The sequence below is a fragment of the Ramlibacter pinisoli genome, assembly GCF_009758015.1.
Classification (GTDB): Bacteria; Pseudomonadota; Gammaproteobacteria; order Burkholderiales; family Burkholderiaceae_C; genus Ramlibacter; species Ramlibacter pinisoli.
Genome location: NZ_WSEL01000009.1, coordinates 1,067,711 through 1,179,495, shown reverse-complemented (window position 1 = coordinate 1,179,495; position 111,785 = coordinate 1,067,711). Strand labels below are relative to the sequence as shown.

Below are 111,785 nucleotides of genomic sequence, written 5' to 3'. Positions count from 1 at the left end.
ACCACGGAATAGATCAGGTCGGACACCATGATGCCCCCGGGCTCGGCAAGACCCTGCAGTCTGGCCGCCACGTTGACGCCGTCCCCGTAGACGGTGCCGTCGAGCTTCTCGATGATGTCCCCGATATGGACGCCGATCCGGAAACTCATCCGGTCATCCTCGGGGCTCCCTGGTCTGGAAGCGAGTGCGCGCTGCGCCTGGATGGCGGCGCCAAGCGCGCCGTTCGCTGTGTCGAAGACGGCAAGAAGCGAATCCCCTGCCATGTCGACGACGCGACCCTGGTTCAATTCAATCAGGGTGTTGAAGATGCTGCGCGCGCGATCCAGCGCGTTCAGGGTCCCGAGTTCATTCCGCGCCATCAGCCGCGAATAGCCAGCGACGTCTGCCGCAAGGATCGCGACGAGCCGTTGCTTGAGATCTGCGCTTGAGGCCGCCGGCGTGATTTCAGTCGATCTCAGGCCGGGGTTCACGAAGTCCTGCAGAGCCGAGAACACCTTGCCGAAACAGGCCTCGCCCTTGAGCAACACATGATTGCGCCCTTCGACGGAGACGAACCGCGCACCCGGAATCAGGCTTGCCACCAGGCGCCCTTCATCCACTGGAGTACGCATGTCCTGGCGCAGGTGAAGGACGAGGGTCGGGCACTTGATTTGCCGTGCAAGATCGGAGACATCGATCGCTCCCCAAGACTCGAGCAGGCGGACCGCACACTCTGGTGTGGCCGACATGCGCTCCTGCTCATTGAACCAGGCGGCCTGCTTGGCGCTCGCGTCGGGAATGAACTGCGACGTGAAGATCTGACGGTAAGCCGGGTTCTCGCGACCCCACCCGACCTTCATCAGATCGAGCAATGCCTGGAGTTCGCGGCGCTGTTGCTCCGTCGGATTGCGCTTCAGGAACCCGCGCGCGTATCCGCCATAGACGACGAGACGGGTGACTCGTTCAGGATGCCGCGCCGCATACGCGATCGACGTTGCACATCCCTGTGAACACCCAAAGAGTGCGAAGCGATCCACGCCGGCCCCATCCACCACCGCCTCGAGATCCGCAATTGCGGTCTCGAAGGAGATTTCGGGAGGGTCTCGACTGGAAAGTCCGGTTCCGCGGCCGTCGTACCGCAGCAGCATGTTGTGCCTGCTGAGCTCGACGAGCCAGGGCTGCATGACCGGGCTCTCGAGATCGAACTCCAGGTGCGTGAGGAAGTGGGCTGGTCTGACGAGCGGGAGTCCGCTGCCCATGGTCGCGTAAGCGATGCTGGTGCCATCGCTGCTCGTACAAAAACGAACGTCCTGCTGGAGTTCGGCCATCTGCCTCTCCTTGAGCGCACGGGTGCGGCCGCGGTCATTCTAGGGGCGCGGATCGTCTCGCCGATGCGGTTGGTCTGGGTGAGCCGCAACCTAGCTGGTCATTAGCTCCAGGTGGCTGCCTAGCCATCGGCCTCGGATTCCGCGACCCCTTGCGGCCCGGGCGGCGGCGCGCACCGGCTGGGATGCCAATCCCGGGCTCGCCCGGTCTGATTTTGACGCTGCTCAAACTGCAGCGATCGGCACTTGCGCGGGAGGCTGGTCTTCGCTGCCGTACGAATGCGCCGTCGTCGCGATCCTCACCGGCGGCGGGGGCTGTTTCTGGCCGAAACCAGCATCACTGCGTGGACGGAGCTTCCGCCGCACTGCTCGGAATGGGAACCAATTTGCCGTCCTGGTGGACGCCATGTCCAGGCCCTTCGGCAGGGACTGCCTGAGCAAGCCATTCGTGTTCTCGTTCGTTCCACTCTGCCATGGGCAAGAAGCTCGATCAGGGCCGCTTTGCCGCCGGCGCCGTCCGCCGCGTCTCGGCGCCGAGCGCGCGGTCCAGTGCCTTGCGGAATGCTGAGACGTGCACCGCCTGGTTGCGGTTCGCCATCGAGTACCTGGTCGGAGACCCGGTGCCCAGCGACTGCGAGATCACGCCGACCACGCGCCACGTGCCGTCGGGCTGGCGCGCGAGCAGCGGCCCGCCCGACATGCCATTCTCGAACGCGCAGTCGACGCCGAAGATGCCGGGCGCGGGGCCGAAGTCGCGTGCCCGGCAATCGGTCTCGACGGTCACGCCGGGCCGGCGAGCGCGCGAGCGGGGGTAGCCAATGCTCGTCAGCGTCTTGCCGGGCAGGCTTTCCGGCGTCGTGTAGCGGTCGACGCGCAGCCAGCCGTAGCGGTCGCCGAGGCAGTTGTCGAGGCGCAGGATCGCCCAGTCGCCCGCGGCGCCGGCGAAATCGTCTTCGGTGAAGCGCCCGGCGTCGACGACGGTCGCGATCGTGGTCGACGCGAACACCCGTGCCTTGCCCGGCTGCGGGCGGGCCTGGAAGCGCGCCCGCCGGGCTAAGCTCCACAGGTTCGCCGGGTCGCGCCACGCGCCGGCGGCGTACGGTACGTGGTGCGCGCTGACGACATGGCAGCGCCCGACGAGGAAAGCCGTGCCGCCGCTGCCCGTGCGCGGCTCGACGAGCGTGCCGACCGCCCGGTACGGCAGCGTGTCGGCGTCGCGTTGCACGCGGCGGTCGATTCCGTAGACATGGGCGTGGGTAACGGCTGCCTGCAGCAACGCGACGCAGGCCAACGCGAGCCGCACGCGCCTAGACCCCTGCACGCCGCCGCACAGCGGCCTCGCGGGCCACTCGGCGGGCAGGGTGTCGTCGGTGCAGGCCCGAAGCAGGCATTGCATGGCACGCGCGTGAAAGTAGGATCGAGGCCGATTCTGCGCGAAGATATCGAAATCGGGCTGCGCCGGTCGTCGTGTGCACGGCATGAAAGTCCCGTCGGCGCCGGCGCGCCCTCGAGCCCGCTTGGCGAGTCCGGCTTGCTTGTGCTGCAAGGCCATGCGACCGAGTCGTCGAGCGCCGCGCCGACTAGAGCGCGAAGCATCGTAAGGCCAATTCCTCCCCCGTCTGCTCAACTTCCCTTGGGTACGTCAGCAAACGAATGCGAAGGGACTTCCCGTGATCGCTGAGGCATGTCCCACCGCCTAGATTGGCACGTCGAAGTCAATCTCTCGAGGAAAGGATGTGCCATGAACGAATGTGCAGCAGCCCGGGTCGTGCGTGTCGGCGTCGACCTCTCGAAGCGGGTGTACCAGGTGCATGCGGTGGATCGGTCCGGTGAGGTTGTTTTCGCCAAGCCGATGTCGCCTGAGCGGTTCCTGGCCTGGTGCGCGGATCTGCCGGTGGGCTGCCTGGTTGCAACGGAGGCCTGCGGTGGCGCGCACCACATTGCTCGACGCATGCTTGCGATGGGTCTGGATGCGCGTTTGATCGCCGCTCACTTCGTCGCACCGTATCGGCTGGCAGGCAAGAGCGGCAAGAACGACGCCAATGACGCGGCCGCTATCTGCGAAGCGGCCAGTCGCCCGCACATGCACTTCGTGCCTGTCAAAACCACAGAGCGCCAGGGACAGGTGGCCCTGCATCGTTTGCGCGAAGGCTACAAGGAAGAGCGAAGCGCCTGCATCAATCGCATACGGGGTCTGCTAACCGAGTTCGGCCTTGTCTTTCCCAAGAGGCCGGAGACGCTGCGTCGCGTGCTGATCGAGGTGCTCGAAGACGGCAGCAACGAGTTACCCGGCTTGGTGCGCCTCGCGCTCGAACGCGCACACGCTCATTGGGTAGAGCTGGATGCCCAGCTTGCCTGGTGTGATCAGCAGATCGACGTCCATGTGAGGACCGACGTCCGTGCCAAGAAAGCTTTACAGCTCCAGGGGATTGGTCCAATCACCGCCTCGGCCATCATCGCCGGCGTCGGCGATTTCACTCAGTTCCGCAACGCCCGCCAGTTCGGCGCGTGGCTTGGATTAGTTCCCAGCCAGAACTCCTCTGGAGGCAAGGTTAGCCTTGGAGGCATCACCAAGCGCGGCGACGACTACCTTCGTACCCTGCTGATCCAGGGGGCAAAAGCCGCAGTGATGACGGCCAACAAGCGAACCGACCGATTGAGTAGGTGGCTGCTGCAACTCAAGGCCCGAGCCGGCTGGCAAAAGGCCACCGTCGCACTGGCGAACAAAAACGCGAGAGTCCTCTGGACGATCATGACCCACGGGACTACCTTCGACGCAGACTACTTGCCGCAGATACCTGCAGCGCGTCAGCCTAAGCCGCCAGCTGCCCAACTCGCATAGCTGCAGCCGCAGAACCTACGCCCCCCATCAACTCGGACGTGCGATTGGAGATGCTCACCACAGGTCAGACCGGCAGCAGGTGAACTCGGCTTTGGGTCCGTGGCAGGTTCGCCTGACCACTTCAATCGAATGGAGCCCTGCTGCGCGGTTCGTATCTGGGGCCCCGGCAACGCGCCGGCACAAGCCCGCCTGTAGATGTGCAGTCTGCCCTGCCTCGGTGTCGTTCTCCAAGATGCTCGTCAGAAAGCGAGATCACGCCAAAAGCACTTGCTTTGGTGGGAAGTCCCTGTAGACCCGAAGCAGCCGTTGTCCTGTGCCAAGACGTCATCCGCCCCGTCCATCAATCAGTGCCGCGGCCGTTTCAAGACTCCGATGGAAGGAGCGGAGGCCGGGGAAGCAGCCTGCGGTCCCACGCCGTACCAAGATTGGAGTTGTTCCGCAGAACAGCGCCCTGTCTGCGCACACGGTGGATCAATCATTGGAGGCGGGAAATCACTCGGTGGCGGAGTGCCTGCGGGCAGAAGCCTGGTCATAGGTCGCTTTGCAGGAAGAGTGTCAGTGACAGGGACTTGCGCTGCCGCAACGGAGACAAGGCTCAGGAAAGCAACTATGACCGACGCCCTCTTCATGGACATGAGCATAGCGCGAGGCAACAGGCTCTCCACTTCCGCTTCTGGCCGTTAGCAGCCGTGATGGCTTCCGGCGATCCCGTTGTTGGTGCCAGCCCTCGCACTTACGATGCCGGCCGAGGACCGAAGATGATGATCGCCATCCCGGCCAGACTCACGGTCACTCCAATCCAGTCGGTCGTGGTGGGGCGAATGCCGTCCACCCCCCATAGCCACAGGATCGCCACGCCGATGTAGACGCCACCATAAGCGGCGTACACCCGACCTGCGGCCGTCGGATGCAATGAGAGGAGCCAGGCGAACACCGCCAGGCTCGCCGCGGCCGGTACTAGCAACCAGGCGGAGCGGTCCCGCTTCAGCCACAAATACGGCAGGTAGCAGCCGACGATCTCCGCGATCGCGGTCAGGACGAACAGGCCGACGGTCTTGAGCACATCCATGCGGTTCATTGTGTCGCAGGCCTCGTCTCCAAAAAAAGTGCCGTCACCGCTTGACCCTCAAGCAACTTGAGGTCCTACCGTTCGGCGCGTGGGTGGTTTACCCATGCATTCTGAACACTTGATCGATGAAACCGTGGAAACTCGTCCTGGGAGCCGGAGTGGCCTGCGCGGCCTGCTGCGCCGCGCCTATCGTCAGCGGCATGGCGGCGCTGAACATCGGCTCCGGCTTGTTCGCCGCAAGCATGGGCATCTTGTCCGCGTACGCCGGATCGTGGCTCCCGGTGGCCGCTGTGGGCACGGCGGCGGCCGGGGCCGTCCTGTTCGTGCGGCGCCGCCGGCGATCCGCCTCCCCACTTGCGGGGGGCTGCGGATGCTCCAGCGCTGCGTCCGATTGCGGGAAAGAGACGGCATGAATGGTCAAGACCCAGGCACGCCCGTTCGCCTGCACGCTCGAGTTCAGCCTGCTGGCTGCTTGGCCAGAATGTCTTAGGCGTTTCCGTGACTACGATAGAGACCATGAGCGCAGTCTTACCCCTGTCCATCGGAGCCGCTTCGAAGCAGACCGGCTGCAGCGTGCCCACGATCCGGTACTACGAGGAGATCGGACTGCTGCCTGCCGCGCTGAGGTCCGAGGGTAATCAGCGTCATTACGACGAAGCAGCCATTCAGCGGCTCACCTTCATCCGGCGCTGCCGCGATTTTGGCTTCACGATTGAGCAGGTCCGGGAACTCGTGGGGCTGGTGCACCAGCCTGATCGGGACTGCGTCGAAGTTCGCGACATCGCACAGCTGCACCTGCAGGAGGTGCAGAAGAAGCTTGCCGAACTGCAGGCGCTGGAAGCCAGCCTCTCCAAGTTCGTCCTGAGCTGCAATGCCGCGTGCGTTGGCGGGCCTGCCGCGGACTGCACGATTCTCGAAGACTTGGCGATGCCCGCATCGCGTACGGGCAAGCCAACTGCGGGCCGTTCATGCTGCTCCTAGGCCAGCGCACTGCACGAGACGCTTCGAAGCGGCACGGCGGCTTCCGGCCAGGAGCAGCCATCTTTGCGCGGTGCAGTTCCGACAGCCCGCGCCTCTGTGCGCCGGGGGCTACCCCGAATCATTGAAAGGCCAGCAGAGTCCTCCCGCCCCAAGAGCGACCAAAGGAATGGAGCTCGCTGAGCCGATCGGACTGGTCAGCGCCTGGTCCAAACGAAAAAAACCGGCTGAGCCGGTTCTTTGCTGGAAGCGACGGCGTTAGTAGCGACCACCGCCGTAGCCGCCATTGCCATAGCCAACGTCCGCTCGCCTGGTTGCCTTGAAGCCCTCTGCACCGTACCCAGCCGGGCCACGGCCTTCTTCACGAGGACGGGCCAGGTTCACGGTGATCGAGCGTCCATCCACGGACCTGCCGTCCAGCGCCTTGATGGCGGCCTGGGCGGCTTCCGCGGACGCCATTTCGACAAAAGCGAACCCTTTGGAGCGGCCCGTTTCACGGTCCATCATGACCTTTGCGGAGGAAACGCTGCCGAACTCGGCAAAGTTGCTCTCGAGGATGGAGTCGGTCACGGAGTAGGGCAGGTTGCCCACGTAGATCTTGGTGCTCATGGAAGAGCCTTTCTAAATGATGGCGCGCAATAGTGCGCACCGGGGAGGCGGGCAGGAGGACCGGGAGTCGTCCGCAACTGGGACAGAGGGTTGGATCTGCGTCGAGCCGACCCTCAGCGCGAGGGGATGCAGCACGGACGTCTGCTGGCAGGCAGCGGAACCCGATCAGGCTGGAGCTACTGCGCACGTATGGCGGCGGCGCAGCGGCCCTCGGTTGCAAGGAGCGGTCAGCGCTTGCAGCCCTCTTTGCAGACCTTATGGTTCGCGCCAAGAATGCGCTTGGAGGCAAGCTCGGCCAGCGGCCGGAAGCCGCCACACTTGAAGCAGCTCATGAAACCCGGGCGGGCTGAGGACAGGATCGCGCCACCTGGGGGCTTGCCCCGGGAATAGCGCAGCCCGTCATCAGAGATGACGTTTGTATGAGGTGCGGAGGACATCGAGACGCTCCGGCTCTGGCCGGAGGTGAGGTGACTGGCCGGAGATTTTACCTCGATCGGGTCCGAATCCTCGAGAGAGACCCTTCAGAAGCCTCGGGAGGCGAAGAGGGCCCGCCGCAATCGCCTGGACCGGGTTGCACCTGTCGGCGGGCCATAGGTGGTGGAGAACGCCGCGTGATGAGGGCAGCTGTCAGCCAGGAGCAGACGCCGATCGAGCAGTGTCACTGCGCTGTTGTCGTGCGCTCAATCGGCGGATACCAGCTTGAGGCCCATGACGCCCGCGAGGATCAAGGCAATGCAGAGCACCCGCACCGGCGACGCCGACTCACCCAGAACGGCCATCCCGACCATTGCGGTCCCCGCTGCGCCGATCCCGGTCCAGACGGCGTAGCCGGTTCCCATCGGGAGCGTGCGCAAGGATGCCGACAGGAGAAAGACGCTCGCCAGTCCGGTCGCGACGGTGCACAGCGCCGGCGTCACCCTCGTGAAGCCCTCCGACGCCTTCATGCTGAAGGCGAATGCGATCTCCAGGATGCCGGCGATGCAAAGCAGCGGCCATGCCATGTGTGCCACGTCGCGCACCTCAAGCCTTGGCAGCTGCCGGTGTCGAGCGAAATGCGACGCCGAAGCGGTTGAAGGCGTTCATCAGGCCGATGGCGTACGTCAGCTCGGCCAGTTCCTTGTCCTCGAACTCCGCCAGCGTTGCCTGGTAGACCGCATCCGGAACACCGGTGTCGGCCACCAGCGTCACGGCTTCGGTCCAGGCGAGGGCGACGCGCTCGCGGGTGCTGAACACTTCGCCGGTCTCGCGCCACACCGGCACCAGCACCAGCTTTTCCACCGGGAGGCCGCCCTTGAGCAGGTCGCGGGTATGCATGTCGATGCAGTAGGCGCAGCCGTTGATCAGGGAGACGCGCAAGTACACGAGGTCGATCAGTGCCTTGGGCAGGCTGCCCTTCAGGAGCGTTGCGTAGACGGCCCCGAAGGCCTTGAAGCCGTCGGGTGATGCCTTGGCATAGTCGATGCGATGGGTCACGGGGAATCCTTGGTGGTTGAAGGACTCGATCGTGCGGGATCTTGGCCCGGTCAGGAAGGGCCATGAATGGCTTTGTGGACTAGGCCAAGACCGCTGCTTGCGGTGCGGTTAGCGCGACCCACGAACCAGTTCCAGGATGCGCGTTGCGTGCCTCTCCGCCGTCCGCTGGGAGTCGATGTTCGTGAAGTTGAGAAGCACCGCCGGCGGCCCGTCGCCTTGCGCCGTCCAGTCGGTCAGTGCCTCGCCATACAGGCCTTCTGCCAGCATGCGCGCGACCAGCCGGCGATCCGAGCGTTGGCCCTGCAGCCGCAAGACCAGGTGCATGCCTCCCGGCTGCGGATCGACGCGCATGAACTTTCCCAGCACGCCGCTGAGGCCGGCCGCTGTCGCTTCCCGGCGTTCGGCGTAAAGCTTGCGCATGCGTTGGATGTGGCGCGCGAAGTGGCCTTCCTCCAGGAAGGCCGTGACGATCGATTGCGTCAGCTCCGGACAGCTGCCTGCGAAGGCCTGGCTGATCTGGCCGAACCGCTCCACCAGCGCTTCGGGCACGACGACGTATGCGAGCCGGATGCCGGGAAACAGCACCTTGCTGAACGTGCCCGCGTAGAGGACGCGTCCGTCACGGTCGAGGCTCTTGAGCGCAGGAAGGGGACGGCTCGCATAGCGGTACTCGCCGTCGTAGTCGTCTTCGATGATCAAGGACTGGTTGCGCGTCGCCCAGTCCAGCAGCGCCAGGCGCCGCCGCAGCGACAAGGACACGCACAGCGGGCTCTGGTGCGCCGGCGTGACCACGGCAGCGCGCGCCCGCGGCGCCGCCTTCACTGCCTGGTGAATGACCATGCCCTCGTTGTCGACGGGTACCGGGACAGCCGCGATGTTCAGGTGGCCCAGCAGTTGCCGGGTCGGCGGGTAGCCAGGGTCTTCCAGCCAGACCCGGTCTCCCGCCTTGAGCAGCGCGTGCGCGATCAACCCGATCGTGTGGCGGTACCCCGACGTCACGAAGACCTGCGAAGGAGAGCAGTCGATGCCCCGCGACACCTGCAGGTAGCCGGCGATCTGCGTCCGGAGTCCGGGCAAGCCGTACACCGGAGGGTGGGCCATGTCGGAAGGTTGCATCGCGCGGACGCACCGCGCGCCCAGGCGCGCCCAGATCTTGCGCGGGAACGAATCCAGCGCGGGCAGGCCCATCTGAAAGGGCAGCACCGAGTCGGGCCGGAAGCTGGGTGGTTCGCTGACCTGGACGCGTGCCGACGGGGTGGCGACAGGCGCTCTTGGCTTGAGCCCCGGCGTCACCACCGTGCCGGCTTGGCCACGTGCCTGGATGTACCCCTCTGCTGCCAGGAGCGAATAGGCCGCGTCGATCGTGCCTCTGGCCAGGCCCAGCTCCTGCGCCAGCGCCCGGGCCGAGGGAATCCGGTCGCCCGGCTCGAGGACTCCATGGTTGATGGCGCCACGGAACCGCTCGTAGATCTGCCGGTAGTACGGCTCGGCTGCATTGGGGTCCAGCGGCGGGACAGTGGTGCTCTTGACGTTCATGGGGTGGCGCGATCTGCCGCGATCATGGACCAATCGCAATCTCGCTTCTTGGATCTTGGTCGTGGACCATGCGCTTCGTAGAGTCAATGCCTCACCCGCAATCCCCAACCGGAAGACTCAACGATGAACATCCTCCATGTCAGCTGCAGCCCTCGTGGCCCTGCCTCCGAGAGCCATCGGCTCGCCCAGGACATCGTCCATCACCTGGTGCAGGCCGATCCGGCGGCAACGGTCGTCGAACGTCATGCCGGTGACGGTACCCTGCTGGGCATCGATGGGGACTACGCGCAGTCCCAGCACGGGTCGGCCGATGTTTCCAGCAGCGGGACGGCATCGCGATCCGAAGTCCTGATCCGGGAGCTGGAAAGCGCCGACGTCGTCGTCATCGGCACGCCGATGCACAACTTCACCGTCCCCGCTGCGCTGAAGCTGTGGATCGACCATGTCGTGCGCGTGCGGCGCACCTTCGACGTGAGCAGGCTGGGCAAGGTTGGCTTGCTGCGCGACCGTCCGGTGCTGGTCGCCGTGTCCTCGGGCGGCCGGTTCTCGGGGGAGGGCACGCGCCAGCCCGACTTCCTGACGCCCTACCTGCGAGCCATCCTGGGCATCATCGGCCTGCACGACGTCACGTTCTTTTCCGTGGAAGGCATGGCGTTCGGTCCCGCGGCGGCGGCCGAGGCCAGGGCGAGAGTCGGCCGTTCACTGCAGGAGCACTTCGCGGCGTGGTCGGGAGTCACGCAATGACACGCCCCGCCGCGCACGCTACGGCCGGGACACTGGCGGCGCCCACCTTGTCCCCGTGGACGATCTTCTGGATCTCCAGCATTGCCGTGTTCCTGGTGTCGCTTGACTCGACGCTGCTGTTCGCCGCTTTCGGGGCCATCGGCGCCAGCTTCCCCGGCACCTCGGCAGCCGACATGTCGTGGGTCCTGAACGGCTACACGGTGGTCTATGCCGCGATGCTGATCCCCGCCGGCGGAGTGGCCGACACGCACGGCCGCAAGAAGGTGTTCCTCCTGGGCGTGGTCCTCTTTCTCGTCGCTTCGGCTGCGTGCGGCCTGGCCGGGAGCGTGGCTTGGCTCGTTGCCGCCCGTGTCCTGCAGGCCGTGGGCGCCGCGCTGCTGACGCCGGCCTCCCTGTCTCTCGTGCTCGACGCCTTCCCGCAGCACAAGCGGGCGGTGACGGTGAGCCTGTGGGGTGCTGTCGGCGGCCTGGCTGCTGCGGTCGGGCCCAGCCTGGGGTCGCTGGTGGTCGAAACGCTGGGGTGGCGCTGGGCCTTCTACCTGAACCTGCCGTTGGGGGCCCTGTCCTTGTGGCGCGGCGCCGCATTGCTGCAGGAAGCCAGAAAGCCCGAACGGCAGCGGCCGGTGGATGGGGTCGGCATGGCATTGCTGATCCTGGGCGTCGGCGCCATCGCCTTGAGCATCGTGCAGATGGAGTCGCCGCGGTGGACCGCCGCGGAACTCGGCGCGGCGGCGGTCGCCGGTGTGGCGGCGCTCGTCCTGTTCGTCCTGTGGGCTCGCACCGCGCCCGCACCGCTGGTCGACCTGGGCCTGTTCAGGAATCGGACGTACGCCTTCACGAACGTCGCGACCCTGAGCTTCGGCATCGCGTTCTCGATGATGTTCTTCGCCTTCTTCTTCTACCTGACCCAGGTGTGGCACTACCCCTTGCGCACAGCCGGCCTGGCCATCACGCCGGGACCCTTGCTGGTGATCCCCTTCGCGATCCTGTCCGGGCGGCTGGCAGGCAGGATCGGCCATCGTCCGTTCCTGGTCGGCGGTGGACTTCTCTACGCGTGCGCCGGATCGTGGTTCCTGCTCGTGCCGGGAGCGGAGCCGGCGTACCTCACGCATTGGCTGCCCGGGCTGATCCTGAGCGGCTCCAGCATTGGCATGGTCTTGCCCTCGCTCTCGGCTGCCGCCGTGAACCGCTTGCCGCCCGGCCAGTTCGCCGTCGGCAGTGCCGTGAACCAGGCCACGCGCCAGATCGGATCGGTGATGGGCGTCGCGGTCACCGTCCTCCTGCTTGGTCACGGTAACCTCACGCACGCCAGCTTCGTGCCGCTGTACGTCAGCCACGTCCTGCTCGCCCTTCTGACGGCAGGACTGTGCATCCCCGTGAACACCAAGCCGCAGCGTTGAGGCACTGCCAGGGGCACATCGCGCTTTCTTGCTAGCCGAGGCTATCGCGACACCGGTGAGGTCTGCCTTCGGTCAGATGCAGCCGTGACCCAGACCCGCTGAGCGCCTTGCGCTGCTCCGCGGCTGGCCACTCTCTCAGGACGGCAGCGGCACCTGCTCGACGAGTCGCTGCACCGCTTCCCGCAGCCCCGGCGGCCACGTCGCGTTCTGCCGCGCGGGTCGCACCGGATAGCGGCGGCCCGCCGGCAGGGTGTGCACCTGCAGACCCAGCATCTCGATCTGGCTCTCCGGCTCGAGCTCGGCGAGGTTGGTGTGCGCGGAAGAGGCGTCCACGAGCGTGACGGCGCCGCTGCCGATGATCTCGATCGCCTCCTGGCTCTCGACGACCAGGGCGGTGTCCTCGTCGACCCCCACGCCGAGCAGGTCGGGGCGCTGGGCGAGCGCCGAGAGCAGGCGCGCGAGCCGTCCCCGTTGCGAGAAGTGCTGGTCGACGATCGCCGCCGGCAGGAGGCCGAGCCCGACGCCCGTGCCGACCACGTCCTTGCGAGGATGGCGCATGGCAGGGCCTTGCACGATCATGTGGCGCGACATTGCCGCCGCCCCGGCGCTCGTGCCACCGATGCAGCGCCCGAGGTGCCGATGGGCGTGGTGCAGGGCGGCCATCGCAGGCGTCTCGCGCAGGACGTCCATCAGTCGCGACTGGTTGCCGCCGCTGATGAAGATGGCATCCGCGTCCAGGATGGCCTGCACGACTTCGGGCAGGAACGCAGCGTCGCGCTCGAGGAGCGGCAACAGTTCACAGTCGCCCGCGCCGAGCTCGGCGAATGCCTGCCGGTAGCTCGCGGCGACCACCAGTGGAACGGAGCTGGCCGCGGTCAGCAACCGGACGCGGGCCTGCGGTCCGCCTGCATGCTGGAGGAAGCGCCGCAGGATCAATCGGTCCTGCACGCGGTCCTCGGCGCCGCCGACGATGACGAGCCGACCCCGGGTGGGCGTTTGTGCGGCCAGGCGCATCGTTGTCCCAGTGAGAAGCGAGGAGAAGAGCAGGTCGCGTCGGCGCATGCGGCAGGCGAGAGCGGTGCGGAAGAAGGCTTCTGCTGAGTGTAGCGCCGACGCCAGGCCGAGGCAGCCTACAGGAACCTCTCCAACACCCCCCGCGACTTCCGGTCCAATCCCCACCGATCCGCAATCCGGAAGTTGATCCCCTCCGCGCTCGCAATCAGCAGCGCCCCATTGCCCAGCTGCCGGATGTCCTCCTCGCCTTTCAGCACGAAGCGCGTCGACCCGCGGTCCGTCACCACGCTCCACGTGCTGGGCGTCGAGAAGCTGGACACAGCCTCGATGCGCTGCACCGTCGGCACGAACTCGCGGCCTGCCAGTTCGTCGTCGATCAGCGCACGGTCCTGGGGCTGCAGCTCATCCAGGTGAGGCACCCAGGCGAGCTCGCGCCCCTCGGCGCCCACCAGCGACACGCCCTCCTCAGGCGCGGCCAGCGGGAAGGCCCGCACCGGCACGACGCCCTCGTGCACCGTGCCGTCGGCCAGCGTCAGCACCAGGCGACCAAAGCGATTGCGTTCGAGTCGGACCATCGTCATTGCCCCGCGGGATGCGCCGCATGCGCGGGCGCCGGCAGGCGCAGGTCCTCGCCACTGTCTTCCTCGTCGACCTGGCGCGCCTGCGCTTCGTACAGCCGCCAATAGGCGCCCTGCCGGGCGATCAGCTCGTCGTGCGGGCCCACCTCGACCACCCGGCCCCGGTCCATCACCACCAGCCGGTCGGCGCGGCGCAAGGTCGACAGCCGGTGCGCGATGGCGATCGTGGTGCGCCCCTGCACCAGGTTGTCCAGCGCCTTCTGGATCTCCTTTTCGGTCTCGGTGTCGACGCTGGAGGTGGCCTCGTCGAGGATCAGGATGCGCGGGTCGATCAGCAGCGCGCGGGCGATCGAGATGCGCTGGCGTTCGCCGCCGGACAGGCCCTGGCCGCGCTCGCCCACCATCGAGTCGTAGCCCAGCGGCAGGCGCAGGATGAACTCGTGCGCGTGCGCGGCGCGCGCCGCGGCCACGATCTCGGCCCGGGTCGCGTCCGGCCGGCCATAGGCGATGTTCTCGGCGATGGTGCCGAAGAACAGGAAGGGCTCCTGCAGCACCAGGCCGATGTGGCGCCGGTAGTCGGCCACGCCGAAGCGGCGGATGTCGGTGCCGTCGACCCGGATCGCGCCGTCGCTCACGTCGTAGAAGCGGCAGATCAGGTTGACCAGCGTGCTCTTGCCCGAGCCGCTGTGGCCCACCAGGCCGATCATCTCGCCGGGGCGGATCGCGAGGTCGAGGTCGCGGATCACGCTGCGGTTGCCATAGCGAAAGCCCAGGCCCCGCATCTCGATCGCGCCCTCCAGCGTTCCGATCTGCACCGGATTCGCCGGCTCGGGCACGTTGGACACATGGTCCAGGATGTCGAAGATGCGCTTGGCGCCGGCGGCCGCCTTCTGCGTGACCGAGACGATGCGGCTCATCGAATCGAGCCGCGTGTAGAAGCGCCCGATGTAGGCGATGAACGCCGTCAGCACGCCCACCGTGATCTCGCTGCGGCTGACCAGCCAGATGCCGAAGGCCCAGACCACCAGCAGGCCCACGTCGGTCAGCAGCGACACCGTGGGCGAGAACAGGCTCCAGGTCTTGTTGAGCTTGTCATTGACGGCGAGGTTCGCCTGGTTGGCCTCGCGGAAGCGCTGCGCCTCGCGCCGCTCCTGCGCGAAGGCCTTGACCACGCGGATGCCGGGGATGGTATCGGCCAGCACGCTGGTCACGTCGCCCCAGACGCGGTCGATCTTCTCGAAGCCGGTGCGCAGGCGATCGCGCACCACGTGGATCATCCACGCGATGAACGGCAGCGGCAGCAGCGTCACCAATGCCAGCCAGGGATTGATCGAGAAGAGGATCGCCGCGGTCATGGCGAACATCAGCACGTCGGTGGCGAAGTCCAGGGCGTGCAGCGACAGGAAGACCGAGATGCGGTCGGTCTCGGAGCCGATCCGCGCGACCAGGTCGCCGGTGCGCTTGGCACCGAAGTAGTCAAGCGACAGTTGCAGCAGGTGCTCGAAGGCCGTGGTGCGCAGGTCGGCCGCGATGCGCTCGGACACCAGGGCCAGCAGCCAGGTCCGCGCCCAGCCCAGGCTCCAGGCCAGCAGCGCCGAACCCAGCAGGCCCGACAGCAGCAGCAACACGAAGCCCGGGTCGATGCGCTGCCCGTTCTGGAACGGGATCAGCACCTTGTCCATCAGCGGGATGGTCAGGTAGGGCGGCACGAGCGTCGCGGCCGTGGACGCGAGCGTCAGTCCGAACCCGATCGCGAGCTGCTTGCGGTAGGGGCGGGCGAAACGGCCCAGGCGCAGCAGCACCCAGGTCGAAGGGGGGCGGGTGTCCGCCTCGTCGGCCTCGTCCTCGTCAGTGGCTTCCCCCGGAGCGGGCTTGCCCGACTGCAGGCGCTCGAAGCGGGCGACGAAGTCCAGCACCGCGCGCTGCTGGGCCAGCGTGAAGCGCCACAGGGCGAGCCGCCCCTGGTCGTCCAGCAGTTCCAGGGTGCCGATGCCGGCGTGGTCGCCCTGGCGCAGCTGCAGGCCTGCGGCCAACGGCCACTCCGACCAGCGGCCTGCGTCCCAGGCCAGCAGGCGGCGATCGCTCATGGCCAGCGCGCCGTCGTGGAAATTCATGGCCGGGCTGATGTCAACCTGAAGCGTCGCCAGGACGTTCTCGTTGCTGGCTAGCCTGTCGGCGAGCGCCTGTCGCCAGTCCGGTGGCAGGCCCGGCACTGTGGCGGCTGGAGAAGTAGGTTGCATTCGACGCTCGTTGGGAAGCCGGGGCCTCGCGCCCTGCCTGGGCGCGGATTTTCGCCCAATCGGGCCCCCGTCTCATCAGGCGCACAATTGATCCCCCGGCTGATCACCCGGCCGCGCTCCGCTCATGAGCAAGAAGAACGACATCCAACTGCTGCGCATCAACTACCTGCGCGGCCCCAACGTGTGGACCTACCGCCCGGTGCTCGAGGTCTGGCTGGACCTCGGCGAACTGGAAGACTGGCCCTCGAACCTGCTGCCCGGCTTCAATGAGCGCCTCACCGCGCTGCTGCCGGCGCTGATCGAGCACCACTGCGGCGTCGGGGAGCGCGGCGGCTTCCTGCAGCGCCTGCAGGAGGGCACCTGGGCCGGCCACGTGCTGGAGCACGTGGTCATCGAGCTGCTGAACCTGGCCGGCATGCCCACCGGCTTCGGTCAGACGCGCAGCACCTCGCGACCCGGCGTCTACCGCATGGTGTTCCGTGCCCGCGACGAGCAGGTCGCGCGCAGCGCGCTGGCGCAGGGCCATCGCCTGCTGATGGCGGCGATCAACGACGAATCCTTCGATGTCGCGGCCGCGGTCGCGCAGGTGCGCGAGCAGGTCGACGACTCCTACCTCGGCCCCAGCACCGCGGCCATCGTCGCCGCGGCGACCGACCGGCACATTCCGCACATCCGCCTGAACGACGGCAACCTGGTGCAGCTGGGGCACGGCGCGCGCCAGCGCCGCATCTGGACCGCACAGACCGACCACACCAGCGCCATCGCCCAGGGCATCGCGCGCGACAAGGACCTGACCAAGCGCCTGATCGCCGCCTGCGGCGTGCCGGTGCCGGAAGGCCGCGCCGCCGGATCGCCAGCCGAGGCCTGGGAGGCGGCGCAGGACATCGGCCTGCCGGTGGTGGTGAAGCCCAGCGACGGCAACCACGGCCGCGGCGTCATGCTGGACCTGCGCACCCGGGCGGACGTCGAGGCCGCCTTCGAGGTCGCCGCGCGCCATGGCAGCGAGGTGCTGGTCGAGCGCTACGTCTCCGGCGACGAGCACCGCCTGCTGGTGCTCGGCGACAAGGTGGTGGCGGCCGCCCGCGGCGAAACCGCCTGGGTCACGGGCGACGGCCGCTGCACCGTGGCCCAGCTGGTCGACGCGCAGATCAACAGCGACCCGCGCCGCGGCGTCAGCGAGGACCACCCGCTGAACCGCCTGGTGCTCGAGGAAGACGAGTCCGTCCTGGGCGACCTGGCGCGGCAAGGCCTCTCGCCTGCGGCCGTGCCCGAGGCGGGGCGCAAGGTGCTGATCCAGCGCAATGGCAACGTCGCGATCGACTGCACCGACCAGGTCCACCCCGAGGTCGAGCACGTGGTCGCACTGGCCGCGCGCATCGTCGGCCTGGACATCGCCGGCGTCGACCTCGTGGCCCAGGACATCGGCCGCCCGCTGCACGAACAGGGGGGTGCGATCGTCGAGGTCAACGCCGGCCCCGGCCTGCTGGCGCACCTGAAACCCGCCGTCGGCAAGCCGCGCCCGGTGGGCCGGGCCATCGTCGACGCGCTGTTCCCCGGCAATGGCGACCATGCGCACGCCGGCCGCATCCCCATCGTCGGCATCGCCGGCACGCGCGACACCACCCGCATCGCGCGGCTGGTCGGCTGGCTCGCCCAGCTGCGCGGCCAGCGCGTGGGCCTGGCCTGCGCCGACGGCCTGTACCTCGACCGCCGCCGGCTGGCGGCCGGCGACGCGCGCCGCTGGGACGTGGCGCACCGCCTGCTGGTCAATCGCAACGTGCAGGCCGCGGTGTTCGAGAACGATGCCCGCGCCATGCTGCGCGACGGCCTGGCCTACGACCGCTGCACGGTCGGCGTGGTCACGGATTTCGACGGCGCCGGCACGCTGGCCGAGTTCGACGTGCAATCGATCGAGCAGATGGCCAAGGTGCTGCGTACCCAGGTCGACGTGGTGCTGGACGACGGGGTCGCGGTGCTCAACGCCGCCGACGAACGCGTCGCCGCGCTGGGGACCTTGTGCGACGGCGAGGTGATCCTGTACGCCACCGATCCGCAGGTGCCGGCGCTGCTGGCGCACCGCCGCAGCGGCGCGCGCGGCGGTCGCGCCGTCACCCTGCAGGACGGCAGCCCCGTGCTGGCCACCGGCAGCGCCGAGACGCGGCTGCCGCCCGCGGCGCGCCTGGCGCGTGGTGGCCTGTCCGACGAGTCCCTGCTCGCCGTGATCGCCGCCGCCTGGGCGCTGGAGATCCCGCCCGACCTGATCATCGCCGGCATCGAGACCTTCGACGCCCACGGCATCCCTTCCGCGCAGCCCGCCTGAGTTTGAGCTAGCCATGGACATTTCCCGCCTTCGCGCGCTGCGCGGGCCCAACCTGTGGAGCCGCCACACGGCCATCGAGGCCGTCGTGTCGTGCGCGGCCGACGAAACCGCGATGACCGGGCGCCCCGGCTTCGAGGCCCGGCTGCGCAAGCTGTTTCCGGCCATCGGCGCCTTGCGCACCGGCGGCGCGGTGTCGCTCGCCCATGTGCTCGAGGCCGCGGCACTCGCGCTGCAGGAAGAAGCCGGCTGCCCGGTCAGCTTCAGCCGCACGCAGGCCACGGTCGAACCCCACGTCTACCAGGTCGTCGTCGAATACTGCGAGGAGGCCGTCGGCCGCCTGGCCTTCGAGCTCGCGCAGCAGCTGATCACGGCCGCGCTGGACCCCGAGGCCGGGTTCGACGTCGACGCGGCGATCGCCCGTCTGCGCGACACCGACGAGGACGTGCGCCTGGGCCCCAGCACGGGCTCCATCGTGCAGGCGGGGGCGGCGCGCGGCATCCCGTGGCGGCGCCTGACCGAGGGCAGCCTGGTGCAGTTCGGCTGGGGCAAGCACCAGCGCCGCATCTGGGCCGCCGAGGTCGACCAGACCAGCGCGGTGTCCGAGTCGATCGCGCAGGACAAGGAGCTGACCAAGCAGCTGTTGCACGCCGCCGGCGTGCCGGTGCCCATCGGCCGGCCGGTGGCCGACGAGGTCGACGCCTGGGCCGCCGCGCTCGAGGTCGGCCTGCCCGTGGTGGTCAAGCCCCGGGACGGCAACCAGGGCAAGGGCATCACGGTCAACCTCACCAGCCGCGACGCGATGGCGCTGGCCTACAAGGCTGCGGCCGAGATCGGCGAGGTGATGGTCGAGAAGTTCCTGCCCGGCAGCGACTACCGCCTGCTGGTGGTGGGCGACCGACTGGTCGCTGCCGCGCGGCGCGAGCCGCCGCTGGTGCTGGGAGACGGCGAGCACACGGTGGAGCAACTGGTCGCCAAGGTCAACGCCGACCCGCGCCGCGGCGATGGCCACGCCACCTCGCTGACCAAGATCCGCATCGACGACATCGCCATCGCACTGCTCGCCGAGCAGGGCCTGACGATCGGCAGCGTGCCGGCGCGCGGCCAGCGCGTGCGGATGCGCCACAACGCGAACCTGTCCACCGGCGGCACCGCCACCGACGTGACCGACGACGTGCACCCCGAGGTCGCCGAGCGCGCGATCGCCGCGGCGCAGATGGTGGGCCTGCACGTGTGCGGTGTCGACATGGTGTGCGAGAGCGTGCTCAGACCCCTGGAGGAGCAGGGCGGCGGCATCGTCGAGGTCAACGCCGCGCCGGGGCTGCGCATGCACCTGTCGCCGTCCTATGGCCGGCCGCGCCACGTCGGCGAGGCCATCATCCACCACCTGTTCGAACCCGGCCACGACGGCCGCATCCCGGTGGTCGCGGTCACCGGTACCAACGGCAAGACGACCACGGCGCGCCTGATCGCGCACCTGTTCGCCAGCAGCGGACTGACGGTGGGCATGACCAACACCGATGGCGTCTACGTCGACGGCCGGCAGATCGACTCCGGCGACTGCAGCGGGCCGAAGAGCGCGCGCAGCGTGCTGATGCATCCCGACGTCGAGGCGGCGGTGTTCGAGACCGCGCGCGGCGGCCTCCTGCGCGAAGGCCTGGGCTTCGACCACTGCCAGGTGGCAGTTGTCACCAATGTGGGCGACGGGGACCACCTGGGGCTGAACTACATCACCACCGTGGAGGACCTGGCCGTCCTCAAGCGCGTGATCGTGCAGAACGTGACGCCCAAGGAAGGCTATGCGGTGCTGAACGCGGCCGATCCCATCGTCGCGGCGATGGCCGACGCCTGCCCGGGCAAGGTGATCTTCTTCGCCGCCGACCGCCACAACGCCGTCATGGTGGCGCATCGCGCCCAGGGCGGGCGCAAGGTCTACATCGACCGGGCGCTGGACGGAGGCTCCGTGGTCGCCGCGGAGGGCAGCCAGCGCGCGCACATCCCCCTGGCCGCCATCCCGATCACCCGCAACGGCACGATCGGCTTCCAGGTCGAGAACGTCATGGCGGCGGTGGCCGCCGCCTGGGGCGCGGGCCTGCCGTTCGACGCCATCCGCAACGGCCTCGCGACTTTCGTCAACGACGCGCACAACGCGCCCGCTCGCTTCAACGTGATGGACTACCAGGGCGCGACCGTGATCGCCGACTATGGTCACAACCCCGACGCGATGCGCGCGCTGGTGGCCGCGGTCGATGCGATGCCGGCGAAACGCCGCTCGGTGGTCATCAGCGCCGCCGGCGACCGGCGCGACCAGGACATCCGCGACCAGACGTTGATCCTGGGCGCCGCCTTCGACGACGTCCTCCTGTACCAGGACGCGGCCCAGCGCGGGCGCGCCGACGGCGAGGTGATGGCGCTGCTGCGCGAGGGGCTGCAAGGCGCGAGCCGCACCACGCATGTCGAGGAAATCCGCGGCGAGTTCGTCGCCATCGACGCCGCACTCGCGCGGCTGCAACCCGGAGACCTGTGCCTGGTGCTGGTGGACCAGGTGGAAGAGGCACTCGCCCACCTGGCCCGGCGCGTTGCCGGCGACTGAACGACGAGACCGCGCGAGTGATCGCTGTCTGTCATCGGGTCGGAAGCGGACATGGCAGCTGAAGATGGTGGCTGATCAATATAGAATCCACCTCTTCCTGAAATGCCCAGGTGGCGGAATTGGTAGACGCACTAGTTTCAGGTACTAGCGAGTAACTTCGTGGGGGTTCGAGTCCCTTCCTGGGCACCAGAACATTGATGAAGCCGGTCAACTCACGTTGGCCGGCTTTGTTTTTTGCGGCAACGGGAATCGGTGGTGCGTGGCTCCGGGTGCAGTGCGGAGAGCGTGGCGCTGCTGCACGCCTGGGCGACGCCCATTCGCTCGCCTCCCGACATGGGATGCCTGCATCCGCCAGCCGGACATCCGGGCCCGACCAGCGCCCGAACCACCCGCCTCGCCAGGGGCGCGGCTCATCCCGTCAGTCGTCTATGAGGTCCCGGATCCCTGGATGCGGGATGGCCGTGTTCCTCGATCACAGGGGCGGCTGCCGGCTAGGCGTAGCCACCGTTGACACCCGTGAAATCGCTGGTCTATCCTTGGTCTTACCACGGTAAGGCAACCAGCCGTGCCGCCGCCGCAGACGTCGACGCCAGCCTTGTTGCTGGAAGGAGAGGATTCCAATGTCCAGAGACGAAGCACGCTCACCGCACGCGATCGCGGTGCCGCGCTGGCCGGCGATCGGCCTCGCGAACGACCACGCCGGGTTCCTCCTGAAGGGGTTCGTTTCCGGTGTCCTCGCGCAACACTGCGATGAAGTCGTCGACGTCGGGGCGAACTCGGACTCGCCCGTCGACTTTCCGGATGTCACGCGCAAGGCAATCTCCCTCATTCGTGAGGGAAAGGTCAAGCGGGTCATCCTCGTCTGCGGCACCGGTGCGGGTGCCTGCATCGCGGCCAACAAGATGCCTGGCATCCGTGCCGCGGTGTGCCACGACACGTTCGTGGCCCGCCAGGCCGTGGAGCATGACGACGTCAATGTCCTGTGCATCGGCGCATGGATCATCGGGCCGCAGGTGGCCCGGGACGTCATCGAAACATTCCTGGCAGCGGAGTTCAGCACGGAGGAGCATTTCCGCCGTCGCGTGGAGAAGCTCGGCGACCTCGAGCGTGAAGAGGCACGGGCCTTGACGCAAGGAACCAGGTAGGCGCCGCCCCTGCTGGGGAGCCGGTCACGCGATGAGCAAGCCGATCAAGATCGTCCAGCAGGACGACACGAACCAGGACGGATACGACCGCGTCCTGTCGTTCCTTCGCGACCAGCTGGTGACGGGCCGCCTGAAGACCGGCGACCGGCTGTTGCCGGAACGTGACCTCGCCAGCGCACTCGGCGTCAGCCGTCCGGTCATCCGCGAGGCCCTGACGGCGTTGTCCACGCTGGGTGCGGTCGAGATCAGGCGCGGCTACGGAACGGTTGTCCGGGAGCCGAACTTCACGGCCCTGGCCGACTACTTCAGCCTGGTCCTGGCCCAGCAGGCGGGCGCGGTCGATGACGTGATGCAGGCGCGCATCGCGATCGAGCGGCAGGCGATCCGCCTGGCGTGCTCACGCGCCCTCGCGCCGGACCTGGAAAGGCTGTCGCAGGCCCTGCAGGCCATCAAGGAAACCATCGCCGATCCCGTGCGGGGCGGCGAGGCGGACTTTCACTTCCACACGATGATCGTGGAGGCGTCCCACTCGCCGGCGCTCTCCAGCGTCTACGCCGCGGTCGCCAAGCTGCTGCAGGAGTCGCACATGGAACGCAGGCAGGTGATTGCCAACGTCCCCGATGTGGACACCTATCTCATCGGCCACCACGAGGCCATCCTGCAGGCGATCCGGCGCAAGAACCCGTCCGAAGCGGATGCGCTGCTGACCGAGCACTTCGAGATCGGCGCGAACCTGCGTGAAGACGCTGCGGTCGCGGATGCGCAAGGGCGCAGCCGGCCGCGCCCGACGCAGCGGGTCTCCTGACAAGCCGATCCCATGACGCGAGCCGATCCCCTGATCGTCGTCTTCGGCAGCCTGAACATGGACCTCATGGTCCGTGTGGAGAGAGCGCCGCGCGGCGGCGAGACGCTGCGGGGGGCAGGGTTCATGGCGAACCCCGGCGGCAAGGGTGCGAACCAGGCCGTCGCTTGCGCCCGCCAAGGCGCAAGCGTCGCCATGGTGGGATGCGTGGGGCAGGACGACTTCGGCACGGCCTTGCGCAACGCGCTTGCCGCGGATGGGATCGACGTGACCCATGTCCGCGCCGCGGGCGACAGCACCGGTGTCGCCGTCGTCATGGTCGATGCGGAGGGCGAGAACCGCATCACCCTCGTTCCCGGCGCCAACGAGTTGCTGAAGGCGGACCACGAAGTCCTGGGACGAGCGGTCGCCGGGCAATTCCTGCTCCTGCAGTGCGAAGTTCCGATGCCCGAGGTCGTTCGTGCGGCCAAGGCCATGCGGGCGAGGAAGGCGATCGTGGTGCTGAACCCGGCACCCGTCTGCAAGCTGCCCGAAGAGCTCTGGTCGCTGGTCGACATCATCGTGATGAACGAGATCGAGGCCGCGGATCTGGCGGGCCTGCCCGTGGTGGATCCGGCCAGCGCGGCGAAGGCTGCGACCGCGATCCGCCGGCGCGGGCCCTCGACGGCGATCGTGACCTTGGGCAGCCAGGGGGTGGTCGTCGCGGATGAGGACGGCTGCCGACACTTCGGCGCGATTGCGGTCAAGACGGTCGACACCACGGCCGCGGGCGACACGTTCATCGGCGCGATGTGCGCCGCGCGAGCCGCCGGCCATTCCACCGACTCCGCGGTCATGCGGGGGATCCAGGCTGCCACGCTCTGCGTCACCCGGGCGGGCGCCCAGGCCTCGATCCCGCGGCTGCACGAACTCGAACAAGTGCAGCAGGTGGCACCGCCCTGCGCCCTTGCATGCCCGCCGGCGGCCGAGCAGTGACCTACAAGTTCGATTTCACCAGCGTCCTGGCCCAATGGCCGCTGTTCCTGCACGGCGCCTGGCTGACCGTCAAGTTGTCGGTGGCCGCGACGCTGCTCGGCCTGGTCATCGGCACGTTGTGCGCCATCGGGCGCGGCAGCAGCAACCGGCTGGTGGCGCGCTCCTGTGCGGTCTACGTGGAGGCCATCCGCAACACGCCCCTGCTGGTGCAGATCTTCCTGGTGTACTTCGGGCTGGCCAGCATCGGGCTGAAGGTGCCGGCCTTCATTGCCGCGGTGCTGGCGATGGTCATCAACGTGGGGGCCTACACCACCGAGATCATGCGCGCCGGCATCGAGTCGATCCACAGGAGCCAGATCGAGGCCGCGGAATGCCTGGCGCTCTCCCGCGCGCAGATCTACTGGCACGTCATCCTGCGACCGGCGATGGAGCGGGTCTATCCCGCGCTCACCAGCCAGTTCGTGCTGCTCATGCTGGCCACGTCCATCACGTCGCAGATCTCGGCGGAAGAGCTCACGGCCATCGCGAACCGGGTGCAGTCCGACACCTTCCGCTCCTTCGAAACCTATGCTGTGGTGGCGGTGTTCTACCTGCTGTTGTCGCTCCTGATGCGCGGTGCCTTCTGGGTCACCGGCCAGGCGCTGTTCACCCGCCGCCGCAAGCTGGGAACGCCGCTGTGACCATCGCCTTCAACGCGAACCACCTGGTGTTCCTGCTGCAAGGGGCCGGCTGGACCCTGGTGCTGTCGCTGATCGCGTTCGCCGGCGGCGGGCTGCTCGGATTCATCGTGGCGCTGTGCCGCATCTCGCCCGTCCGGGCGCTGCGCTGGCTCTCGACGGCCTATGTGCAATTGGTGCAGGGCACGCCGCTGCTGATCCTGATGTTCCTGTCGTACTTCGGCCTCAGCATCGCCGGCCTGAGCCTGCCGGCGCTGGTGGCGGCAGGCATCTCGATGACGATCTACGTCAGCGCCTACATCGGTGAGATCTGGCGCGGCTGCATCCAGGCCGTGCCGCGCACCCAGTGGGAGGCCGCCGAGTGCCTGGCGCTGTCGAGGGTCCAGCGGATGGGGCTGGTGGTGCTGCCGCAGGCGCTGCGCATCGCGACCCCGCCCACGGTGGGCTTCATGGTGCAGATCGTCAAGAACACGTCGCTGGCTTCGGTGGTCGGCTTCGTCGAGCTGGCCCGCGCCGGCCAGGTGGTCAACAACTCGCTGTTCGAGCCGTTCCTGGTCTACATGCTGGTGGCGGGTCTCTACTTCCTGCTGTGCTTCCCGCTGTCGTGGTGGAGCCGGCAACTGGAACGCCGCCTGCTGGTGGCCCATCGCGTGGAGGTTGCCACGGCATGAGCATCATCCTGCTCGACAACGTGCACAAGAGTTTCGGGGCGCTGAAGGTGCTCGACGGCGTGAGCTTCAGCGTCAACAAGGGCGAAGTGTTCGCCATCATCGGCCGCAGCGGCTCCGGCAAGAGCACGGCGCTGCGTTGCATCGACCGCCTGGAGCGCATCGACCAGGGCCGCATCCAGGTGTGCGGGCACGAGGTGAGCGATCCCAGGCTCGATCTGCGCCAGCTGCGCCGCGACGTGGGCATCGTCTTCCAGAGCTACAACCTGTTCCCGCACCTCACGGCGGCCGAGAACATTGCCCTGGCGCCGCGGCACAGCAAGGGCAAGACGCGCGCCGAAGCGAACGAGCTGACCGCCCGCGTGCTGGCGCAGGTGGGCCTGTCCGACAAGGCCGCAAGCTACCCCGAGCAACTCTCGGGCGGCCAGCAGCAGCGGGTGGCCATTGCGCGCTCCCTGGCCATGGAGCCGCAGGTGATGCTGTTCGACGAAGTGACGTCGGCCCTCGACCCCCAGCTCACGGGCGAGGTCCTCAAGGTGATGGCCGACCTGGCGGCCGGCGGGATGACCATGGTGCTGGTCACCCACGAGATGGCTTTCGCGCGCAACGTCGCGCACACCACGCTGTTCATGCACAAGGGCCGCGTCTGGGAGCAGGGCGGCCCCGGCATGTTCGACCGGCCGCAGACGGCGGAACTGCAGCAGTTCCTCGGCGCCGGCCTTTGAGAGTTCCTTCCCCGCAACGACTGGAGACAACATGAGACTCGAGAACCTGTTCCGCCGCGCACTGCTGCTGGCCGCCTTGTCCACCGCATTCGTCGGCGCCCACGCCGACACGCTCGACAACATCCGCGCGGCCAAGAAGATCCGCGTGTCGGTCGACCTGGCCGTGCCGCCTTCGGGGATGACCGACGCGAACATGAAGCCGACCGGCTCGGACTATGACGTGGCCGTGCTGCTGGCCAAGGACCTCGGGGTCGCCCTCGAAGTGGTGCCTACCGTCGGCGCCACCCGCATTCCGAACCTGCAGACCGGGAAGGCGGACATCATCATTTCCACCCTGGCCTGGACGCCGGAGCGCGCCAAGGTGATCGACTACTCGGTGCCGTACGCGCCGCAGATCTCGCTGGTGGGCGGCGTGAAGGGCATCAACGTCAAGAGCATGGCCGACCTGGCCGGCAAGAGCGTCGCCGTCAACCGCAGCACCACGCAGGACACCGACCTCACGCAGAACGCGAAGGGTGCGACCGTGGTGCGCTACGACGACGATGCCGGGGTGATCACGGCCGTGGTGACCGGCCAGGCCGACCTGGTGGGCACGTCGAACGCCCTGTTTCAGACGATGGTGCAGAAGGCGCCCCAACGCCAGCTCGAGCAGAAATTCGTGCTGCGCGTCAACGACCTCGGCATCGGCGTGCGCAAGGACGATCCGCGCCTGTTGGCCTGGATCAACGACTGGGTCAAGGCCAACCATGCCAACGGCAAGCTGAACGAGATCTTCAAGAAGTACCACGGCGCCGAAATTCCCAAGGACGTGGTGGAGAAGTGGGTCAAGTAAGGGTCGCGTGCTGTCCGTCATCGACACCCATCACCACTTCCTCGATCCGGAAGCGCACTACTACCCCTGGCTGAACGACGCGGGGCAGCCGCCCCATCGCTACGGCGACCACTCCGCGTTGAAGCGGCCCTATCTGCCGGCGGACTACCGGCGCGACACGGCGGGTGTCGACCTGCTCGGCAGCGTGCACGTGGAGGCCGAGTGGGATCCGCGCGATCCGGTGGGGGAGATGCGCTTCATCGCTTCCCAGCGCGAGCGCAGCGGCCTGCCGTCCGTCGCCATCGGCCAGGTCTGGCTGCACCAGCCGGACGCGGCGCGCACGCTGGAGCAGCTGGCTGCTTTCGATTTCGTGCGGGGTGTGCGCCAGAAGCCGCGCGCCAACCCGGCGCCCGGCGGCCCCCCGGGCGGCATGACGGATGCTGCCTGGCTGGAAGGCTATGCGCGGCTGGAGCCGCTGGGCCTGCACTATGAACTGCAAACGCCGTGGTGGCACCTGCCGGAGGCGGCGCGCGTGGCCGGCGACTTCCCGGGCGTGCGCATCGTCATCAACCACGCGGGCATGCCCTCGGACCGCGGCGACGAAGGCCTGCGTGCCTGGCGCACCGCGCTCGCCGCAATGGCGGCGCACCCCCATGTCGCCATCAAGATCAGCGGCATCGGCGAACCGGGCGGGACGTGGCGACTGGACGCGAACCGGCGTGTCGTGCTGGAGGTGATCGACCTGTTCGGGGTGGAGCGCTGCATGTTCGGCAGCAACTACCCCGTGGACAGCCTGTGCGCGTCGTTCCAGGACATCTTCGACGGCTTTGCCGCGTGCGTGGCCGGCTTCAGCGCAGAAGAGCGGGCGCAGCTGTTCGTCGAGAACGCGCGCCGCATCTACCGGATCGACGTCTAGCGGCCGGGCTGCTGGCGGCAGGCCTGCCGCCTTGGAGAGCTTGCGCAGCGAACGGCCCGACCGTGGCCGCAGGGCTTGCGATGGCTGCTTGGTGTCGGGCGGCCCTGACGTATAAACCATCATCAGTTCGGAGGCGATATGGGACTTTTTGATGGGGTGATGGGAAATGCGTCGAAGATCGACCCGGCCAGGATCCAGCAGGAATTTGCGCAGATCCTTGCACCCGGGGAGTCGGTCCAGCACGCCTACCAGCTGATCCGGGATTATTTCGTCTTCACCGACAAGCGCTTCGTCCTTGTCGACAAGCAAGGGCTCACCGGCAGCAAGGTCGAGTACCACTCGATCCCGTACAAGAGCATCACCCATTTCAGCGTCGAGACGGCCGGAACGTTCGACCTCGACGCGGAGTTGAAGATCTGGATTTCGGGCACCCCAAACCCGATTCAAAAGCAATTCAACAAGCGACTGAGCATCTACGAAGTCCAGTCAGTTCTTGCTGGCTACGTGCTCCGCTGACGCAGGACGCGACTCAGGACTGGAAAGTCCTCACCCAAGCGCTGCCGCAGGAAGCGGGCTCACCAGCGGATCACAGCGCCGTGCCGCGGAACATCCGTTGGGCCGCAGTCGTGACGGCCTTCATTGCGCGCGCGGCCGCCGCGCTTGCGTAGCCGCCCTCTCGCGCCAGCAGGCCGACCACACGCTCGGATCGCCAGTCCGGGGGACGTTTGATCTCGACGAACTGCGCATCCCGCCCGGCGCGCGCGAGCGAGAGCGCCACCAGCAACAGCGCGGAGCCGTCGGCCGCAAGCTCGTAGAAAGTGGGGTAGCCGCGCAGGCTGACGAGGCGCGCCGGCGGCGCGAGCGCACGGTCGCGGAACTGCTGCTCGAACCAGTCACGGGTGATGGTTCCGAGATTCGGCACGATCCAGGCCTCCTTGGCGAGCATGGACCAGCTGACCTTGCGTGCCGCGGCCAGCGGATGCGAGCGATGCGCCACTGCGACCATCGGGTCGCGAAACAGCGGCGTCCATGCGAGCCGCGCCCCTTCCGGCGGGCGCACGCCGGTGAGCGCGAAGTCCGCCTGGCCCGAGAGCACGGCCTGGAACAGGGAGTCGGACATGCCACCCTGGATCTCGATCGAAATTCGCCCCGAGGCAATCAGCGGCTGGCACGCCGCTGCCGTCAGGGCCTGCGGAATGCCGACCCCGATGCCGATGCGCACGCTGCCGGACTCGCCCTGGCGCAGGTCCCGGAGCGCCGCCAGCGCGTCCCGGACGTCGACATCCACATGGCGGGCGTGCAGCAGCAACGTGGCGCCTGCGGCCGTCAGGCGCACGCCGCGCGCATGGCGCTCGACCAGCTGCACGCGCAATGCGCGCTCGAGCCGCGCCAGTGATTTCGACAGCGTGGGCTGGCTGGCGCCCAGGTCATTGGCCGCGCGCGCCAGGGAGCCGGCGTCGGCCACGGCGACGAAGTTGCGCAGGTCGTCCACACGCATGGGTATTCCATTCCGGGATGGCAGGCTTGCACAAGTTTATGGCAGGTCGGGTGGAAGGTGCTTACCCTTGCTCACCATGAACGTCACTTGGGGGACCAGACGATGAGGACACGAATCCGTTCCTGCGCTGCGCTTCTGGCCGGCTTGGTGCTGGCAGCTGGCGGTGTCCATGCCGCCGACCCCTGGCCGGCAAAGCCGATCACCATCGTGGCGCCTTTCGGGCCTGGCAGCACGACCGACATCATCTCGCGCCTGTACGCGAAGTTCATCCAGGAAGAGACTGGCGCCACCGTCGTGGTCGAGAACCGGCCCGGGGCCAATGCGATGGTCGGCACGCAGCAGGCGGCCAAGGCGCCTGCCGATGGCTACACCGTCCTGATGGGTAGCGGGACCGCCAACGCGGCCAACTATGCGCTGTTCGTCGACCGCATCGCGTACAAGGCCGAGAATTTCGAGGCCGTTGCGGTGGTCTTCGCCTCGCCGCCGGTGATCTTTGCCGCGCCTGGCATAGCTGGCGAGACGGTGCAGAAGGCGTTGGCATCCGCCAAGTCCGAACCGCGCGGGGCCAGCTGCGGCACCGGCAATGCCGTGACGCTGGTGGCTTGCGAACTGCTCAAACGCCAGAGCGGCGTCGACCTTGTGAGCGTCAGCTACAAGGGCAACGGCCAGTCGCTCACCGACCTGGCGGGCCGGCAGATCACGCTGGCGATCGCCGACATGGGGGCGGCGGGACCATTGGTGGCGGACGGCCGGGTCCGGCCGGTGGCGGTCGCCGCGAAGCAGCGGCTGCCGGGCTTGCCCGGCGTCCCCACGGCGATCGAGCAGGGGCTGGACATGGACTTCCTGTCGTGGAACGTGGTCTTCGTTCCAGCCGGCACGCCCCCGGCCGTGATCGAGAAGCTCAATGCCGCCGCCCGGCGCATGCTTCGCTCGCCCGAGGGGATCAAGCTGCGGCAGGCGAGCAGCGGCCTGGAGGTCGACGGGGAACGCGCCACGGCGCAGAAATTCGTCGCCGACGAGATCGCCAAATGGGAACGCTACGTCCGCGACAGCGGCGTCAAGCTGCCGTAATCGACCATGAACCAAGACATCCAAGCGGCTGCCCGGCCGCCGCTGGCCGGCGTGCGCATCGTCGACTGGACCCATATCCTGGCGGGGCCCTATGCGACCTACATCCTCGCCGTCCTCGGGGCCGAGGTGATCCGGATCGAACGGCACGACGAATGCGACATCATCCGCAGCACCGTCCAGGATCCCAAGCTCGCGGCGTTCGAACTGGGCGAGGGTTTCGTGATGCAGGCCGCGGGCAAGAAGTCCATCGCCGTCGATGCCCGCGATCCCGAGGTGCGGGCCGCGCTGGGTCGGCTGATTGCTTCCGCCGATGTGCTGGTGGAGAACTTCCGTCCCGGCAAGCTGGCCAGCCTGGGCTTCGATCCGCAGGAGCTGGTCGAGCGGCACCCGGAGCTGATCGTCTGCTCCATCACCGGCTATGGGCAGACCGGCGAGCGCGCCGGCCGGCGCGCCTATGACCACGTGATCCAGGCGGCAAGCGGGCTGATGGCGGCCAATGCCGATGCGCAGGGCCGGCCGCAGCGCATCGGACTGCCGATCATCGACTACGCCACTGGCACGCAGGCCGCGCTCGGCATCATTGCGGCGCTGCATCGTCGAGCGCGAGACCGGCTCGACGGCCAGGTACGCCGGCGCGGCGAATGGCTCGACGTGGCAATGCACGAGGTGGCGCTCACGCTGAGCGCCCAGACCTTCGCCAGCCATGCGGTGAGCGGCATCGCGCGCAAGGCGACGCGTTCCACGGCATTCTCCGGCAACCCGTTGTCGGGCACCTTCGAGACGGCCAAGGGGTACCTGGCGATCGTCTGCAACAGCGAGGCGCAGAACAGTGCCTTCCTGCGCGCCATGCGGGCCGACGGCGTCGAGGCGCCCGAGGTCGAGCGCCTGGCCCATCTCTTGCGCGATCGCGCGGTCGAAGACGTGCATGCCTGGCTCGCACCCGTGCTGGCGCGGCGCGAGGCCGTCCAGTGGGAAGCGTTCTTCCGCGTCCATGAGGTTCCGGCGGCCGAGGCGCTGTCGCCCGCCGCAGCTTATGAGGCGGTCAAGAACGACCGCGCGCGCTGGCCTGAAGTGGAACTTGCGAATGCCGACGGGCGCAAGGTGTGCGTCCCGGGCGCAGGTTTCGACTCGTCGCTGACCTTGCTGCCACCGCTGACCGCGCCGCCGCTGCGCGGTGAACACACGCTCGAAGTGCTGCGTGGAGCGGGCATGGATGCCCGAACTCTGGAGTCGGCGCTGGCCCGAGGCGCCATCAGGCATCCCTGGCCTGCAGGGGAAAGGAAGACGGCATGACCGTCGACCCACTCGTCCTAGCCACGCGCGAAGGCGCGACGGCCAGGCTCACGCTCAACCGGCCGGGCAAGCGCAATGCGATGAGCGACGCGATGCTCGCCGAGTTCAACGTGCAACTCGACCGCGCCATCGCCGACGACGCGGTGCGCACGATCGTGGTCGGTGGCGCCGGCGCCTGTTTCACCTCCGGGCGCGACCGCAAGGACGTCGGCACGGCCGACTCCGAACGCCTGCGGCTGGACGATGCGTCGCTGGAGCGCAGCGTCGAGTCGTTCACCGACACCCTGCGGCGCCTGATCAACTCGCCCAAGCCGACGATCGCCGCGGTGCACGGCTTCGCCTTCGGGGGCGGGCAGGCGATGGCACTGGCCTGCGATTTCCTGGTGGCCGAGCGCGATGCGCGGTTTGCCAACGTGGAGATCACCTACGGCTTTCCGGCGGCGCTCAACTCGGTGCTGCTGATGCGCCAGCTGGGTCGGCGACGCGCGCTGGAGATCGCGATGACCGGCGATGTCTATTCGGCAGAGGACTGGGATCGCTTCGGTCTCGTCAACCGGCTTGCCGAGCCGGGCGCGCTGGATCAGGCGGTCAAGGCGTTCGCGGAAGTGCTCAACGAGCGTGCGGCCTGGGCCGTGCGACGCACGAAGTCATTGATGCTCTCCGTGGAAGACGTGCCACTGGGTGACGGCATGACGCAAGGCGGGCAGCTCAACCAGTTGCTTCGCCTGAATGCCGAACGTGCGGACCCCTACCAAGCGTCATCGGACACGCGCGCCCGGCTACAGGAAGCGGTGCGCCCCCTCGGGGGAACCTAGCGCCGCCGATGGTGAGCCTTGCCGTCGCTGCGGCTGCGGGTGTGGCCGGCACGCTGATCGGCCTGACAGGCATCGGTGGCGTGCTGCTGGTGCCGGCCCTCACCGAGTTCGCGCAGGTACCGGTCGATCGCGCGGTTGCCGCCTCGATGTTTGCCTTCCTGCTCGGCGGTGTGCTCGCAGCCGTCCAGCACTTGCGCCACCTCGACGATGCGGCGCGCCGGTCGGCGCTGCCGCTCTGTCTCGCAGCGTCCGCAGGTGCGGTGGCAGGTGCGGCCACGGTGCAGTGGCTGGGGCCTGGTCCGATCCGGACCTTCATTGCACTGCTCTCTCTTGGCTCCGGGCTGCAGGCCCTGAGGACGCCAAGCTTGACCGCAAGCGAACGCCAGCTAGCACCCGGCCAGCTCGGTGGCCTTGGTCTTCTGGTCGGTTATGGCTCGGCCATCTCCGGTACCGGCGGCCCCGCGATGCTGGTGCCGCTGCTGCTGGTCTTGCATGTCCCAGTGCGGCTGGCAATCGCGCTGGGGCTCGCGGTGCAGGTGCCGATCTCGATTTCGGCAACCGTCGTGCATGCGGTGGCGGGGCGCATCGACTTTGCGCTGGCCATGACGCTCGCCGCGCTCGTGCTTGCAGGCACCTTTGCCGGCAGCCATGCGTCGCGCCAACTGTCACGGCATGCTTTGACGATGGCCGTGGCCATCACGCTCATCAGCGTGGGGATCTGGTACGGCTTCGCGACATTGCGATAGCAGGGTGAGCCCGACCGGCGGGCGTAGGGGATCGTCCGGTCGAACCGGGACGACCTGCGCCCCACAGGGCGTGAGCAGGTTGAACATGGATCAATGTAAAAGCTGACACGATGACCGCCCCGTAGGGCTAGAATCGAGCGTCGGCGCGGGCGTTGGTAGTGCTGTGGACGTGCCACATCTGTCTCGAGGAGATCGCATGAGGAGACGCCTGATCGCTATGGCACCGGCGCTGATGGCCGCTGCGGTGCTGCTAGGTGCCGGCAGTGCCGGCGCCCAGCAGGGGTTCCCGAACAAGCCGCTGCGCATCATCACGCCTTACGCCACGGGAAGCAGCGTGGACGCCATGGCGCGCATTGTCGGCGTGAAGCTGTCCGAGAGCCTGGGGCAGCCCGTGCTCGTGGAGCCTCGCCCGGGTGCGAACACGGTCATCGGATCCGAGATGCTGGTGAAGTCCCCGCCGGATGGCTACACCCTCCTGCTGGTTTCGACCACCCACGTCCTCAACGGCCTGTTGATCCACAACCTTCCGTACGACACGTTCAAGGACTTCGCGCCGGTCGCAACCATTGCGAGCAGCGAACTGATCCTGGTCGCCAGTCCCAAGGTGCCGGCCACCAACGTCAAGGAACTGGTCGCGCTGGCCAAGACGAAGCCGCTCACGTACGCCACCTCCAGCGCAGGCGGACCGACCCATCTCGCCGCCGAACTGTTCAGCTCCCTGACGGGTGTGAAGCTGACGCACATCCCTTACAAGGGCTCGGGACCGGCCGTGACCGACCTGCTCGGCGGCCACGTGGACATCGGCTGGACGTCCCCGCTGACGGTGATTCCCCACATCAATGCCGGCAAGCTCAAGGCGATCGCCATCTCCGGCAACACCCGCGGCCCTGCATTGCCGAACGTGCCGACGTTCTCGGAAGCAGGCCTGCCGGGCTTCGACATGCGGTTCTGGTATGCGTTGCTCGCGCCCGCCGGAACGCCCAAGGACATCGTGAACAGGCTGTCCTCGGACATCGCGAAGATCCTGGTCACGCCCGACATGGCCGACAAGATCGCCGCCCAGGGGGCGGAACCGTTCGTCTCCAGCCCCGAGCAGTTTGCGGCCATCATGAGGGCCGACAGCGCCCGCTACGAGAAGGTCATCAAGGGCGCCGGCATCAAGGTGGCGGAGTGAGCGCTTGTCCAGCCTGAAGAAGGTCCTTGCTGGCGGCGGCACCGCCGTCATGGTCAACCTCACCTTCAATTCGCCCACCCTGGTCGAGCACCTGGCCACCCTCGGCTTCGATGCGGTCATGCTCGACTGCGAACACACCTCCGCTTCGGTGGAGCGGATCGAGGAGCTGGCCCGAGCGGCGCGGGCGTCGGGCATTGCCGCGATCGTGCGTCCGGAGAAATTCGACGAGGCACTCGTCACGCGCTATCTCGATTGCAAGGTGGCCGGCATCATGGTGCCGCACGTGGACGACGCCGCAACGGCGCGGCGCATCGTCGACGTGGTCCGCTACGCATTGCCGGACCGCTGGCAGGACATTGCGATCATCGTCATGCTCGAGTCGGCGACGGCGGTCGCCAACCTGGACGACATCCTCGCGGTGGAGGGCATCGACGTGTTCTTCATCGCGCGGGTCGACCTGTCCAAGAGCATGGGCCTCGGCGGCGACAAGCGGCATCCCGAAGTGGTGACCACGGTCCGCCGCTCGATCGCACGCATTCGCGCGGCGGGCCGGCACGCCGGCGCCGGCGGCGACTTCGACAATGTCTCCGAGGTCGTGGCGCAGGGCGCACGCCTGGTCTTCGTCGGCACCAAGGGCCTGATCGAACCGGGAGCCAAGGCCTACCTCGACGCGGTGTCCCGCGCCGGCAAGTGACGCGCGCGAGCGATGCAGCAGGAACGCCCTGAGTTGCGCGGAGCGCGCGTCTCGCCGGGAGGCGTCGTCACCAGTGGCTCCTACGCCGCCTACCGCAACGACTGGCTGGCGCTGCATGAGGAAGAAGCGCTCGAGCCGCAACTACCCATCATCGACGCGCACCACCACATCTGGGATTCGCCGCGGCCGCGCTACATGTTCGAGGACATGCTCGGCGACGTGAAGGCGGCGCGGCACAACGTGGTCGGCACGGTCTATGTCGACTGCCGCTCCATGTACCGGTCCGACGGGCCGGTCGAACTGCGTTCCGTCGGGGAAGTCGAGTTCGCCAACGGTGTCGCGGCGCTGGGTGCGAGCGGCGCCTATGGAGCGACACGGTTCTGCGCCGGGATCGTCGGCTTCGGATCGCTGCACCTGGGCGCGCGCGCCCGGCCCGTGCTGGAGGCCCTGGTGCTGGCCGGCGGTTCGCGCTTCAAGGGCGTTCGCCAGATCTCCGCCTGGGACAGCGACCCCGTGCTCGCGCCGCCCCATGCCGACCGGCCGCCCGGGCTGCTGGCGGACAAGACGTTTCGCGAAGGATTCGCGCTGCTGGCTCCCTTGGGCCTGCGCTTCGACGCCTGGCTCTACCAAACCCAGATCGCCGAACTCACCGACCTGGCGCGGGCATTCCCCGGCACGCCCATCGTCCTCGACCACGCGGGGACACCCCTGGGCATCGGGCGCTATGCCGGGCGCCGCGAAGAACTGTTCCCTGCATGGAAGCGGGCGATCGTCGAACTCGCCGGCTGCCCGAACGTCTCGATCAAGCTTGGCGGGCTCGGCATGGTCGTCGGCGGTTTCGGCTTCAACGAGCGCGACCGGCCGCCGACCTCGCACGACCTCGTCGAGGCCTGGAAGCCGTACGTCGAGACCTGCATCGAAGCCTTCGGCAGTCGCCGCTGCATGTTCGAAAGCAATTTCCCGCCGGACCGCGCGACCTGCAGCTACGGCGTGATCTGGAACGCTTTCAAGCGCATGGTGGCCGGAGCCGGCGAGGACGAGAAGACGGACCTGTTCGCCCGCACCGCCGACCGCTTCTACGACCTCAGGTTGCTGGCCCGCTAGAGGCGACGGGCACCTCGGAGCCGAGCGCCCTCAGCACCTTGCAGGTCGCTTCCAGTTCGGCGGCGCTGAAGGCCTTGAGCTGGGATGCCTCGGTGGCGGCGGCACGCTTGCGACGCAAGGCGACGTGCTCGCGTCCGCTGACCGTGAGATTCCAGCAGCCGTTCCGGTTGACCGTGAGGAAGCCCGCGGCCACCAGCGCCTGCACCGCGTCCTCGAGGCCTTGCGGACTGACGTAGGCCTTGCGTGCCACCAGCTCGGGTCCGGCGCCGGGGTAGCGCTCGATCAGCGACAACACCCGGCCCTGGCTCACCGAGAGGCCGAGCGCATCGCGCTCCGCCTGGAAGCCGTGCGACATGCCCGTGAAGGCGTCCCATAGCAGCCCCAGCATGGTGGGCTGGTCGCTGGTGGATGTCGCAGGGCTTGCGGCCTCCCTGGCGATGACCGGGTAGTCCACCGAGAGGGCGAAGCGCCCGTGCGCGAACAGCAGCGGATCGCGGTCGGCGCGCTGGTAGCGCTCGACCTTGCCGAGCAGGATGAAGTGGTCGCCGGCATCGATCACCGAATGCTTGCGGCATTCGAACGTGGCCGAGGCCCCCGGCAGGCACGGCGCGCCGCCGAGACCGGGATGCCATCCCACGCCGGCGAACTTGTCGGCTCCCGAGCGCGCGAACCGGCCCGCCAGCTCCAGCTGGTCCGCCGCCAGCACGTTGACGGCAAAGCAGGTCGCCTGCTCGAACAGCGACAGACTGTGCGAACCCTTGTCGATCGACCAGAGCACCAGCGGGGGATCGAGGGAAACGGAAGAAAACGAGTTCGCCGTCATGCCTGCGAGGTGCCCCTCGCACTGCGCGGTGATGATGGTCACGCCCGTCGCGAAATGGCCGAGCGCACGCCGGAAGCCGCGCACGTCCTCCTCGGGCCTGCCGCATTCGACGATTCCGGGCGTGTCGGCAGCAGTCGTCATGTGCGTGCGCTGGCCGCGCTGTCCTGCGCTTCGCCCGGCGCTCCCGCGAAGCCCTGGCCCAGCTCGAGATACTCGTCCAGCGCCGTGCCGGTGTCGCCGAACATGCGGTCGATGGCGACGATGCGCTTCAGGTAGTGGCCGACCACGTACTCGTCCGTGATGGCGATGGCGCCGTGCAGCTGCACCGCCTCTTCGGCCGCGTGGCGGCCGGTCTGGCCGACCCATGCCTTGGCGCCGGCGATCGCCTGGGCCGCGCCGGGGTCGTCCGCGGTCCAGGCATGCGCGGCGAGAAGGCACAGCGCGCGCGTCTCCTCCTTGGCCACGTACAGGTCGGCCACGCGATGGCGCAGGGCCTGGAAGCTGGACAGCGGCTTGCCGAACTGCTGTCGGTTCTTGTGGTACTCGATGGTGCAGGCGAGTGCGCCTTCGAGGCAGCCCACCGCTTCACCCAGCAACGTGATGGTGCCCAGCGCACGCGCGCGTTCGATGTGCGCGGCAGCGCCGTGCAACTCGCCCAGCACGTCGTTTCTGCCGACCCGGACGCCATCCAGCTTCACTTCGGCGGCACGGCGTCCGTCGATGGTCCGGTAGGGCCGCAAGGTCACGCCGGGCGCGCAGCGATCCACGAGGAACAGCGAAACGCCAGTCCTCCCATGCCGCGGTCCGGCGGTGCGTGCACTGACCACCAGGTGGTGCGCCGACGCTGCGCCGAGCACGACGCTCTTGTCGCCGGTCAGGGCGAAGCCGGCACCACTCTCCCTGGCCTGCGTCTGCACGTCGACAAGGTCGTAGCCGCCATCCGGTTCGGCGCAGGCCCAACCCAGCAGCGTCCTGCCGGCCGCGACGCCGGGCAGGATGCGCGCACGCTGCTGGTCGGTCCCCGCCGCGGCGACGGTCATGGCCCCCAGGACCACCGTGGCCAGGTACGGTTCCACCGCAAGCGACCTGCCGAAGGCCTGGGCCAGCAGGAACAGGTCGAGCGCGCTGCCGCCGCTGCCGCCGACCGCCTCCGGCAGGGGCAGGCCCAGCCAGCCCATCCGCGCGTAGTCCTGCCATTTGCCTTCATCCAGTTCCGCGCCCGAAGCGACGATGCGCTGGCGCTCCTGGAAGCCGTAGGCCTTCTCCATGTAGCGAGCGGCCGCGTCCTGCAGCATGCCCTGTTCAGGGCTCAGCTCGATCCGCAAGTCGAGGCCGCTCATTGGAACAGCGCCTGTGCGATGACGTTGCGCATGATCTCGCTCGACCCGCCGGAGATGGTCGACTTGCGCCAGAACAGATAGAAGGGCGTCGCCGTGGTGGCGAAGTCCGGGCCGACGGGTTCCTCCGTCCAGCCCGTGCGCAGGATCTCGGGATGGAAGGGAACGGCGTACTGGCCGGCAGCTTCGCTCATCATCGCCAGCATCTCCTGCTGCAGTTGTGTGCCGCGCAGCTTGATCATGGCGCCTTCGGCCCCCTTGGCCTTGGCGGAGTCGTTGATGATCGACAGCAGGAGGACCTCGAGGGCCCGCATCCGGATCTCCAGCCAGGCCATGCGGTCGCGAAAGCGCGGGTTGTCGACGAGCGGACGGCCATCGCGCAGCGTGCTGCGGGCGATCGTGGTCAGCCGCGCGAAGTGCGCCTTGCATTTCCAGATGCCGGCCGCCGAGAGGCGTTCATGGCCCAGGAAGTACTTCATCAGGGGCCAGCCCTTGCCCTCCTCGCCGACCCGGCACGACACGGGGATCCGCACCTTGTCGAGGAACAGCTGGTTGAGCGAATGCATGCCGTCCAGGCCGATGATGGGACGGATCGTGATGCCCGGCGTCTTCATGTCGAGCAGCAGGATGGTGATGCCCTCCTGCTTCGGTCCGTCGCTGCTGGTGCGGACCAGCAGGAAACACCAGTTCGCCCAGTGCGCCGCGGTCGTCCAGATCTTGCTGCCCTCGACGACGTAGTCGTCGCCCTCGCGCCAGGCCGCGCATTGGAGGCTGGCCAGGTCCGACCCCGAGTTCGGCTCCGACAGTCCCTGGCACCAGAGATCGCTGCCGTCCAGGATGCCGGGCAGGTGGCGCGCTTTCTGTTCGTCGGTGCCGGCCGCCATCAGCAGCGCGCCCACCTGGTTCAGCCCCATCATGATCAGGATGGGTGCGCCGGCCTTGGCACACTCGTCCTCGAAGATGTACTTTTGCATCGGCGTCCAGCCGGGACCGCCATGCTCCTGCGGCCAGTTGGTGCCCGACCAGCCGCGCTCGTACAGCGCGCGATGCCATGCGTCGAGTTCGGGTTTGGCGAGGTAGTAGCCCGCCTTCACCCGCTCGGCAAGCTCGGGGCGGAGGTTGGCCGCCAGGAAGTCACGCACCTCCTGGCGAAAGCCCTCCAGTGTCCGGGTGCCGTCCATCCCGGTGCCTACTGGATCACGCCGGCTCTACGCAGGCCGGTGATGAAGGCCTCGTTGGCCTTGATGTCGGCTTCGAGTTCACGCGCGAAATCGGCCGGGCTGCTGCCGATCAGGTCGAAACCCTGCGCTTCGAGTTTCTGAACCACGGCCGGATCCTTGAGCGCAGCCACCAGGGCTTGGTGGATGCGGTCGACCAGGGCCTTCGGCGTTGCGCCGGGCGCGAACATCACCAGCGAGAACCCCGCTTCGAAGCCGGGGATGCCGGCCTCCGCCACGGTGGGCACGCCCGGCAGCGACGGCGAGCGCTTCGAGCCCGTGACGGCCAGCGCGCGCAGCTTGCCGGCCGTGACGGCGTTCTTCGCCGAAAAGGCCGCATCGATGCCGGCGGGCGGCTGCCCGGACATCATGGCGAGCGCGGCGGGTGCGTTGCCATTGAACTGGATGGTCTGGAAGTCGAGCTTGGCCGCTTGCCGGAACGATTCCAGTGCGAAGTGCGCGGCCGTCAGCGTGCCCGAACAGGCCATGTTCAGGCTGCTGGGGTTGGCGCGCGCGTAGTCCAGGAACTCCTGCAGCGTGTGGATGTTCAGGCTGGGATTGACCAGGATGGAGAACTGGCTGCTGACCACGCGGCTGATCGGCGCCAGGTCCTTGCGCAGATCGAAGGGCACCTCCTTCATGCTCGGCGCCGAGGCAATCCCGCTGCCGACGAAGAGCAGCGTGTAGCCGTCCGGCGTGGCCCTTGCCACGGCGGCCGCTCCTATGTTGCCGCTCGCGCCGGGCTGGTTCTGCACGATCACGGAGGTGTTGAGGCTCTTGCCCAGGGCATCTGCCACCAGGCGGGCGGCAATGTCCGTCGATCCGCCGGGCGCGTAGGGCACGACGATGCGGATCGGCCGATCCGGAAACTGCGCCTGGGCGTCCCCCGTGAACAACGAGAACCAGGCAAGCATGGCGATGGCCAGGGTCGCGCAGGGCTTCTTCATGGCGCTCAGGCGACGGCCGCCTCGTGGGACCGGGTCAGTTCCTGCAGACGGGGCATGACCTCGGTCGCATACAGGGTCAGGCTGTCGCAGATCTCCTCGTGGCTCATGGGGCCGCCAAGCTGCACCAGCAGATTGCCGAACCCGCCCACCGAGTCGTAGAAGGTCTTGATCTGGTCGTAGACCTGGTCGGGCGTGCCAGCGAAGAGCACATGGTTGATGATCTGCTCCCGCGGCGTCGGCGGGTCCGACATCGGCGTGCCGTCAGGCAGCGTCTTGTTGCGGTGGGTCGTCGTCGTGCCGGCCTTCAGCAGCCGCGCGTTCTCCGCCGGGGGCATCATCCCCGGCGGGTTGATGAAGCGGGCGTCGATCCGCTCCGACGTCTCGTTGAAGCGCAGCAACTTGCGGGCGCGTTCGAGGGCTGTCCCTTCGTCCCTGGCCACCACGACCTGGCCGAGGTAGCAGAGGCGGTCGAGCGGCGCCGGCCGGCCATGGACGCGCTGGTACTCCTCGCGATACGCCGGAAAACACGCGCGCGCGGCACGTGCCACCGCGGTGATGGCGATGACGTAGCCCCGTTGCGCCGCTTCGCGGGCGGTGAAGGGCGACAGGGTCGTCATCCAGATCGGCGGGGTGGGCTGCTGGTAGCAGCCGGGGATGACGTTCAGGTAGCGGTAGTTGTAGTTGTCGCTCTCGTAGCTGATCGGGCCGTCCTTCTTCGCCAGCGCCGCCACGATCAGGTCGTGCGCCTCCCAGTACCGTGCGCCCGACGTCACCGGGTTGGAATTGGACATGTACAGCTCGAAGGTGGAGCCCTTGATGAGGCCCAGTTCCAGGCGGCCCCGCGACAGCACGTCGACGTAGGCTGCCTCCTCCGCGACCCGGTACGGGTCCATGCGGTTCATGATCGGGACGCCGAGCGCGAGCAGGCGCGCATGCCTGGTGTGCGTGGCGAGCACGGCCAGGGTCATCAGGCTCGAGACGCTCATGCAGGTGTAGGTCGCATGGTGCTCGTTGGTCATGATGTTCATGCCCAGTTCGTCGGCGAGCTTGCACTCGGCGATGTACTCGCGCAGCAGACGGTGCGCCGTCTCGGGGTTGACGAGCCTGCTAGGGGACGTGACCTTCGGGCTGACCGGCTCGTCCCATGCCGGCGCATAGGACTGTTCCGAGAAGTACCAGCTTTGCATGCGCTTTCTCCAGCGGAGTGCCTGTGCGCTCAGCGCCCGGCGATGTTGTTGACGAATTGCTCCAGCACGCCGACGAACCGGCCGGGCTGCTCGATCTGCGGGTAGTGCCCCGCGTTCTCGATCACATCCATCCGGGCGTCGGGAATGGCCTGCTGCCACCGCAGGCCGTAGTCGACGGAGACCACGCGGTCCTGCGCGCCCCAGATCAGCTGCGTCGGGACCTTGATGCGGTGCAGGCGATGGTGCATGTGCCGGCTGTGCAGCGTCGGCGACCAGCCGAACAGGCCGAAGGATTCGTGGTTGCGCGCGAGCACCGTGGCGGCCTCGTCGGGCAGGTCCTTGTAGCTGCGGTTGCGGAACTTCTCGTGGTGGTAGATCCACTTCGGGTGCTGGTAGAGCGGCCAGGACAACAGGTCGGTGATGTCGCGCGTCATGGCGTCGCTGAACTTGGCGCCCAGCGTGTCGACCAGGCAGAGCGCGGCCATGCGCGAGGTGCTCTTCACCGCGATCTCGGCGGCGAGCCATCCGCCGAACGAGAAGCCGACGACGAGGAGGTCCTTCAGGTCCAGCGCTTCGAGCAGGTCCAGGTAGAAGTACGACAGGTCATCGACCGACTTCATGTGCCCGGGTCGTTCGGAGTGGCCGAAACCGGGGCAGGACGGAGCGATGACGCGGTACCGCGCTGCGAGTTCGGCCACGTAAGGCGCCTGCGGATCGAAGCCGTCGCCCGGATGCAGCAGCAGGAGAGGGTGCCCTGAACCGCCCTCCCACAGTTCGATCCGTGTGCCGGCGACCTGGATCTGCCGGGGCTGGCCGGGTGGGACTTGCATGGGCATGGGGGCGAGTGCTCCTGTGATGCCTGATCATACATGCTACGATGTAATTATCACAAGGTCGCCCGTGGGCAGAGGAGGGCAAGTTGTCATCGACGCCAACGCCAACGCCAACGCCAACGCCAACGCCAACGCCAACGCTCCAGACGTTGCAGCTCGAGAAGTGCGGGCGCGTCGCCGTCGTCTGGCTCAACCGGCCCGAGCGGCTCAATGCCATCAGCCGGCTGATGCTGGATGAGATCGCCTCCACGCTGCGCGCATTGGCGCAGGACGACGCCACGCGGGTCATCGTGCTTGCCGGGCGCGGCGTGTCCTTCAGCTCCGGATTCGACGTGGAGCGCGGGGGCGCGGGCTTCGGCTGGGCACCCGACCCGGTGAGCGATGCGATCGACCTGGAGCGCCGCCTGGGCCGGTTCCTGGAGGTGTGGGACAGTCCCAAGCCGGTGGTCGCCGCGGTGCATGGCCATTGCCTGGCCGCCGCCACGATCCTGTGCACGCTGGCCGACGTCACCATCGTGGCCAGCGACGCGCGCATCGGCTACTCGACGATGCCGCTGGGCGGGGGATTCATCGAGCCGCTGTGGGTGCACCTGGTGGGGCCGAAGCGGGCCAAGCAGATGGCGCTGATTCCGGGACACACCATCAGCGGCGCCACCGCCGTGGATTGGGGCTGGGCCAACTTCGCGGTCGAACCGGACCGCCTGTTCGGCGAGGCGCTGGAGGTGGCCACGCGCATGGCACGCATGCCGCCCGACGTTGCGCGGTTGCGCAAGCAGGCGATCAACCGGATGGTCGAACTGGCCGGTTTGCGCGAGGGCGCTCTCATGGGAGCGCAGACCGACGCGCTCCTGCATCGATCGCCGGCCGTCCAGAGACTCCGGGCGGCGATCGACGAGCACGGACTGAAGGAAGCGATCCGCCGTTTCCAGGCGGGCGAACTGGAGACCTGACGCACATGGATGAGGTGGAAGCTGGAATGGCGGCCGGATGGCTCGAACAGTTGTACGAGCCGCGGTCGGTGGCCGTCGTCGGCGCGTCCGACGACATCAGGCTTCCGGGCGGCCGCCTGCTGCAGTTCCTGCTCGACTACGGCTATGCGGGCAACGTCTATCTCGTCAACCCGAACCGCGCCGAGGTGCAGGGACGCCGGGCCTACAAGTCGCTGCTGGACCTGCCCGAGCGCGTGGACATCGCCATCGTCCTCGTTTCCGCCGCCGCGTCGATCGACGTGCTGGAGCAATGCGCCGCGCTGAAGATTCCCGCCGCCATGTTCGGCAACTCGGGCTTCGCGGAGATCGGTGCCGAGGGTGCGCAGCTGCAGGAAAGGGTCAGCCGCATCGCGCGGGACGCCGGCATTCGCCTCGTCGGACCGAACACCAACGGCATCATCAACACCCGAAACGGCTTCACCGCGACCTTCTCGCCGGTGCTGGACCAGAAGGGCCTGGTCCTGCGTGACGGACCGGTCGCGATCGTGTCGCAAAGCGGCGCGGTCGGCGCCGCCATGTACTACGACGGCCAGCGCTCGGGACTGCCGGTGGGCCGGTTGTACAACTCGGGCAACGAGATCGGCGTCACGCTCGAGATGGTGGTCGACGCCTTGCTCGACTCACCGCAGTTCAACACCGTGCTGTGCTACGTCGAGGGGCTGCGCCGGCCGTCGCTGTTCATCCAGGCCGCGCACAAGGCGCGGCGGCTTGGCAAGCGCATCGTCCTCCTCAAGAGCGGTGCCACGGCGTCGGGCGCCAAGGCCGCGGCGGCGCACACGGCCAGCCTGTCGGGGGAAGACCGGGTGTACGACGGCGTGCTGCAGGAGCTGGGCGTGGCGCGCGCGCGTGGCTATACCCACCTACTCGATATCGGGCGCGTCCTCGTGGCGTACCCGCACCCCTTCGGTCGTCGCGCGTCGATCCTCTCCATGTCGGGTGGGGTTGGCATCATGTTGACCGACGCACTGGAGAAGGCGGGCATGGGACTGGCCGCGTTCGACGAAGCCGTGCTGGCGGGACTCGAACCGCTGCTGCCGGCGTTTCTCGGTGCGCAGAATCCGCTCGACGTCAGCGGCGGCCCGTTCCACCACCTCGACCGGCTGCGAGCCATGCTGCAGCTCTTCGACCGCAATCCCCACAGCGACATCACCATCGTCGCGGTGGGCTCGTTCGAGCGGCGGCAGATGGAGATCGCCGAGGTGCTGGCCGATGAGGCGCGCAGGCTCGAGAAGCCCTTGTTCGTGGTCTGGTTCGGCGGCGGTGACCAGGCGACGCGCCACCTCAATGCCCTGAACGTGCCGTGCTTTCCCGATGCGGAACGGCTCTCGCAAGCGATCGTCCCCGGCCTCCAGGCCGGGACGCGGCAACCCGGGCGGTCCGGCGATGTTGTTCCCGATGTGGCTGCTGCTCGCGCGGTGCTCTCCTGCGCCCGGGAAGCCGGTCGCAAGGTCATCGACGAGGTCGGCGGCAAGCAGGTCCTGCGCGCCTATGGCATCGATGTGGTCCGCGAGCAGGTGGTCGACTCGCCGGCCGCCGCGCGAGCGGCCCTCGACGTGCTGCGCCTGCCGGTCGTCGCCAAGTTGCGTTCGGATGCCCTGGTGCACAAGGCCCGCGCCGGCGGCGTACGCCTGGGACTGGCGACGAGTGAGTCCGTCTGCGCCGCAGTTGACGATCTCCTGGCGCTGGCCCGCCGCCTGCAGCTGCCGGATGCGGACGTCGTCCTGCAGGAACAGGTGCCCGCCGGCGTCGAACTGTTGCTCGGGGCCAAGCGCGATGCGACCTTCGGGATGGTCATCACGCTCGGCATCGGCGGGGTGCTCACCGAAGCCTGGGACGACGTGCAGGTCCGCCTGGCCGATGGCGACCTGGATGTCCACGACATGCTGGAGCGGTTGGTCCACCAATCGCTGCTCGATGGCACGGGCGGCCGGCCGAAGGTGGATCCGGCCGTGATCGCGCCCACGGTGGCGCGCTTCGCCCGTCTGGTGCGCGACCTGGCCGACGACATCGATGCGATCGACGTCAACCCGATCATCGTGCACGACGGCGCACGCGCCCCGACCGCCGTCGATACGGTTCTGTTCCTGCGGTGAGAACCAGCGCCTAGCCGGCTGCCGAGGGATGGCCGCCGCGCCAGGCGGCCCGCTTGATCCGGCTCTTGGGGATGCTGGCGCAGATGTCGGCCAGCGCACGCACGGCGGTCGTCTCCGCTCGGGGGTCCCAAGCCATCACCAGCTGCCAGTGGAGGTACTCGGGCAGGTCCGTCACCGGGATGTAGACCACGCCCTCGACCGGCAATGCACGCGTGTACTCGGAGGTCAGCATCACGCCGAAGCCGCTGGCCACCATGCCCAGCCGGCTCAACACCTCGGTGTTGTCGCCCGGCACGATCGTGGGAACGAAGCCCGCGGCGCGGCACGCTGCCAGGGTCGCCTGGTGCGTGGTCGGGCTGGTTTCCTTCGGGACGATGATGAAGGGCTGGTCCGACAGGTCGATGAGCCGCAGGCGCTTCGACTTGGCGATGGGCCAGCTCGCGGGGACCGCGGCCAGCACGCGCGCGCGCTCCAGCACCAGGGTCTGGAATTCCCCCTTGTTCAACACATCGCCATTGACGAAGGCAACGTCGATGCTGCCTTCGCGCAAGTGCTCCACGTGCTCGTAGCTCTGCGCCTCCTGCATCAGGATCCGGATGTCGGGGTAGCGCACGCGCAGCTGACGCACCGCATCGGGGAGGGCCCAGAACATGGCCACGGGGGTGAACCCCAGGCGCAGGTTGCCGATCTCGCCGTCCTGCACGCGGCGGACGACGCTGCTGGATAGCTGTGCCTGAGCGATCAGTGCGCGCGCATCCTTCTCGAAGATCTCGCCGGCGGGCGTCAAGGCGATGGATCGCGCCGAACGCACCAGCAGTTGCGCGCCCACGGCTTGCTCCAGGCGCACGATCGAGCGGCTAAGGGCCGGCTGGTCCATCCCGAGCCGCTCGGCTGCGTTGCCGTAGTGTCGTTCCTCGACGAGGACGACGAAATGGCGCAGCCTGTGCGCTTCGGACAGAAGCGCGTCCCCCGGCGAGCTCGCATCTTTGATTGGTTTGCTCATGCTGTTCCGCCGACGGGCCAAAGGACGGCTGGCCTCATTGCAGCGAGGCGTGGAGCTGACGGCGGACGATCTTACTGCACACGGAACCTTTCATCGGGTGTCCTGCACCTGCAGCCACTCCCAGCGGTTGCGATACGACTGCGCCTTGTCGCGGAACAGCTGCACGTGAGGAACGAGCGGGTTCAGCGTGAGCACGCCGGCGTAGAGAATCGCCAGCCCGTTGGGCGCGTAGACCTCGTCCCTGCCGGCCACTGGACGCACGCCGACGCACGTCGAGGGAACCAGGAACCGGTCGATGCCCTGTGCCGAACTGGCGAGCGTCTGGTAGGGGTAGCCGAAGTGCTCCTCGTACCAGAGGTGCACCCGCGCCTGGTTCTTCACTTCGATCGGGACACCCAGGGATCCGAGCACACCATCGACCCGTGCCTGTACGCGCGCTTCGGCCGCGGCCGAGAGGTCCTCGGCGTCGAAGTAGAAGATGTCGTAATCCTTGATGCCGTCCTCCGGCGCGCGGCCCGACACGAGGTTCCACACGGTCTGGAACAGGCAGCCTGCGACCAGCCAGCCGTCCGGAAGGCCCAGTGCATCCCACGCATCCAGGATCGCCCGGTTGGACCGGTTGGTCCGGATATCGGCGAGGAATCGGCGGTGATCGGGTGGGCTGCCTTGGTGCACGCCGGCAGCATAGGCCATGGCCGTTCCGGCCACGAGCGACCATCCGCGCCGGGCGCCACCTGCGCCTCTCCCATGAAACGGGCGAGAGTTGCGGGTGACGACGCCCGGCGTGCCCGTGATGGTTCAGCGGAAGCGCGGGTTGTAAGGCGCGCGGTCGTAGCGGTTCAGGACGCCGTCGCGATCGGCGTCGCCCCAAGGGCCCGTAGCCGCGACGCGCCGGTCGTCATGCCGGTCATAGCGATTCGGGATGCCATCGCGGTCGGTGTCGCCCCACGGCCCGCGCACGTGGTCGCGCCGTTCGGGCGCTTGCACATAGCGCGGCTGCCCGTGCACAGGCCCCGACGGGATGTAGGCGCGCGTGGGTTCGACGTGTACCGCCACGGGCTGCACCTGGCGCACGGGCGTTCCCACGGTCACGGAAACGAATCCGTTCGATGGGCCCTGGGCGTGTGCCCCCGTCACAGCGGCAAGGCTGCCGAGCGCAATGGCCGCGGCGAGAAGGGACTTGGCGGAGAGGATGCTGTGCATGAAAGACTCCTTGTGTGAGGAGGCTTCATGGTGCGGGAGCGCGTATGAACCGATCCTGAATGCGGACGCCCGTCCGGTGTCCCCTGTGCAAAGTTGCGTGAACGCCCGCAGGCGTCCAGGTGCCGAGGTCCCCCCGCCCGACTACCCCCGCACCATTGCTTGGGGCGTCAGCGGACCTCGCAGTGGAACGCTCGAACCCGCGGGAGCAATCGACACGCCGGGGTCAGCCCGATCCTTTTGCGAATGCCGCGACGTCGCCCGGCTTGCGCAACATCTTGTCGACGTCCGCCGCATGGAGCTCTTCGGCATAGAGCATCTGCCGCGCGAACTCCTCCAGGGCGACCGAGCGCCCTTCGACGAGCCCCAGAAGCTCGCGGTACAACGCCAGCGCGGCACTTTCCGTTTCGAGCGATTCCCGCAGGATGGCCGCGATGTCGTGCTTGTGCGTGTCGAGCAGCGGCCCGATGGTGAGCGACGGGTAGGAGCCCAGGGTGGTGATCCACTCGCCGACCTGCTGAGCGTGTAGCAGGGATTCAGCGGCCTGCTCGCGCAACCAGGAGACGATCGGGATGCGGCCGAAGCCGAAGACCAGGAACGAATAGTGCGTGTAGCGGACGACACCTGCGAGCTCGGCTTCGAGCAAGCGGTTCAGCACTGCGACGACCTGATCACGATCAATGCCTTGCATGGCTCAGCTCCTGGAGGGTCCGTCCCAGTTTACGTCGCCACGGCGGCGAGGGGAGGCGGGACCCACGTTGCGAAGTTACTGATCGCGTTGACCTGGCCTGACGCCAGGCGTCGCCCATCGCTCCACCTAGGGACCGGCCCGCGGGCGCGTGTCGGACCTGCTGTTGCGGCTTCGCCCGTCCGGCTGAGCCACCGGTGGCGGGAGGCCCGCCGGGCGGACATGTACCAGTCGGTAGGGTTCGGTTCCGCACGCCTGGCTTGCCTGCAGAATGCCCCGATGCCTCGACGAAGTCCTTTTCTGGCGTGGACCAAGCTCGTGACACGCAGCCTGGCGCCCGCCCGGCAGGCCAAGCGCCTGAACCCCGTCCTTCCGGCTCTCAGCCGCACCAGGCGACCGGATGTGGAGGGCGATTGGATCGCCGGCGTCGCGATGGGCGCCGCCGGGGCGAGGCGCTTTCGCCTGTACCGGCCGCCGGGGGTCGGTGTGCTCGAGAAGCTGCCTCTGCTGGTCATGCTGCATGGCTGCGGCCAGGACGCGAGCACCTTCGCCGCCAGTACGCGCATGAACCGCATCGCCCGGCAGCATCGCTTCCTGGTGCTGTACCCCGAGCAGGACCGCATGAGCAACGTGCAAGGCTGCTGGAACTGGTACGACACGCGCAATGGCCGCGCCCGCGCGGAAGTGGCGCTGATCGTGAAAGCCATCGAGCAGGTCTGCCTGCTGTATGGCGTGGACAGGGAGCGCATCGCCGTGGCCGGGCTGTCGGCCGGAGGGAGCATGGCCGCCCTGCTGGCAGCCCACGAGCCCGGGCGTTTCAAGGCGGTGATCATGCATTCCGGCATCCCGCCGGGCACGGCGTCGTCCGCGGTCTCCGCCGTCCAGGCCATGCGTGGCCACCGCGGATCGGCACCGCTCCTGGCGGCGCCGACGGAAACGACGGCGAGGCCGCCGCTCCTGGTCATCCACGGTGGCCGGGACGACGTGGTCGCGCCGAGCAATGGCCAGGCTGCCGTGCGGATCTGGGCCGACGCTGCCGGTGCAAAGGCGGGCACCCGACGCATCCAGCAGCGCGGCAAGCGCTACCCGATGGCGGTGACGAGCTTTTCCCGAGGCCGCAGCCTCGTTGCCACCTTGGTGGAAGTCCGTGGCCTGGCGCATGCCTGGAGCGGCGGGGCCAAGGGGCAGCCTTTCAGCGACGAACGGGGACCCGATGCCTCGCGGCTGACGTGGGCGTTCGCTGCGAGCCGGTTCGCCGGTGTCGGGTCAGGACGTTGAAGCCCTCGGCGACAGGTTACTTCGGATGGCTGGATGGATGGCTCGACAGGACGCTTGCAGCGTCACGGCGATCGGGACCGATCCGGCGGCCAGACGCCGTGCGCCACGCCAAGCACGCCGGCGGCCTGTCTGTTCTCAGCCACGGCCGAGCGACCTTACATGCGCTGCCGACAAGGCTGCTGCCCCCGCGGCCTGCCAGCTGCCTACAGTGGACGCATTGCGCACGGGCGCGGAGGTCTCCGCCATGGCACACATCGCATCCGGGTTGGCGCGCCGTCTGGCGCGTTGGGGCTTCCAGGCGGCCGTCGTGGGCCTCGTGGCCTGCGGCGGTGGTGGCGGTAGCGGACCGGCCGGCATCAGCGGCCAGGCCAGCGCCAGCAGTACCGCCAGCAGTGGCAGCGGCGATAGCGACGCAAGCAGCGATTCCGCGGCCGTGATGGCGGGCCTGCAGGCCCAGGTCCTGCGACGAAGGGACGACGCGTGCCTGGCGGCGGCGGGGTTCACGGCGAGGCAGTCCTTCACCGTGAACAGCCTGGGTGCGGGCACGCAGCAGCAGGTGCGGTTCGCCGGGCTCTTGCACGACGGCGGCATCGCGGTGGCCTGGCTGTCGCGCACGCCGTCCGACACGCTGGTCTCGTGGCGCCTGCAGTGGCAGCGCTTCGGTGCCGGCGGACGCGCGCTGGGTCCGCCAGCCGATCTGCCGTACGCCGACGACGTGGCGCCGCAGGACGTCGCCGTGCTCATCCAGCCATCCGGCCGCATCGTCGTGGCCTACGCGGTCAGCCGTGTCATCGATCCGGCCAACCCCTTCGTGGTGGTGAATCCTGTCCTGGCGCGCCTGTTCCAGGACGGCGCCGCGCTTCCCGGAGAGATCACGATCGGCACCCAGACCGTCAACGTGCGCAGCTTTCCGGGCATCTTCCACTTCCCCGTGTTGGCCGGCTTCGACGACGGCTCGTTCCTCGGTGGCTGGCACCTGGTGGGCCGGGTGAAGCCGGAACTCTGGGTACAAAGGGTCAGGGCCGGCGGCGTGCCGCTGGGGGACTTGGTGAAGATCGATTCCCTCGGTGCCGTCAACGGCGTCCGCGTCGAGGGCGAGCAGCTGATCACGCTGCGGCGTGGCGGCTGGGTCGCCACGACGCCGTGGCGCACGCCGGCGCCCGGGCTGCAGGACTACACCCAGCTCACCCAGATCGATGTGCGCCGTCCGCTGGCCACGCCGGACTTCCTGGGCGTGCCGGGCGCGTTGCCTCCCGGTTCGGTGCTGCTGCAGGACGAGCGCGGCCTGGTGGTCGTGAGCGGACCGGCGCAGGCGGGTGCGGCGGTGTCCCTGCAGCAGTTCAACAATGGCGGTGATCCGGCGGGCCGGTCGGCCTCGCTGGCGCTCACGCCCCTAGGGGGTGTTTCGCTCTCGAGCGGCGAAGCGGCCCTGCTCGCGGCAGCGGCCGGCACGATCACCTTGCAGCGCATCGGCGAGCATGGCGACCCGATCGGGCAGTCGCTGCCCACGTCCGCGCCGCTAGACGCGCTGGCTGGTGCGGTCTCGGGCGGCGGCCTCGTGCTGGTCTGGGCGCGCAATGATGCAGGCGGGTCGCAGGTCATGGCGCAGCTGTTCGCGCCGACGAGATGCTCCGGCCGGGGGCCGGACTGAGGGAGTGAGACATGCTGCGTACCGGTGTGTGCGTTGTGCTCGCTGGCGCCGCGTTTAGCGTCGCCGCCCAGGGGCCGGTGAAGGTGCAGTCGCGCAGCGGCAAATTCTGCAAGGCGCTCGCACCGCCTGACTGGTCGTTCACTGGCGAGAACCCGGCGGGCAGTGCCTTTGGCGCCGACATGCAGCGTGCCGACGGGCAGGCCTTAGCGAGCTATTTCATCGTGGGCGTGTCGGGCGAAATGCGAGCCAGCGCGACCTATGGCCGCTGGTACTCCACGCCGCAGGCTGCCGCCATGGCCACCCTGACACAGATGGGACGCGTGCCGGTGCAGTGCGGCCAGCCTAGCTCACCGATTCAGGGCACGTTCTTGATGCAATGCCAAACGCCCCGATTCGTCGGCGTCGCGCTGTACCAGGTATTCCCGATGGCGGGCAACGGCTTTGTGCTCGTCATGCGTACCGCCGGCGCAACGCCATCCGTGTGGCAGCGCGACGCCGAGCTCGCGAGCGCCGTATCGCGGTCGATCCGCTGCGCCGTGCCCCTGAGACCCACGTCGTTTGACTACACCTCGGGCCCCCCCGACTCCACCAAGCGGCGCGGCAAGGCCGGCGAGAAGTCCGACTACAGCCGCTGGTCGGGCATGGAGAACGCGCACGACCCTGCGACCGGCCAGAACTATTGGGCCGAAGCCGGCAAGGACTGGCGCGAGAACGGGCCCCGAGGGCCTGGGTACTACGTCAACATCGGGGGCGAGGAACGGCTGCTGACGCTGGGACGGTCGGACTAAGTGGGCCACGCCGCAGGTCCGTCCCGCCCTTCGACACTCTCCTGGTCGCACGGATGACCATGCCTGTTCGGAAGGGCCGGCCATCAACTCAGCTCCCGGTCGCATTGCGCTGCCCTTGGGCATTGACGCGCAGCTGGCATGCACCAAAGTCTAATTGGCCGCGACCCGGTTGCCAGTACTGTTCCTGAGTCGATGCATCCGTCGCGTCACGATTCAGTCCAGCCTGGGAGATGTCCCCGTGCGCCTAGCAGTAGTCCTGCCAATCGTCATGCTTGCGGCGTCAGTGTCGGTGCCTGTCACGCGCGCGCAGGCACCGGCGCCGGCTGCTGCGTCTGAGCCTGGCGCAACTCCGTCAGGTGCGAGCGCCGTTGACCCGGCGGCCGTCCAGGCCCTGAAGAAAATGGGCGACTATCTGCAGACCTTGAAGCGCTTTGCCGTTTCGACCGACGCCACTGGCGAGCGTGTCCTGAGGGACGGCCAGAAGCTGCAGCACACAGCCAGGGCGGAGCTGCAGGTGGTCCGCCCCGGCATGCTGCGCGCCAGGATCTCCAGCGCACGGTCCGATCGTTATCTGATCTTCGACGGCAGGACAGTGACTCTTTACGCGCCCGAACAGAAGTACTACTCCATCGTCGACTTTTCCGGCACCATCGGCGAGCTGATCGACAGGCTGGAGGAAAAGTACGGCGTGGAACTGCCGATGACCGATCTGTTCCGCTGGGGCACGCCAGCCGCCTCGCTCGACAATTTCGAGTCAGCGATGTATGCGGGACAGGCTCGCATCGGCAAGGATCTCTGTGATCACTACGCGTTCCGCCAGGGCAAGATCGACTGGCAGATCTGGATCACGGCGGGGGAGCACCCCCTGCCGCGCAAGGTCGCGATCACGAATCGAGGCGACGAAGCCCGTCCACAGTCGGTTTCCCTGTTCAGTTGGAACCTCAAGTCGACATTCGACGACGCGAGTTTCAGGTTCACCCCGCCCAGCGGGGCGAAGCGAATCGAGATGGTCGAGCGCAAGTCCAGGTAGAGGAGTCCACATGAACATGCCAGTCAGCAAGTGGACTGTGGCTTGGTGGGCCGCCCTCATCCTGGCGAGCTGCCTCCTGACACCTGGTGCTGAAGCTCAGCGCCGTGGCGGCGGTGGTGGGGCCGCCGGTGCGCGTGCCGGCGCTGGCGGTGGCGCCCCGCGGGGCGATGCGCGCAGCACCGACGTCCGCAGCACGAGCGTGAACAACGTCAACGTGCAGGGAAACGTGTACGTGGACTGCAGGGGCCGCTGCGGCGGCTGGGACCATCCTGTCGCCGCGGCGGCCGTTGTCGCCGGGACTGCTGCCGTGACTGCCGCCGCTGTCGGCTCGATGGTGGCAACGGTCCCGGTGAGTTGCGTTCCGGTCAACTACGGCGGCATGTTCTACCAGGAATGCGGCGGCACCTGGTACCTGCTGCAGGGATCAGAGTACGTCGTGGTCTATCCGCCGTATTGAGATCACGAACGGTCGATGGCACCCTTCAGCGCCTGCGCAGGTGTCTCTTCGCGACTAGCTCGTGGAGCGTCCCAGGCCGCTGCGACACTGATACCCGATCAGTTCCTGTTATCGGCGTAGACGCAACCGTCGCGAGCCTTGTCATTGCCTTCGCTGCAGAAGACGCCCTAGCCATTGTCGCGTCTCGGTCCAAGGTCGCGCCAAAGTCATGCAATGCCATGGCCCAATCGGTGAACTCGGACGGCAGGTCGCCGCAGTCTTCCGACCGGCCACGACGCATGAAGTATTCGGGCCATGGTGTGTGGGAAGGGCCTGCTCTCCGAGCAAGTCTCTCTACTCCTCGAAGGTGCACCCCAGCCGCAGCAGCTTTGCCTTGTACCCCGCGGCGTCGTTGTCCTTCTTGCCAATTTCGCCGAAGGTTTCCGTTTCCTTCTTGAACTTCTGCTCGGCCGCGGCGCAGACAGCTTCGGCGCCCGCCATCGGCACGCACACCAGCCCGTCTTCGTCGCCAACGATCGCGTCGCCTGGATGGACCACCATCCTGCCGAGCGACACCGGGACGTTGATTTCGCCGGGGCCGTCCTTATAGGGGCCTCGGTGCGTGACGCCGCAGGCGTAAACCGGCAGGTCCTGGCGGCGGATCCAGCCATAGTCGCGCACGGCGCCGTAAATGACCACGCCTGCGAACTTCTTCGCCACGCAATAGGCCAGCATTCGCTCCCCTGTGATGGCGTTGGTCAGGTCGCCGTCGGCATCCACCACCAGTACGTCGCCTTCCTGCGCCAGGTTCAGCGCCATGTGCAGCATGAGGTTGTCGCCGGGACGCGTGCGGACCGTCAACGCCGGGCCGCACAGCACGCCTTCGCGGTGCAGGGGCCGCAAGGCCGAGCCGGCGGCCGCCATGCGCCGCATCGAATCGCTGATGTTCGCGACGGGAACCGCGCGCAAGCGCTCGAGCAGGGCGGGCGCGACGGATGACTTTCTCTTCAGGACTTGGAAACCGTTGGGCATGGGGGCCTCACTCCGTGGACAGCTTGAAATCACGCGCATACGACTCGTGGTCGCTCACGCTCTTGCGGAAGAACACGCCGAATTCGGGCGCGGGTTGGTAGGCTGGCTCCACCCCGAGCTTGTCGACCGCGGCAGCCACCTCGGGCATCGCCATCACGGCCTGCATCTCCGAGGACAGGCGCTGCACGACGGCGGCGGGCGTGCCGGCGGGCACGAACATGCCCCACCAGCCGGTCCAGTCGATGCCGTCGACGCCGGCTTCCTTGAACGTGGGGACGTTCGGCAGCGCCTTGAAGCGTTCGCCGCTCGTGACCGCCAGCGCCTTGAGCTTGCCGCTCGCGATGTGTGGGATCACCTCGCTGGTCGTCTGGATCATGTAGGTCAGGCGGCCGGCCATCAGGTCCGGCAAGGCGGCGGAGCCGCCCTTGTAGAGCACCTGGACGGCCGCCGTGCCGGTCTGCCGCGCGAACAGCAGTGTCGGGGGCGAGGCAGAACCGACGGCGCCGTACGACACCTTGTCGGCATTGGCCTTGAGGTAGGCCACCAGCTCGGCGACGTTCGTCACCGGCAGCGTCGCGGGTACGACCAGTACGGTGGGCGCGCGGCCGACGCGGGCGACCGGCACCAGGTCCTTCGCGGCGTCGTACGGCAGGTTCTTCATCGCCGCGCGGTTGAACGCAAGGAATGTCGCGCCCATCAGGACCGTGTAGCCGTCGGGCGGAGCCTTGGCCACGAGGTCAGCGCCGATGTTCGCGTTCGCACCCGGCTTGTTGTCGATGACGACCGGTTGCTTCAGGCGCGGGGCCAGGTGCTGGGCGACCACGCGGGCGATGTTGTCGACGCCGCCGCCGGCCGCGTACGGCACGACCATGCGGATCGCTTTGTCCGGGTACGCCTGGGCCATCACAGGTCCGGCCGTCAGCAGGGCGGCCGCACCGGCGCCGAGAAATGCCAAGAATGATCTCCTGGAGGTGTTCATGCTTCGTCTCCTTTTGGACGGTGGCTCACGCGGCCTGCGACAGCAGGCCGTGGCGCTCGAGGTGCCGGTCGAGCCGGCTGTAGACGCGGCGCGCGTTGCCGCTGAACAGCTTCTCGCGCCGTTCGCCACCCAGCCAGTCGACCGCGTCGATGTAGCGCTTGGTATCGTCGAAGTGGTAGCCCGTGCGCGGGTTGATGCCGCGCACGGCGCCGATGATCTCGGAGGCAAACAGCACGTTGTCCTCGGGCACGATCTCCAGCAGCAGCTCGATGCCAGGCCGGTGGTAGACGCAGGTGTCGAAGAACACGTTGTCCATCAGGTCCTCGATGGGGGGGCGCTTGAGCTGCTGGGCCAGGCCCTGGTAGCGGCCCCAGTGGTAGGGCACCGCGCCGCCGCCGTGCGGGATGATGAACTTCAACGTGGGGAAGTCCTTGAAGAGGTCCGACTGCAGGAACTGCATGAACGCGGTCGTGTCGGCGTTCAGGTAGTGCGCGCCAGTGTGGTGGAAGGCGGGATTGCACGAACAGCTCACGTGCACCATCGCAGGCACGTCCAGCTCCACCAGCTTCTCGTAGAGCGGATACCAGTGGCGGTCGGTCAGCGGCGGGCTGGTCCAGTAGCCGTCGGATGGGTCCGGGTTCAGGTTGCAGCCGATGAAACCCAGTTCCTCGACGCAGCGCACGAGTTCCGGGATGCAGTTCGCGGGGCTCACGCCCGGGCTCTGCGGCAGCTGGCACACGGCAGCGAAATTCCGCGGATAGAGCTGCACCACGCGGTGGATCAGGTCGTTGCAGGCCTGCGTCCAGTGCGCGCTGGTCTGCTCGTTGCCGACGTGGTGCGCCATGCCGCCGGCCGTGGGCGAGAAGATCGTGAAGTCGACGCCGCGCTCGGCCTGCATGCGCAGCTGGTTGCTCTCGAGGCTGTCGCGGATCTCATCGTCGCTGATGCGCACGTCGGGCGCGAGGGCCGGGGCGCCGGGCAGCGAGAGCTGCGCCGTCTGGCGCTCGCGGTAGTCCTTCAGCGCCTTGGGCGCCGTCGTGTAGTGGCCGTGGCAATCGATGATCATGGGCTTGTCTCCTTGCGGTGTCCGGAGAATCCCAGCAACCGCTCCTGCCTACAATCGAGTTCCATCACGTGGAACGGAGAGGCCATGGCCGAGCTCGCTGGACCGATGGTCGAGGCCGTCACACGGGCGCTCGCCATCTTGGACGCGTTCACCATCGACGATGCGTCGCTGCGGCTGACGGAGCTGGCCCGCCGCACCGCTCTGCCCAAGAACTCGGTGCTACGCCTGGCGCGCACGCTTGCCGCCGGCGGCTACTTGTCGATGACCGAGCAGCGCGAATGGCGCTTGGGCCCTGCCGCCGCCTGGCTGGGCGCGCGCTACCAGGTGGCGTTCGACCTGCACAACACCATTGAACCGGAGATGCGGTCGCTCGCGCAGGCGACGGGCCGTAGCGTGTCGTACTTCGTGCATGATGGCCACTCCCGGATCCGGCTGCTCCACGTGCATGGCGGCGATGCGAACGCCGGTGTCAAGCGGGTCGGCGAACCGATGCCGATGGACCGCGGCTCGCCGGGGCAGGTGCTGCTCGCTTTCTCGGGCCGGCAAGGGGCGCTCTACGACACCATCCGCAAGCACGGTTACCACCTGACGATCGGCGAGGCGCGACGCGGCCGGGCCAGCGTGTCGGCGCCCGTGTTCGGATCGCGCTGGACCATCGTCGGCGCTATCACCATCGGCGTGCCCGCGGCCGAGGCAACGGAGAGCTTGCTGCGCGGCTACGTGCCAGCTCTGGTCGCGGCCACTACAAAGCTGTCGCGGGCGCTGGCGCAGGACCAAGCTTCCATCACGAAGTTGAAGCACAGCTCGGCTGCGTGGTTTCCGACCTGAGCGCGCTGCGCGACGGGCGTCCGCCTCTCTTCGCCGCGCAGCGGCCGGCAGGATGTCTACGAATAACGCGCGCTGGGCGGCAGCGAGCCCGGGCCGTGAAACCTTCCTGCCGGCGTGGCGCCGCGGACAGCGCTGGCCTATCCCGGCCGAGGGCTACAACGAGCCGCACTGCAGAACCGGGAAGAAAAACCTGGTGGCACTTCGTTCGGCACTTCTAGCTGCGAGCGCCAGCTTTCGCCAAGTGCAGTCGTGATGGCTGCTTCGGGTCGTTTTTCTGCCGTCGCCACCGGCGCGACACGCGACAGGTTGCGACTCGCCTCCGCAAACGCGTAGCAACCGACCTGAGCCCTTCATCACGCAGCAGCCCCGCCTGAGCGAGTGCCGCCCAGGTCGGCTCTATGCTGGCCGGAAGACCGCGCAGAGTTTGTTGCCGTCCGGATCACGCACATAGGCCATATGCACCGCGCCTGGTTTGCTGTCGCGCGGGCCAGGCGCGCCCTCGATCGACGTCCCGCCATGCCCGACGGCCGCGTCGTGGAAGGCCCGCAGCTGCTCGGCCGATTTGCACTTGAAGCCGATCGTGCCGCCGTTGGCATGGGTTGCCGGATGGCCGTCGATCGGCTCGCTGACGCCGAAGGTGCTGCCGTCGTGGCGGTAGAACATGCGCGTCTGGCCGGTCACGTTCACGTTGCGCGCTCCCTCTGCCGCGCCCAACGCGCCGAGTACGGCGTCGTAGAAGCGCTTGGCCCGCTCGATGTCGTTCGTGCCGACCATCACGTGGTTCAACATGTGTCGCTCTTTCCTTGATGTGGTTTCATGGCCTGCGGTATGCCGGCGGCGGGAGTCTACGCGGCATTTTCGAATCGCCGGCCGCGTGTTGACGTCGGCTATCGCACGACTGCTTCCGGCCAGAAGCTGCCGTGACAAGGCTCAGATCGCTGCCCGTCTGCTGTGACCCCTAGCCTGGGCGCCGCCCCTTGACTTGCTCGAAGAGGTCATAGAGCTGTTGCGCCGCGGGGGACAACGTGCGCCCGCGGCGCCGGATCAGGCCCACTTTGCGGTGGACCACAGGCTCCACCAGAGGGATGCTGACCAGGATCGGATGGTCCTTGCCAGGCATCGCCATGGACGGTACTGCCGCGACGCCCAACCCTGCTTCCACCAGACCAAGCGCAGTCGTGACGTGTTCGGCTTCGTAGATGGCCTGCGGCCGCTTCGCGACGCCCGCGAGCGCCTGGTCCAGCACGACCCGGTTGCCTGAGGAGCGGCCCACCGACACGTAGTCGTAGTCGCTCAGTTGAGCCCAGCTCACGCGGCGGTGCCTGGCCAGCGGATGGTCGCGCCGGCAGGCCGCGACGAAACGTTCCTCCACCAGCGCCTTGAACTCGAGCTCGCCCTCCTGGGCACCGATGAAGTTCAGCCCGAAGTCCGCCTCGCTACGGGCGACCGCCGCCAGCACTTCGTTGGCGCCGGCGTCCAGCACCTTCACGCGCACGCGCGGCGATTGCTCGTGGTACAGGCGGATCACGTGGGAGAGGTAGTAGTACACGGTGGACGGGACGCAGGCCACCGTGACCTCGCCCATGCGGGTTGCCGTCCCGCCGCGGATGCCCACCAGCGTGGCGTCCAGGTCGTCCAGCAGGTCACGCACCTTGCGTTCGAAGTCGCGTCCGACTGCGGTCAGGGTGACGCGACGCGTGTTGCGCTCCAGTAGCCGCACGCCCAGCGCCTGCTCCAGCTTCTCGATCCGGCGGCTGAACGCCGGCTGCGACAGGTGCACGGCCTCGGCCGCCTTGCGGAAATTGCTGAGCTGCGCGACGGTCCGGAAGGCGACCAGGTCGTTGAGATCGAAGTTCATCGCCACGGCAGATCCTCCACTTCAGTGATGTGCACAGAGCATCAGTTGATCTTAAAGATGCAATTCACTTTGGCAATGCCGGAACGGATCATTCCAGCCATGCAACGAGTGATTCCCTGCGTCCTGATGCGTGCCGGCACGTCGAGAGGACCGTTCTTCCTGCGCGAGTGGCTGCCGGCCGACGACACGGCCCGCGACGAGGCGCTCATCGGCGCGATCGGCGCATCGGACCTGCTGCAAGTCGATGGCGTCGGTGGCGGCAGCACGCTGACCAGCAAGGTGGCCATCGTCTCCCCGTCTTCCCATCCCGGATGCGACGTCGACTACCTCTTTGCCCAGGTGGGCGTCGGCCAGAAGTCGGTGGACACGCGGCCGAACTGCGGCAACATGCTGTCGGGAGTGGCTCCGTTCGCCATCGAGCAGGGGCTCGTACAGGCCCGGGACGGCGAAACGACGGTGCGGGTGTTCAACGTCAACACGCGCTCGCGCATCGACGTCACGGTGCAGACCCCGGCCCGGCATGTGCGCTACGACGGCGACACCGGCATCGACGGAGTGGCCGGGACGGCAGCACCCATCCGCCTGAACTTCCTCGACGCCTGGGGCTCGGTCACGGGCGCGCTGTTTCCCACCGGACGCCGCATCGACACCATCCACGGGATCGACGTGAGCTGCATCGATGCCGCGATGCCGCTGGTGATCATGCGCGCAGGCGACCTCGGACTGAACGGCCGCGAAGCGCCGGCCGAGCTCGACGCCAACACGGCGCTGCTCGCGCGCATCGAGGCGATCCGCTGCGCAGCCGGCGAGGCGATGGGCCTTGGCGATGTGTCCGGCAGCGTGATCCCGAAGCCGATGATCGCGAGCGAGGGCGACGACGCTGACAGCATCACCTCCCGCTACTTCACGCCTCGCCGGTGCCACGCATCGCACGCCGTCACCGGCGCGATCGGCATCGCCACGGCCTACGCGCTGCCCGGCACCGTCGCCAGCAGCGACGCCCGCCGCACCGGTGTGCGCTCCATTGCCGTCCTGCATCCGCAGGGGCGCATCGAGGTCGAAGTGGCCATCGAAGGCCTCGGTGACGAAGCCCGCGTGCAACGCGCCGCGCTCGTGCGTACCGCGCGAAAGATCCTGCAGGGCGACCTGCATCTCCCACCCTACGTGTTCTCGAAAGCCCCCCAAGGAGACAACCCCATGAAGCGCCTGATTGCTCCCGCCCTTGCCGCCGCCGCGCTGGCCACGACAGCGCCGCTGGCCCTGGCCTATCCCGACAAGCCGATCACGGTCGTGGTGCCCACCGCCCCGGGCGGTGGCAACGACGCCATGGCGCGCGTGATCGGACAGAAGCTCGGCCCGCTGCTGGGCCAGTCCGTGATCGTCGACAACCGCGCCGGCGCCAACGGCGCGATCGCGAGCGAGTTCGCGGCCCGCGCCGCACCCGATGGGCACACCGTGATGTTCGGCTACATCGCCACGCACGCGATGAACCCCGCGCTGCAGAAGCTGCGCTATGACCCGGTGGCGGACTTCGCGCCGGTGGGCCTCGTCGGCTACTCGCCCACGCTCATGGTGGCGAACACCTCGGTGCAGATCAAGGATGTCAAGGATCTGGTCGCACAGCTGAAGGCCAAGCCGGACCGGTACACCTACGCGTCGGCGGGCAACGGCACGGCACCCCACTTCGCGGCCGAGCTGTTCAAGCTGAACGCGGGCGTCGTGATGCTGGGCGCTCCCTACAAGGGCTCCGCGCCCGCGATCACGGACACCATCGGCGGCCAGACGCAGTTCATGTTCCCTAGCCTGTACACGGCCCTGCCGCATGTGAAGGCTGGCAAGTTGCGTGCCCTGGCCGTGGCAGGGCCCCAGCGTTCGCCCCTGCTGCCTGATGTGCCGACGCTGAAGGAGGCGGGTGTCGACGGGGTCGACGTGCGGCAGTGGTATGGGTTCTTCGTGCCGGCCAAGACGCCGAAGCCCATCGTCGACCAGATCAACAAGGCCTTGAACCAGGTGCTCGCCGACCCGGAGGTGGTGAAGCGGCTGGCCGAACACGGCGCGGACGTCGAGGCGAGTACGCCGGAGCAGTTCGGCGCACTGGTCAAGGGCGAGCTCGCGAAGTGGAAGAGCGTGGTGCAGCGCGCCAAGCTGACGGCGGACTGAAGCAGGGGAACCGGATCATGGAAACCTCCCTCGACGAGCTGCAGGCCTGGATCGGCCGCACCGAGACGGTCCGCGACAGCATCGGGGCGACGCCCGTCAAGGCACTGGATGCCACGCTGGACCATCCGGCGCGGGCGGTGGAGCATGGGACGGCGCTGCCCCCGCTGTGGCACTGGCTGTATTTCCTGCCGCTGCATCGCCAAAGCGAGATCGGGCCCGACGGGCACGCCAGGCGCGGTGGATTCCTGCCGCCGGTGCCGCTTCCGCGTCGCATGTGGGCCGGCAGCCAGTTCGAATTCCGCACACCGGTGCGCGTGGGCGATGCCGTGGAGCGGACGTCGACGATCGCCGACGTGTCTCGCAAGGAGGGTCGCTCGGGCCAGCTCGTTTTCGTCAAGGTGCGGCACGAACTGCGCTGCAACGGCGCCACGGAGCCGGCCATCGTGGAGTTCCACGACATCGTGTACCGGGACGCCAGGCGGCCCGCCGACGTGGAGCCGCCGCCGCAGCGCGCCGACACCGGCGCAGCCTGGCGGCGCGAGGTCATCCCCGACGATGTCCTGCTGTTCCGCTACTCGGCCCTGACCTTCAACGGCCACCGCATCCACTACGACCGCAAGTACGTGACCGAGGTCGAGGGATATCCCGGGCTGATCGTGCACGGCCCCCTGATCGCCACGCTGCTGATGGACCTGGTGCGCCGGCAGCTGCCGAACAGCGACGTCGCGAGCTTCCGCTTCAAGGCCGTGAGGCCGACCTTCGACCTGAACCCGTTCCACGTCAACGGCCAGCCGGCGCCGGACGGCAAGACCGTGCGGCTGTTCGCCGCCGACCACGAGGGCTGGCTGACCATGGACGCCACCGCGGTCCTGCGCTGACACCCTTGGCGAATCCATCCGGAAGGAAACGAACCATGCAGCCACTCCAGGGCCTGACCGTCGTCACGCTCGAACACGCCATCGCCGCCCCGTTCGCCACCCGCCAGCTGGCGGACCTGGGCGCGCGCGTCATCAAGATCGAACGGCCGGGTTCGGGCGATTTCGCCCGCGGGTACGACCAGCGGGTGCGGGGCCTGTCTTCGCACTTCGTCTGGACCAACCGATCCAAGGAAAGCCTGACGCTCGACGTCAAGCATCCCGAAGCCGCGCGGGTGCTGGAACGGCTGGTGACCGAGAAGGCGGATGTGGTCGTGCAGAACCTGGCCCCGGGCGCGGCCGCGAGGCTGGGCTTGGGGTACGAGCAGCTCTCCAGGCGCAAGCCGGAGCTCATCGTGTGCGACATCTCAGGCTATGGTGACGACCCGGCCAGCCCCGGCCCGTACCGGGACAAGAAGGCCTACGACCTGCTGATCCAGAGCGAGGCCGGCTTCGTGTCGGTCACCGGCACGCCCGAGGAGCCCTGCAAGGCGGGCCCTTCGATCGCGGACATCGCCGCGGGGATGTACGCGTACACCAACATCCTGGCGGCCTTGCTGCAACGGGGCCAGACCGGCAAGGGGCAGCGGATCGACATCTCCATGCTGGAATCCCTCGCCGAATGGACCAGCTACCCGCTGTACTACGCGTTCGACGGCGCCGAGCCGCCCCCGCGGACGGGCGCCAGCCACGCCACGATCTACCCCTATGGCCCGTTTCCCGCCGGCGATGGGGGCACGGTGATGCTGGGCCTGCAGAACGAGCGCGAGTGGGCGGCCTTTTGCGAGAAGGTCCTGCGGCAGCCGGCCATCGCCACCGACCCCCGGTTCACCGCCAACTACAAGCGCGTGGCCGAGCGCGAGGCGCTGCGCGGGATCATCGTCGAGGCGTTCGCGTCGCTGACCGTTGCACAGGTGCTCGAACGGCTGGAGGCCGCGCAGATCGCGAACGCCCAGGTCAACACGATGCGGGATGTCTGGGCGCATCCGCAGTTGAAAGCGAGGGGCCGCTGGAGCGAAGTCGGATCGCCGCAGGGGTCACTGCCCGCCTTGCTGCCGCCCGGCAGCTGGGACGTGGGCCCTCGCATGGGTCCGGTCCCCGCGCTCGGCGAGCACACCGACGCCATCCTCGCGGAGCTGGGCTACAGCGCCACCGCCATCGAAACCCTGCGCTCGGCGGCGGCGATCTGACGGTGCAAGCCGTGGCCCATCCCGACGCGCACCCGCGCACCGCCTCCCGCCTGGACGGCTGCATGGTCGACCGTCCCGCGGTGGAGCAGGAACCGCGCCGGGCGTGGCCCGCGACCGACTTCTTCCACATCCTTTGAGAGAGACAACCCCATGGCTTCCACCATCATCGACTCGCGCATCTTCGGCGACATGTTCAGCGATGCGCGCATGCGCGACGTCTGGTCCGACGAGAACCGCACGTCCAAGTACCTGGAGATCGAGCGGGCCCTGGCCAAGGTGCAGGGCGCCCTCGGGATCATTCCGAAAGAGGCCGCCGACGAGATCGTGAAGAACTGCGAGCTCTCGCAGATCGACTGGCCGAGGCTCAAGGCCAAGACCGAGCAGATCGGCTACCCGATCATCGCCGTGGTCAACCAGATCAACGCCAACTGCCGCGACGGGTTGGGGGAGTTCTGCCATTGGGGAGCGACCACCCAGGACATCACCGACACCGCCGCCGTGCTGCAGATCCGGGAAAGCCTGGCGCTCGTGGAGCACGATCTCGACGAGATCGGCGAGGCGCTCGCCGTGCTGGCGCGCAAGTACCGGGACACGCCCGTCATCGGGCGCTCCAACCTGCAGCAGGCCACGCCGATCACGTTCGGCTACAAGATGGCCTCCATCCTGGCCGGCATCGACCGCCACCGCCAACGGCTGCAGCAACTGAAGCCCAGGGTCCTCATGGGCGAGTTCGGCGGCGCCTCGGGGACGCTGTCGTCCCTGGAGAGTGGCGCGATGGAGACCCAGGCCGCCCTGATGAAGGAGCTCGGCCTGGCGCAACCACTCATCTCCTGGCACACGGTGCGCGACACCATCGCGGAGGTGGGAGCCTTCCTGGGCCTGGTGGGCGGCTCGCTGGGAAAGATCGCGATGGATGTCAAGCTGATGATGCAGACCGAGGTCGGCGAGGTGTTCGAGCCCTTCGCACCGGGCCGCGGTTCGTCGTCCACCATGCCGCAGAAGCGCAACCCCATCTCCTGCCTGTACATCCACGCCAACATCTCCGTGGCGCGCCAGCACGCCGCCGCCCTGATGGACGCGATGGTCGCCGACCATGAGCGATCGACCGGCCCCTGGGAGATCGAATGGGTGGCGTTGCCGGAGATCTTCTGCCTGCTGTCCGGCGCCCTGAAGCAGACGAAGTTCATCCTCAAGGGGCTGGAAGTCGACGCGACCCGCATGCGTGCCAACATCGACATGACGAACGGCCTCGTGATGTCGGAGGCAGTGATGATGGGCTTGGGCCCCTACATCGGCCGCGAGTACGCGCACGACCTGGTGTACGACCTCTGTCGCCAAGCCGTCACGGAGGATCGCCCGCTGATCGACATCCTGGCTGCTCACCCGGAGGTCTCGAAGCACGTCACGCGTGCGCAGCTCGAGGCGTTCTGCGACCCGGCCAAGAATCTCGGTCAGGCTGGGGTGATGGTCGATCGCGTCCTTGCCGCGCGGGCCTGACGCAAGACGAAGTGCACGCGCGTGTTCCTCGAATTCATGGCCGAACACACGCGCCATGCCTCCAGCGCTGCACTGGCGTCGTGTGTCGGCTGCGTCGATCCGGTGCGATTCGCCGCCTGATGGGAGCCCGACACGGTTGACGTGTGCGGTCGTACATGCCGGCAGCGTCGCGCCAAGCCGGCGCCTCGACACGCTCGCGACATCGCACGGAGCGAAGTACAGCCCTATGCGTTGTCATCCGGATCGGGACCGCAAATGAAGCAGCCCGTCCCCCTACCGTTACGGTGTCGCCGCCGGTGTCGAGGCGGGCGTCGCCGCCGGCGCGGCAGCCGCCGGTGCCGTGCCCGATGCACCGGCTGTTGATGACGTGGTCGTCGCCGGTGCAGACGCAACCGGCGCTGGCGCTGGTACCGCGACCGTGCCGGACGAGAGATACACCTGCCCGTTCGTGCCGGGGGCGGTGAAGGTCCCTGCCGCCAGGATCAGGCGGGTGGCCGCTGCATCCATGGCCAGCGAGCGCCAGTTGGTCTCCCCGGCCGGGGCGGTGAGCGCCGCGAAGGACGTGCCTCCATTGCTGGACAGCAGGACCTGGCCGGTGGCGCCGGACAGCGTGGCCGCAATGACGTCACCAGTGGCTGAGGTGTCGATCGCGGTGTACGTCCCGGAGGTCGGGTTTCCCTGGACCCAGGTGAGGCCGCGGTCGCGCGAGACGAACAGGCCGGTGCTGGTTCCCGCGAAGTCGGTGTTGCCGGCGACGGCGATCGTGTTGCCGTCGTCCGACATTGCCACCCGGTACCACCCGCCTGGGTTCGCTGCGCCGCTCAGCGGCACGACCCGCGGGGTGAATGTGGCGCCGCCGTCGATGGACACGTGCACCTGGCCCGGCTGCGTGCCCACGCCCTGGGTGACGGCCACGACCACGGACCCGTCGGCCGAGCTGTCGACGGACCGCCAGCCGTTGGCGGCCGCGGCGCTGCCGCCTGCCTGCGTGAAACTCGCCCCGCCGTTCTGGGACACGAACATGGGCCCGTTCAACACCACGGCCACGATCCGCTGGCCGTCCTGCGAGACGGTGACCGACTCGTAGGCGAGGCTCTCGCCGGGGTTGAAGAGAATGTCGACCCGGGACCAGGTCGTGCCGCCGTCCACGGACCGGTACATCCCCCCCGTGAAGGCGACAGCGAACATGACCTGCCCGGTGGCATCCATGTCCAGCGAGATCCAGTTCGCCTGCGGCAGCTGCGTGTTGACCCATGACGTGCCGGAGTTCCTCGAGATGAACACACCGGTCGGAATCGCGGCTGCGGCCAGCACGGTGCCGGTGGGGTTGGAGGCGACCCAGTGCCACGGGACCGTCGGCAGGCCCGCGGCCGGGGTCCATGCCAGTGCTGCGGCCGGAGCAACCGGAGCGGTCGTGGGCGCCCCCGCGGCCGGGGCCGGCGTGCCTGCCACTGGTGCCGGGGCCGGCGTGCCTGCCACCGGTGTTGGCGCCGCGGCCGGGCTGTCCGCGGCCGGCGTGGGAGCGGCAGGGATGCCGGCACTTGCGGGCGGGGAGGCGCCGCCCACCGCCGCGTCACCGCCTCCACCGCCGCCGCAAGCGCTCAGCCAAAGCGCCGCCACAGCGACCGAAATCCGAACGGTCGGATGGTTCACATTCCTCATCTGAAGCCTCCTGTGCGGCCTTGAACTTCGGCCTTTGCTGGGAGCGGCAGCTTCCAGTGCAATCCGCGGGGGCAAAGCTACCGGATGCAACTTCTGTGCGGCGCGCCTCGGCGGTGCGGTTGCTGCAGGAGAAAAGCAGGCGCATGACCTGAGCTGTCGCCGAATCCGAGTGCCGCTACAGAGCACCACACGCTCAGCGCGCCGAGCGCGCTAGAAGTGCCCTTCAGCTTGGCCGGTCTGGCGACACTGACTGTTGCCACCACTTCACGCCGAACCAGCCCGGGGAAGCGCCAGGAAGAAGCGGATCATTTCAGCGGATGCATCGGGACCGCTGCCGTCGGTGTAGGAGCCGCTCGCGTGGCCGCCCGACCAGGCGTGCCCGGCGCCGTGGAGCGTCCACGATTCGATCGTCGCGGCTCCATCCGGGTCGGCATGCACGGTACGGCTGTAGCTGCGTCCCGCTGGCGACGTCGCGCGCTGCGTGGTCGATTGCAGGGGCGCCCCGTTGCGCTCGCCCCGGAAGGCCTCCTGAGCCTGGTTGACGATCTGCATGCCGTTGTCGTGCTGCACGGTGTGATCCCGGTCGCCATGGAAGACGATGGTGGGCACCGCGTGCCGGGTGGCCCGGACTGGCGCGGAGGCGGCGGATGGGAGGCCGGCACCTGCGCGTCCGCGACCGCCCTTCATCGCCGCCATGGCCGAGGGGATGTCGTGGGCACTCGCATAGGGCAGTCCCGAATGCGCGCCGACGCCGGCAAAGACTTCGGGGTAGGCCTGCCCCAGGACCACGGCCATGGCCGCGCCGGCGGACAGCCCGGCGACGAAGATGCGGCGCGGGTCCACGCCGTGACGCGCTGCCACTTCGCGAACGATGCCCACGATCAACGCGGGCTCCCCGGCGTCGCGCACCTGGTCCTGGGCCTTGAACCAGTTCCAGCACTTCGACATGTTCGCCTGCGCCGCCTGCTCGGGATAGACCACCAGGAAGCCGTGTTCCTCGGCCAGCCGGTTCATCCGGGTGCCGGCGGCAAAGTCGTCTGCAGATTGGGTACAGCCGTGCAACATGACGACCAGGGGCGGCTGCTCGACGACGCGGGTGGGAACGTACAGCTTGTAGGCGCGACTGCCGATGGCATTGCGGAATTCATGTGCCTGGAAGGTGCCAGGCGTTTCGGCGTCGATGGTCCCTGGCCGCTGGCGCGGCCCGTCACGCGGGGCGACCGGTGCGTCCGCCATCCGCCCGGGGACGTCGATGTGCGCATCAGGCGCAGCAGTTGCCATCCTGGGATCGCGCATCCCATTCGACGACAGGGCCTGGGCAATTGTCTGGGTGACGCTGGCCATGGGGCCGGACGTCGTGTCGAGACCGGCGGAGGCGAGAGCCCGCTGGATGGTGTCGGTGATCTTGTTGGCGTCGAACGACGGCAGTCGGAGATTGGAGAGGCGATGCATTGCTACTTTCAAGTTGGAAGGGGAGGGCTCTTAGCGGATGCGGTCGGAAAGCGCTTTCCGGACAGCGGTGCTGGCCTGGAACGCACCGAGAACGGTGACCGATTCGATGGCGGCGCGCGCAAGCTCAGGGGTGACGTCGTCGGCGATGCGAGCAAGCCCGACGACCTGCACCTGCAGACGCTCGCCTGCCGCCACGGCACGTTCGAGGTCCACGCGTGTGAAGTGCTGCAGACCGACGACCAGGGTGCGCCGGGCCACAGTCTGTTTGACCGCCTCGGCGTGCAGCGCCAGCTGATTTCTCAGCGCCGTTCGCACGAGATCGGAGCGGTTGGAGTAGTAGCCCTCCTGGACGAGCAAGTCGACCTGGCCAAGGTCGACCACGCCGACGTTGATGGTCATCTTCTCGGTTTCTCCGGCCTTGGGCCGGGGTTCGACAGCGCTGGTGGCGGGCTTCATGGAATCCATATGGAATCTGCGTGGAATCCAATTGGAGCATATTCGCGCTGACAGCGGGGCGGAAACCCGCAACCCCGAAGGGTCGGAAGTCCGGCGCAATGCCATGCGCCCTGGCCAGGACGTGCCCGCGGAGCCGCGGCTCAACCAGCGTCAGCAAGGAAGGCCGCGCGAACCTGCAGGCACAACGCTTCCCCGAGTCGCGCGAATTTGGGAAGCAACTGGCCGAGGGGCCCGCTCGGTCAGTGAACCGCTGGCTCACCCACTCGAGCCGCGCTCAAGTTTCGCGATCTGGTCCGACGCCACGTCAGCGCGCTTCACGATCCAGCCTCGACCTCAAGGCGATGGTCAAGCCGCTGGAAGCCCGAAAGGCCGGGATGGGTAAGCCTGGCGCAGGCCCCAGCCTGATGATCGGGGCTGATCCTGCGAGCGACCGTCGCCGCCTCTCTGTCTTGCTGGGGTGTTGTCGCATCACCAGCTCACGGTCCCGGGATGCGCGCCAAGTGACCAACGCGCACTGGCGCGATGCCGCTCTCAGGTCAACTGCTGAAAAGACGGACGGTCAGCCGCGCGGTCCGCGTTCCCGCTGCGCATCGGGCACCGTGCTTGTTTCAGTCGACCGACCCGCACCGGGAATGCCTTCGCTGATGTGACGCTCAGTCTCAACTCCGACCTCGGGCGCTGCCTCTTGCTCCGCCGCGGCTCGGCCGACGGCATCCGTCGTGCCACCCTCAACCGTCGCTGCGTCCTGACGGGGGCGGTGATCCCCGTCGGCCCGGTACTCATGCTTCTTGCCGCTGATCGGTGTTGATTCCATTGCCTCGGTGGCCTCGGCGCGTTCACCGGTCGAATCGAGGTTGTTGTTGCTGGGCATGGCGTGTCTCCCAAGAGTGTCGTGACAGACTAGGATTTCAGCGCCGGCAACATGTCGGACGTCGGCTCAAATGCCGATCAGCGTGCGTCCCGAGGCATCCGTCGACTGGTTCTCCGTGTGCACCTCTTGGATTGGGTCGGCCGCCCCGCCATGAGTGAAGGTCCGCAATCGGCCAGGAGCCGCCCTGGCGGGCGTCCCGGCACCTAGTCGGAGATCCCGCACGCGACCGAGAGATAGCGCTTCATCCGCAGGGACGCAAGCTCCGGATCCGTCAGTACGCCGCAGGCGTCGGCAAGCTCGAAGACCTTGGCGAAATGCGCAGCACCGCGTGCCGACTGCAGGCCGCCGGCCATCGAGAAGTGGTCCTGATGCCCATTGAGCCATGCGAGGAACACGACGCCGGCCTTGTAGTGGCGCGTCGGCGCGCGAAAGATCTCGCGTGACAGGTGAACCGTCGGGTCGAGGAGTTCGCGGAAGCGGTCGACACGGCCGGCGGCGAGTTCCGCCAGGGCGACGGCAGCGACGGGCGCGATGGGGTCGAAGATCCCCAGGAGTCCATGCGAGTAGCCGGTGTCGTCGCCGGCGATCAGCTCTGCGTAGTTGAAGTCGTCGCCGGTGTACATCTTCACGCCGGGCGGCAGCCTCTTGCGCAGTTCGCGCTCCCATCTGGCGTCGAGCAGCGAGACCTTGATGCCCTCGACCTTCCCCCGGTTCTCCGCGATCACGCTGGCGACCGTGTCGAGCGCCTGGGGGATGTCGGTGCTGCCCCAGTAGCCGCGCAGCGCCGGGTCGAACATCTCGCCCAGCCAGTGGAGCACGACCGGCCTGGACGCGTCGCGAAGCAGGCGCCCGTACATGGCCAGGTAGTCTTCGCTTCCCCGGGCGCAGCGCGCCAGCGCACGACTGCACATCAGGATCACCTGCCCGCCTTCGGCCTCGACGACGCCGAGTTGCTCGCGGTACGCGGCTTCCACCTTGTCCAGCGTCAGGGAGGCGTCTGCGGGCAGTTGATCCGTGCCGACGCCGCAGGCCAGGTCACCACCCACGGAGCGCGCATGGCGCACGCTGCGCTGGATCAGTTCGCGGGCTACGGGCCAGTCCACGCCCATGCCGCGCTGTGCCGTGTCCATGGCTTCGGCAACCTTGAAGCCGAGGCGGTAGAGGTGCTCGCGAAACGCAAGGGTGCGCTCCCAGTCGATGCGGGGAGACGCATCCCAGGGGTCGACGGTCTCCAGTGGGTCGACCACGACGTGCGCCGCCGCATAGACCGTCCGGCTGAAGGGAGGCGGCAGCCCGTCCGGGCGGATCGGGTTTGCCTGGAGTCGGTAGGACTTGACGCTACCGTCGGCCTGGGGAAGGCGGACTTGCATGGTTCTCTGGCCTTGTTCCTGGAGTGCTGGCTGGTGGAGCGGTGATGGGTTGTCGCCTCAGAGGCGCTGGACATGGAAGCCGCCGTCGACATGGATGGCCTCGCCGGTGCTGAAGGGGAACGACCCGCCGGCCAGCGCCGCCGCTGCCTTGCCGACGTCATCGGGCGTTCCCCACCGGCGGATCGGGCTCAGGCCCTCGGCGATGCGCTTGTCATAGTCGGCCTGCGCCACGCTGGTCATGGCACTGCGGATCACCCCGGGCCGGATCTCGAACACCCCGACGCCGATCTCTCCCAGCCGGACGGCGAACAGTTTCGTCGCCATGGTGATGGCGGCCTTCGAGAGGCAGTACTCACCGCGGTTGGTCGACGCCGCGAAGGAGTTGGCCGACGAGATGTTGATGATGGATCGGTAGTGCCGGCTCTCCCGGTCGGCTGCAAAGTGCGCCGCCACCCGTTGGGTCAGGAAGAAGGGCCCCCGGAGGTTGACGTGCAGAAGTTGATCGAAGCTCTCGGGCGTGGCCTCGAGCAGGTCGCCACGCCTGGACACGCTGATGCCCGCGTTGTTCACGAGGCAGTCCACGGGACCGAGTTGCTCCCGTATCGCGTCCAACAGACGGGCGTGGGACTGCAGGTCGGAGACATCGCACGCGAAGAAGGCGGCACGCATCCCCCGCGCACGAACACCGGCCACCGTCTCGTTGGCATCCGCGTCTTGTGCAAGGTCGGCAATGGCGACGTCGAAGCCTTGCGCGGCAAGCGCTAGAGCGATGCCGCGGCCGATGCCCCGGCGGCCGCCCGTGACCAGGGCGACCGGTCGGGACGTCTGGCTGTTTGTCATCGGGAATTCCTGGAAGAGGCCGCGTTACTTGGTGGTGACCTGGAGCTTCGGGACCAGGCGCTTGAACACCTCGTTGTCCTGCTTCATCACGGCGGCAAAGGTTTCTCCGTCCTCGTAGATGGAATGGACGTTCAGCTTCTGCAGCGTTTCCTGGTACTTGGGATCCGCGATCACCTTGCAGGTCAGTTCGCTCCAGCGCTTGACGATCTCGGGGGGCGTGCCCTTGGGCACCAGCAGGCCGCGCCAGGTGCCGATCGCCACGTCGATGCCGCGCTCCTTGAAGGTCGGCACGTCCTTGAACTCCGGAATCCTTTGGGCCGACGTCACCGCCAGGACGCGGAGCTTGCCCGCCTGGACGTGGGCACTCAGCGCACCCGGCGCGACGACGGTGGCATCCACCTGGCCGCCCAGGATGGCCTGGATGGCAGGTGCCTCGCCCTGGTAGGGAACGCGCGTGAACTTGGTGCCGGTCTTGTCCTCCAGCGCCAGTGCCGCGATGTCGGGGATGGCTCCGTTGCCCGAGGTGGACAGCGTCACCTTGCCGGAATTGGCACGTGCGTGGGCCATGAACTCCTCGATGGTCTTCCAGGGGGCGTCCGCTTTCACGGTGATGGCACTCGGGTCGGCGTTGATGCGCGCGATCGGCATGAAGCCTTCGTAGCTGGCCTTGCCGATGCCGAGGTAGGGCGCGATCAGCAGTTCGGGGGTCGCCATCACGACCTTGTACCCGTCCGGCTTGGCTGCCGCCGCTTCGGCAAACCCGATCGAGCCGATGGCCCCGGGCTTGTTGACCACCAGGATCGGCTGGGGAAAGACCGTGCGCGCGGCCTCCGCGTACACGCGCGCGATCGCATCGGTGCCGCCGCCGGCAGGCCAGGGCACGATCATCTCGATCGGCTTGTTCGGATAGGCGTCGGTTTGCGCGGATGCGCCAGCGTGGATGCCGATGGCCACGGCCGCGAGGATGAGGGTGCGTCGGAAGAGTCTCATGTCGATCCAGGAGGGGTTGAGCGGAACATGTCGGATGGTGGAGCGTTTGGAACGTTCCAATTGCCATTATTGGATCGTTCCAACTAGAATGGCAAGCTGAGCATCGTCACCCTAGGGTAAGTACCGAGTCCTCATGGCCAGCAGCAACGCTCCCAAGCGCCCGGCGACGATCCTCGACATCGCCGCCGAAGCGAAGGTGTCGAAGTCGACCGTCTCACTGGTCCTGCAGGGAAGCGACCTGATTCGCGATGAGACCGCGGCTCGGGTGCTCGAAGCCGCGCAGAAGCTCGGCTATGTGTACAACCGTGGGGCCGCCGAACTGCGAGGCAAGTCGTCCAAGACCATTGGCGTGGTCATCAACGACCTGATGAACCCGTTTTTCGCTGAAGTCCTGGTGGGCTTGGAACGCAGGTTGGTCGACACGGGCTATACGGTGTTCATGGCGCATACCAGCGAGAACCTGGAGCGGCAGGACAGGGTGCTGCAAACGATGCGCGAGCACGGCGCGGCCGGGATTGCGCTGTGCCCGGTCCTGGGATCGCCGGCATCGCTGCCACAAACCATCCGGGCCTGGGGCATTCCACTGGTCGTGATGGTCCGCCCTCTCGGAGGGGGCACCTACGACTTCGCGGGGTCCGACGATACGGAAGGAGTGAAGCTTGCCACGCGGCACCTGGTGGGCGCGGGCCACCGGCGAATCGCATTCCTCGGCGGTCGGCCCGGACCGATCTTCGACCGTCGCGTCCAGGGCTACCGCGATGGCCTGCGCGAGGCCGCGCTCGCGTTCGATAAGCGGCTCGTCTTTGCTTCGAACCCGACGCGCAAGGATGCGTACGAGCGGCTGGGCGACATCCTGGCCGTGGAGCCGCGTGTGACGGCGGCCGTTTGCTACAACGACGTGGTCGCCTTCGGCGCCTTGGCGGCGCTGGGAGAGCGCGGGCTGCGAGCGGGCTCGGATTTCGCCGTGATGGGGTTCGACAACGTGCTCGACTCCGCGCACTCCAACCCGCCCCTGAGCACCATTGACGTTCGTCCCAGCGAACTGGGCGAGCATGCTGCGCAGGTGCTGCTGGCGCGGATCGAGGATCCATCGGGCCCATCAAGGCATTACCTTGCGGAACCCTGTCTAGTCCAGAGGGTCTCGGGCTGAGGCGCAAGCGCCCCAGCCTCCCGTCGACCCATCCCTCAGGCCGCATCGTGGAAGATCAGGCCAAGCGTCCTGCGGGTGCCGCTGTGGATGCGGCTGACGCCGTGCCGCATGTTCACGCGATGAAAGCCACGGCTTCCCTGAACCGGGCGATGGCTCACGGCGAAGACGGCTGCATCGCCCTGGCGAAGCGGCACGACGAGGGGGCGCGACTGCATCCGGGGCCTCTGTTCCGTCAGGACCAGTTCGCCGCCGTCGAACGCCACGCCAGGGGCCGACAGCAGGATCACGACCTGCAAGGGGAAGACGAGCGCACCGTACAGATCCTGGTGGAGGCAGTTGTAGTCACCGCTGCCGTAGGAAAGCAGTAGCGGGGTGGCGCGAGCCTGACCGGCCGCGTGGCAGCGCTCCAGGTATTCCGCATGGGAGGGGGGATAAGCCGGCTCGAGTCCGAGCAGCGCATTCCACCGGTTCGCCGTCCCGACCAGCCGACCATAGAGCCCCGTGCGCAGTTCCGACACCAGCCCCGGGAGGGGGTAGTCGAAGTACTTGTACTCGCCCCGACCGAAGCCATGGCGCGCCATCACGACCGTGCTGCGGAACATGCCAGGACCGCTGTTGTCGTACAGCGCCGCGAGGTCGGAGCATTCCGCGGGGGTCAGCAACTGCGGCAAGACCGCCACGCCGTCGCGATCCAGCTCCGCGTCCACGCGGGACCACTCATGGGATTCGAGACCGGAAGCCCGGACAAGTCGGTGTGCACGGGGCGCGGGGTTCAGCTCGAGATGCGAGGTGGGCATGCCATGAGGATAGGTTTGTCCGGCGGCGCAGGCTCGCCGGAACCGGACACGTGGCTGGTGTCACGCCTCGTTACCTTGGCGTACCCGTTTCAGCCTGCCCGATGAGGCTCAGCCGCTAGCCTCGCATGCTCTGGGGCGTGCCTGCCCGGGGAAGAAAAATGCAAGAGAAAAAGATGGACCGGCCCATGGGGAATGGGAACGCCGGCATCACAGCCACCACCGCCGTGGATCCACCAACTGGCGCCGATGCCGGGTTTGCCGGCGCCGAACTCTCTCGGCGCCACTTCGTGCTCGGCGCGGGCTCGGCGCTTGTGCTGGGAAGCACGGTCGGCCTCGGTGCATGCGGCGGTGGCAGCGATGTCGACAGGCAGCCCTTCGGCTATGGCGTCGCGAGCGGCGACCCGCTGGCCGACCGCGTCATCATCTGGACCCGTGCGAATCGCCTGACCGAAGCGGTGCAGCTCCGATGGGAGGTCGCCCTCGACGCGTCCTTCTCGAACATGGTGACGTCGGGCACGGTGACGGCCGACCCGGCGCACGACAGCACGGTGAAGGTGGACGTCACCGGCCTGCAGCCCGCCACCAGCTACTTCTATCGGTTCAAGAACGGATCGGTCCTTTCCGAGACGGGTCGCACACGCACCCTGCCTGCCGGGAGCGTCGAGCAGGTCAAGCTGGGCGTGTTCTCGTGCGCGGCTTACCCGATCGGGCAGTTCCACGTCTACAACCACGCGAGCAACCGTAGCGACCTCGACGCGGCGCTCATGCTGGGCGACTACATCTATGAGTCCGGCCTGTCCGATGCGGAGCAACTGGTCGCGCGCGCCCTCGGCCGGGAAGTGGATCCACAGGGCGAACTCCACACGCTCACCGACTATCGCCTGCTCTACCAGCGTTACCACACCGACGCCGACCTGCGCGGCCTACGCCGCAACGTGCCACTGATCGGCGTGTGGGACGACCACGAGATCGTCAACGACATCTGGCGCGATGGTGCGGGCGGACACGACCCGGCCACCGAGGGCAGCTTCGCCGCGCGGCGGGCGGCGGCCGTGCAGGCGTACCACGAGTGGATGCCCACCCGTACCGGAGCGGACCCGCTCAGGATCTACCGCTCCTTCGACTTCGGCAACCTGCTGTCGCTGCACATGCTCGACACGCGCGTCATCGGCCGCGATGCCCCGACGAATCGCGATCCCTATCTCGCTGGCTTGGCGGACGACCCGTCCCGCCAGCTGCTCGGCACCGAGCAGGAAGCCTGGCTGGCCGCACGCCTGCAGGGATCGGGCGCCACCTGGCAGGTGCTGGGCCAGCAGGTCGTGTTCGGCGGCATGCGGATTCCGCTGTCGGTGTACGACGACTTCAGCGAGGACGCCATCAACGCATTCCTCGCCGCACTGGACACACCGGACGCGTCACGCACGGCTGCGCAACGCGCCCTGGTTGCGCAACCGCGCATCGGCTACGAGCTCACGAACTGGGACGGCTTCCCGGCCGCCCGTGAACGTGTGCTGGCGATGGCGCATGCCACCGACAAGAACCTGGTGGTCCTCTCGGGCGACAGCCACAACGCCTGGGCGCACGACCTGCGCGACACGGCGGGCCATCGCATCGGCGTGGAGTTCGCGACGCCGTCCGTCACATCGACCGGGCTTGAGATCAAACATCCGGACGTCGGGCGCCAGTTCCTCGCCGATTCGTTCGTGCGGATGGTGCCCGACCTGACATACGCCGACACCGCACGGCGCGGTTATGTGGCGGTGACATTCACGCCGACGTCGGTGACGGGCGAGTTCGTGTTCGTGAGTTCGGTGTTCGTCAACAGCTATTCGGCGACGGTCGGGCCGGCCCTGCAGGCGCAGGCGGGGCCAGCGGGACGCGAACTGACGAGGTTGCAGCCGTCCGCTTGACGCAGGCGAGGTCACCGCTACAGTGACGGCACACAACGCCTCCCACGCAGGCCCGAGGACCTCCATGCCTTACCTTCAGCTGGACGTGACCGGCAACCATCCCGTCGCCGACAAGAAGCGGCTGGCAGCGGCCATGAGCGAGACCTACGCGAGCATGATGTCGGTGGACATCCGCCGCATCAGTGTGGCCATTCGCGAGCTGGGTGAAGGCGGGGTCTGGCGCATTCCGGAGATCGGCGGCGAGCCCGTTCCGGTCTCCCTGATGATGCTGGACATCCGCAGGGGCCGGCCCGCCGAACTGAGGATGGAAGTGGCCAAGGCACTCTGCCGGCATTGCAAGGACATCCTCGGCATCCCGGAAGATCGGTTGAACGTCGAATTCACCCAGCACGATGGGGACGAGATGTACCACCCGACACTGGGTGGCTATAGCTCGGACTGGAAACCTGGCGAGGCCTGACCCTTGCCCGCCCCGTTCGGACCGCGGTGTGTCGTCATGCCGCGGAGCGTTGGACCGACTTCTAACCATGCGAGACGGGAACCATGAGCAAAGTATTCGTCAACATCGGACTCAGCCTCGATGGCTACATGGCACCGGAAGGAATGACCATGGGCAAGCCCGAGTACAAGAACTGGGGCGCCAAGTGGGGTGCGATGATGGGCTGGATCATCAAGCAGCAGGCCTTCCGCGACAACCTCAAGCTAGGACCGGGGGGAGAGACCGGGCCGGTCAATGACCTGGTTCGCAGCACCACGGATCGCATCGGTGCCAACGTCATGGGCAAGCGGATGTTCGACCAAGGCGAGGTTGCCTGGCCGGAGGAGGCTCCGTTCCATACACCCGTCTACGTCCTGACCCATGAGAAACGCGCTCCCTGGGTGCGCCCCGGCGGGACGACCTTTCACTTCATCAACGACGGGCCGGAGCGTGCCCTGGAACTGGCCCGCGAATCCGCGGGCAGCCGGGATGTCCGGATCGCGGGTGGAGCGGATGTGATCCAGCAGTACCTGAACCTGGGTGTCGTCGACGAACTGGAGATCGCCCTGGCACCCGTGCTGTTCGGCGGCGGGCGGCGTCTCTTCGAGAACCTGCGCGAGCCCGGGCCGCGGTTGCGCATCGACAGGGTTCTCGCTGGCCCGGACGCCACGCACCTGCGCTACGTGCGTTCGTGAGGGTTGCCTGAGGCGGTTGCAGCGGCCGGGCCGCCGAACAGCCCGCCGCTGACCCCGGGCGTCGGCGCGTCGATGACGCGCGTCTCAGGGCTGCAGCGACAGCGTGTAGCCCCAGGCGTCGAGGCGGTGCGGAATGGCGTTGAACGCCAGCGTCGTGCGGTCCCGGCCCAGGTTGCGCGGCACCTCGTGCAGCAGGTAGCTCGGGAACAGCAGGAGATCGCCCGGTCCGGGCTGCGGCGCGATCCACTTGTCGGCGTTGAAGGCGCCCGACCGGGTGCCGGCATGGGTGTTGCGCAGCACGAATTCGGTCCCGCCCATGCCGCGCTGGAACACCGTGCGGGCCGAGGCGTCGCTGGGCGTGAGGTAGACGATGCCGGAGACGAAGCTGTTCGCGTGGTTGTGCAGTGCCTGTTGGCCGCCCGGTTGCAGCACGTTGACCCAGATCTCCTTGACCAGCCAGCGCAGGGTCTCGCCCAGCAGCAGTTCGCCGAAGGCCTGCACCGGGGCGCCCAGGCGGTCGACGAGCGCATCCAGCTCGGGGTGCATGCCCGGCCCGAGCGGGCTGGAGTGCGCGAGTTGCGCCGACTTGTCGTTGTCGACGACCGCGGCCTCGGAGAGTCGCCGCGCGAGGGCGGCCGCCTGGGCGGCGTCGCAGAAGCCGCGGACATGGTGGACCGGCACGGGGAAGAGCTCGAACAGGGTGGCGCTCATCGCACGGCCCTCACGCCAGCGCCGCCAGGCGGCCGATCGTCCAGTACGCCGCGACCGACCCGATCGCATACAACGCCACCTGCCGCCCGATCTCCAGCCGCGGCAGGCGCCGCACGGCCAGCAGCAGCACGCCGCAGACGGCGACGACCAGCAGCTGGCCCGCTTCGACGCCCACGTTGAACGTGAGCAGTGCGATGGTCGCGTGGCGTGCCGGCAGGCCGATCTCCGCCAGCGCGCCCGCGAAGCCCAGGCCGTGCACGAGCCCGAACAGGAAGGCGACCAGTGCGGGCCAGCGGCGCGTGAGCGTGTCGTCGCGCCGGAGCGCTTCCATGGCGACCAGCACGATCGAGAGGGCGATGGTCGCTTCCACCGGCGGCGGGCGCAGGCTGAGGGCGCCGAGTGCGCTGGCCGCGAGCGTGATGCTGTGCGCCAGGGTGAACGCCGTGATGGTGGCGACCAGGCGGCGCTGGAAGCCGACCAGGAACAGCAGGCTGATGACGAACAGCAGGTGGTCGAAGCCGCTGAGGATGTGCTCGACGCCGAGCAGCGCATAGGTCGCCGCCACGTCCCATGCTGCACGCGTGTCCTCGGTACCGCCGTACAGGCGCACCGTCGGCCGGCGCGAGGTGAGCGTGTACGCCCGCTCCTCGCCGCTCTTCCAGCGGATCATGAGGACGGCGGCCGAGTAGCTGCGGCCCAACCCCTCGACTTCGACCTCGCCCTGCAGGCCCGCCGAGCAGGTGAGCACCCGGCCGTCCTCGACGCTGCAGCCGGCCGGCCAGTGCACGGCCAGCTCGTTCTCGATCGGCTGCCCCTGCGCCGGCACGCCCCAGGACCAGAGCAGCTGGCCGTTGGGCATCTCGCGCATCGTCATCTCGGCCGTGGTCATCTCGTGCGCGTGGACGCCGCCGGCCTGCAGCAGCAGGACGAGCACGAAGCCGACGGCCGCCAGCCAGCGGACCGGGTTCATGCACCGCTCCCGCCGCGCACGCGGTATTTGCGGCCCAGCTCCCTGACGGCCTGCGCCGTGAGCTTGCCGGCCATGTCGTCCTTCCAGTCCTGGTAGACGATGTCGCGCACGTCGGCGTAGCTGGCCGTGCGGCCCGCCGTGCGCTCCTGCAGGCGCACCGCCCGCAGGCCGCCGCCGCTGTCCAGCACGGCCCAGGTGCCGGGCGCCAGGTCCTCCAGCGCGTGGGCGAACTTCTCGCCGTAAGCCTCGACCACGGTCTCGCGCGGGCGCTGCTTGAAGCTGCGCAGGCTCGCCTCGAGCGCCGGCGTGCCTTGCCCATTGAGCGCATCGACGAACTTGCGCAGGTTTTCCGGTGGCGGGGCCTCGCCGGCCGGCACGGCCTCCTCGAAGCTGATGCGCGCCGGCACGTCGTAGCGCTTGCGGTTGGCCTCGAACCAGGCCGCCAGGCCGGCTTCGTCGATCGGGGGCAGCACGATGCCGGCCTGCACGACGTTCAGCGCCTTGAAGATGACGCGCTCGCGCATGGCCGGATCGCCCTTGTCCAGGCCGAGCGCGAGTCCTTCGCGGTACAGGATCTCGTTGTCGATCCAGCGGGCGAGGAACTGCCGCATCTCGGCTTCGCTGGGCTCGCGCCTGGCGGCGCCGACGAAGGTGTCGCGCGCTTCCTTGCGCACCGCCGCCGGCACGGCGATGTCGCGCTCGCCGCCGCGCACGGCGGTGAGCGCCGCATCGGCTCCGAACACCAGGGCACCGAGCACGACGAAGTGGAACAGGGGCTCGCGCAACAGCTTGGCGAACCAGGGGGGAGTGGGAAGACGGTCCGAGGGGGTCATGGGTGGGAGGGGATCGGGTTCTGTTCCGGGGCGGGGACGGCTGCGGGCGCGGCGCTGCCCTGCAGCTCGCGCACCCGGGCCAGCACCTGCTGCGACAGCGGGTAGTTGTCCGCCTGCAGGCTGCGCGCGATTCCTTCCAGGGCGTCGGCTGCCGGCTGGAACTCGGGGCTCGCCGTCAGCAGCTCCACGAGCGGCGGGGCCAGCCGGTCGAGCATCACGCGCGGGTCGGGGTCGGGGCGCACCTGCGCGCCGAGCGCCAGGTAGCGTGAACGGGCGCGCCAGTACGCCGCGAGCCGCTCCCGCTCGGGATCGGCCGCTGCCAGCACGCCGGCCGGCACGGGCGGCAGGATCTGCAGCAACGCCTGCAGGCGCTCGCGCGGCGCGGCCTCGGGCGCGTAGTCGGTGCGCGCGGCACGGTGCGCCACCACCGGCAGGTCGTCGGTGTTGGCCGGCGCGTCGCCGGCCAGCCGGCGCAGGCCGGCGGCGTCGGCCAGCACCGAGCCCAGCACGGCGTAGCGGCCATCCAGGTGCGCGAGGCGCAGCGCGGCGCCCAGTGCCGGCGCCGGCGCGGCCGGGCGTTCGGCCACGTCCTGCACCCGCCACACGGGCCGGTCCGGGCGGCCCACGAGCCCGACGACGGGCGAATCCAACCCGTTGCTCGCCAGCACGGCGATCGCGTCGGGGTAGACCTGCAGGAAGGCGGCCACGATGCTGCGCAGCGTGGTCACGTCCATCTGGTGCAGCGCGAGCCACTGGCAGAACAGGCCACCCGGCGCCAGCCGCTCCCGCACGGCGCGGAAGTGCTCCACGGTGTACAGGTTGCCGGCGCCGCTGCGGGCCGGATGGAACAGGTCCGCCACCACCACGTCGTAGCGGGCGTCGTCCGCCTGGACCCAGCGCCTCGCATCGGCCGCGACGATGTCGACCGGATGCGCCGCACGCGGCGCGGCCGGGCGCAGCATGAACAGCTGCGAGGCCCGCACCACGTCGGGCAGCAGTTCGACCGCGCGCACGTGCACGCGGGGATCGAGCGCGGCGGCATGCGCGGTGTAGCCGGTGCCGAGGCCCAGGAACAAGGCACGCTCGGGGCCGCCGTGCAGCATCAGCGGGATCTGCGCGAGCCGCACCTCGACCACGCCACCGGCCGTGCTGCCCTCCTGCACCCGGTTGTTGATGTGCAGGCGGGCCACGTCGTCGGCATCCGCGACCACGCTCACGGCCGCCATCGCGCCGTCGTGCTCGAACAGCACCCGACCGCCCTCCGGCACGTCGATGAAGCGCAGCGGCGGCCCGACCAGGGCGACCGCTGCCGCCACGGCCACCACCACGGCGCCGCGCGGCCGCTGCCAGCTGCGCGCGGAGCACAGGGCCATGTACCCGGCCACGAGCAGCGCGAGCACCAGCCGCGCCCCCAGCAGCGGCGCGAGCCACGCCCCCACGAGGACCGGCGCGAGCGCGGCGCCGAGCGTGTTGAGACCGATTGCGCGGCCCAGCGGCCAGCCCTCGGCCTGGGCCTGCTGGCACAGGGCCGAGAACAGCGCGCCCATCGCCAGCGCCGGCAGGAGCATCGCGGCCGCGCCGGCCAGTGCCTCGCCGAGCAGCGCGGGGCCGAAGCCAGGACCGAACCACGCCACGGGCAACGTGGCCAGCCGGTCGGCGCCGAACAGCGCCAGGCCGCCGGCGAGGACCGCCACGGCGACGCCCAGCAGCAGGCGATCGATCCGCTCCGGCCACGCCTGCGACGGCACGCCGGCGCGCCGCCACAGCGCGGCCCCCGCCGCCGTGCCGAGCAGGAACGTGGCCAGCAGCACGGCATAGGTATAGACGGTGTTCTCGCACACCTGCGCCAGGACGCGCAGGGCCAGCACCTCGTGCCCGATGCCCAGCAGGCCGGTCAGCAGCAGCCGCCAGCCGGTGCGGCCAAGGACGAACCGCGTCGGTGCCGGCGCCGACGGCACCGCGATGCGCGTGCGGCCCCAGAGCAACAGGGCCAGCAGCGTACAGGCGACGTTGGCCAGGGCGCAGCCGATCGCGGTGGCGCGCAGGCCGGCGCCGGGCAGGCTCACGAAGACGGCCAGCAGCAGCCCGACCAGCGCACCGGCCGTGTTGGCGGCGTACAGGGCCGGCAGCACGGGCAGGCCGCTGCCGCGCAGCTGCCGCTCGAGCGCGGGCAGCGTCGCGCCCATGGCCAGCGTGGCCGGCAGCAACAGCACCAGGGGCACGACCAGCGCCGTGGCGCCATGCACCCAGGCGGCCGGTTGCGGCCCGATCCAGCGGGCCAGCGCGCCCAGCAGCGACGGGGCCAGCAGCACCACGGCCAGGCCCCACAGGCCGGTCGCGGCCTCCAGCGCTGCATACCAGAGCGCCGGACGCGTGCTGCGCTCGATGCGCGCGGCCAGGGCCCAGGCACCACCGGCGAGGCCGCCGAAGAAGGCGCCGAGCACGGCCAGGACGGCGACCAGCTCGTGGCCGAGCGCGATGCCGAAGCCGGCTGTCCAGACGAGTTGCCAGGCGAGTCCGCAAGCGCCCGAGAGCACGAGCAGCAGGGCCGGCAGCGCCAGGCCCGCGGTGGCTGCGTGGCCGGAGAAGGAAGGGGAGGGCGCCGCTGCGGCGCTCTCATGCAGGACGGAGGAACGGTCCAAAAGCAAAGCCCGGACGGTGTCCGGGTCCATCTAGAGAAAGGAGTGGCGCGCTGGCGCGCCCGACGGTGCCGGCCCGTGCGCGGTGCGCACGGGCCGGCACGAGGCCCCGCTCAGTGCGCGCCGGCGACGACGGTGCCGCCGCTGACCTGCACGAAGACCGGGTTGCTGTAGAACCAGAGGTCGGCCCAGGCGGCGACGTCGAAGCTGGAGTACTTCACGCCACCCACGGTCCGCAGGTGCGTCGGGCAGCCGGCGTCGTTGCAGGGGATGGTGCCCGCGACCGCCTGGTCGTTGGGCGACACCTTGAAGTCCAGGATCGGGTTGCCGTCGGCATCGGTCTCGTTGGGCGTCGCGGGCGGCAGGTTGGTGCCGCGCAGGCGGAAGTACTGCGACGCCGTGACGCCCGACACCTTGTAGCTCATCACGCGCACGCCGTCGGCCAGGGCCGTCCAGTTGTTCGCGTTGAACACCTTCCGGACCGTGGTGCTGTCGTTGCGCGCGCCGCCCGTGTTGCCGTTCGGCGTGAGCAGGCCGGTCGCGACGTTCGGCACGATGGTGCCCTTGTAGTTCGCGTCGGTGGTCGCACGGTAGCCGGTCACGTTGCCGCCGATCAGATCGACGTGGTCCAGCACCGGCGCGTTCAGCGGCTGCGTGGCGCCGATCTGCCGCAGCGACGGGTTGGCGAACGTGTAGGGCGAGTTGTTGGTGCCCTGCGGGTCCCGCACGGCAATGCCCACCATCAGCTCGACGCCCTGGCGCACCACCAACTTCTCGCCCATCGTGGCACAGCCGTCGATGCGGACCTCGCCGCCCTTGGCCACCGCGTTGGCCGCCGCCTTCTCGACCAGCGACTTGAACGCGCTGGACGGAACGGCGGGATTGCGGGTGCACACCACGAAGGCCAGGCGGTCGATCAGGTCGCCGCTGGTGGCCCAGGCGTTGCCCGACCGCAGGCCGTCGATGATGCCCTCCGCGGCCAGGTTGTTCGCGCCCTTGCGCACCATCACGTGGGTCTTCTGGTATTCGCCGGGCTGGAAGTCCTGGTTGCTCTCGCGCTGGTCGGGGCCGAAGCTGCCGCGGTTGTGGTAGTCGGAGCTGGCGAAGAACCACCAGTTGCGGCCCTCGCCCAGCAGTGCGTCCCAGACGCCGCCGACCTGCGCGGACATGATGCCGGTGCCGCCGTAGGTGCCGCCGCCCGTGGAGTTGGGGAAGCCGCCGGTCACGCCGCCGGTGATGGTGGGACCGTACTCACCGCGGTTGGCCGCGGCCTGGTGGCCCGGCATGGACTCGAAGCCGAAGGCGATCTGCGGGCCCGTGTTGTTGAAGTCGCGCAGGTGCTCGATGTTGTAGCCGCCATTGCCGGTCGGGTTGAACGGGCCGGGACGCTCCAGGTGGGCCGGCACGAAGTACGAGGTGGTGGGCGCCTTCTCGGCCATCCACTTGATGCCTTCCAGCGTCTTCAGGTGGCCGCCGTTGCCGGAGTTGTTGGTGTCGCCGGAGGTCGCGCCCGTCAGCTTGCGGGCGGTGGCGTCGAGCGACGCGTTCAGGGTGCTGCCGGTCACCGCGCAGTCCCACTGGTTCTCGGCGCCGCGGCTGGTGTCGCTGTCGCTGCGGTCGAAGCAGTATTCGTACTGCGCCTGCAGCGTGGCGTTGCCGGCCACGCCGGCATTGGGCCACGGCAGCTGGCCCTTGAGCACCGTCGTCGAGATGTGCTCGTGGCCGGGAGCGTTCTGCTCCACGCCGATCCACACCGGCTTCTGGCGCGCCCGGCCTTCGGCCTCGGCCACCGGGTACTGGAATTCCTTGATCTCCTGCCAGCGCCACATCGCCTTGGGGTTGGCGGTGCCGTCGCCCTTGATCGCGGCCACGCCGCCCGGCAGCGTGGCTTGCCAGGACTGCTGCGGACCCTTGCCGGACGCGGCGGGCTGGCCGCCGGTGACGCCGCTGGAAATGCCCGGATACGTCGCCGGGGGCCAGGGGCCGGTGTTGCTGGTCGGCAGGCCCAGCGCGGGCGCCACCGGCTCGATCGGGTCCTCGGCCAGCGTGCAGTTCTTGGCGCTGCTGCCGCCGTGGTCCGCCTGCACGAACCAGTCGAGGTTCCAGGTGCCGACGGCCTTGCCGATCAGCTTCTTCATCGAGATCTGGCCGTCGGAGCAGGTCGTGTGGTTGTGGAAGTCGCCGGTCACGTAGGTGCCGGCAGCCTTGGCGCTGGCCTTGTCGGCGGCGCTCGCCGGTGCGTGGGACGCCAGGGCGGCAGCGGCCAGCAGGGCGCTGGTGGCCAGGGCGATCTCGCTGCGGGTGAATTGGGTCTTCATCGTCGTTGTTCCTTGTCCTGTGGGGGCGGGTGCCTGTCAGCTGGCGAGCTGGTCGCCCAGCAGCCGGTACGTTCCGTTGACGTTGAGCACCTTGGTGCTGAACTGCACGGCGGTGGTGTCGACGTCGCCGTTGGTGATCGTTGCGGTCAGGGTGCAGACGTTCTTGCTGTCGCAGTTGCTCACCTGGGCGTCGGTCAGCGTGACCTGCGGGAAGAGCGAGTGGTCGGCGGCGGCCGCCATCGCGGCGGCCTCGCCACCCAGGGCGTCGAGGACCTGCTTCTTCGTCATGCCGCTGTCCAGGTAGGCATCGTCGAACGCCGCGGCGACCGCGGTGCTGTTCAAGCCTGTGAGGGTGCCGAGCTGATTGAGGATGGAGGCGTACACGGTGACGCCGGTGGTCTGTTCGGTGGTGCCGGCCGTGCTGCCGCCACCATCGCTGCCACCGCCGCCGCCGCAACCGGCGAGCAGGGCCGCCGCGGCGAGGCAGGCCAGTGCGTTGAGGGGGAACTTCGTCATGGGCTCTTCTCCTGGGTGTTGGTTCGTCCTGCGCGGCGCTTGCACCGCACAACGGCCGCGACTGTGCAGCCCGGCCGTTGCAAACCGATGACAGTCCCGCGAAGCGAGCCGCCACGCTCCTGTCACGGTCCCCGGCTAGAGTCGGCGCCCGTGTCGCCTTTCCCCCTGCGCCTCGCGCTCGCCTGCTCCCTGATCGCCGTCCTTCCGGCCGGTCGCGCCGCCGCGGAAAGACCCGGCACCACCGTGCCGTGCACGACGGCCCAGGCCAGCTTCGACAACGCCCAGCTGCGGTGCGAGATCGTCCCGGCGCCGACGGCGCAGGTGCTGCGCCTGCACGTGGTTTTCGAAGGCGTGCACGACGACTCGAGAGCCGTCCTCGCGGCAGCCCTCGACGGGCAGCCCGTGGCGTGCGCCGAGGGCAGCCGGGACCGGTTCGAAGGCGATGCCGGCGGCGATGCGCTCTCGTGTCGCTTCACCGTTCCGACCGGCACTGCCGCGCGGCAGCTGCGCGTGCAGCTGGTGTGGCACCACGCCCAGCCGGTCGCGTTCGCGCTGCAACGCGACTGACGATCGGGGCATGGCCCGCCATGGCGGGGCTCAGGTTGAGCTCGTCCCGCCTCTGTCGGAACAACGAGTTGCTCGAGGCTTCCGATGTGGCGGCAGCAATTCAGCGAAAGACTTGCACGGCCAAACCGGACCGTGCGTGGGTCGTCTCTTCTCGTCGCCACGGCAGCCTGCTACAAGGGCCGCATGAGCGATGCACGCGTGAATGCAGTCGAGCGCTTCTACGACTTCCACCCGATCAACGCCAGGCAGATCCTGGACGCGGTCGCCGCCCGCGGCATTGGCCCGGACGCGATCACGGAGGACGTGCTGCAGCAGCATGACCAGGATCACTACGGCGGCACCGCCGCGACCGACCGGCTCATCGCCGAGGCAGCGGTGCGGGCCGACGACCTCGTCCTCGACGTCTGCAGCGGCATGGGTGGCCCGGCACGCTACCTGGCGTGGAAGACCGGTTGCGACGTGACCGGACTGGACCTCACGGCCAGCCGCGTGGAGGGGGCGACCGAGCTCACGCGGGTTGCCGGGCTGTCGGGCTCCGTGCGTTTCGTGCACGGCGATGCGCTGGCCATGCCGTTCGGCGATGCATCGTTCACGCTCGCCATGGCGCAGGAATCCTTCGCCCATATTCCTGACAAGCCGCGACTGCTCGCCGAGTGCGCGCGAGTGCTGCGCCCGGCCGGCCGGCTGGTGTACTCGGACATCCTGCACCGGGGGAACCTGTCGGACCGCGATGCGCAACGCCTGTTCGACGGCATGGCGTTCTCGGACATCGCCACGCAGGACGGTTACGCGCAGCAGCTGCGCTCGTGTGGGATGGAGGTCGTCCGGCTGGTCGATCTCACCGAGGAATGGACGCGCATCCTGGTCGAGCGGCACGCCATGTACCGGTCGCTGGAGTCCCAGACCGTGGCGCGCCTGGGGCGCGAGCACTTCGAGCGCTACGACAGGGCGTACGCGCATTTCGTCGGGCTCTACCAGGGCGGAGTGCTCGCAGGGGCGCTGATCCACGCAGCCAGGCCCGGGTGAGCCTGGCTGGCGATTCGCAGCACGGCCGCGCCAGGTTGCATGAAAGTCAGCCCCTTCATTCAAGCCCGCAAAGCCGGCCCTCCGCAGAATCCGTTGCACGAACCGACTCGTTCGCAACCCTTTCTTCGGAGACTTCCATGAACCAACGTGATGCTTCTTCCTGCCCCTGCACCCAGTGCCCCGGCAACGGCTGTGCCTGCGGCTGCCAGGGCCGGGCGACGGGCGAACGGCCAGCCGGTGCTCCCTGCGCTTGCCCGGTCGGCTGCGGCTGTGGCTGCGGCTGTGAATGCGCCGCGGCCGGCTGCCGGTGCGGGTGCGCGCCGGCCGCGGCTTGAGCGCGCACTCGCCTGCATCGGATCTCCACCAGTTGATCAGCAGTCACTCGGCTGTTCCCCGCCTGGTCTCTGCCGTGAGCCACGTCCTCCAGTCGATCGTCCTCCTGGCTGCCGTCCTGGTCGTGCCCAGCGCACAGGCTGGGATGGGACTGGCGGAGCTTCCCGCCGATGCAGTCTCGGGTCCCGTCACCGTCTTCTACCCCTCCGAGGGGGCTGAAGGCGCGGTGGCCCGTGGCGCATTCCGGTTCGATGCAGCATCTGAAGGGCCGCCATCTCCTGGCAACCACCGCCTGGTGGTCATCTCGCACGGATCTCCGTCGTCTCCGTGGGTGCACGTCGACCTGGCCCGCGCACTGGTGGGCGCCGGGTTCACCGTTGCCCTGCCGGAGCACCAGGGCGACAACGCCCGCAGCCACGGCGACTCCGGGCCTGTCAGCTGGAGGCGCAGGCCACTGGAGGTGAGCCGGGCGATCGACCGTCTCGCGCAGGAGCCGCGCTGGAGCCAGACACTGGACTTCGATGCGGTGGGCATGTTCGGCATGTCTGCCGGTGGACACACGGCGCTGACCCTGGCGGGAGGGAGATGGTCGCCGTCGCGGCTGCTCGCCCACTGCCAGGAACACCTCGAACGGGATTTCCACACGTGCGCCGGTCCTTCGTGGTCACTGGATGGCGGGCTCCTCGACGGGGTCAAGAAGGCCATCGTGCGGATCGTGCTCGGCACGAAGCTGGCAGACACCGCGTGGTATGGCCATGTCGACCCGCGCATCACCGCGATCGTCGCCGGCGTTCCGTTTGCCGCCGACTTCGATCCCGACTCCCTGCGCCATCCCGTCGCGGCGCTGGGCATCGTTTCAGCAGGAGCCGACCGCTGGCTTGTCCCGCGCTTTCACAGTGACGCCGTGCTCGCCCAGTGTGGACGGTGCGTGCACCTGCTCGGCCTCCCGGCGGGCGGCCACGGTGCGTTGTTGAGCCCGCTGCCCCCGGATCTGTCCGGCGCGGTGGGCGCGCTGGTGGCGGATCCGCCGGACTTCCGCCGCGAAGCCGAAGTGGCGCGGCTGAACGTCGCGGTGACCGAATTTTTCCTGCGGCAGTTGGTTCGCACGCGGCCTGGCTCAAGGGGCTAGGGAGCCCGTGTGCGGGGCTGAGTCAAGAGGAGCGAGACTTTCGCAGTCGTGAATCATCCCGCCTTGCGGAACGTGAGGTTGATCCGTTGGGCTCCGAGGAGCGGATGGGGAACGTCCTTCAGCGGCGCGACCCCGTGGTAGCGCAGCCGGTCCTCGCCGCCCCAGACCACCACGTCGCCGTGCCGCAGGTGCACCTTGGCAGTCGGCTCCGACCGGGTCTTCCCACCGAAGAGGAAGGTGGCGGCCATGCCCAGGGACACGGACACGATGGGCGCCGAGTAATCAAGCTCGTCCTTGTCCTGGTGCAGGCTCAGCCGCGCACCCGGCAGATACCGGTTCACCAGGCAAGCGTCCGGTTCGAAGCTGTCGAACCCCGCGGCACGCGCAGCCGCCCTCGCAACTTGCGCGAAGGCACTGGGCATGGCTGGCCACGGGCGGCCGGTCAGCGGATCCTGCGCCGTGTAGCGGTAGCCACTGGGGTCTGTCGTCCAGCCAAGGCGGCCGCAGTTGGTCAGCGCAACGGACATGGTGTATCCGCCGGGTGTCACCATGTGTCGGAAGGGTGCGTCCAGGACGACCGCCTCGACGCCGGCGAGCAGGTCGTGCCCAGGCTGCGCGAATGAGCGCAGCACGTACGCGTGGGTGCCCAGGTGTTCGACTGGGGCCGGCTCTGCGTCCGTGAAGAGGTCGAGGTTGCTCACGGTCTCACCGTGCATCGTGGAAGATCAAGCCCACAGTGTGCCGCCGACCTCCCTGGATGGAGAAGGTTCTGCCGAACCGACAGTCAGTCCGGGTATTGAACGCACTGGCCTGCTTGCCTCCACAATACGGCTTCAATGCCCATGATCCTCCGCCTCCTGCTGTCCCTCGGCATCTTCGCGGTCGGCCTGATGCTGGCCGCCGGGATGCTGGTCGCGTCCGTGGTGCTGCTGGCCTCCTGGAGCGTGCGTGCGCTCTGGCTGAAGCTGACAGGCCGCCGTGTCACGCCGTTCACTGTCCGCTTCAAGCCCCGGGAAGCGTTCCGCACCGCCCCCCGCAGGTCGTCCGGGGGCGACGTGATCGACGTGGAAGCCAGGCACCTGTCCTGACCGCCTGCTGTCGTCGGGCGCCCGCCACGGGGCGAGCCGGCGACTAGAGCTGCCCGAACACCTGCCCGATGCCGGCGCGGTCCGTGCCGGCGGACAGCAGCAGCGACAACAACAGCCGTGCCTTGCCCGCCGTGATGTGGCCGGCCGCGACGAGGCCGCGCTCCAGCAGGTCCATCTCCGAACCCGGGAAGCCGTAGGTCTTCGTGAACACGCGCCCCGCGCGCACGCGCGTGCACAGGACGACCGGCATCTGCGCCGCGAGCGAGCCCAGCGCCTCGGCGCAGGAGGAGGGGACGTGGCCCGCACCCATGCCCTCGATCACCGCTCCGGCGTAGCCAAGAGCCGCGAGCGCCGGCAACAGGCGTCCGTCGTCGCCCAGGCCCAGGGGCACCTGGGCCACCGCGGGCACCGCCGCGGTGGACAGGATGCTGGCCGTGGGCAGGGCGATGCGGCCTTCCGGCCTGGCCAGGAGCTGCACGCGGCCTTCGACGATCGCGCCGATGCGGCCGGCGCCCGGCGACTCGAATGCGCTGGTGAACCCGGTGTGCGCCTTCTGCACCCAGCGCGCCGCATGGATCTCGTCGTTCAGCACGACCACCGCCCCCAGCCCGCGCAGGCGGGTGTCCGCCGCCGCCGTGACCGCGGCCAGCAGGTTGGCCGGCCCGTCGGCGCCCGGCGCCTGCGGTCCGCGCATCGCACCCGTCACGACGACGGGCGCACCGCCCTGCGTCGCGAGCAGGTCCAGCACGAAGGCCGTGTCCTCGATGGTGTCGGTGCCTTGCACCACGACCGCGCCGACCGGCGAGCCGGGCGCGCCGTCCAGGCCCGCGCGCAGCAGCGCCGCCACCTCGCGCAGGTGCTGCACGGTGAGCGAGGCACCGGGCAGGCTCATGGGCGTCACCGCTTCGAGTGCGGCCACCTGCGCCAGGCGCGGTTCGGCCGCGAGCAGCTGGTCCGCGGTGAGCGTCGGGCGGATCCCGCCCGTCCCGGGCGCCGCCGTCATGGTGATCGTGCCGCCCAGCGACACCACCAGCACGCGCGGCAGCAAGTCGTCGCCTGCCGTCATGCCTTCGCCTGGCCCTCGGTCTGCGCGAGGAACCAGTCGAGGATCTGCTCGCCCGACCACACCACCACGCCTTCGTGCCCCAGCACGTAGTCGTAGAGTTCCTCGACGAAGCCGATGCGGTGCGGCACGCCGCTGAGGTACGGATGCACCGAGATCGCCATCACGCGCGGCTGCGTCGCGCCGTCCTTGTAGAGACGGTCGAAGTGCGCCTTGCCGCGCCGGAGCATCTCGTCCGAGGGTTGCTGCTGCACCGCGCTGATCACGACGTCGTTGAGGTCCACGGTGTAGGGCATGGACGTGATGCGGCCCTTGGGCGAGCGCAGCGCCACCGGCTGGTCGTCGAGCACCCAGTCGGCGACGTACTCGATGCCGCATTCGGCCAGGAAGTCCAGCGTGTCGTCCGTCTCGGTCAGGCCGGGGCTCTCCCAGCCGCGTGGCGCCTTGCCGGTGAACTGGCGGATGGCCTCGATGGTCTGCCGGATGGCGGCCTTCTGGTCTTCCACCTTGTGCATCGGCCGCTGCACGAAGCCGTGGCCCATGAACTCCCAGCCGGCGTCGCGCGCCGCGGCACAGACTTCTTCGTACACCTGGATCGCGCTGCCGTTGAGGGCGAAGGTGGCGGGCATGCCGCGGCTCCTGATCGCTTCGAGGATGCGCCAGAACCCCACGCGCATGCCGTACTCGTGCCAGGCCCAGTTCGGCACGTCGGGCAGCAGCGGTGCGCCCATGGGCGGGGACAGCACGGCGCGCGGCATGGCGCCCGTCGGCTCCCACACCTCCACGTTGACGATGTTCCAGACCACCACGCGGGCATCGCCGGGCAGGCGCAGTTGCGGGCGCTTCACGATGGACTGGTAGGGCGCGCGGGCGCGCACGCCGGCGCCGATGTCGGATGTCATGGACCTCTCCTGGAATGGGGTACTCACACGTTGTCCTGCAGCATCTCGCTGCCGGGGATCACGCCCGGCGGCAGGCTGTAGCAGAACTCGGCGATCTCGCCGGGTCGCGCACGCCAGACCTTGTCCTGCGCGTTCTCCAGGCAGTGCCGCAGCGCCTGGCGCAACAGGCGCAGGCGGAAGGGCTGGCCGAAGATGTTGGGGTGGATCGAGACGTTCATCACCAGCGGATGGCGCTCGCACTGTTCGACCATCTCGTCGAACTGCTGCACGATCTGGTCGCAGAACTCGCTGGCGTCCTGCCTGCGGTGAGTGATCACCTGTGAGTCGTTCAGCTCGATCGGATACGGCACCGAGAGGATGGGGCCGCTGCGCGTGCGCATCCAGACCGGCTGGTCGTCCATGGGCCAGTCCATCAGGTACCTGAAGCCGGCTTCCTTCAGCAGGTCGGGTGTCCAGGAGGTCTCGTAGGCGCCGGAGCCCATCCAGCCGGTGGGCCTGCGCCCTTCGTGCCTGGCGAACATCCCGACCACGTCCTGGATGATGCGCTCTTCGTCGGCCTCCCACAGGCCGCGGTGGTTCTCCGCGTTGGTGCGGCCGTGGGCCACGATCTCGTCGCCGCGGCGCCGGATCTCGTCCATCACCTGCGGCGCGTACTCGTACAGCAGGCTGTTGCAGTTGTGCGCGGCGGGCAGGCGCAGCTCGTCGAAGAGCTCGAAGAAGCGCCACACGCCGATGCGGTTGCCGTAGTCACGCCAGGAGTAGTTGCGGTGCGTCTGCGGCTCGCCGGTCTTCGCCGGGTCGTGGCCGTTGCCCGCGCCGAAGGCAAAGCACTCGATGTTGGTGGTGACGACGAAGGCCAGCCGCTTGCCGCCCGGCCAGCTGTAGTCCTTGCGTCCGGGCAGCGGGTGGTAGTCGTAGCGGGTCTGGCGGGGGAGAAGGGGGCGGGTCATGCGCGGGCATGCTACGGGCGGGGTTCGGCGCGTGCAACGAAGACGGTGCAAGTTCCACAGATTGGACTCTCCAGGATGGGGCCTGACTCCCAGGATTGGTGCAAACCCGGAATGGCCTGGGACACACTGTTCCAAATAATGCAACAAGAGCGAGTTCGATTGACACCCCGAAGAGGCGACTCCTAAGCTGGTCCGGAACGTGCGTTTTCACGGCGCCGTTCGCACATCCCTCCCCCCACGCATCCACCGGACCCGCACGTCATGAAGAGAACCCTGATGAAGCTGGCGGCTTTCGTCGCCGGCTCCGCGCTGATCGCCTGCGCCGCCTCTGCCCAGACCGCACCGAGCTATCCCACCAAGCCCATCACCATCATCGTGGGCTTCCCGCCGGGCGGCATCTCCGACGTGCTCGCGCGCGCCCTGGGCCAGCGCCTCAGCGTGCAGATGGGGCAGCCGGTGATCATCGAGAACAAGCCCGGCGCCGCCACGACGATCGCCTCCGGCTACGTCGCCAACGCGCCCGCCGACGGCTACACGCTGTACTTCCAGGACATGACCAGCCACGCGATCGCCGCGGCGGCCTACAAGAAGCTGAAGTTCGATTCGTGGAACGACTTCAGCATGGTCACGCTGGTCGCCTCCACGCCGCTGATGCTGGTGACGAGTTCCGCCTCCGGGCTGAAGGAGGTGAAGTCGCTGGTCACCCAGGCCAAGTCATCGCCGCAGCCGCTGCCCTATGCCTCGTCCGGCCAGGGCGCGATCACGCACCTGACCGCCGAGACCTTCAACCAGCTGGTGGGCATCAAGGCCCTGCACGTGCCCTACAAGGGCGGCGCGGGCCAGGCGCAGGCGCTGATCGGCGGCGAGGTGACCTACGGCTTCGCCAGCATGCCGCCGGCCGTCAGCCAGGTGAAGGGCGGAACGCTCAACGGCCTGGCCGTCACCTCGGGCAAGCGCGCCGCCACGGCGCCCGATGTTCCGACCCTCAAGGAGCTGGGCGTGCCGCTGGAGATCCTGCTCTACAGCGGCATCGTCGGCCCGAAGGGCATGCCGCCGGCCGTGGTGGAGCGGCTCGGCGCCGAAGTGAGGAAGGCGCTGGCCGCGCCCGAGATGAAGCGCGTGCTGCAGGACGCGGGCGCCGATCCGCTGACCAGCACGCCGGCCGAGTTCGCGACGCTCATGAAGAGCGAAGCGGTGTCGATGGCCAAGGCCGTGCAGGCCGCCGGCGTCACGCTGGATTGACAGGAAGCGAAGCGGCGGATGCTCAGCGAACGGCCAGCGCCCCCGGACGTCGCCGGCGCCCAGACCATCAGCCGCGCCATCCGCGTGCTGCAGGTGATCGCCGCGCAGGCGCCCGACGGCATGCGGCTGGTCGACGTCGCGCGCCAGATGAACCTGGAGCGGCCGACCGCGCACCGCCTGCTCAAGGCGCTGACGGTCGAAGGCATGGTGGTGCAGGACACGCACACCCGCCGCTACAGCCTGGGCCCGCTGCTGTTCGAGCTGGGCATCCTCGCCACGCACCACTTCAACCTGAAGGAAGTCTCGCAGCCGGTAGTGGCCCGCCTCGCCGAGGAAACCGGCGACACCAGCTTCGTGTTCCTGCGCAGCGGCCATGACGCGGTCTGCATTTCCCGCATCCAGGGCAGCTATCCCATCCAGACGCCTTCGGTGCCGCTCGGCAGCCGTCAGCCGCTGGGCGTCAGCGCAGGCGGTCTCGCGCTGCTGGCGGCGCTGCCCGAACACGAGATGGCCACCGTGATCAAGGCAGTCGCACCGCGCCTGGGCGCCTACGGCGACCTCGACGCGGACAACGTGCTCGAGCTGTGCCGGCAGGCGCGCGCCTCGGGCTACGCCGTCACGGGCAACCACGCGGTGCCCGGGGTGCGTGCCATCGGGCTGTCCATCTTCAACGCCGCCAACAGCCCCGTGGCCGCCATCACCGTCGCGGCGACGCACGGCCGCATGACGGACCAGCGCATCGCCGCCATCCTGCCCCACCTGAAGCAAGCAGCACGCGAGCTCACGCGCCTGCTGCACCAGTGAACCCCACACCATGAACACCTTCTCCACCCCGCACCAGGCCAGCCGCGCCGACATGGCCCTGTCCCTCAACATGAAGCTGCTCGCGCAGCACGAGCTGCACGGCTTCGGCGGCCTCGGCGAAGGCATCGCGATGCAGCAGTGCCGCGACGGCCGCCGCATCCTGTGGCTCGCGCACGAAGCGGCGCCCAAGAACTTCACCGGGGTGGATGTCACCGATCCGCGCTCGCCGCGCGTCGTCGTGCAGACGGAACTGCCGCACATGAAGGTGCGCTCGAACTCGCTGGAAGTCTCCGGCGACCTCATGGCCGTGGCCTACCAGACGCAGGTGCCGGGCCTGAAGCCGGCCGGCTTCGACCTGTTCGACATCAGCAAGCCCGAGGCGCCGCGCCTGCTGTCGCACTTCGACTGCTCGGGGCCGCATTCGCGCGGCGTGCACGCCCTGTGGTTCGTCGACGGCCAGTACGTCCACATGGCATCCGGCGCGCCCGACTTCGAGCCGCACAACCCGCTGGACGACCAGTTCTATCGCATCGTCGACGTGCGCGATCCCACGCGCCCAGTGGAGGCGGGCCGCTGGTGGCTGCCCGGCACGCGCGTCGGCGACGAGGCCCCGCAGCCGCCGCGCCTGCCCGCGCAGTTCGACACCGGCTTTCGGGTGCACAACACGAACGTCTTCCCGCAGCGGCCCGACCGCGCGTACGTGGGCTACATCGACGGCGGCGCCGTGGTGCTGGACATCTCCGACATGGCCAGGCCGCGCGTGGTCTCCAGCTGGAACCATTCGCCGCCCTTCAATGGCTTCACGCACACCGTGCTGCCGCTCTTCGAGCGCAAGCTGTGGATCGTCAGCGACGAATGCGTGCAGGACAACGGCGCCGACTGGCCCAAGCTGATGTGGGTGGTCGACGCACGCAACGAGAAGAACCCGGTGCCGATCGGGACCTTTCCCGCGCCTCCGGTGGACGCCTTCATCCGCCGCGGCGGCCGCTTCGGCGCCCACAACCTGCATGAGAACCTGCCGGGGCCGACCTCCTTCCGCTCCGAGACCATCCTCGTGGGCACCTGGTTCAATGCCGGCGTGCGCGTCTACGACACCAGCAATCCCTACCAGGTCCAGGAGATCGCGTACTACGTGCCGGCCGCGCCCGCGCTGTCGCCGGCCGGCGCGATCCAGCTGAACGACGTGTACGTGGACGACCGGCGCATCGTGTACACGGTGGACCGCTTCAGCGGCGGCCTCTACATCCTGGAAATGACCATCTGATGCTGCAGGGGGCCGCGGCCAGGTGAGCGGGAACGGTGGCTGCTGGCTACCTGAATTCCTCGCACTTCCTGGCCGTCTCTGCGGACCTCTTCAGCCGGGTGTTCGTGCAGACGGCCCGCGCCGACCTGACGCATTCCACGGCGGCGGCGTCTTCCTCCTGCCGGGTCTGCCGGCGCAGGCCCGGGATGACGAAGGGGCGGAACGTCTTGCCGCATTCGCCGCCGATCGTCGCGTCACCGTTGTGGCGGGCAGACTCCATCAGGACATCCCATGCCCGGTACGCGACGTCGAAGGGAGGAGGCGCGGGCACCGTGGGCTGGGCGTTCGCGGCATGCGCCAGGAGGACCGCGGCGACGGCGAATGCACTGGAGCGCAGGACCTTCATGCGGTGACTGCCGTCAGCCCGGGACGCGTGCGCCCGCGGCGATGGTCGGCGGGGCGGCATTCAGGGTTTCGATGGCGAAGCCGGCGGCCGCCTTGTAGCGGGCCATGTAGCTCTCGCGTTCGGTGGCGGGGATGACGGCGTCGATGTCGTCGAACACCCCGCCGCAGCGCTCGTCCAGCAACCCGAGCAGGCCGAAGGGGCCGGATCCGCGGTTGCGCAGCACCAGGGCCGAAATGTCGGCGCACAGCTTCTGGTCGTAGCCGCGCAGCGCCGCGGGGCCGACGCCGTGTTCCACCAAGGCAGCGCCCAGCACCCGCGCATCGACGATGGCCTGGCTGGCGCCGTTGGAGCCCACCGGGTACATGACGTGCGCGGCGTCGCCCAGCAGCGCCACGCGGCCGTCCACCCACGTGGGCACCGGGTCGCGGTCGATCATGGGGTATTCGAAGACCTCGCTGGCGCCGCGCAGCATGGCCGGCACGTCGAGCCAGCCGAAGTCCCAGCCGTCGAAGTGGTGGATGAAGTCCGCCACGTCGACGCGCCGGTTCCAGTCGCCCTGCGTCCAGCCCACGCTGTTGTCCACGGTGATCTCCGCGATCCAGTTGATGGTGGCGAGGCCGCTCGCGGGATCGGGCGGGGAGATGGGATAGAAGACGACGCGGTGCTTGAGGCTGCCCAGGCCCACGAACGAGGCGCCGGTGCGGATCGGGACACCGGGCGTCGTGCCGCGCCACATGATCGCGCCACCCCAGTGGATCGGCGGCTGGTTGGGATGCATCTGTGCCCGCACGGCCGAGTGCAGGCCGTCGGCGGCCACCAGGAGTGCGCCGCGGACCTCGACCTGGCGGCCGTCGCGGGTCTCGAGCGATGCCACCACGCCGTCGGGTTCGTTCCGGTAGCGAACCATGCGGTGCCCCAGCTGCACGGCGTCCGGCCCCAAGCGCTCCAGCACCGTGCGGTACAGCAGCATCTGCAGCTGGCCGCGATGCACCGAGTATTGCGGCCAGCGATAGCCGGCGAGAAGGCCGCGCGGCTCGGCGTACACGTCCTTGCCGTTGCGGCCGACCAGCGCCCATTCCCTGGCCTGGATGCCGATGGTGTCGAGCGACCGGCCGTCGAGGCCGAGGTCGAACAGCTCGCGCACGGCGTTCGGCTGCAGGTTGATGCCAACGCCGAGCGGCTGCAGCTGCGGGACTGCCTCGAACACCATGCAGGGTACGCCGATCTGGTGCAGCGTCAGGGCGAGGCTCAGGCCCCCGATGCCGCCGCCGGCGATCAGGACAGGGGCTTGGGAGGAGTCGTGCAGTGCGGGCATGGACGGCATTTTCCGTGATCAAGCGGAGCGCTTCCTGACGAATGGACTGCCTCAACGATCAAAGCAGAACCCGGCGATTGCCGTCCCGGTCGAGCACGCCTTCCGTGGACCGCCGTGGCGCAGAATGCCCCGATGATCGAATTGACCAAGGACGTCCGGCAGCAGGCGGTCGCATCCATCGAACGCTACTTCCTCGAGAACATGGACGAGAAGATCGGCAACATCGCAGCGGCCGGTCTCCTTGGCTTCTTCCTGGAGGAGATCGGACCGGCGATCTACAACCAGGCCGTGCGCGACGTGCAGGAGCGGCTCCGGCTGCGCGTCGAGGAGGTCGACCTCGAGGTGCACGAGGACGAGTTCGCGTACTGGAAGAAGTTCGACAAGGGCGCGAAGCGCCGCTGAAGGTCTGCCGCCGTTGTCATGGGCGAGTTGCCAGCAGAACCACTCAAACCGGCCATGGCTGCGGTACAGCCGGCCGGGTTCCCCAGGATCTATGCCGTCGTCAAGTGGGCGATCGTCATCGCACTGACATTGCTGGCGATCTCGGCCGCGGCATTCTGGGCATGGATCCTGGGTGGTTTCGCTGCGTCCGGCTTCCAGGCGCCCCACCCGGCTGGGCGGCCAGGTGAAGCCCTGGTGATCACGCCGGAGTGTGCCTGGCCTTACAGCGTGACGGACCGCGATGCCGAGGCCGTCTGCCGGATGTTCCAGCACCTGACACCCGAGCAGCGCGCCCGGGTCCTGGAGCGGCGCAGGTAGTCAGTCCCGCGCGGACCGCGGGCGAGTGCGTCTCGCTCAACTGCCGGCGCCGGCCTTGGCGCACTGCTCGTCCTGGTCGCCGGTGACGCCGCTCACGCCCACCGCGCCGACGATCTTGCCGTTCACGAAGATCGGGATGCCGCCGGGGGAGCCCACGACGCCGGGAAGGGTGGCGGTGGCCGGGGTCTTGTTGATGCCTTCCATGAAGACGCGCGTCGTCCGCCGGTAGGTGGCGGCGGCCTTCGCCTTCATGATCGCGATGTCGTAGCTCGCGCTCTGCGTGTCTTCCATGCGCTCGTAGTACACCAGCCCGCCCGCCGTGTCGACGACCGCCACGGCGACGTTCCATTTGTTCGTCGTGCATTCCGCGATGACGCTCGCGGCGACCTTCTTGGCGGCGGCAGTGGTGATGTTGGGGCCATAGCCGGGCCGCGGCGCCTCCTGCGCGAGGGCGGGCAGGGCGATCAGTGCGACGGACAGGGCCGTCAGGAAGGTTCTGGATGCCGACATGGACTTCTCCTCTCGGTGGTGGGGGGAAACAGCAAACGGCCCAGCCAAGATAGCTTGGCGGTTGCGGATATGCAATCGTGCGAGCCCGGGGGGGCAGCCTTTGCGCCATCCGAGCCGCCGAGGCGTTGAAAGCCGACGAGGTGACGTGGGCCACCACGGAGCTCTACGGATCGCTCGCCGACAGGTGCTGCGATCACCGGCCGATCGTCCCGGACGAAGAGTTGCACCGTCGGGCGGGTGCGGTGGCGATGCGGTCCGAGGCGAGGACGTAGCCCGGTTCGGCTGCGTCGGCCCGGTCCGGCCCGGCCCGGGTGGCCGCCGTCGAGCTCAGAACGACCCGCGCGCACGCACGCCGCGGATCCACGGGCCGGCCGCGGCGAGCAGGCCGGCGACCACCGCGCCGGCGCCCAGGGCGATGTGCACCGCGGCCACGCCGAGCGTGCCGGACTGCGCGACCACGGCGCCGAAGGCCAGGGTGAGCGCCGCGTAGCCCGCCGCCGCCCGCAGGGGCGAGGTGCCTTGCCGTCCGCGCCGGGCCGGCGCCCAGAGCTGGCAGCTCCAGGCCAGGCCCCAGGCGGCGCCGTGCGTGGCGGCCAGGCCGAGCAGATCCACCGGCACGGGAGCCCAGGCGGCGAAGGCCGCGCCGGCCACGAGCAGGGCTGCGCAGGTCAGCGCCAGGGTGCGCTGCGAGCGCCCCAGCATCCAGCGCTGGAATAGCAGCGCGGGACCGAACATCGACGCCAGGTGCAGCAGCACCAGCACCTGCGGCGCGATGCCGCGGCTGCTGCACCACGCCGCCATCAGCGGCAGGGCGGCCATCATCGGCAGCATGGCCAGGCCCGCCAGCAGCATCGGCCACTGCAATGGATCGCGCCAGGCGCCCGACGGCCAGGCCGGCAGCGAACAATCGAAGAGGCCGGCGCGGCAGCCCGGCGCGCGGGGCTTGTCCGCGATGTGCGCCTGCAGCAGCACGAGCAGCGCCGCCGCCGCGACGACGAAGGCCGCCAGCCGGATGGCCAGCTGGCGCACGTCGCCGACATCGCCCAGCAGCAGCCCGGCGCCCAGCGCGCCCAGGCTGGCGGCCGCGACGGGCGGCGCGGGCGCCGTGGCCTGCGTCAGCCGCAGCGCGCGCACCACGCCCGAGGCCAATGCCGTCAGCGCCGCCCAGCCGGCCAGCGCCGGCAGCAGGGCCGGCAGGCGTCCGCCGTGCACCGCCCACCACAGGCCGGCGGCCGTCACGATCGCGGCCGCGACCAGGGCCAGCGCGCGGGTCCGCCGGCGCAGGCCGCCGTGGGTGGCCACGGCCGCGGCGGCGCCCAGTCCCAGCAGCCACAGCGCGACCAGCGCGAAGGCGGCGACGATCGAGGGTGCGAACTGCAGCGCCAGACTGCCGATGCCCACCCAGCCGGCGACCAGCAGGGCCCAGGCGCACCCGCGCGCGAGGGCCAGCGGCCGGGAGGCGGGGAAGGGCAAGGGCGTCATGCAGGCACGCCGCCGGCGGGCGAGGGCCAGGTGAGCCGATGGCCGGTGCTCGCCGCGAACCGTTCCAGGTCGTCGGGCGTGTCGATGTCGATGCCGAAGCGCCGGTTGTCGGTATCGAACCACCGCACGAGCTCGCCATGCGCGTCGCGCCACTTGCGGCAGGCGAGGTCGGCGGCGCCCGCGAGCCACTGCTCGCGCAGGGTGGCATCGAAGATGATGGGGTTGCCGGGTCGCGGCTCGCCGTCACCGGTGGCCACCCGGGGCACCACCATCATGGCGTCGCCGCGCTTCTTGTAGGCGCCGATCAGCATCGTGATGTCCTGCGAACCGATCAGGGGCTGGTCGGCCAGCGCGACGAGCACGGCATCCAGCCGCGGCGACAGGGCCCGCAGCCCGGCGCGGACCGACGACGCCTGGCCCTCGTCGGGCGAGGGATTGCGCACCAGCGTGATGGGGAGCTGCCCGATGGCCGCTTCCACCGCGTCAGCGTGGTGTCCCAGCACGACCACGACCTCGTCGACGCCCGCACCCGACAGCGCCACCAGCTGGCGCATCACCAGCGGCACCCCGGCCAGCTCGAGCAGCGCCTTGGGCCGCCCGCCCAGGCGCCGGCCGGCGCCGGCGGCCAGCAGCACCGCGCCCACCGCCATGCGGCTGTAGAGCCCGTTGGCCTTGTACATGCAGCCCATGCGTTCCTCCTGGCTAGGCCAATGCGGCCACGATGTCCGGCAGCACCGCCTGCAGGCTCGCCAGGTCGGCGCCCGGCGCCAGCAGGTCGAGGTGCGGCAGCGCCGCCTGCATGCCCTGGCAGATCGGCGCGTAGCCGGGCCGCTGGCAGAGCGGATTGATCCAGACGATGCGCCGGGCCCGCCGGCGCAGCTGCGCGAGCGCATCCGACAGACAGCGCGGATCACCGGTGTCGTAGCCGTCGCTCAGGATCAGGAGGGCCGTGCGCGAATGGACGGCGCGCCCCGCCTCCTCGCGCTCGAACTGCACCAGGCTGTCGCCGATGCGCGTGCCGCCGCCCCAGCCCTGCGCCAGCAGGTGCAATTGCTCCTGCGCGCGCCAGGGATCGGGGTCGTGCAGCGCCTGCGAGACCGGCGTCAGCCGCGTGTGGAAGATGAAGCTGCGGATGTCCGGCAGCTCCGCGCCCAGCGCACGCGCCAGCCGCAGGTAGAAGAAGCTGTAGGGCGCCATCGAGCGGCTCACATCGATCAGCAGCACCAGGCGGGGCCGCACCCGGCGGCGCTCCTTCCAGGCCAGGTGGAAGGGCGTGCCACCGCTGGCGACGCTGCGCCGGATCGTGCCGGGCAGGTCGAGGCGGGTTCCCACGTGCGCATGGGCCTCGCGCCGCAGCCGGATGCGCTGGAGCCGGCGTGCGAAGCGGCGCATCAGCAGCTCGATCTCGAGCACCGAATCGCGTTCGGTGAGGAAGCGGAAGTCGGTCGAGGACAGCACGTCGCGGCGGCTGGCAGCCCGGCGCGGCCGGAGGTCCTCGTCGCGGTCGGTCTCGTTGCCGGCCGGCGCCGGCAGCTCGGGCCATTCGCCGTGCCGCTGGGCCTTCGCGGCGTCGCGCTGCATCGGCCGCTGCCAGCGGTTGGGTGGCAGGAACCAGGCATCGAACAGCCCGTCGAAGCGCCGCCATTCGTCGCAGCGGCCGCACAGCAGCGCCCGCAGGCTCCACCGCAGCAACTGCGGATCGAGCACGCCCACGCACTGCGCCGCCCGCAGCACGGTGACGGCATCGCCGCCGCCCACCATGAAGCCGTTGGCGCGCAGGAAGCCAGGGAATCCCGCCAGCCGCGCCGTGGCGCGGGCTTCCAGGGGAGCGGCGAGGGTCAGCATGCGGCCGCCAGGCGGGCGACCACCTCGCGCGGGAAGGCCGCGCGGTCGTCACGCGTCTTGATCAGGGCACTGAGGGTGTCCATGATCCGCCCGGCACCGTCCTTGTCAACCACGGAGATGCCCAGCCGCAGCAGCGCGGCGGTCCAGTCCAGCGTCTCGGCGATGCCGGGCTTCTTCTGCAGGTCCATGCGCCGCACGCCCTGCACGAAGGCCACGATCTGCGCCGCCAGCGCGGCCGGTGCGGCCGGTGCCCGGGTGCGCACGATGGCCAGTTCCTTGTCGTAGTCGGGGTAGTCGATGTACTGGTAGAGGCAGCGCCGGCGCAGGGCATCGGACAGCTCGCGCGTCCCGTTGGAGGTGATGACCACCGCCGGCCGGCTGGTGGCGACCACCGTGCCGAGCTCGGGAATCGACAGCTGGAAGTCCGACAGCAGCTCGAGCAGGTAGGCCTCGAAGGCCTCGTCCGCGCGGTCGACCTCGTCGATCAGCAGTACGGGCGGCTGCTCGCAGGCGATGGCCTCCAGCAGCGGGCGCTTGAGCAGGTAGCGCTCGGAGAAGATGTCCTGCTCCTTCTGCGCGATGCCACGTTCGTCGTGCTCGAGCAGCTTGATGGCGAGTAACTGGCGCTGGTAATTCCACTCGTACATCGCCGCATGGGCGTCCAGCCCTTCGTAGCACTGCAGGCGGATGAGGCGCGTGCCGCGCACCGAGGCCAGCACCTTGGCCACCTCGGTCTTGCCCACGCCGGCGTCGCCCTCCAGCAGCAGTGGTCGCTCGAGGTCCTGCATCAGCAGCAGGGCGGCGGCCAGCGGCGGCTCGGCGATGTAGCCGGCCTGCGCCAGCTCCTGCTGCAGCCCAGCCAGATCCTGTGCGCGCCCGGTCGCCGTCATTGCCGCGGCGTCGCGCCGCGGGCGAACAGCGAACGCAGCCAGTGCTTGAAGGCGCCCCAGAGCAGGCCCGGCCCGTTCAGCGACGGGACCGGCTCCGCCGCGGCCACGGGCGGCGCGGCCTGCGCGGCTGGTGCGGTTGTTGCGGCTTGCTCGGCTGGTGCGGCCGGCGCCGGGGGCGCCTCGACGGCCTGCGGCTGGCGGGCCCGCAACTGCGCGGCGAAGTTGCTGGCGAACTGCTGGAGCAGCTGGTCGGCCAGCGAGGTCATCAGGCGCCCGCCGAAGGTGGCGGCCTTGCCGCTCACCGACAGCTCGCTGGACCCCACCAGCCGGCAGGACGCGTCGTCCACCGGATCGACATGGGCCCCCAGGTCCATGCCCGCCGCGGACCCGCCGGTGGTGTCGGTGCCCTTGCCGCGCAGGCGCAGCGAACGGCCGGCCGGATCGAGCTCCAGGACTTCGATCTCGCCGCGGAACGTCAGGTTGGCCGGCCCGAATCGCACGGCCACCGTGCCCTTGTAGTGCTGCGGGTCGATGCGTTCGGTGATGCGCGCGCCCGGCATGCAGCCGGCCACTGCCTCGATGTCCTGCATCAGGGCCCAGGCGTGATCCGCCGAGGCCGGCATCGGGAAGGTCTTGTCGAGCTGGACTTTCATTCGTGCTGCATCGACCCGGTTCGATGGAACTGGAAACGGCATGCATCGCCGTCCGCCGCCAGAGTGGTGGGACGCTCGAACCGCACCCCGTAGCGGGGATCCTCGAGCGCTTCGGCCCACACCTTGTCGAGCGCGCAGAACAGCGCAGTGACTTCCGCAGCGCGATTGGCGCGGAAGAAATCATTGAAGAAGCAGCGCTGGATGTTCACGAAGTTCCGGCGCTCATCACGAACCTCGGTGGCATATCGGAACGATGCGCCGAACCGCTGCTCGCCGCGTGTCTGGAAGTTCTCGGAGATGCGCGAGAAGGCCTCCTGCGGCGCATCGTCGGAAATGCCGAAGCGACTCTCCAGGTAGGCCGACACCTGTTGTCGGAAGGGTGCGGCCATGGCGTTGAGAAAAATCCGCAGGAGTCGCGCCGGATCGACGGATGGCTTGAGCTCCTCATAGGCGGCCAGGACCGTCGCGCAGGTTCGCAGCCACTGCTCACCAGGCGGGTCGAGCGCCATATGGCGGTTCGCTGCGAGCAGTTCGTCGGCACGCAGCGCGACGGCGCTCGCAACCTGCTCCCAATCAGCCGGACATTCCGGTCCCAACGCCTGGCGAACGGCGGTGACCAGGGCAGTGACGCTGGTGTCGCCAAACGAGAGCCGCGGTGCCGTCATGGCGTCTGACGCTTGTTGATCCCCAGCTCGTTGCACTTCTGCCAGACACGCCAGGCCGAGTGCGGCATGTCCATGTGGGTGACCCCCAGGTGGGCGAAGGCATCGATCACCGCATTGCTCATGCAGGGGATGCCGCCCACGTGCGGGGATTCGGCCACGCCCTTGGCGCCGATCGGGTGGTGCGGGCTGGGCGTGACGGTGTAGTCGGTCTCCCAGTGCGGCGTCTCCATCGCCGTCGGCAGGAAATAGTCGAGCAGGGTATTGCCCAGGTGGTTGCCCGCTTCGTCGAACGGCATCTGCTGGCCCATGGCTACGGCGAACGCCTCGGTCAGCCCGCCGTGGATCTGGCCTTCGATGATCATGGGATTGATCCGCGTGCCGCAGTCGTCCAGCGCGTAGAAGCGCCGCATCTTCACCTCGCCGGTGAACTTGTCGACGTCGACCACGCACAGGTAGGCGCCGAACGGGTAGGTCATGTTCGGCGGGTCGTAGTACGTCACGGCGTTCAGGCCCGGCTCCATGCCGGCGGGCAGGTTGCCGGTGTGCGCGACCATGCAGATCTCCTTCATGGTCTTCCACTGGCTGGGGTTGCCCTTGACCGTGAAGCGGTCGATCTCCCACTCCAGGTCGCCCTCGGCCACCTCGAGCAGGTGGGCGGCGATCTTGCGGGCCTTGTCCCGGATCTTGCGGGCCGCCTGGGCGGTGGCGGCACCCGACACCGGGGTCGAACGCGACCCCCAGGTGCCCGCGCCGTAGGGCGCCTTGTCGGTGTCGCCTTCCTCGACCACGATGTCGCTCGCCGGCAGGCCGAGTTCGGTCGCGATGATCTGGGCATAGGTCGTGGCATGGCCCTGGCCCTGCGACATGGTCCCCATGCGCGCGATCGCGGCGCCGGTCGGGTGCACACGGATCTCGCAGCTGTCGAACAGGCCGATGCCCAGGATGTCGCACACGCTGGTCGGCCCGGCCCCCAGGATCTCGGTGAAGGTCGCCAGGCCAATGCCCATCAGGGTGGGCGCGTTCGGATCGGCGCGGCGGGCCGCCTGCTCGCGGCGCAGGCCCTCGTAGTCGCAGGCCTGCAGCACCTTCTCGAGCGCCGGGTGGTAGTTGCCGCTGTCGAGCGTCCAGCCGAACGCCGTCGTGTATGGGAACTGCTCGGCCTGCACGAAGTTGCGGCGCCGGATCTCGGCCTTGTCCAGGCCCAGCTTCTGCGCGAGCACGTCGACCATGCGCTCGATCAGGTAGATCGCCTCGGTCACGCGCAGCGAGCAGCGGTAAGCCACTCCGCCGGGCGCCTTGTTGGTGTAGACGGCGTCCACGCGCGCGTAGGCGTTGGGGATGGCGTACGAGCCGGTGCAGATGGAGAACAGGCCGGCGGGGAACTTGGTCGCGGAGACGTGGGAATTGAAGGCGCCATGGTCGGCCAGCGCCGTGAAGCGCAGTGCCTTGATGCGGCCGTCGGCGTCGGCCGCGAGCTCGCCGACGCCGTGGTAGTCGCGGGCGAATCCGGTGGTGGAGATGTTCTCGATGCGCGTCTCGATCCACTTGACTGGCACCCCGGTCACGATCGAAGCGACGATGGCGACCACGTAGCCGGGGTAGACCGGCACCTTGTTGCCGAAGCCCCCGCCGATGTCCCCGGCCACCACGCGGATCTTGCTTTCGGGGATGCCCGACAGCATGGCCAGGACGGTGCGCACGAGGTGCGGCGCCTGGGTGGTCATGTAGACGGTGAGCGCGCCGGTGCCCTTGTCGAAGGAGGCGACGCAGCCGCACGGCTCCAGCGGGCAGGGATGGACGCGGGGGTTCAGGATCTCCTCGCGCACCGTGACCGCGGCCGTCGCGAAGGCCGCGTCGGCGGCCGCCTTGTCGCCCGCCTCCCAGGTGAAGATGTGGTTGGGGTGGGTGCGGGGGCCGTGGCCGACCTCCTTCTTCTCGGCGATGTCCTCGCGGATGACGGGCGCATCGGGCGCCATGGCCTTCTTCGGATCGACGATGGCCGGCAGTTCCTCGTAGTCCACCTCCACCAGGGCGGCGCCGTCGGCGGCCGCATAGCGGTCGGTGGCCAGCACCATTGCCACTTCCTGGTACTGGAAACAGACCTTCCCGTCGGCCAGCACGGCCTGCACGTCGCCGCCCAGGGTGGGCATCCAGTGCAGCTTGACGGGCTTGAGGTCGTCGGCGGTGAGCACCGCCACGACCCCGGGCACGGCCTTGGCCGCGGCCTTGTCGATCGACTTGATCCGGGCGTGGGCATGGGGGCTGCGCACCAGCGCGCCGAACAGCATCCCGGGCAGCTGGATGTCGTCGACGTAGCTGCCCTGGCCACGGATGAAGCGCGCGTCCTCCTTGCGCAGCATCGAGGTGCCCGTGCCCTGCAGCTTGTCCTCGCGGGCCTTCAGTTCAGTCATGTCGCCCATCTGGTCCTCCGGAGGGTTGGATGCGGTGAACGGCGCCGCGCGCCTGCCGACGACGCGGCCCGTCAGGCCGACGGCGCCTGGGCGGCGACCTTGTGGTCCGCGACTTTCCGGGCCGCGGATTGCACGGCCTTGACGATGTTCTGGTAGCCCGTGCAGCGGCACAGGTTGCCGGCCAGGCCGTAGCGGATGTCCTGCTCGGTCGGTTCCGGGGTCTCCTGCAGCAGGCGCCAGGCACGAATCAGCATCCCCGGGGTGCAGTAGCCGCACTGGAGCGCATGCTCCTCGTGGAACGCCTGCTGGATCGCATGCAGCTCGCCGGCCTGCTGCAGGCCCTCGACGGTGAACAATTCGGCGCCGTCGCACTGCACGGTCAGCACGGTGCACGACTTCACCGACATGCCATCCAGGTCCACCGTGCAGGCGCCGCAATGCGAGGTCTCGCAACCGACATGCGGGCCGGTGTGGGCCAGCCGGTCGCGCAGCGTGTGGATCAGCAGTTCGCGCGGCACCACGGAGACCTGCACGTCCTTGCCGTTGAGCTTGAATGCGACCTCGTGGGTATTCGCCATGTCCGCTCTCCTGGTCCTAGGCCTGGCCGGTCCGCGCATGGGCTGCCTGCAGCGCGCGGCGTGTCATCTCGCCCGCCATCGCGACCTTGTAGGCCACGTCGCCCCGCAGGTCGGGCGTGGGCTCACAGATCGCCATGGCCTGCCGCGCGGCTTCGTCCAGGGCCGCTTCGTCGAGCGGCTTGCCCAGCAGGCTGGCTTCGGCGCCGCTGGCCTTGAGGGCGGTGGGGCCGGCATTGGTGAGCGCGATGCTCACCGTGGCCACGTTACCGCCCTTCATCTGCAGCAGCACCGCTGCCGCCGCGGTGGCGAAGTCGCCGGTCTTGCGCTTGAGCTTCTGGTACGACCATCCGGTGCCCGGCGCGGGGATGGGCACGCGCACCTGGGTGAGGATCTCGCCCGGCTCCAGCTGGGTCGAGTACACGCCGAGGAAGAAGCCGTCGGCCTTCACCGTCCGCTCGCCCTGGGCGCCACGCAGGACGAACGACGCGTCCAGGGCCAACATCAGCGCCGGGTGGTCGTTGCCCGGGTCGCCGTGGGAAATGTCGCCGCCGATCGTTCCCTTGTAGCGCACCTGCGGATCGGCGATCCAGCCCGCGCCCTCGACCAGCAGCGGAACCTTGTCGGCCAGTAGCGGTGAGTGCAGCAACTCGTGTTCGGTCGTCATGGCGCCGATGTGGATCTCGTCGCCCACCTGGCGAATGCCGCGCAGCTCGGCGATCCGGCGCAGGTCGACCAGGTGGCTCGGCTGGGCAAACCGCAGCTTCATCATCGGCAGCAGGCTGTGGCCGCCGGCCAGCACCTTGGCATCCGGTCCGAGGTTGCCCATCAGCTGGACCGCCTCGGCGAGCGAGTTCGGGGCGTGGTAGTCGAAACCGGCTGGGAACATCGCAATGCCTCCTCGTCGCCGCGGCACACGGGCCACGTTCAACGATAGTCACGGCCGACGGCGGCGGCTCGAATATCACCAAGAGTTACCGGTCGCGTGGGGCTCCTGACCCAGCGCGTGTGCGGCGCGCTTCAACCGAGAGAACGCGCGCCTTGCACGAGGCGCGCGGTCGATGACGCGATGGACAAGGACGGAACGAAGGCGCGCATCCTCGCGGCCTACGGCTTGTAGCGACCCGGCGGCGGGAAGACGCCGGGCGTGGGTCGCGGCGCCGTCTACTTCGGGGCGGCAGGCTGCCGGGTGAGCGTCCACACGAGCGTGTGCGCCAGCCACTGCTCGTAGGCGTCCAGCGACCAGCCGGATTCCTGCACCAGCTTGTGGAAGACCTCCTGGCTGGTGTACATCCACATCAGGGTCGCCGCCGCTTCGCGGTCCAGCCCCTCGCGCGCCTGGCCGGCCTCGAACAGCGCGTCGATGCGGTCGCGCTGCATGTCGCGGCGCAGCTTCTCGAAGGCCTGCTGCGACTTGCGCAGCTCCGGCGAGAACGCCGACGAGCGCGTGAGCAGGCCCAGTTCGCCCGCCTGCGCCTCGTAGATGGCCCGGGCCACCCGCGCGGTCAGGGCGATGCGCTCGACGGGGTCGTCCACGCCTTGCAGGGCCTGCAGCGCCTCCTGGAAGCGCGGGCCGAACATGGCCTGTTCCATCAGGGCCCGCAGCAGGCCGCTCTTGGAACCCACCGTGGCATAGACCGTGGCCTCGGACACACCCGCCCGCTCGGCGATCTGCCCGATGGTCGTGGTGTCGATGCCCTTGCGCAGGAACAGCACCTTGCCGGCTTCCATGATGCGGGCGCGGGTTTTCCCGGCGGATTCACTGCGCGCGGCCGAGCGGTAGGCACGTTTGCCTTGGACAGCCATATTGAATATAGTTTACCGTATCCAATTGATGGAGCCGCCGCCATGACCTTCGAGGCCTGCACCAGCACGATCCGGGAGAAGACCGGCCAGGAGCCGCGTCACGCCGGAGCCGCGCCATGAACACCGGGGCGTCCCCGCTACCGGGCCCCTGGCGACGCCGCACGGGCATCGCGCTCACGGTCCTGGTGCTGGCGTTCTTCGCGATGGACGCGCTCGGCAAGCTGCTGCAGGTCGAGCCGGTGCTGCGCGGCACGGCAGAACTGGGCTGGCCGGTGGCCGCGGTGTTCCCACTGGGACTGCTGCTGGCCCTGGGGGCGCTCCTCTATGCCATCCCGCGCACCTGCATCCTGGGCGCGATCATCCTCACGGCGTTCCTGGGTGGCGCCGTCGCCTCGCACTACCGCGTCGGCTCGCCGCTGGCCACGCACGTGCTGTTCGGCGTCTATGTCGGCGTGCTGATGTGGGCGGCGCTCGCGCTGCGCTACCCGGCGCTGGTGCGCGTCCTGCGCGCACCCGGCCGAGAGGCGGTCTAGGCGCTTCGGGCCGGGCGCAGGTGTGCCCGGCAGTTCGGATCAGGTGCGCGCGGCCGCCGCGGCCTGCGTGTCGTACATGCCCCAGAAGCGCGCGACCCGCCCGCCGCGGACGGTGAACACGTGGACCCATTCCGCTTCGAAGACCTTGCCGTCGGGCAGCGCCCGGGTCTTCTCCCAGCCGAGCACGGTGACGTGCTCGGCTGCGGCGAGGAACTCGCGGGGTTCGAATGCCTGGACCTCGTCGGTTGCGAACACGGCCGCAAACCATTTCTCCACGGCGCTCCGGCCGCGGAACTTGCCGGTGTAGGGCAGGCCCTTGGCCCCGATGAACGCCCAGTCGACGTCTTCGGCGGCCAGTTCCAGGATCCCGGGGACGTTGCCGGCCCCGAAGGCCGCGTACGCGGCCTTGACCACATCCAGGGGGGAATTCGCAGTTGCGCCCATTGCAGCCTCCTCGACAACCAGTCGGGGCTGCAATTTAGACCGACGGTGCCGGCCGCCAAGGCCAGCCGTCCGTAACAGAGTTGGGCAGGACGTGCGACCCGCCCGCCGGGCAGGCGTTGCCCGGTCAGGCTTCCTGCACCGTCGTCGCCACCTCGGCGCGGCGGGTCTGGATCCTGCCGCCCAGCGTGGCCAGTTCCATGCCGCACGACTTCGCCTTGGCGAAGATGATCCGCCGCTCCTCTTCGATGTGTTCGAGCGCGTGGCGCCAGATCGCCTCCACCGCACCGTCGAGATTTTCCGCCGTCGGCACGCGGTCGATCAGCTCCTTCACGTGCTGGTGCTCCTTGCGCGCGCGCTCGACCATCTGCTCGTCGCCGGTCGCGTGGGCGAACGCCGGGTAGAAGATCTCTTCCTCGACCATGGAGTGCAGGGTGAGTTCCATGCAGATGATCTGCGCCATGTGGAGCTTGGCCGACGGGTCGGAGCCGGCCGATTTGTAGTCCCGAACGAGGTCCTCCAGCCGCTGGTGGTCGGCCTCGAGCAAGGCGATGGCGTCTTGAGCCATGGTGGTCTCCTGTGAGGCGCGGCGGCCTGCAACAGGGACGCCGCACGCCACCAAGCTAGCGCCGCCTGCGCAGGCGGGCTGTAGGCTGATGTGGGCAGCGACCTGTCGGCGGCTGACGTGCTGCTCCGTCAGGCGCGGTGCCGGGTCACCAATCGTGCCGTGCCAGGACCCGCTGGCGGCCCGGTCGAGTCACGGCGACGGCGTTCACGCCGGCACTTGCCGCTGCGCCAGCGCACGCTGCATGGCTTGCACCAGCACAGCCGGCGGCACCGCGCCGGAGACGCCCAGCTTGCCGTCGACGACGAAGAACGGCACGCCCGTGCCGCCGCGGTGAACCACATCCTCCAGCGGCGGCAGCCACGGCAGGTCATGCGACAGGGGCGTCTCCGGCAGGCCCGGCGTGGCGATGCCGCAGGCCTCGAGGGCGGCGCGCAGCACCTGCGGGTCGCCGATGTTCTCGGCGCCCGTGAAGTAACGCGTGAACAGGTTCTCGATCAGGGCTGCCGCGGCAGCCGGGCCGGCCTCCTGCCGCGCGAAGCGCACGAGGCGGTGGGCCAGCAGGGTGTTCGGGAAGGTCTCGATGCGCGTGAGGGCGAGCTCCAGGCCCGCGTGCAGGGCCGCATCCAGCACCTGCGACTGCCGCGCGGCCACGGCCGCGGGGCTGCCCAGGCGGGCGACATAGAAGTCGCGGTACGGGAGCCCTTCCAGGGGCGTGTCCGGGATCAGCGGGACGGAGCGCCATTCCACCGTGACGGCCAGGTCCGGCTGCTCGGCCCGCAGCTGGGTGATGGCAGTTTCCAGGTGGCGCTTCCCGATCAGGCACCAGGGGCAGATCAGGTCGAAGGAGACGTCGATGGAGAGGGGCGCGGGGACGGACATGCGCGGGATGATGGCCTGGAGTGCCACCTCGCGCCCTATCCTTGAAGAGGGGGCTGTCCGGGGGCCTGTGTGGGAGATACGGAGCCTGGGCGGCCGCCGGCCACCGGCGCGAGAAGCAGCCGCTGGGGCGCGCAGCCCGGCGCGCTCAGGAGGGGATCTTCCCGTCGGTGTCCAGCGCGTAGCCGCGCACCAGCTCGTCCCAGATCG

Annotated in this window: 111 protein-coding genes, 1 tRNA gene and 1 pseudogene (2 of these 113 running past the window's edge); 50 read left to right on the top strand and 63 right to left on the bottom strand. The window is 68.8% G+C overall.

The genetic code is table 11. The features are described from left to right. The 3 genes and pseudogenes from GON04_RS20030 to GON04_RS20025 all read right to left on the bottom strand — a co-directional run. A protein-coding gene (locus tag GON04_RS20030; protein ID WP_157399766.1) for an adenylate/guanylate cyclase domain-containing protein crosses the window boundary here: on the bottom strand, positions 1–1,307 show its 5' portion. Its footprint begins 115 nt before the window's first position; only the first 1,307 of its 1,422 coding nucleotides appear in the window; the start codon lies at positions 1,305–1,307; the stop codon falls past the left edge of the window. A 222-nt stretch (positions 1,308–1,529) separates the two neighbouring features. Further along, positions 1,530–1,781 (bottom strand): annotated as a pseudogene (locus GON04_RS27285) (hypothetical protein); the annotation flags it as partial. A gap of 13 nt (positions 1,782–1,794) precedes the next feature. Next, positions 1,795–2,856 carry a trypsin-like serine peptidase gene (locus GON04_RS20025; RefSeq protein ID WP_157399765.1) on the bottom strand — a complete coding sequence of 354 codons (1,062 nt, stop codon included), beginning with the start codon at positions 2,854–2,856 and terminating at the stop codon, positions 1,795–1,797. 189 nt (positions 2,857–3,045) lie between these two features. On the opposite strand from GON04_RS20025, the gene GON04_RS20020 reads away from it, so the two are divergent. Continuing rightward, entirely contained in the window at positions 3,046–4,146 is a 1,101-nt protein-coding gene (locus GON04_RS20020; protein ID WP_157399764.1) for an IS110 family RNA-guided transposase, read from the top strand. A gap of 733 nt (positions 4,147–4,879) precedes the next feature. Here GON04_RS20020 and GON04_RS20015 read toward each other — a convergent pair. Further along, entirely contained in the window at positions 4,880–5,215 is a 336-nt protein-coding gene (locus GON04_RS20015; protein ID WP_157399763.1) for a YnfA family protein, read from the bottom strand. A 516-nt stretch (positions 5,216–5,731) separates the two neighbouring features. On the opposite strand from GON04_RS20015, the gene GON04_RS20010 reads away from it, so the two are divergent. Then, positions 5,732–6,196, top strand: coding sequence for a MerR family transcriptional regulator (locus GON04_RS20010; RefSeq protein ID WP_157399762.1), 465 nt, complete (start codon positions 5,732–5,734; stop codon positions 6,194–6,196). A 255-nt stretch (positions 6,197–6,451) separates the two neighbouring features. Here GON04_RS20010 and GON04_RS20005 read toward each other — a convergent pair whose 3' ends face one another. The 5 genes from GON04_RS20005 to pdxR form a co-directional block, all read right to left on the bottom strand. Beyond that, positions 6,452–6,802, bottom strand: a complete 351-nt coding sequence (locus GON04_RS20005) for an RNA recognition motif domain-containing protein (RefSeq protein WP_157399761.1) — start codon at positions 6,800–6,802, stop codon at positions 6,452–6,454. A gap of 227 nt (positions 6,803–7,029) precedes the next feature. Further along, a complete protein-coding gene (locus GON04_RS20000) occupies positions 7,030–7,239 on the bottom strand; it encodes a hypothetical protein (RefSeq protein ID WP_157399760.1) in 210 nt (69 codons plus the stop codon). Between the two features lie 243 nt (positions 7,240–7,482). Next, complete coding sequence (locus tag GON04_RS19995; RefSeq protein ID WP_157399759.1) at positions 7,483–7,803, bottom strand: DMT family transporter; 321 nt, start codon at positions 7,801–7,803, stop codon at positions 7,483–7,485. Positions 7,804–7,822: 19 nt separating this feature from the next. Next, positions 7,823–8,275 (bottom strand): carboxymuconolactone decarboxylase family protein, encoded by a 453-nt coding sequence (locus GON04_RS19990; RefSeq protein WP_181653677.1) that lies wholly within the window; start codon positions 8,273–8,275, stop codon positions 7,823–7,825. Between the two features lie 108 nt (positions 8,276–8,383). Beyond that, positions 8,384–9,811: a MocR-like pyridoxine biosynthesis transcription factor PdxR gene (pdxR, locus tag GON04_RS19985; RefSeq protein ID WP_157399758.1), complete on the bottom strand. Its 1,428-nt coding sequence runs from the start codon at positions 9,809–9,811 to the stop codon at positions 8,384–8,386. Between the two features lie 123 nt (positions 9,812–9,934). Here pdxR and GON04_RS19980 point away from each other — a divergent pair, with 123 nt between their 5' ends. Next, a complete protein-coding gene (locus GON04_RS19980) occupies positions 9,935–10,555 on the top strand; it encodes an FMN-dependent NADH-azoreductase (RefSeq protein WP_157399757.1) in 621 nt (206 codons plus the stop codon). Beyond that, positions 10,552–11,955 carry an MFS transporter gene (locus GON04_RS19975; protein WP_157399756.1) on the top strand — a complete coding sequence of 468 codons (1,404 nt, stop codon included), beginning with the start codon at positions 10,552–10,554 and terminating at the stop codon, positions 11,953–11,955. The genes GON04_RS19980 and GON04_RS19975 overlap by 4 nt, the downstream gene beginning before the upstream one ends. Before the next feature lie 135 nt (positions 11,956–12,090). Here the strand turns inward: GON04_RS19975 and GON04_RS19970 are convergent, their stop codons facing one another. The 3 genes from GON04_RS19970 to GON04_RS19960 all read right to left on the bottom strand — a co-directional run bounded on the left by GON04_RS19970 (position 12,091) and on the right by GON04_RS19960 (position 15,787). Further along, a complete protein-coding gene (locus GON04_RS19970; RefSeq protein ID WP_198349362.1) occupies positions 12,091–13,017 on the bottom strand; it encodes a cyanophycinase in 927 nt (308 codons plus the stop codon). Between the two features lie 68 nt (positions 13,018–13,085). Next, positions 13,086–13,544, bottom strand: a complete 459-nt coding sequence (locus tag GON04_RS19965; RefSeq protein ID WP_370530018.1) for a cyanophycin metabolism-associated DUF1854 family protein — start codon at positions 13,542–13,544, stop codon at positions 13,086–13,088. 2 nt (positions 13,545–13,546) lie between these two features. Next, positions 13,547–15,787, bottom strand: coding sequence for a cyanophycin metabolism-associated ABC transporter (locus tag GON04_RS19960; RefSeq protein WP_157399753.1), 2,241 nt, complete (start codon positions 15,785–15,787; stop codon positions 13,547–13,549). 124 nt (positions 15,788–15,911) lie between these two features. Here GON04_RS19960 and GON04_RS19955 point away from each other — a divergent pair, with 124 nt between their 5' ends. The 12 genes from GON04_RS19955 to GON04_RS19900 all read left to right on the top strand — a co-directional run bounded on the left by GON04_RS19955 (position 15,912) and on the right by GON04_RS19900 (position 27,932). Further along, positions 15,912–18,107, top strand: coding sequence for a cyanophycin synthetase (locus GON04_RS19955; protein ID WP_157399752.1), 2,196 nt, complete (start codon positions 15,912–15,914; stop codon positions 18,105–18,107). A 13-nt stretch (positions 18,108–18,120) separates the two neighbouring features. Beyond that, positions 18,121–20,697, top strand: a complete 2,577-nt coding sequence (gene cphA / locus GON04_RS19950) for a cyanophycin synthetase (protein ID WP_157399751.1) — start codon at positions 18,121–18,123, stop codon at positions 20,695–20,697. A 104-nt stretch (positions 20,698–20,801) separates the two neighbouring features. Continuing rightward, positions 20,802–20,886 (top strand) — tRNA-Leu (locus GON04_RS19945). Between the two features lie 431 nt (positions 20,887–21,317). Beyond that, a complete protein-coding gene (locus GON04_RS19940; protein ID WP_157399750.1) occupies positions 21,318–21,842 on the top strand; it encodes an RpiB/LacA/LacB family sugar-phosphate isomerase in 525 nt (174 codons plus the stop codon). Positions 21,843–21,873: 31 nt separating this feature from the next. Further along, complete coding sequence (locus tag GON04_RS19935) at positions 21,874–22,647, top strand: FadR/GntR family transcriptional regulator (protein ID WP_157399749.1); 774 nt, start codon at positions 21,874–21,876, stop codon at positions 22,645–22,647. 12 nt (positions 22,648–22,659) lie between these two features. Then, positions 22,660–23,619, top strand: a complete 960-nt coding sequence (gene rbsK / locus GON04_RS19930; RefSeq protein ID WP_157399748.1) for a ribokinase — start codon at positions 22,660–22,662, stop codon at positions 23,617–23,619. Beyond that, a complete protein-coding gene (locus GON04_RS19925; RefSeq protein WP_181653676.1) occupies positions 23,616–24,299 on the top strand; it encodes an ABC transporter permease subunit in 684 nt (227 codons plus the stop codon). Before rbsK ends, GON04_RS19925 begins: the two co-directional genes overlap by 4 nt. Further along, entirely contained in the window at positions 24,296–24,967 is a 672-nt protein-coding gene (locus tag GON04_RS19920) for an ABC transporter permease subunit (protein ID WP_181653675.1), read from the top strand. The genes GON04_RS19925 and GON04_RS19920 overlap by 4 nt, the downstream gene beginning before the upstream one ends. Further along, positions 24,964–25,689 (top strand): amino acid ABC transporter ATP-binding protein, encoded by a 726-nt coding sequence (locus tag GON04_RS19915; RefSeq protein WP_157399746.1) that lies wholly within the window; start codon positions 24,964–24,966, stop codon positions 25,687–25,689. Before GON04_RS19920 ends, GON04_RS19915 begins: the two co-directional genes overlap by 4 nt. A 31-nt stretch (positions 25,690–25,720) precedes the next feature. Continuing rightward, positions 25,721–26,521: a transporter substrate-binding domain-containing protein gene (locus GON04_RS19910; RefSeq protein WP_157399745.1), complete on the top strand. Its 801-nt coding sequence runs from the start codon at positions 25,721–25,723 to the stop codon at positions 26,519–26,521. Between the two features lie 7 nt (positions 26,522–26,528). Next, positions 26,529–27,416, top strand: coding sequence for an amidohydrolase family protein (locus tag GON04_RS19905; RefSeq protein WP_198349361.1), 888 nt, complete (start codon positions 26,529–26,531; stop codon positions 27,414–27,416). 138 nt (positions 27,417–27,554) lie between these two features. Beyond that, the gene (locus GON04_RS19900) at positions 27,555–27,932 is read left to right on the top strand and encodes a PH domain-containing protein (RefSeq protein ID WP_157399744.1); all 378 of its coding nucleotides are present in this window, start codon (positions 27,555–27,557) and stop codon (positions 27,930–27,932) included. Between the two features lie 70 nt (positions 27,933–28,002). Here the strand turns inward: GON04_RS19900 and GON04_RS19895 are convergent, their stop codons facing one another. Then, a complete protein-coding gene (locus GON04_RS19895; RefSeq protein WP_157399743.1) occupies positions 28,003–28,914 on the bottom strand; it encodes a LysR family transcriptional regulator in 912 nt (303 codons plus the stop codon). A 102-nt stretch (positions 28,915–29,016) separates the two neighbouring features. Here GON04_RS19895 and GON04_RS19890 point away from each other — a divergent pair, with 102 nt between their 5' ends. The 7 genes from GON04_RS19890 to GON04_RS19860 all read left to right on the top strand — a co-directional run bounded on the left by GON04_RS19890 (position 29,017) and on the right by GON04_RS19860 (position 35,811). Next, entirely contained in the window at positions 29,017–29,985 is a 969-nt protein-coding gene (locus GON04_RS19890) for a tripartite tricarboxylate transporter substrate binding protein (RefSeq protein WP_157399742.1), read from the top strand. Between the two features lie 6 nt (positions 29,986–29,991). Beyond that, positions 29,992–31,278 (top strand): CaiB/BaiF CoA transferase family protein, encoded by a 1,287-nt coding sequence (locus tag GON04_RS19885; RefSeq protein ID WP_157399741.1) that lies wholly within the window; start codon positions 29,992–29,994, stop codon positions 31,276–31,278. After that, the gene (locus GON04_RS19880) at positions 31,275–32,093 is read left to right on the top strand and encodes an enoyl-CoA hydratase/isomerase family protein (protein ID WP_157399740.1); all 819 of its coding nucleotides are present in this window, start codon (positions 31,275–31,277) and stop codon (positions 32,091–32,093) included. Before GON04_RS19885 ends, GON04_RS19880 begins: the two co-directional genes overlap by 4 nt. Positions 32,094–32,101: 8 nt before the next feature. Continuing rightward, on the top strand, positions 32,102–32,839 hold the full coding sequence (locus tag GON04_RS19875) for a sulfite exporter TauE/SafE family protein (protein WP_157399739.1): 738 nt from the start codon (positions 32,102–32,104) through the stop codon (positions 32,837–32,839). 196 nt (positions 32,840–33,035) lie between these two features. Continuing rightward, positions 33,036–34,013: a tripartite tricarboxylate transporter substrate binding protein gene (locus GON04_RS19870; protein ID WP_157399738.1), complete on the top strand. Its 978-nt coding sequence runs from the start codon at positions 33,036–33,038 to the stop codon at positions 34,011–34,013. A 4-nt stretch (positions 34,014–34,017) separates the two neighbouring features. Next, complete coding sequence (locus GON04_RS19865) at positions 34,018–34,707, top strand: HpcH/HpaI aldolase family protein (protein WP_157399737.1); 690 nt, start codon at positions 34,018–34,020, stop codon at positions 34,705–34,707. Positions 34,708–34,740: 33 nt separating this feature from the next. Next, complete coding sequence (locus GON04_RS19860; protein ID WP_232533156.1) at positions 34,741–35,811, top strand: amidohydrolase family protein; 1,071 nt, start codon at positions 34,741–34,743, stop codon at positions 35,809–35,811. On the opposite strand, the gene GON04_RS19855 is transcribed toward GON04_RS19860, so the two are convergent. From GON04_RS19855 to GON04_RS19830, 6 genes are read right to left on the bottom strand one after another with little or no spacing between them, the layout of a single operon-like run. Continuing rightward, complete coding sequence (locus tag GON04_RS19855) at positions 35,792–36,718, bottom strand: flavin reductase (RefSeq protein WP_157399735.1); 927 nt, start codon at positions 36,716–36,718, stop codon at positions 35,792–35,794. The two genes, GON04_RS19860 and GON04_RS19855, sit on opposite strands and share 20 nt — an antisense overlap. A 53-nt stretch (positions 36,719–36,771) precedes the next feature. Next, entirely contained in the window at positions 36,772–37,974 is a 1,203-nt protein-coding gene (locus GON04_RS19850; protein ID WP_157399734.1) for an acyl-CoA dehydrogenase family protein, read from the bottom strand. After that, positions 37,971–39,152, bottom strand: a complete 1,182-nt coding sequence (locus GON04_RS19845) for an acyl-CoA dehydrogenase family protein (RefSeq protein ID WP_157399733.1) — start codon at positions 39,150–39,152, stop codon at positions 37,971–37,973. The genes GON04_RS19850 and GON04_RS19845 overlap by 4 nt, the downstream gene beginning before the upstream one ends. 8 nt (positions 39,153–39,160) lie before the next feature. Beyond that, positions 39,161–40,135, bottom strand: coding sequence for a Bug family tripartite tricarboxylate transporter substrate binding protein (locus GON04_RS19840; protein ID WP_157399732.1), 975 nt, complete (start codon positions 40,133–40,135; stop codon positions 39,161–39,163). Between the two features lie 5 nt (positions 40,136–40,140). Further along, positions 40,141–41,322: an LLM class flavin-dependent oxidoreductase gene (locus GON04_RS19835; protein WP_157399731.1), complete on the bottom strand. Its 1,182-nt coding sequence runs from the start codon at positions 41,320–41,322 to the stop codon at positions 40,141–40,143. Positions 41,323–41,351: 29 nt separating this feature from the next. Further along, a complete protein-coding gene (locus GON04_RS19830) occupies positions 41,352–42,158 on the bottom strand; it encodes an alpha/beta fold hydrolase (RefSeq protein WP_157399730.1) in 807 nt (268 codons plus the stop codon). 83 nt (positions 42,159–42,241) lie between these two features. On the opposite strand from GON04_RS19830, the gene GON04_RS19825 reads away from it, so the two are divergent. Both GON04_RS19825 and GON04_RS19820 read left to right on the top strand, forming a co-directional pair. Beyond that, positions 42,242–43,105 (top strand): enoyl-CoA hydratase-related protein, encoded by an 864-nt coding sequence (locus GON04_RS19825; RefSeq protein WP_181653674.1) that lies wholly within the window; start codon positions 42,242–42,244, stop codon positions 43,103–43,105. Positions 43,106–43,110: 5 nt separating this feature from the next. Next, a complete protein-coding gene (locus tag GON04_RS19820) occupies positions 43,111–45,237 on the top strand; it encodes an acetate--CoA ligase family protein (protein ID WP_157399728.1) in 2,127 nt (708 codons plus the stop codon). Between the two features lie 10 nt (positions 45,238–45,247). Here GON04_RS19820 and GON04_RS19815 read toward each other — a convergent pair whose 3' ends face one another. The 4 genes from GON04_RS19815 to GON04_RS19800 all read right to left on the bottom strand — a co-directional run bounded on the left by GON04_RS19815 (position 45,248) and on the right by GON04_RS19800 (position 48,131). After that, on the bottom strand, positions 45,248–46,240 hold the full coding sequence (locus tag GON04_RS19815) for a LysR family transcriptional regulator (RefSeq protein ID WP_157399727.1): 993 nt from the start codon (positions 46,238–46,240) through the stop codon (positions 45,248–45,250). Positions 46,241–46,330: 90 nt separating this feature from the next. Beyond that, positions 46,331–46,933 (bottom strand): nucleotidyltransferase family protein, encoded by a 603-nt coding sequence (locus GON04_RS19810; RefSeq protein ID WP_157399726.1) that lies wholly within the window; start codon positions 46,931–46,933, stop codon positions 46,331–46,333. A gap of 105 nt (positions 46,934–47,038) precedes the next feature. Continuing rightward, on the bottom strand, positions 47,039–47,443 hold the full coding sequence (locus tag GON04_RS19805) for a hypothetical protein (protein ID WP_157399725.1): 405 nt from the start codon (positions 47,441–47,443) through the stop codon (positions 47,039–47,041). Positions 47,444–47,666: 223 nt separating this feature from the next. Then, positions 47,667–48,131, bottom strand: a complete 465-nt coding sequence (locus GON04_RS19800) for a ferritin-like domain-containing protein (RefSeq protein WP_157399724.1) — start codon at positions 48,129–48,131, stop codon at positions 47,667–47,669. 276 nt (positions 48,132–48,407) lie between these two features. Between GON04_RS19800 and GON04_RS19795 the strand changes: the two genes are divergently transcribed. The 5 genes from GON04_RS19795 to GON04_RS19775 all read left to right on the top strand — a co-directional run bounded on the left by GON04_RS19795 (position 48,408) and on the right by GON04_RS19775 (position 53,332). Beyond that, positions 48,408–49,406, top strand: coding sequence for an extracellular catalytic domain type 1 short-chain-length polyhydroxyalkanoate depolymerase (locus GON04_RS19795; RefSeq protein ID WP_157399723.1), 999 nt, complete (start codon positions 48,408–48,410; stop codon positions 49,404–49,406). A 244-nt stretch (positions 49,407–49,650) separates the two neighbouring features. Then, on the top strand, positions 49,651–51,057 hold the full coding sequence (locus GON04_RS19790; RefSeq protein WP_157399722.1) for a hypothetical protein: 1,407 nt from the start codon (positions 49,651–49,653) through the stop codon (positions 51,055–51,057). An 11-nt stretch (positions 51,058–51,068) separates the two neighbouring features. After that, positions 51,069–51,845 carry a hypothetical protein gene (locus GON04_RS19785; RefSeq protein WP_157399721.1) on the top strand — a complete coding sequence of 259 codons (777 nt, stop codon included), beginning with the start codon at positions 51,069–51,071 and terminating at the stop codon, positions 51,843–51,845. A gap of 268 nt (positions 51,846–52,113) precedes the next feature. Beyond that, positions 52,114–52,875 carry a DUF2092 domain-containing protein gene (locus GON04_RS19780; RefSeq protein WP_157400789.1) on the top strand — a complete coding sequence of 254 codons (762 nt, stop codon included), beginning with the start codon at positions 52,114–52,116 and terminating at the stop codon, positions 52,873–52,875. A 10-nt stretch (positions 52,876–52,885) separates the two neighbouring features. Beyond that, positions 52,886–53,332, top strand: a complete 447-nt coding sequence (locus GON04_RS19775) for a hypothetical protein (RefSeq protein WP_157399720.1) — start codon at positions 52,886–52,888, stop codon at positions 53,330–53,332. Positions 53,333–53,665: 333 nt separating this feature from the next. Here GON04_RS19775 and GON04_RS19770 read toward each other — a convergent pair whose 3' ends face one another. From GON04_RS19770 to GON04_RS19760, 3 genes are read right to left on the bottom strand one after another with little or no spacing between them, the layout of a single operon-like run. Continuing rightward, complete coding sequence (locus GON04_RS19770; protein WP_157399719.1) at positions 53,666–54,343, bottom strand: RraA family protein; 678 nt, start codon at positions 54,341–54,343, stop codon at positions 53,666–53,668. Positions 54,344–54,350: 7 nt separating this feature from the next. Further along, positions 54,351–55,322 (bottom strand): Bug family tripartite tricarboxylate transporter substrate binding protein, encoded by a 972-nt coding sequence (locus tag GON04_RS19765; protein WP_157400788.1) that lies wholly within the window; start codon positions 55,320–55,322, stop codon positions 54,351–54,353. A gap of 25 nt (positions 55,323–55,347) precedes the next feature. Then, positions 55,348–56,388 (bottom strand): amidohydrolase family protein, encoded by a 1,041-nt coding sequence (locus GON04_RS19760; RefSeq protein ID WP_157399718.1) that lies wholly within the window; start codon positions 56,386–56,388, stop codon positions 55,348–55,350. Positions 56,389–56,472: 84 nt separating this feature from the next. Between GON04_RS19760 and GON04_RS19755 the strand changes: the two genes are divergently transcribed. Then, the gene (locus tag GON04_RS19755) at positions 56,473–57,216 is read left to right on the top strand and encodes an IclR family transcriptional regulator (RefSeq protein WP_157399717.1); all 744 of its coding nucleotides are present in this window, start codon (positions 56,473–56,475) and stop codon (positions 57,214–57,216) included. A 396-nt stretch (positions 57,217–57,612) separates the two neighbouring features. Here the strand turns inward: GON04_RS19755 and GON04_RS19750 are convergent, their stop codons facing one another. Together GON04_RS19750 and GON04_RS19745 are read right to left on the bottom strand one after the other, a co-directional pair. Continuing rightward, entirely contained in the window at positions 57,613–58,005 is a 393-nt protein-coding gene (locus GON04_RS19750; protein WP_157399716.1) for a VOC family protein, read from the bottom strand. A 169-nt stretch (positions 58,006–58,174) separates the two neighbouring features. After that, a complete protein-coding gene (locus GON04_RS19745) occupies positions 58,175–59,080 on the bottom strand; it encodes a LysR substrate-binding domain-containing protein (RefSeq protein WP_181653672.1) in 906 nt (301 codons plus the stop codon). On the opposite strand from GON04_RS19745, the gene GON04_RS27210 reads away from it, so the two are divergent. Genes GON04_RS27210 through GON04_RS19725 form a run of 5 tightly spaced genes read left to right on the top strand, consistent with a single transcriptional unit; the run spans position 58,991 to position 64,835 of the window. After that, a complete protein-coding gene (locus tag GON04_RS27210; RefSeq protein ID WP_338051021.1) occupies positions 58,991–61,234 on the top strand; it encodes a 4-oxalomesaconate tautomerase in 2,244 nt (747 codons plus the stop codon). The genes GON04_RS19745 and GON04_RS27210 overlap by 90 nt on opposite strands. 17 nt (positions 61,235–61,251) lie before the next feature. After that, entirely contained in the window at positions 61,252–62,112 is an 861-nt protein-coding gene (locus GON04_RS19735; protein ID WP_157399714.1) for an HTD2 family dehydratase, read from the top strand. 35 nt (positions 62,113–62,147) lie between these two features. Further along, positions 62,148–63,338 (top strand): CaiB/BaiF CoA transferase family protein, encoded by a 1,191-nt coding sequence (locus tag GON04_RS19730; protein ID WP_157399713.1) that lies wholly within the window; start codon positions 62,148–62,150, stop codon positions 63,336–63,338. An 11-nt stretch (positions 63,339–63,349) separates the two neighbouring features. Then, positions 63,350–63,475 (top strand): hypothetical protein, encoded by a 126-nt coding sequence (locus GON04_RS27110; protein WP_255481764.1) that lies wholly within the window; start codon positions 63,350–63,352, stop codon positions 63,473–63,475. 13 nt (positions 63,476–63,488) lie between these two features. Further along, positions 63,489–64,835 (top strand): class-II fumarase/aspartase family protein, encoded by a 1,347-nt coding sequence (locus GON04_RS19725; protein ID WP_157399712.1) that lies wholly within the window; start codon positions 63,489–63,491, stop codon positions 64,833–64,835. A gap of 279 nt (positions 64,836–65,114) precedes the next feature. Here GON04_RS19725 and GON04_RS19720 read toward each other — a convergent pair whose 3' ends face one another. From GON04_RS19720 to GON04_RS19690, 7 genes are all read right to left on the bottom strand, one after another. Then, a complete protein-coding gene (locus tag GON04_RS19720; protein ID WP_198349358.1) occupies positions 65,115–66,488 on the bottom strand; it encodes a WD40/YVTN/BNR-like repeat-containing protein in 1,374 nt (457 codons plus the stop codon). A 273-nt stretch (positions 66,489–66,761) separates the two neighbouring features. Continuing rightward, complete coding sequence (locus GON04_RS19715; RefSeq protein WP_157399711.1) at positions 66,762–67,949, bottom strand: extracellular catalytic domain type 1 short-chain-length polyhydroxyalkanoate depolymerase; 1,188 nt, start codon at positions 67,947–67,949, stop codon at positions 66,762–66,764. 30 nt (positions 67,950–67,979) lie between these two features. Further along, the gene (locus GON04_RS19710) at positions 67,980–68,414 is read right to left on the bottom strand and encodes a CopG family transcriptional regulator (RefSeq protein WP_370530016.1); all 435 of its coding nucleotides are present in this window, start codon (positions 68,412–68,414) and stop codon (positions 67,980–67,982) included. Between the two features lie 550 nt (positions 68,415–68,964). After that, complete coding sequence (locus GON04_RS19705; protein ID WP_157399709.1) at positions 68,965–69,276, bottom strand: hypothetical protein; 312 nt, start codon at positions 69,274–69,276, stop codon at positions 68,965–68,967. 203 nt (positions 69,277–69,479) lie between these two features. Next, a complete protein-coding gene (locus tag GON04_RS19700; protein WP_157399708.1) occupies positions 69,480–70,646 on the bottom strand; it encodes a dihydrodipicolinate synthase family protein in 1,167 nt (388 codons plus the stop codon). A 57-nt stretch (positions 70,647–70,703) separates the two neighbouring features. Next, positions 70,704–71,486, bottom strand: a complete 783-nt coding sequence (locus GON04_RS19695) for a 3-ketoacyl-ACP reductase (RefSeq protein WP_157399707.1) — start codon at positions 71,484–71,486, stop codon at positions 70,704–70,706. A gap of 24 nt (positions 71,487–71,510) precedes the next feature. After that, the gene (locus GON04_RS19690) at positions 71,511–72,476 is read right to left on the bottom strand and encodes a Bug family tripartite tricarboxylate transporter substrate binding protein (protein WP_157399706.1); all 966 of its coding nucleotides are present in this window, start codon (positions 72,474–72,476) and stop codon (positions 71,511–71,513) included. 133 nt (positions 72,477–72,609) lie between these two features. On the opposite strand from GON04_RS19690, the gene GON04_RS19685 reads away from it, so the two are divergent. Continuing rightward, complete coding sequence (locus GON04_RS19685) at positions 72,610–73,626, top strand: LacI family DNA-binding transcriptional regulator (RefSeq protein WP_157399705.1); 1,017 nt, start codon at positions 72,610–72,612, stop codon at positions 73,624–73,626. Positions 73,627–73,661: 35 nt separating this feature from the next. Here the strand turns inward: GON04_RS19685 and GON04_RS19680 are convergent, their stop codons facing one another. After that, a complete protein-coding gene (locus tag GON04_RS19680) occupies positions 73,662–74,423 on the bottom strand; it encodes a 2OG-Fe(II) oxygenase (RefSeq protein WP_157399704.1) in 762 nt (253 codons plus the stop codon). 158 nt (positions 74,424–74,581) lie between these two features. On the opposite strand from GON04_RS19680, the gene GON04_RS19675 reads away from it, so the two are divergent. The 3 genes from GON04_RS19675 to GON04_RS19665 all read left to right on the top strand — a co-directional run bounded on the left by GON04_RS19675 (position 74,582) and on the right by GON04_RS19665 (position 77,506). After that, positions 74,582–76,333, top strand: a complete 1,752-nt coding sequence (locus tag GON04_RS19675; RefSeq protein ID WP_198349356.1) for an alkaline phosphatase D family protein — start codon at positions 74,582–74,584, stop codon at positions 76,331–76,333. Between the two features lie 64 nt (positions 76,334–76,397). Further along, positions 76,398–76,793, top strand: coding sequence for a tautomerase family protein (locus GON04_RS19670; protein ID WP_157399702.1), 396 nt, complete (start codon positions 76,398–76,400; stop codon positions 76,791–76,793). A gap of 83 nt (positions 76,794–76,876) precedes the next feature. Then, positions 76,877–77,506 carry a dihydrofolate reductase family protein gene (locus GON04_RS19665; protein ID WP_157399701.1) on the top strand — a complete coding sequence of 210 codons (630 nt, stop codon included), beginning with the start codon at positions 76,877–76,879 and terminating at the stop codon, positions 77,504–77,506. Between the two features lie 84 nt (positions 77,507–77,590). On the opposite strand, the gene GON04_RS19660 is transcribed toward GON04_RS19665, so the two are convergent. From GON04_RS19660 to GON04_RS19635, 6 genes are all read right to left on the bottom strand, one after another. Then, a complete protein-coding gene (locus tag GON04_RS19660) occupies positions 77,591–78,217 on the bottom strand; it encodes a putative 2OG-Fe(II) oxygenase (RefSeq protein WP_157399700.1) in 627 nt (208 codons plus the stop codon). Positions 78,218–78,227: 10 nt separating this feature from the next. Next, the gene (locus GON04_RS19655; RefSeq protein ID WP_157399699.1) at positions 78,228–79,187 is read right to left on the bottom strand and encodes a HupE/UreJ family protein; all 960 of its coding nucleotides are present in this window, start codon (positions 79,185–79,187) and stop codon (positions 78,228–78,230) included. Continuing rightward, the gene (locus tag GON04_RS19650) at positions 79,184–80,020 is read right to left on the bottom strand and encodes a peptidyl-prolyl cis-trans isomerase (RefSeq protein ID WP_157399698.1); all 837 of its coding nucleotides are present in this window, start codon (positions 80,018–80,020) and stop codon (positions 79,184–79,186) included. The genes GON04_RS19655 and GON04_RS19650 overlap by 4 nt, the downstream gene beginning before the upstream one ends. Beyond that, positions 80,017–82,662, bottom strand: a complete 2,646-nt coding sequence (locus GON04_RS19645) for a fused MFS/spermidine synthase (RefSeq protein ID WP_157399697.1) — start codon at positions 82,660–82,662, stop codon at positions 80,017–80,019. The genes GON04_RS19650 and GON04_RS19645 overlap by 4 nt, the downstream gene beginning before the upstream one ends. Positions 82,663–82,772: 110 nt before the next feature. Continuing rightward, entirely contained in the window at positions 82,773–84,977 is a 2,205-nt protein-coding gene (locus GON04_RS19640; protein ID WP_157399696.1) for a hypothetical protein, read from the bottom strand. Positions 84,978–85,013: 36 nt separating this feature from the next. Beyond that, entirely contained in the window at positions 85,014–85,493 is a 480-nt protein-coding gene (locus tag GON04_RS19635) for a hypothetical protein (protein ID WP_157399695.1), read from the bottom strand. Positions 85,494–85,643: 150 nt separating this feature from the next. Between GON04_RS19635 and GON04_RS19630 the strand changes: the two genes are divergently transcribed. The 3 genes from GON04_RS19630 (at position 85,644) to GON04_RS19620 (ending at position 88,548) form a co-directional block, all read left to right on the top strand. Beyond that, positions 85,644–86,060 (top strand): hypothetical protein, encoded by a 417-nt coding sequence (locus tag GON04_RS19630; RefSeq protein WP_157399694.1) that lies wholly within the window; start codon positions 85,644–85,646, stop codon positions 86,058–86,060. 183 nt (positions 86,061–86,243) lie between these two features. Continuing rightward, positions 86,244–87,086, top strand: a complete 843-nt coding sequence (locus GON04_RS19625) for a methyltransferase domain-containing protein (protein ID WP_157399693.1) — start codon at positions 86,244–86,246, stop codon at positions 87,084–87,086. 409 nt (positions 87,087–87,495) lie between these two features. Next, the gene (locus tag GON04_RS19620) at positions 87,496–88,548 is read left to right on the top strand and encodes an alpha/beta hydrolase (protein WP_181653669.1); all 1,053 of its coding nucleotides are present in this window, start codon (positions 87,496–87,498) and stop codon (positions 88,546–88,548) included. Positions 88,549–88,601: 53 nt separating this feature from the next. Here GON04_RS19620 and alkB read toward each other — a convergent pair whose 3' ends face one another. Beyond that, on the bottom strand, positions 88,602–89,249 hold the full coding sequence (gene alkB / locus GON04_RS19615; protein ID WP_338051020.1) for a DNA oxidative demethylase AlkB: 648 nt from the start codon (positions 89,247–89,249) through the stop codon (positions 88,602–88,604). A gap of 141 nt (positions 89,250–89,390) precedes the next feature. Between alkB and GON04_RS19610 the strand changes: the two genes are divergently transcribed. Further along, positions 89,391–89,636, top strand: a complete 246-nt coding sequence (locus tag GON04_RS19610; RefSeq protein ID WP_157399691.1) for a hypothetical protein — start codon at positions 89,391–89,393, stop codon at positions 89,634–89,636. A 43-nt stretch (positions 89,637–89,679) separates the two neighbouring features. Here GON04_RS19610 and GON04_RS19605 read toward each other — a convergent pair whose 3' ends face one another. The 3 genes from GON04_RS19605 to GON04_RS19595 are packed head-to-tail and all read right to left on the bottom strand — an operon-like array spanning position 89,680 to position 92,551. Beyond that, entirely contained in the window at positions 89,680–90,702 is a 1,023-nt protein-coding gene (locus GON04_RS19605; RefSeq protein ID WP_157399690.1) for an asparaginase, read from the bottom strand. After that, on the bottom strand, positions 90,699–91,601 hold the full coding sequence (locus GON04_RS19600; RefSeq protein ID WP_157399689.1) for a polysaccharide deacetylase family protein: 903 nt from the start codon (positions 91,599–91,601) through the stop codon (positions 90,699–90,701). The genes GON04_RS19605 and GON04_RS19600 overlap by 4 nt, the downstream gene beginning before the upstream one ends. 23 nt (positions 91,602–91,624) lie before the next feature. Beyond that, entirely contained in the window at positions 91,625–92,551 is a 927-nt protein-coding gene (locus GON04_RS19595) for a polysaccharide deacetylase family protein (RefSeq protein WP_157399688.1), read from the bottom strand. A gap of 261 nt (positions 92,552–92,812) precedes the next feature. Here GON04_RS19595 and GON04_RS19590 point away from each other — a divergent pair, with 261 nt between their 5' ends. The 3 genes from GON04_RS19590 to GON04_RS19580 are packed head-to-tail and all read left to right on the top strand — an operon-like array spanning position 92,813 to position 95,861. Further along, positions 92,813–93,793 carry a Bug family tripartite tricarboxylate transporter substrate binding protein gene (locus GON04_RS19590; RefSeq protein WP_157399687.1) on the top strand — a complete coding sequence of 327 codons (981 nt, stop codon included), beginning with the start codon at positions 92,813–92,815 and terminating at the stop codon, positions 93,791–93,793. Positions 93,794–93,811: 18 nt separating this feature from the next. Continuing rightward, the gene (locus GON04_RS19585) at positions 93,812–94,597 is read left to right on the top strand and encodes an IclR family transcriptional regulator (RefSeq protein ID WP_157399686.1); all 786 of its coding nucleotides are present in this window, start codon (positions 93,812–93,814) and stop codon (positions 94,595–94,597) included. 10 nt (positions 94,598–94,607) lie between these two features. After that, positions 94,608–95,861 (top strand): LVIVD repeat-containing protein, encoded by a 1,254-nt coding sequence (locus GON04_RS19580; protein ID WP_198349354.1) that lies wholly within the window; start codon positions 94,608–94,610, stop codon positions 95,859–95,861. Between the two features lie 46 nt (positions 95,862–95,907). On the opposite strand, the gene GON04_RS19575 is transcribed toward GON04_RS19580, so the two are convergent. Then, positions 95,908–96,246 (bottom strand): hypothetical protein, encoded by a 339-nt coding sequence (locus tag GON04_RS19575; protein WP_157399685.1) that lies wholly within the window; start codon positions 96,244–96,246, stop codon positions 95,908–95,910. A gap of 13 nt (positions 96,247–96,259) precedes the next feature. Next, entirely contained in the window at positions 96,260–97,561 is a 1,302-nt protein-coding gene (locus tag GON04_RS19570; protein ID WP_157399684.1) for a flavin-dependent oxidoreductase, read from the bottom strand. A gap of 132 nt (positions 97,562–97,693) precedes the next feature. Here GON04_RS19570 and GON04_RS19565 point away from each other — a divergent pair, with 132 nt between their 5' ends. Together GON04_RS19565 and GON04_RS19560 are read left to right on the top strand one after the other, a co-directional pair. Further along, a complete protein-coding gene (locus GON04_RS19565) occupies positions 97,694–97,963 on the top strand; it encodes a DUF2164 domain-containing protein (RefSeq protein ID WP_157399683.1) in 270 nt (89 codons plus the stop codon). 54 nt (positions 97,964–98,017) lie between these two features. Further along, complete coding sequence (locus GON04_RS19560; protein WP_157399682.1) at positions 98,018–98,320, top strand: hypothetical protein; 303 nt, start codon at positions 98,018–98,020, stop codon at positions 98,318–98,320. A gap of 36 nt (positions 98,321–98,356) precedes the next feature. Here GON04_RS19560 and GON04_RS19555 read toward each other — a convergent pair whose 3' ends face one another. From GON04_RS19555 to GON04_RS19505, 11 genes are all read right to left on the bottom strand, one after another. Further along, positions 98,357–98,830 carry a GlcG/HbpS family heme-binding protein gene (locus tag GON04_RS19555; protein ID WP_157399681.1) on the bottom strand — a complete coding sequence of 158 codons (474 nt, stop codon included), beginning with the start codon at positions 98,828–98,830 and terminating at the stop codon, positions 98,357–98,359. Between the two features lie 327 nt (positions 98,831–99,157). Next, positions 99,158–100,312 (bottom strand): hypothetical protein, encoded by a 1,155-nt coding sequence (locus GON04_RS19550; RefSeq protein ID WP_157399680.1) that lies wholly within the window; start codon positions 100,310–100,312, stop codon positions 99,158–99,160. Then, positions 100,309–101,001 (bottom strand): nucleotidyltransferase family protein, encoded by a 693-nt coding sequence (locus tag GON04_RS19545; protein WP_157399679.1) that lies wholly within the window; start codon positions 100,999–101,001, stop codon positions 100,309–100,311. Before GON04_RS19545 ends, GON04_RS19550 begins: the two co-directional genes overlap by 4 nt. A 13-nt stretch (positions 101,002–101,014) precedes the next feature. After that, complete coding sequence (locus GON04_RS19540) at positions 101,015–102,157, bottom strand: vWA domain-containing protein (protein ID WP_157399678.1); 1,143 nt, start codon at positions 102,155–102,157, stop codon at positions 101,015–101,017. Beyond that, a complete protein-coding gene (locus GON04_RS19535; RefSeq protein WP_157399677.1) occupies positions 102,151–103,047 on the bottom strand; it encodes an AAA family ATPase in 897 nt (298 codons plus the stop codon). The genes GON04_RS19540 and GON04_RS19535 overlap by 7 nt, the downstream gene beginning before the upstream one ends. Further along, a complete protein-coding gene (locus GON04_RS19530) occupies positions 103,044–103,700 on the bottom strand; it encodes an SRPBCC family protein (protein ID WP_157399676.1) in 657 nt (218 codons plus the stop codon). Before GON04_RS19530 ends, GON04_RS19535 begins: the two co-directional genes overlap by 4 nt. Then, the gene (locus GON04_RS19525; protein ID WP_157399675.1) at positions 103,697–104,365 is read right to left on the bottom strand and encodes an L-2-amino-thiazoline-4-carboxylic acid hydrolase; all 669 of its coding nucleotides are present in this window, start codon (positions 104,363–104,365) and stop codon (positions 103,697–103,699) included. The genes GON04_RS19530 and GON04_RS19525 overlap by 4 nt, the downstream gene beginning before the upstream one ends. Further along, the gene (locus tag GON04_RS19520) at positions 104,362–106,776 is read right to left on the bottom strand and encodes an aerobic carbon-monoxide dehydrogenase large subunit (RefSeq protein WP_232533154.1); all 2,415 of its coding nucleotides are present in this window, start codon (positions 106,774–106,776) and stop codon (positions 104,362–104,364) included. The genes GON04_RS19525 and GON04_RS19520 overlap by 4 nt, the downstream gene beginning before the upstream one ends. Positions 106,777–106,847: 71 nt before the next feature. Next, positions 106,848–107,354, bottom strand: coding sequence for a (2Fe-2S)-binding protein (locus GON04_RS19515; protein ID WP_157399673.1), 507 nt, complete (start codon positions 107,352–107,354; stop codon positions 106,848–106,850). A gap of 16 nt (positions 107,355–107,370) precedes the next feature. Continuing rightward, positions 107,371–108,240, bottom strand: coding sequence for an FAD binding domain-containing protein (locus tag GON04_RS19510; protein ID WP_157399672.1), 870 nt, complete (start codon positions 108,238–108,240; stop codon positions 107,371–107,373). A 275-nt stretch (positions 108,241–108,515) separates the two neighbouring features. Further along, positions 108,516–109,082 (bottom strand): TetR/AcrR family transcriptional regulator, encoded by a 567-nt coding sequence (locus tag GON04_RS19505; protein WP_198349352.1) that lies wholly within the window; start codon positions 109,080–109,082, stop codon positions 108,516–108,518. 191 nt (positions 109,083–109,273) lie between these two features. Here GON04_RS19505 and GON04_RS19500 point away from each other — a divergent pair, with 191 nt between their 5' ends. Continuing rightward, on the top strand, positions 109,274–109,690 hold the full coding sequence (locus tag GON04_RS19500; protein WP_157399670.1) for a DoxX family protein: 417 nt from the start codon (positions 109,274–109,276) through the stop codon (positions 109,688–109,690). Positions 109,691–109,729: 39 nt separating this feature from the next. Here GON04_RS19500 and GON04_RS19495 read toward each other — a convergent pair whose 3' ends face one another. The 4 genes from GON04_RS19495 to GON04_RS19480 all read right to left on the bottom strand — a co-directional run. After that, a complete protein-coding gene (locus GON04_RS19495) occupies positions 109,730–110,134 on the bottom strand; it encodes a nuclear transport factor 2 family protein (protein WP_157399669.1) in 405 nt (134 codons plus the stop codon). Positions 110,135–110,258: 124 nt separating this feature from the next. Beyond that, the gene (locus GON04_RS19490) at positions 110,259–110,699 is read right to left on the bottom strand and encodes a hemerythrin domain-containing protein (protein ID WP_157399668.1); all 441 of its coding nucleotides are present in this window, start codon (positions 110,697–110,699) and stop codon (positions 110,259–110,261) included. A 204-nt stretch (positions 110,700–110,903) separates the two neighbouring features. Beyond that, positions 110,904–111,578 (bottom strand): DsbA family oxidoreductase, encoded by a 675-nt coding sequence (locus tag GON04_RS19485; protein WP_157400784.1) that lies wholly within the window; start codon positions 111,576–111,578, stop codon positions 110,904–110,906. Between the two features lie 145 nt (positions 111,579–111,723). Continuing rightward, positions 111,724–111,785: the 3' portion of a hemerythrin domain-containing protein gene (locus tag GON04_RS19480; RefSeq protein WP_157399667.1), read on the bottom strand. It continues 658 nt past the right edge of the window; 62 of the gene's 720 nt are visible here — the last part of the coding sequence; its start codon lies beyond the right edge, outside the window — the gene reads right to left on this strand; the stop codon is at positions 111,724–111,726.

Coding starts and splice junctions, on each gene's coding strand:
- GON04_RS20025 (WP_157399765.1), bottom strand. CDS start 2,856: ATGGCCTTGCAGCACAAGCAAGCCGGACTCGCCAAGCGGGCTCGAGGG.
- GON04_RS20020 (WP_157399764.1), top strand. CDS start 3,046: ATGAACGAATGTGCAGCAGCCCGGGTCGTGCGTGTCGGCGTCGACCTC.
- GON04_RS20015 (WP_157399763.1), bottom strand. CDS start 5,215: ATGGATGTGCTCAAGACCGTCGGCCTGTTCGTCCTGACCGCGATCGCG.
- GON04_RS20010 (WP_157399762.1), top strand. CDS start 5,732: ATGAGCGCAGTCTTACCCCTGTCCATCGGAGCCGCTTCGAAGCAGACC.
- GON04_RS20005 (WP_157399761.1), bottom strand. CDS start 6,802: ATGAGCACCAAGATCTACGTGGGCAACCTGCCCTACTCCGTGACCGAC.
- GON04_RS20000 (WP_157399760.1), bottom strand. CDS start 7,239: ATGTCCTCCGCACCTCATACAAACGTCATCTCTGATGACGGGCTGCGC.
- GON04_RS19995 (WP_157399759.1), bottom strand. CDS start 7,803: ATGGCATGGCCGCTGCTTTGCATCGCCGGCATCCTGGAGATCGCATTC.
- pdxR (WP_157399758.1), bottom strand. CDS start 9,811: ATGAACGTCAAGAGCACCACTGTCCCGCCGCTGGACCCCAATGCAGCC.
- GON04_RS19980 (WP_157399757.1), top strand. CDS start 9,935: ATGAACATCCTCCATGTCAGCTGCAGCCCTCGTGGCCCTGCCTCCGAG.
- GON04_RS19975 (WP_157399756.1), top strand. CDS start 10,552: ATGACACGCCCCGCCGCGCACGCTACGGCCGGGACACTGGCGGCGCCC.
- GON04_RS19970 (WP_198349362.1), bottom strand. CDS start 13,017: ATGCGCCGACGCGACCTGCTCTTCTCCTCGCTTCTCACTGGGACAACG.
- GON04_RS19965 (WP_370530018.1), bottom strand. CDS start 13,544: ATGGTCCGACTCGAACGCAATCGCTTTGGTCGCCTGGTGCTGACGCTG.
- GON04_RS19960 (WP_157399753.1), bottom strand. CDS start 15,787: ATGCAACCTACTTCTCCAGCCGCCACAGTGCCGGGCCTGCCACCGGAC.
- GON04_RS19955 (WP_157399752.1), top strand. CDS start 15,912: ATGAGCAAGAAGAACGACATCCAACTGCTGCGCATCAACTACCTGCGC.
- cphA (WP_157399751.1), top strand. CDS start 18,121: ATGGACATTTCCCGCCTTCGCGCGCTGCGCGGGCCCAACCTGTGGAGC.
- GON04_RS19940 (WP_157399750.1), top strand. CDS start 21,318: ATGTCCAGAGACGAAGCACGCTCACCGCACGCGATCGCGGTGCCGCGC.
- GON04_RS19935 (WP_157399749.1), top strand. CDS start 21,874: ATGAGCAAGCCGATCAAGATCGTCCAGCAGGACGACACGAACCAGGAC.
- rbsK (WP_157399748.1), top strand. CDS start 22,660: ATGACGCGAGCCGATCCCCTGATCGTCGTCTTCGGCAGCCTGAACATG.
- GON04_RS19915 (WP_157399746.1), top strand. CDS start 24,964: ATGAGCATCATCCTGCTCGACAACGTGCACAAGAGTTTCGGGGCGCTG.
- GON04_RS19910 (WP_157399745.1), top strand. CDS start 25,721: ATGAGACTCGAGAACCTGTTCCGCCGCGCACTGCTGCTGGCCGCCTTG.
- GON04_RS19900 (WP_157399744.1), top strand. CDS start 27,555: ATGGGACTTTTTGATGGGGTGATGGGAAATGCGTCGAAGATCGACCCG.
- GON04_RS19895 (WP_157399743.1), bottom strand. CDS start 28,914: ATGCGTGTGGACGACCTGCGCAACTTCGTCGCCGTGGCCGACGCCGGC.
- GON04_RS19890 (WP_157399742.1), top strand. CDS start 29,017: ATGAGGACACGAATCCGTTCCTGCGCTGCGCTTCTGGCCGGCTTGGTG.
- GON04_RS19885 (WP_157399741.1), top strand. CDS start 29,992: ATGAACCAAGACATCCAAGCGGCTGCCCGGCCGCCGCTGGCCGGCGTG.
- GON04_RS19880 (WP_157399740.1), top strand. CDS start 31,275: ATGACCGTCGACCCACTCGTCCTAGCCACGCGCGAAGGCGCGACGGCC.
- GON04_RS19875 (WP_157399739.1), top strand. CDS start 32,102: ATGGTGAGCCTTGCCGTCGCTGCGGCTGCGGGTGTGGCCGGCACGCTG.
- GON04_RS19870 (WP_157399738.1), top strand. CDS start 33,036: ATGAGGAGACGCCTGATCGCTATGGCACCGGCGCTGATGGCCGCTGCG.
- GON04_RS19850 (WP_157399734.1), bottom strand. CDS start 37,974: ATGAGCGGCCTCGACTTGCGGATCGAGCTGAGCCCTGAACAGGGCATG.
- GON04_RS19845 (WP_157399733.1), bottom strand. CDS start 39,152: ATGGACGGCACCCGGACACTGGAGGGCTTTCGCCAGGAGGTGCGTGAC.
- GON04_RS19840 (WP_157399732.1), bottom strand. CDS start 40,135: ATGAAGAAGCCCTGCGCGACCCTGGCCATCGCCATGCTTGCCTGGTTC.
- GON04_RS19835 (WP_157399731.1), bottom strand. CDS start 41,322: ATGCAAAGCTGGTACTTCTCGGAACAGTCCTATGCGCCGGCATGGGAC.
- GON04_RS19830 (WP_157399730.1), bottom strand. CDS start 42,158: ATGCCCATGCAAGTCCCACCCGGCCAGCCCCGGCAGATCCAGGTCGCC.
- GON04_RS19820 (WP_157399728.1), top strand. CDS start 43,111: ATGGATGAGGTGGAAGCTGGAATGGCGGCCGGATGGCTCGAACAGTTG.
- GON04_RS19815 (WP_157399727.1), bottom strand. CDS start 46,240: ATGAGCAAACCAATCAAAGATGCGAGCTCGCCGGGGGACGCGCTTCTG.
- GON04_RS19810 (WP_157399726.1), bottom strand. CDS start 46,933: ATGGCCTATGCTGCCGGCGTGCACCAAGGCAGCCCACCCGATCACCGC.
- GON04_RS19805 (WP_157399725.1), bottom strand. CDS start 47,443: ATGCACAGCATCCTCTCCGCCAAGTCCCTTCTCGCCGCGGCCATTGCG.
- GON04_RS19800 (WP_157399724.1), bottom strand. CDS start 48,131: ATGCAAGGCATTGATCGTGATCAGGTCGTCGCAGTGCTGAACCGCTTG.
- GON04_RS19795 (WP_157399723.1), top strand. CDS start 48,408: ATGCCTCGACGAAGTCCTTTTCTGGCGTGGACCAAGCTCGTGACACGC.
- GON04_RS19790 (WP_157399722.1), top strand. CDS start 49,651: ATGGCACACATCGCATCCGGGTTGGCGCGCCGTCTGGCGCGTTGGGGC.
- GON04_RS19785 (WP_157399721.1), top strand. CDS start 51,069: ATGCTGCGTACCGGTGTGTGCGTTGTGCTCGCTGGCGCCGCGTTTAGC.
- GON04_RS19780 (WP_157400789.1), top strand. CDS start 52,114: ATGCTTGCGGCGTCAGTGTCGGTGCCTGTCACGCGCGCGCAGGCACCG.
- GON04_RS19775 (WP_157399720.1), top strand. CDS start 52,886: ATGAACATGCCAGTCAGCAAGTGGACTGTGGCTTGGTGGGCCGCCCTC.
- GON04_RS19770 (WP_157399719.1), bottom strand. CDS start 54,343: ATGCCCAACGGTTTCCAAGTCCTGAAGAGAAAGTCATCCGTCGCGCCC.
- GON04_RS19765 (WP_157400788.1), bottom strand. CDS start 55,322: ATGAACACCTCCAGGAGATCATTCTTGGCATTTCTCGGCGCCGGTGCG.
- GON04_RS19760 (WP_157399718.1), bottom strand. CDS start 56,388: ATGATCATCGATTGCCACGGCCACTACACGACGGCGCCCAAGGCGCTG.
- GON04_RS19755 (WP_157399717.1), top strand. CDS start 56,473: ATGGCCGAGCTCGCTGGACCGATGGTCGAGGCCGTCACACGGGCGCTC.
- GON04_RS19750 (WP_157399716.1), bottom strand. CDS start 58,005: ATGTTGAACCACGTGATGGTCGGCACGAACGACATCGAGCGGGCCAAG.
- GON04_RS19735 (WP_157399714.1), top strand. CDS start 61,252: ATGGAAACCTCCCTCGACGAGCTGCAGGCCTGGATCGGCCGCACCGAG.
- GON04_RS19730 (WP_157399713.1), top strand. CDS start 62,148: ATGCAGCCACTCCAGGGCCTGACCGTCGTCACGCTCGAACACGCCATC.
- GON04_RS19725 (WP_157399712.1), top strand. CDS start 63,489: ATGGCTTCCACCATCATCGACTCGCGCATCTTCGGCGACATGTTCAGC.
- GON04_RS19715 (WP_157399711.1), bottom strand. CDS start 67,949: ATGCATCGCCTCTCCAATCTCCGACTGCCGTCGTTCGACGCCAACAAG.
- GON04_RS19710 (WP_370530016.1), bottom strand. CDS start 68,414: ATGGATTCCATGAAGCCCGCCACCAGCGCTGTCGAACCCCGGCCCAAG.
- GON04_RS19705 (WP_157399709.1), bottom strand. CDS start 69,276: ATGCCCAGCAACAACAACCTCGATTCGACCGGTGAACGCGCCGAGGCC.
- GON04_RS19700 (WP_157399708.1), bottom strand. CDS start 70,646: ATGCAAGTCCGCCTTCCCCAGGCCGACGGTAGCGTCAAGTCCTACCGA.
- GON04_RS19695 (WP_157399707.1), bottom strand. CDS start 71,486: ATGACAAACAGCCAGACGTCCCGACCGGTCGCCCTGGTCACGGGCGGC.
- GON04_RS19690 (WP_157399706.1), bottom strand. CDS start 72,476: ATGAGACTCTTCCGACGCACCCTCATCCTCGCGGCCGTGGCCATCGGC.
- GON04_RS19685 (WP_157399705.1), top strand. CDS start 72,610: ATGGCCAGCAGCAACGCTCCCAAGCGCCCGGCGACGATCCTCGACATC.
- GON04_RS19680 (WP_157399704.1), bottom strand. CDS start 74,423: ATGCCCACCTCGCATCTCGAGCTGAACCCCGCGCCCCGTGCACACCGA.
- GON04_RS19675 (WP_198349356.1), top strand. CDS start 74,582: ATGCAAGAGAAAAAGATGGACCGGCCCATGGGGAATGGGAACGCCGGC.
- GON04_RS19670 (WP_157399702.1), top strand. CDS start 76,398: ATGCCTTACCTTCAGCTGGACGTGACCGGCAACCATCCCGTCGCCGAC.
- GON04_RS19665 (WP_157399701.1), top strand. CDS start 76,877: ATGAGCAAAGTATTCGTCAACATCGGACTCAGCCTCGATGGCTACATG.
- GON04_RS19660 (WP_157399700.1), bottom strand. CDS start 78,217: ATGAGCGCCACCCTGTTCGAGCTCTTCCCCGTGCCGGTCCACCATGTC.
- GON04_RS19655 (WP_157399699.1), bottom strand. CDS start 79,187: ATGAACCCGGTCCGCTGGCTGGCGGCCGTCGGCTTCGTGCTCGTCCTG.
- GON04_RS19650 (WP_157399698.1), bottom strand. CDS start 80,020: ATGACCCCCTCGGACCGTCTTCCCACTCCCCCCTGGTTCGCCAAGCTG.
- GON04_RS19640 (WP_157399696.1), bottom strand. CDS start 84,977: ATGAAGACCCAATTCACCCGCAGCGAGATCGCCCTGGCCACCAGCGCC.
- GON04_RS19635 (WP_157399695.1), bottom strand. CDS start 85,493: ATGACGAAGTTCCCCCTCAACGCACTGGCCTGCCTCGCCGCGGCGGCC.
- GON04_RS19625 (WP_157399693.1), top strand. CDS start 86,244: ATGAGCGATGCACGCGTGAATGCAGTCGAGCGCTTCTACGACTTCCAC.
- GON04_RS19610 (WP_157399691.1), top strand. CDS start 89,391: ATGATCCTCCGCCTCCTGCTGTCCCTCGGCATCTTCGCGGTCGGCCTG.
- GON04_RS19605 (WP_157399690.1), bottom strand. CDS start 90,702: ATGACGGCAGGCGACGACTTGCTGCCGCGCGTGCTGGTGGTGTCGCTG.
- GON04_RS19600 (WP_157399689.1), bottom strand. CDS start 91,601: ATGACATCCGACATCGGCGCCGGCGTGCGCGCCCGCGCGCCCTACCAG.
- GON04_RS19595 (WP_157399688.1), bottom strand. CDS start 92,551: ATGACCCGCCCCCTTCTCCCCCGCCAGACCCGCTACGACTACCACCCG.
- GON04_RS19590 (WP_157399687.1), top strand. CDS start 92,813: ATGAAGAGAACCCTGATGAAGCTGGCGGCTTTCGTCGCCGGCTCCGCG.
- GON04_RS19585 (WP_157399686.1), top strand. CDS start 93,812: ATGCTCAGCGAACGGCCAGCGCCCCCGGACGTCGCCGGCGCCCAGACC.
- GON04_RS19580 (WP_198349354.1), top strand. CDS start 94,608: ATGAACACCTTCTCCACCCCGCACCAGGCCAGCCGCGCCGACATGGCC.
- GON04_RS19575 (WP_157399685.1), bottom strand. CDS start 96,246: ATGAAGGTCCTGCGCTCCAGTGCATTCGCCGTCGCCGCGGTCCTCCTG.
- GON04_RS19570 (WP_157399684.1), bottom strand. CDS start 97,561: ATGCCCGCACTGCACGACTCCTCCCAAGCCCCTGTCCTGATCGCCGGC.
- GON04_RS19565 (WP_157399683.1), top strand. CDS start 97,694: ATGATCGAATTGACCAAGGACGTCCGGCAGCAGGCGGTCGCATCCATC.
- GON04_RS19560 (WP_157399682.1), top strand. CDS start 98,018: ATGGCTGCGGTACAGCCGGCCGGGTTCCCCAGGATCTATGCCGTCGTC.
- GON04_RS19555 (WP_157399681.1), bottom strand. CDS start 98,830: ATGTCGGCATCCAGAACCTTCCTGACGGCCCTGTCCGTCGCACTGATC.
- GON04_RS19550 (WP_157399680.1), bottom strand. CDS start 100,312: ATGACGCCCTTGCCCTTCCCCGCCTCCCGGCCGCTGGCCCTCGCGCGC.
- GON04_RS19545 (WP_157399679.1), bottom strand. CDS start 101,001: ATGGGCTGCATGTACAAGGCCAACGGGCTCTACAGCCGCATGGCGGTG.
- GON04_RS19540 (WP_157399678.1), bottom strand. CDS start 102,157: ATGCTGACCCTCGCCGCTCCCCTGGAAGCCCGCGCCACGGCGCGGCTG.
- GON04_RS19535 (WP_157399677.1), bottom strand. CDS start 103,047: ATGACGGCGACCGGGCGCGCACAGGATCTGGCTGGGCTGCAGCAGGAG.
- GON04_RS19530 (WP_157399676.1), bottom strand. CDS start 103,700: ATGAAAGTCCAGCTCGACAAGACCTTCCCGATGCCGGCCTCGGCGGAT.
- GON04_RS19525 (WP_157399675.1), bottom strand. CDS start 104,365: ATGACGGCACCGCGGCTCTCGTTTGGCGACACCAGCGTCACTGCCCTG.
- GON04_RS19520 (WP_232533154.1), bottom strand. CDS start 106,776: ATGACTGAACTGAAGGCCCGCGAGGACAAGCTGCAGGGCACGGGCACC.
- GON04_RS19515 (WP_157399673.1), bottom strand. CDS start 107,354: ATGGCGAATACCCACGAGGTCGCATTCAAGCTCAACGGCAAGGACGTG.
- GON04_RS19510 (WP_157399672.1), bottom strand. CDS start 108,240: ATGTTCCCAGCCGGTTTCGACTACCACGCCCCGAACTCGCTCGCCGAG.
- GON04_RS19505 (WP_198349352.1), bottom strand. CDS start 109,082: ATGGAAGCCGGCAAGGTGCTGTTCCTGCGCAAGGGCATCGACACCACG.
- GON04_RS19500 (WP_157399670.1), top strand. CDS start 109,274: ATGAACACCGGGGCGTCCCCGCTACCGGGCCCCTGGCGACGCCGCACG.
- GON04_RS19495 (WP_157399669.1), bottom strand. CDS start 110,134: ATGGGCGCAACTGCGAATTCCCCCCTGGATGTGGTCAAGGCCGCGTAC.
- GON04_RS19490 (WP_157399668.1), bottom strand. CDS start 110,699: ATGGCTCAAGACGCCATCGCCTTGCTCGAGGCCGACCACCAGCGGCTG.
- GON04_RS19485 (WP_157400784.1), bottom strand. CDS start 111,578: ATGTCCGTCCCCGCGCCCCTCTCCATCGACGTCTCCTTCGACCTGATC.